The sequence below is a fragment of the Paenarthrobacter sp. NPDC091711 genome, from assembly GCF_044756605.1.
Lineage (GTDB): Bacteria > Actinomycetota > Actinomycetes > Actinomycetales > Micrococcaceae > Arthrobacter.
In genome coordinates this window covers 1-113,337 of sequence record NZ_JBIVTF010000009.1, presented here as the reverse complement: position 1 = coordinate 113,337, position 113,337 = coordinate 1, and the positions used below count along the sequence as shown (strand labels likewise).

Annotated in this window: 107 protein-coding genes, 3 tRNA genes and 1 pseudogene (1 of these 111 only partly in view); 54 read left to right on the top strand and 57 right to left on the bottom strand. The window is 61.5% G+C overall.

All coding sequences use genetic code 11. From position 1 onward, the window contains the following. The 5 genes from ACIQH5_RS14745 to ACIQH5_RS14725 all read right to left on the bottom strand — a co-directional run. Nucleotides 1-521, bottom strand: the 5' portion of a protein-coding gene (locus tag ACIQH5_RS14745; protein WP_400404569.1) for an ABC transporter ATP-binding protein. Its footprint begins 217 nt before the window's first position; only the first 521 of its 738 coding nucleotides appear in the window; its start codon is at nt 519-521; its stop codon lies beyond the left edge, outside the window. Between the two features lie 75 nt (nt 522-596). Further along, a complete protein-coding gene (locus ACIQH5_RS14740; RefSeq protein WP_400404567.1) occupies nt 597-1,460 on the bottom strand; it encodes an ABC transporter permease in 864 nt (287 codons plus the stop codon). Further along, nucleotides 1,457-2,407: an ABC transporter permease gene (locus tag ACIQH5_RS14735; protein WP_400404565.1), complete on the bottom strand. Its 951-nt coding sequence runs from the start codon at nt 2,405-2,407 to the stop codon at nt 1,457-1,459. Before ACIQH5_RS14735 ends, ACIQH5_RS14740 begins: the two co-directional genes overlap by 4 nt. A 4-nt stretch (nt 2,408-2,411) precedes the next feature. Beyond that, complete coding sequence (locus ACIQH5_RS14730; RefSeq protein ID WP_400404563.1) at nt 2,412-4,064, bottom strand: ABC transporter substrate-binding protein; 1,653 nt, start codon at nt 4,062-4,064, stop codon at nt 2,412-2,414. After that, nucleotides 4,061-5,248: a C45 family autoproteolytic acyltransferase/hydolase gene (locus tag ACIQH5_RS14725; protein WP_400404561.1), complete on the bottom strand. Its 1,188-nt coding sequence runs from the start codon at nt 5,246-5,248 to the stop codon at nt 4,061-4,063. The genes ACIQH5_RS14730 and ACIQH5_RS14725 overlap by 4 nt, the downstream gene beginning before the upstream one ends. Before the next feature lie 149 nt (nt 5,249-5,397). On the opposite strand from ACIQH5_RS14725, the gene ACIQH5_RS14720 reads away from it, so the two are divergent. Further along, nucleotides 5,398-6,246, top strand: coding sequence for a MurR/RpiR family transcriptional regulator (locus ACIQH5_RS14720; RefSeq protein ID WP_400404559.1), 849 nt, complete (start codon nt 5,398-5,400; stop codon nt 6,244-6,246). A 6-nt stretch (nt 6,247-6,252) separates the two neighbouring features. On the opposite strand, the gene ACIQH5_RS14715 is transcribed toward ACIQH5_RS14720, so the two are convergent. From ACIQH5_RS14715 to ACIQH5_RS14695, 5 genes are all read right to left on the bottom strand, one after another. Next, nucleotides 6,253-6,633, bottom strand: a complete 381-nt coding sequence (locus ACIQH5_RS14715; protein WP_400404557.1) for a hypothetical protein — start codon at nt 6,631-6,633, stop codon at nt 6,253-6,255. Next, nucleotides 6,633-7,244 carry a nucleotidyltransferase domain-containing protein gene (locus ACIQH5_RS14710; protein WP_400404555.1) on the bottom strand — a complete coding sequence of 204 codons (612 nt, stop codon included), beginning with the start codon at nt 7,242-7,244 and terminating at the stop codon, nt 6,633-6,635. Before ACIQH5_RS14710 ends, ACIQH5_RS14715 begins: the two co-directional genes overlap by 1 nt. A gap of 44 nt (nt 7,245-7,288) precedes the next feature. Continuing rightward, a complete protein-coding gene (locus ACIQH5_RS14705; protein ID WP_400404553.1) occupies nt 7,289-8,089 on the bottom strand; it encodes an alpha/beta fold hydrolase in 801 nt (266 codons plus the stop codon). A gap of 62 nt (nt 8,090-8,151) precedes the next feature. Then, entirely contained in the window at nt 8,152-8,439 is a 288-nt protein-coding gene (locus tag ACIQH5_RS14700; protein ID WP_400404551.1) for a helix-turn-helix domain-containing protein, read from the bottom strand. Further along, nucleotides 8,439-8,930 carry a DUF2975 domain-containing protein gene (locus ACIQH5_RS14695; protein ID WP_400404549.1) on the bottom strand — a complete coding sequence of 164 codons (492 nt, stop codon included), beginning with the start codon at nt 8,928-8,930 and terminating at the stop codon, nt 8,439-8,441. Before ACIQH5_RS14695 ends, ACIQH5_RS14700 begins: the two co-directional genes overlap by 1 nt. A 192-nt stretch (nt 8,931-9,122) precedes the next feature. Here ACIQH5_RS14695 and ACIQH5_RS14690 point away from each other — a divergent pair, with 192 nt between their 5' ends. Beyond that, the gene (locus ACIQH5_RS14690; protein WP_400404547.1) at nt 9,123-9,689 is read left to right on the top strand and encodes a type 1 glutamine amidotransferase domain-containing protein; all 567 of its coding nucleotides are present in this window, start codon (nt 9,123-9,125) and stop codon (nt 9,687-9,689) included. Between the two features lie 100 nt (nt 9,690-9,789). Here ACIQH5_RS14690 and ACIQH5_RS14685 read toward each other — a convergent pair whose 3' ends face one another. Both ACIQH5_RS14685 and ACIQH5_RS14680 read right to left on the bottom strand, forming a co-directional pair. Then, entirely contained in the window at nt 9,790-10,038 is a 249-nt protein-coding gene (locus ACIQH5_RS14685; RefSeq protein ID WP_400404545.1) for a hypothetical protein, read from the bottom strand. Between the two features lie 337 nt (nt 10,039-10,375). Next, nucleotides 10,376-10,987 carry a hypothetical protein gene (locus ACIQH5_RS14680; RefSeq protein WP_400404543.1) on the bottom strand — a complete coding sequence of 204 codons (612 nt, stop codon included), beginning with the start codon at nt 10,985-10,987 and terminating at the stop codon, nt 10,376-10,378. A gap of 266 nt (nt 10,988-11,253) precedes the next feature. Between ACIQH5_RS14680 and ACIQH5_RS14675 the strand changes: the two genes are divergently transcribed. Beyond that, entirely contained in the window at nt 11,254-11,580 is a 327-nt protein-coding gene (locus ACIQH5_RS14675) for a hypothetical protein (protein ID WP_400404541.1), read from the top strand. 41 nt (nt 11,581-11,621) lie between these two features. After that, nucleotides 11,622-12,173 (top strand): dihydrofolate reductase family protein, encoded by a 552-nt coding sequence (locus tag ACIQH5_RS14670; RefSeq protein WP_400404539.1) that lies wholly within the window; start codon nt 11,622-11,624, stop codon nt 12,171-12,173. Between the two features lie 219 nt (nt 12,174-12,392). On the opposite strand, the gene ACIQH5_RS14665 is transcribed toward ACIQH5_RS14670, so the two are convergent. From ACIQH5_RS14665 to ACIQH5_RS14655, 3 genes are all read right to left on the bottom strand, one after another. After that, on the bottom strand, nt 12,393-13,034 hold the full coding sequence (locus ACIQH5_RS14665; protein WP_400404537.1) for a hypothetical protein: 642 nt from the start codon (nt 13,032-13,034) through the stop codon (nt 12,393-12,395). Then, nucleotides 13,027-13,842, bottom strand: coding sequence for a PIN domain-containing protein (locus ACIQH5_RS14660; RefSeq protein WP_400404535.1), 816 nt, complete (start codon nt 13,840-13,842; stop codon nt 13,027-13,029). The genes ACIQH5_RS14665 and ACIQH5_RS14660 overlap by 8 nt, the downstream gene beginning before the upstream one ends. Before the next feature lie 320 nt (nt 13,843-14,162). Further along, nucleotides 14,163-14,984: a hypothetical protein gene (locus ACIQH5_RS14655; RefSeq protein WP_400404533.1), complete on the bottom strand. Its 822-nt coding sequence runs from the start codon at nt 14,982-14,984 to the stop codon at nt 14,163-14,165. A 168-nt stretch (nt 14,985-15,152) separates the two neighbouring features. Between ACIQH5_RS14655 and ACIQH5_RS14650 the strand changes: the two genes are divergently transcribed. Beyond that, nucleotides 15,153-16,019: a VanZ family protein gene (locus ACIQH5_RS14650; protein WP_400404702.1), complete on the top strand. Its 867-nt coding sequence runs from the start codon at nt 15,153-15,155 to the stop codon at nt 16,017-16,019. Nucleotides 16,020-16,028: 9 nt separating this feature from the next. Here ACIQH5_RS14650 and ACIQH5_RS14645 read toward each other — a convergent pair whose 3' ends face one another. Further along, nucleotides 16,029-16,394 carry a MerR family transcriptional regulator gene (locus ACIQH5_RS14645; protein WP_400404531.1) on the bottom strand — a complete coding sequence of 122 codons (366 nt, stop codon included), beginning with the start codon at nt 16,392-16,394 and terminating at the stop codon, nt 16,029-16,031. Nucleotides 16,395-16,419: 25 nt separating this feature from the next. Here ACIQH5_RS14645 and ACIQH5_RS14640 point away from each other — a divergent pair, with 25 nt between their 5' ends. After that, nucleotides 16,420-17,223: an aminotransferase class IV gene (locus ACIQH5_RS14640; protein WP_400404529.1), complete on the top strand. Its 804-nt coding sequence runs from the start codon at nt 16,420-16,422 to the stop codon at nt 17,221-17,223. A 297-nt stretch (nt 17,224-17,520) separates the two neighbouring features. On the opposite strand, the gene ACIQH5_RS14635 is transcribed toward ACIQH5_RS14640, so the two are convergent. Then, nucleotides 17,521-17,964 carry a YdeI/OmpD-associated family protein gene (locus tag ACIQH5_RS14635; RefSeq protein ID WP_400404527.1) on the bottom strand — a complete coding sequence of 148 codons (444 nt, stop codon included), beginning with the start codon at nt 17,962-17,964 and terminating at the stop codon, nt 17,521-17,523. A gap of 90 nt (nt 17,965-18,054) precedes the next feature. On the opposite strand from ACIQH5_RS14635, the gene ACIQH5_RS14630 reads away from it, so the two are divergent. Further along, entirely contained in the window at nt 18,055-18,297 is a 243-nt protein-coding gene (locus tag ACIQH5_RS14630; protein WP_400404525.1) for a DUF2630 family protein, read from the top strand. Here ACIQH5_RS14630 and ACIQH5_RS14625 read toward each other — a convergent pair whose 3' ends face one another. Next, nucleotides 18,298-19,440, bottom strand: a complete 1,143-nt coding sequence (locus tag ACIQH5_RS14625; protein WP_400404700.1) for a glycerate kinase — start codon at nt 19,438-19,440, stop codon at nt 18,298-18,300. Nucleotides 19,441-19,679: 239 nt separating this feature from the next. After that, a complete protein-coding gene (locus tag ACIQH5_RS14620) occupies nt 19,680-20,651 on the bottom strand; it encodes a D-2-hydroxyacid dehydrogenase family protein (RefSeq protein WP_400404523.1) in 972 nt (323 codons plus the stop codon). A 268-nt stretch (nt 20,652-20,919) separates the two neighbouring features. On the opposite strand from ACIQH5_RS14620, the gene ACIQH5_RS14615 reads away from it, so the two are divergent. Then, a complete protein-coding gene (locus ACIQH5_RS14615; protein WP_400404698.1) occupies nt 20,920-22,680 on the top strand; it encodes a glycoside hydrolase family 2 protein in 1,761 nt (586 codons plus the stop codon). Nucleotides 22,681-22,741: 61 nt separating this feature from the next. Here the strand turns inward: ACIQH5_RS14615 and ACIQH5_RS14610 are convergent, their stop codons facing one another. After that, nucleotides 22,742-23,542: a glycerophosphodiester phosphodiesterase gene (locus ACIQH5_RS14610; protein ID WP_400404695.1), complete on the bottom strand. Its 801-nt coding sequence runs from the start codon at nt 23,540-23,542 to the stop codon at nt 22,742-22,744. Nucleotides 23,543-23,555: 13 nt separating this feature from the next. Then, nucleotides 23,556-23,828 carry a hypothetical protein gene (locus ACIQH5_RS14605; RefSeq protein ID WP_400404693.1) on the bottom strand — a complete coding sequence of 91 codons (273 nt, stop codon included), beginning with the start codon at nt 23,826-23,828 and terminating at the stop codon, nt 23,556-23,558. Between the two features lie 136 nt (nt 23,829-23,964). Between ACIQH5_RS14605 and ACIQH5_RS14600 the strand changes: the two genes are divergently transcribed. Continuing rightward, nucleotides 23,965-24,831, top strand: coding sequence for an NAD-dependent epimerase/dehydratase family protein (locus ACIQH5_RS14600; RefSeq protein WP_400404521.1), 867 nt, complete (start codon nt 23,965-23,967; stop codon nt 24,829-24,831). Next, nucleotides 24,828-25,793: a methyltransferase family protein gene (locus tag ACIQH5_RS14595; protein ID WP_400404519.1), complete on the top strand. Its 966-nt coding sequence runs from the start codon at nt 24,828-24,830 to the stop codon at nt 25,791-25,793. The genes ACIQH5_RS14600 and ACIQH5_RS14595 overlap by 4 nt, the downstream gene beginning before the upstream one ends. Here ACIQH5_RS14595 and ACIQH5_RS14590 read toward each other — a convergent pair. Together ACIQH5_RS14590 and ACIQH5_RS14585 are read right to left on the bottom strand one after the other, a co-directional pair. Beyond that, complete coding sequence (locus ACIQH5_RS14590; protein ID WP_400404517.1) at nt 25,790-26,614, bottom strand: isocitrate lyase/phosphoenolpyruvate mutase family protein; 825 nt, start codon at nt 26,612-26,614, stop codon at nt 25,790-25,792. The two genes, ACIQH5_RS14595 and ACIQH5_RS14590, sit on opposite strands and share 4 nt — an antisense overlap. A gap of 67 nt (nt 26,615-26,681) precedes the next feature. After that, nucleotides 26,682-27,491, bottom strand: coding sequence for an HAD family hydrolase (locus ACIQH5_RS14585; RefSeq protein WP_400404691.1), 810 nt, complete (start codon nt 27,489-27,491; stop codon nt 26,682-26,684). Nucleotides 27,492-27,562: 71 nt separating this feature from the next. Here ACIQH5_RS14585 and ACIQH5_RS14580 point away from each other — a divergent pair, with 71 nt between their 5' ends. Then, on the top strand, nt 27,563-28,624 hold the full coding sequence (locus ACIQH5_RS14580) for a glutathione S-transferase family protein (RefSeq protein WP_400404515.1): 1,062 nt from the start codon (nt 27,563-27,565) through the stop codon (nt 28,622-28,624). Between the two features lie 3 nt (nt 28,625-28,627). On the opposite strand, the gene ACIQH5_RS14575 is transcribed toward ACIQH5_RS14580, so the two are convergent. Then, nucleotides 28,628-29,563, bottom strand: a complete 936-nt coding sequence (locus ACIQH5_RS14575; RefSeq protein ID WP_400404513.1) for a carbohydrate kinase — start codon at nt 29,561-29,563, stop codon at nt 28,628-28,630. Between the two features lie 41 nt (nt 29,564-29,604). Further along, nucleotides 29,605-30,426 (bottom strand): alpha/beta hydrolase, encoded by an 822-nt coding sequence (locus ACIQH5_RS14570; RefSeq protein ID WP_062072320.1) that lies wholly within the window; start codon nt 30,424-30,426, stop codon nt 29,605-29,607. A 110-nt stretch (nt 30,427-30,536) separates the two neighbouring features. Between ACIQH5_RS14570 and ACIQH5_RS14565 the strand changes: the two genes are divergently transcribed. The 3 genes from ACIQH5_RS14565 to ACIQH5_RS14555 all read left to right on the top strand — a co-directional run bounded on the left by ACIQH5_RS14565 (nt 30,537) and on the right by ACIQH5_RS14555 (nt 34,322). Continuing rightward, a complete protein-coding gene (locus ACIQH5_RS14565) occupies nt 30,537-31,643 on the top strand; it encodes a GTP pyrophosphokinase family protein (protein WP_400404510.1) in 1,107 nt (368 codons plus the stop codon). Between the two features lie 21 nt (nt 31,644-31,664). After that, entirely contained in the window at nt 31,665-33,161 is a 1,497-nt protein-coding gene (locus ACIQH5_RS14560; RefSeq protein WP_400404508.1) for a SulP family inorganic anion transporter, read from the top strand. A 165-nt stretch (nt 33,162-33,326) separates the two neighbouring features. Beyond that, nucleotides 33,327-34,322, top strand: a complete 996-nt coding sequence (locus ACIQH5_RS14555; protein ID WP_400404506.1) for a bile acid:sodium symporter family protein — start codon at nt 33,327-33,329, stop codon at nt 34,320-34,322. 17 nt (nt 34,323-34,339) lie between these two features. On the opposite strand, the gene ACIQH5_RS14550 is transcribed toward ACIQH5_RS14555, so the two are convergent. Then, on the bottom strand, nt 34,340-35,344 hold the full coding sequence (locus ACIQH5_RS14550) for a LacI family DNA-binding transcriptional regulator (RefSeq protein ID WP_400404504.1): 1,005 nt from the start codon (nt 35,342-35,344) through the stop codon (nt 34,340-34,342). Nucleotides 35,345-35,472: 128 nt separating this feature from the next. Between ACIQH5_RS14550 and ACIQH5_RS14545 the strand changes: the two genes are divergently transcribed. Next, nucleotides 35,473-36,720, top strand: a complete 1,248-nt coding sequence (locus tag ACIQH5_RS14545) for a D-arabinono-1,4-lactone oxidase (protein WP_400404502.1) — start codon at nt 35,473-35,475, stop codon at nt 36,718-36,720. A 78-nt stretch (nt 36,721-36,798) separates the two neighbouring features. Here ACIQH5_RS14545 and ACIQH5_RS14540 read toward each other — a convergent pair whose 3' ends face one another. Genes ACIQH5_RS14540 through ACIQH5_RS14525 form a run of 4 tightly spaced genes read right to left on the bottom strand, consistent with a single transcriptional unit; the run spans nt 36,799 to nt 42,387 of the window. Further along, nucleotides 36,799-38,559 (bottom strand): acetyl/propionyl/methylcrotonyl-CoA carboxylase subunit alpha, encoded by a 1,761-nt coding sequence (locus ACIQH5_RS14540; RefSeq protein WP_400404500.1) that lies wholly within the window; start codon nt 38,557-38,559, stop codon nt 36,799-36,801. Between the two features lie 7 nt (nt 38,560-38,566). Beyond that, nucleotides 38,567-40,225 carry a 5-oxoprolinase/urea amidolyase family protein gene (locus ACIQH5_RS14535; RefSeq protein WP_400404498.1) on the bottom strand — a complete coding sequence of 553 codons (1,659 nt, stop codon included), beginning with the start codon at nt 40,223-40,225 and terminating at the stop codon, nt 38,567-38,569. A gap of 6 nt (nt 40,226-40,231) precedes the next feature. Next, nucleotides 40,232-41,581 carry an MFS transporter gene (locus tag ACIQH5_RS14530; RefSeq protein WP_400404496.1) on the bottom strand — a complete coding sequence of 450 codons (1,350 nt, stop codon included), beginning with the start codon at nt 41,579-41,581 and terminating at the stop codon, nt 40,232-40,234. 47 nt (nt 41,582-41,628) lie between these two features. Continuing rightward, complete coding sequence (locus tag ACIQH5_RS14525) at nt 41,629-42,387, bottom strand: LamB/YcsF family protein (protein WP_400404494.1); 759 nt, start codon at nt 42,385-42,387, stop codon at nt 41,629-41,631. Nucleotides 42,388-42,496: 109 nt separating this feature from the next. Here ACIQH5_RS14525 and ACIQH5_RS14520 point away from each other — a divergent pair, with 109 nt between their 5' ends. Next, complete coding sequence (locus ACIQH5_RS14520) at nt 42,497-43,195, top strand: GntR family transcriptional regulator (RefSeq protein ID WP_400404492.1); 699 nt, start codon at nt 42,497-42,499, stop codon at nt 43,193-43,195. On the opposite strand, the gene ACIQH5_RS14515 is transcribed toward ACIQH5_RS14520, so the two are convergent. Beyond that, complete coding sequence (locus ACIQH5_RS14515; RefSeq protein WP_400404490.1) at nt 43,196-43,921, bottom strand: LysR family transcriptional regulator substrate-binding protein; 726 nt, start codon at nt 43,919-43,921, stop codon at nt 43,196-43,198. It abuts the gene before it with no gap. Between the two features lie 33 nt (nt 43,922-43,954). Between ACIQH5_RS14515 and ACIQH5_RS14510 the strand changes: the two genes are divergently transcribed. Then, nucleotides 43,955-44,404, top strand: coding sequence for a DUF5997 family protein (locus tag ACIQH5_RS14510; protein ID WP_400404488.1), 450 nt, complete (start codon nt 43,955-43,957; stop codon nt 44,402-44,404). A gap of 69 nt (nt 44,405-44,473) precedes the next feature. Here ACIQH5_RS14510 and ACIQH5_RS14505 read toward each other — a convergent pair whose 3' ends face one another. Further along, nucleotides 44,474-44,857, bottom strand: a complete 384-nt coding sequence (locus ACIQH5_RS14505) for a VOC family protein (protein WP_062072296.1) — start codon at nt 44,855-44,857, stop codon at nt 44,474-44,476. 115 nt (nt 44,858-44,972) lie between these two features. Between ACIQH5_RS14505 and ACIQH5_RS14500 the strand changes: the two genes are divergently transcribed. Continuing rightward, a complete protein-coding gene (locus tag ACIQH5_RS14500; RefSeq protein ID WP_400404486.1) occupies nt 44,973-45,527 on the top strand; it encodes a hypothetical protein in 555 nt (184 codons plus the stop codon). A gap of 2 nt (nt 45,528-45,529) precedes the next feature. Here the strand turns inward: ACIQH5_RS14500 and ACIQH5_RS14495 are convergent, their stop codons facing one another. From ACIQH5_RS14495 to ACIQH5_RS14485, 3 genes are all read right to left on the bottom strand, one after another. Continuing rightward, nucleotides 45,530-47,032: an APC family permease gene (locus ACIQH5_RS14495; protein ID WP_400404484.1), complete on the bottom strand. Its 1,503-nt coding sequence runs from the start codon at nt 47,030-47,032 to the stop codon at nt 45,530-45,532. Between the two features lie 23 nt (nt 47,033-47,055). Next, complete coding sequence (locus ACIQH5_RS14490) at nt 47,056-47,943, bottom strand: universal stress protein (RefSeq protein ID WP_400404482.1); 888 nt, start codon at nt 47,941-47,943, stop codon at nt 47,056-47,058. 118 nt (nt 47,944-48,061) lie between these two features. After that, nucleotides 48,062-49,435: a flavin monoamine oxidase family protein gene (locus ACIQH5_RS14485; protein WP_400404480.1), complete on the bottom strand. Its 1,374-nt coding sequence runs from the start codon at nt 49,433-49,435 to the stop codon at nt 48,062-48,064. A 106-nt stretch (nt 49,436-49,541) separates the two neighbouring features. Here ACIQH5_RS14485 and ACIQH5_RS14480 point away from each other — a divergent pair, with 106 nt between their 5' ends. Continuing rightward, the gene (locus ACIQH5_RS14480) at nt 49,542-50,249 is read left to right on the top strand and encodes a TetR/AcrR family transcriptional regulator (RefSeq protein WP_400404478.1); all 708 of its coding nucleotides are present in this window, start codon (nt 49,542-49,544) and stop codon (nt 50,247-50,249) included. Nucleotides 50,250-50,276: 27 nt separating this feature from the next. Here the strand turns inward: ACIQH5_RS14480 and ACIQH5_RS14475 are convergent, their stop codons facing one another. Both ACIQH5_RS14475 and ACIQH5_RS14470 read right to left on the bottom strand, forming a co-directional pair. Then, entirely contained in the window at nt 50,277-51,086 is an 810-nt protein-coding gene (locus ACIQH5_RS14475; protein ID WP_400404476.1) for a hypothetical protein, read from the bottom strand. Then, on the bottom strand, nt 51,083-51,655 hold the full coding sequence (locus tag ACIQH5_RS14470) for an RNA polymerase sigma factor (protein WP_400404474.1): 573 nt from the start codon (nt 51,653-51,655) through the stop codon (nt 51,083-51,085). Before ACIQH5_RS14470 ends, ACIQH5_RS14475 begins: the two co-directional genes overlap by 4 nt. Nucleotides 51,656-51,820: 165 nt before the next feature. Here ACIQH5_RS14470 and ACIQH5_RS14465 point away from each other — a divergent pair, with 165 nt between their 5' ends. The 10 genes from ACIQH5_RS14465 to ACIQH5_RS14420 all read left to right on the top strand — a co-directional run bounded on the left by ACIQH5_RS14465 (nt 51,821) and on the right by ACIQH5_RS14420 (nt 63,540). Then, nucleotides 51,821-52,165, top strand: a complete 345-nt coding sequence (locus ACIQH5_RS14465) for a helix-turn-helix transcriptional regulator (protein WP_062072281.1) — start codon at nt 51,821-51,823, stop codon at nt 52,163-52,165. Beyond that, nucleotides 52,149-53,393 (top strand): type II toxin-antitoxin system HipA family toxin, encoded by a 1,245-nt coding sequence (locus ACIQH5_RS14460; RefSeq protein WP_400404472.1) that lies wholly within the window; start codon nt 52,149-52,151, stop codon nt 53,391-53,393. The genes ACIQH5_RS14465 and ACIQH5_RS14460 overlap by 17 nt, the downstream gene beginning before the upstream one ends. 137 nt (nt 53,394-53,530) lie before the next feature. After that, a complete protein-coding gene (locus ACIQH5_RS14455; RefSeq protein ID WP_400404470.1) occupies nt 53,531-54,658 on the top strand; it encodes a mandelate racemase/muconate lactonizing enzyme family protein in 1,128 nt (375 codons plus the stop codon). A 10-nt stretch (nt 54,659-54,668) separates the two neighbouring features. Then, nucleotides 54,669-55,367: a FadR/GntR family transcriptional regulator gene (locus ACIQH5_RS14450; protein WP_400404468.1), complete on the top strand. Its 699-nt coding sequence runs from the start codon at nt 54,669-54,671 to the stop codon at nt 55,365-55,367. 348 nt (nt 55,368-55,715) lie between these two features. Then, a complete protein-coding gene (locus tag ACIQH5_RS14445; protein ID WP_400404466.1) occupies nt 55,716-57,128 on the top strand; it encodes an FAD-binding oxidoreductase in 1,413 nt (470 codons plus the stop codon). A gap of 57 nt (nt 57,129-57,185) precedes the next feature. Beyond that, complete coding sequence (locus tag ACIQH5_RS14440; protein WP_400404464.1) at nt 57,186-58,838, top strand: ABC transporter substrate-binding protein; 1,653 nt, start codon at nt 57,186-57,188, stop codon at nt 58,836-58,838. Then, on the top strand, nt 58,835-59,788 hold the full coding sequence (locus ACIQH5_RS14435) for an ABC transporter permease (RefSeq protein ID WP_400404462.1): 954 nt from the start codon (nt 58,835-58,837) through the stop codon (nt 59,786-59,788). Before ACIQH5_RS14440 ends, ACIQH5_RS14435 begins: the two co-directional genes overlap by 4 nt. Next, nucleotides 59,785-60,639 (top strand): ABC transporter permease, encoded by an 855-nt coding sequence (locus ACIQH5_RS14430; RefSeq protein ID WP_400404460.1) that lies wholly within the window; start codon nt 59,785-59,787, stop codon nt 60,637-60,639. Before ACIQH5_RS14435 ends, ACIQH5_RS14430 begins: the two co-directional genes overlap by 4 nt. A 1-nt stretch (nt 60,640) precedes the next feature. Next, nucleotides 60,641-62,344, top strand: coding sequence for an ABC transporter ATP-binding protein (locus ACIQH5_RS14425; RefSeq protein ID WP_400404458.1), 1,704 nt, complete (start codon nt 60,641-60,643; stop codon nt 62,342-62,344). After that, nucleotides 62,341-63,540 carry a PLP-dependent aminotransferase family protein gene (locus ACIQH5_RS14420; protein ID WP_400404456.1) on the top strand — a complete coding sequence of 400 codons (1,200 nt, stop codon included), beginning with the start codon at nt 62,341-62,343 and terminating at the stop codon, nt 63,538-63,540. The genes ACIQH5_RS14425 and ACIQH5_RS14420 overlap by 4 nt, the downstream gene beginning before the upstream one ends. A gap of 123 nt (nt 63,541-63,663) precedes the next feature. Here the strand turns inward: ACIQH5_RS14420 and ACIQH5_RS14415 are convergent. Beyond that, a tRNA-Leu gene (locus ACIQH5_RS14415) sits at nt 63,664-63,746 on the bottom strand. Between the two features lie 375 nt (nt 63,747-64,121). Between ACIQH5_RS14415 and ACIQH5_RS14410 the strand changes: the two genes are divergently transcribed. From ACIQH5_RS14410 to pknB, 7 genes are read left to right on the top strand one after another with little or no spacing between them, the layout of a single operon-like run. Further along, nucleotides 64,122-64,871 (top strand): FhaA domain-containing protein, encoded by a 750-nt coding sequence (locus ACIQH5_RS14410; RefSeq protein ID WP_400404454.1) that lies wholly within the window; start codon nt 64,122-64,124, stop codon nt 64,869-64,871. Nucleotides 64,872-64,876: 5 nt separating this feature from the next. Beyond that, nucleotides 64,877-65,356: an FHA domain-containing protein gene (locus ACIQH5_RS14405; protein ID WP_024818875.1), complete on the top strand. Its 480-nt coding sequence runs from the start codon at nt 64,877-64,879 to the stop codon at nt 65,354-65,356. Nucleotides 65,357-65,359: 3 nt separating this feature from the next. Next, nucleotides 65,360-67,072 (top strand): PP2C family protein-serine/threonine phosphatase, encoded by a 1,713-nt coding sequence (locus ACIQH5_RS14400; RefSeq protein WP_400404452.1) that lies wholly within the window; start codon nt 65,360-65,362, stop codon nt 67,070-67,072. Beyond that, complete coding sequence (locus ACIQH5_RS14395; RefSeq protein WP_400404450.1) at nt 67,069-68,499, top strand: FtsW/RodA/SpoVE family cell cycle protein; 1,431 nt, start codon at nt 67,069-67,071, stop codon at nt 68,497-68,499. The genes ACIQH5_RS14400 and ACIQH5_RS14395 overlap by 4 nt, the downstream gene beginning before the upstream one ends. Next, nucleotides 68,496-69,953 carry a penicillin-binding transpeptidase domain-containing protein gene (locus ACIQH5_RS14390; RefSeq protein WP_400404447.1) on the top strand — a complete coding sequence of 486 codons (1,458 nt, stop codon included), beginning with the start codon at nt 68,496-68,498 and terminating at the stop codon, nt 69,951-69,953. The genes ACIQH5_RS14395 and ACIQH5_RS14390 overlap by 4 nt, the downstream gene beginning before the upstream one ends. Further along, nucleotides 69,950-71,791: a protein kinase gene (locus ACIQH5_RS14385; RefSeq protein ID WP_400404445.1), complete on the top strand. Its 1,842-nt coding sequence runs from the start codon at nt 69,950-69,952 to the stop codon at nt 71,789-71,791. The genes ACIQH5_RS14390 and ACIQH5_RS14385 overlap by 4 nt, the downstream gene beginning before the upstream one ends. A 10-nt stretch (nt 71,792-71,801) precedes the next feature. Then, nucleotides 71,802-73,709 carry a Stk1 family PASTA domain-containing Ser/Thr kinase gene (gene pknB / locus ACIQH5_RS14380; protein WP_400404443.1) on the top strand — a complete coding sequence of 636 codons (1,908 nt, stop codon included), beginning with the start codon at nt 71,802-71,804 and terminating at the stop codon, nt 73,707-73,709. Between the two features lie 19 nt (nt 73,710-73,728). Here pknB and ACIQH5_RS14375 read toward each other — a convergent pair whose 3' ends face one another. The 3 genes from ACIQH5_RS14375 to ACIQH5_RS14365 are packed head-to-tail and all read right to left on the bottom strand — an operon-like array spanning nt 73,729 to nt 75,368. Then, a complete protein-coding gene (locus ACIQH5_RS14375) occupies nt 73,729-74,370 on the bottom strand; it encodes an aminodeoxychorismate/anthranilate synthase component II (protein WP_400404440.1) in 642 nt (213 codons plus the stop codon). Then, the gene (locus ACIQH5_RS14370; RefSeq protein WP_197412919.1) at nt 74,367-74,537 is read right to left on the bottom strand and encodes a hypothetical protein; all 171 of its coding nucleotides are present in this window, start codon (nt 74,535-74,537) and stop codon (nt 74,367-74,369) included. Before ACIQH5_RS14370 ends, ACIQH5_RS14375 begins: the two co-directional genes overlap by 4 nt. Before the next feature lie 3 nt (nt 74,538-74,540). Then, nucleotides 74,541-75,368, bottom strand: coding sequence for a class E sortase (locus ACIQH5_RS14365; protein ID WP_400404437.1), 828 nt, complete (start codon nt 75,366-75,368; stop codon nt 74,541-74,543). Between the two features lie 157 nt (nt 75,369-75,525). Here ACIQH5_RS14365 and ACIQH5_RS14360 point away from each other — a divergent pair, with 157 nt between their 5' ends. The 7 genes from ACIQH5_RS14360 to ACIQH5_RS14330 all read left to right on the top strand — a co-directional run bounded on the left by ACIQH5_RS14360 (nt 75,526) and on the right by ACIQH5_RS14330 (nt 80,333). Then, nucleotides 75,526-75,780 carry a cell division protein CrgA gene (locus tag ACIQH5_RS14360; protein WP_062072252.1) on the top strand — a complete coding sequence of 85 codons (255 nt, stop codon included), beginning with the start codon at nt 75,526-75,528 and terminating at the stop codon, nt 75,778-75,780. Between the two features lie 45 nt (nt 75,781-75,825). Beyond that, complete coding sequence (locus tag ACIQH5_RS14355; RefSeq protein ID WP_400404434.1) at nt 75,826-76,335, top strand: methylated-DNA--[protein]-cysteine S-methyltransferase; 510 nt, start codon at nt 75,826-75,828, stop codon at nt 76,333-76,335. After that, the gene (locus tag ACIQH5_RS14350; protein WP_400404431.1) at nt 76,335-76,865 is read left to right on the top strand and encodes an RNA polymerase sigma factor; all 531 of its coding nucleotides are present in this window, start codon (nt 76,335-76,337) and stop codon (nt 76,863-76,865) included. Before ACIQH5_RS14355 ends, ACIQH5_RS14350 begins: the two co-directional genes overlap by 1 nt. After that, nucleotides 76,862-77,491: a methylated-DNA--[protein]-cysteine S-methyltransferase gene (locus ACIQH5_RS14345; protein ID WP_400404429.1), complete on the top strand. Its 630-nt coding sequence runs from the start codon at nt 76,862-76,864 to the stop codon at nt 77,489-77,491. The genes ACIQH5_RS14350 and ACIQH5_RS14345 overlap by 4 nt, the downstream gene beginning before the upstream one ends. Beyond that, nucleotides 77,488-78,204 (top strand): alpha-ketoglutarate-dependent dioxygenase AlkB family protein, encoded by a 717-nt coding sequence (locus ACIQH5_RS14340; protein ID WP_400404427.1) that lies wholly within the window; start codon nt 77,488-77,490, stop codon nt 78,202-78,204. Before ACIQH5_RS14345 ends, ACIQH5_RS14340 begins: the two co-directional genes overlap by 4 nt. Before the next feature lie 120 nt (nt 78,205-78,324). Then, the gene (locus tag ACIQH5_RS14335; RefSeq protein WP_400404425.1) at nt 78,325-78,924 is read left to right on the top strand and encodes a DNA-3-methyladenine glycosylase I; all 600 of its coding nucleotides are present in this window, start codon (nt 78,325-78,327) and stop codon (nt 78,922-78,924) included. A 788-nt stretch (nt 78,925-79,712) separates the two neighbouring features. Then, nucleotides 79,713-80,333, top strand: coding sequence for a GyrI-like domain-containing protein (locus ACIQH5_RS14330; protein WP_400404422.1), 621 nt, complete (start codon nt 79,713-79,715; stop codon nt 80,331-80,333). A 76-nt stretch (nt 80,334-80,409) separates the two neighbouring features. On the opposite strand, the gene ACIQH5_RS14325 is transcribed toward ACIQH5_RS14330, so the two are convergent. Continuing rightward, nucleotides 80,410-81,267: a rhomboid family intramembrane serine protease gene (locus ACIQH5_RS14325; protein ID WP_400404419.1), complete on the bottom strand. Its 858-nt coding sequence runs from the start codon at nt 81,265-81,267 to the stop codon at nt 80,410-80,412. A 21-nt stretch (nt 81,268-81,288) separates the two neighbouring features. After that, nucleotides 81,289-81,831, bottom strand: a complete 543-nt coding sequence (locus tag ACIQH5_RS14320; protein ID WP_011772794.1) for a peptidylprolyl isomerase — start codon at nt 81,829-81,831, stop codon at nt 81,289-81,291. A gap of 154 nt (nt 81,832-81,985) precedes the next feature. Between ACIQH5_RS14320 and ACIQH5_RS14315 the strand changes: the two genes are divergently transcribed. Both ACIQH5_RS14315 and ACIQH5_RS14310 read left to right on the top strand, forming a co-directional pair. Further along, nucleotides 81,986-82,957 (top strand): hypothetical protein, encoded by a 972-nt coding sequence (locus ACIQH5_RS14315; protein WP_400404415.1) that lies wholly within the window; start codon nt 81,986-81,988, stop codon nt 82,955-82,957. A 144-nt stretch (nt 82,958-83,101) separates the two neighbouring features. After that, entirely contained in the window at nt 83,102-83,977 is an 876-nt protein-coding gene (locus ACIQH5_RS14310; RefSeq protein WP_400404410.1) for a glycosyltransferase, read from the top strand. Between the two features lie 18 nt (nt 83,978-83,995). Here ACIQH5_RS14310 and ACIQH5_RS14305 read toward each other — a convergent pair whose 3' ends face one another. After that, complete coding sequence (locus tag ACIQH5_RS14305) at nt 83,996-84,904, bottom strand: DMT family transporter (RefSeq protein WP_400404407.1); 909 nt, start codon at nt 84,902-84,904, stop codon at nt 83,996-83,998. Between the two features lie 118 nt (nt 84,905-85,022). On the opposite strand from ACIQH5_RS14305, the gene ACIQH5_RS14300 reads away from it, so the two are divergent. After that, nucleotides 85,023-87,017, top strand: coding sequence for a beta-N-acetylglucosaminidase domain-containing protein (locus ACIQH5_RS14300; protein WP_400404404.1), 1,995 nt, complete (start codon nt 85,023-85,025; stop codon nt 87,015-87,017). 101 nt (nt 87,018-87,118) lie between these two features. Here the strand turns inward: ACIQH5_RS14300 and ACIQH5_RS14295 are convergent. The 11 genes and pseudogenes from ACIQH5_RS14295 to dnaA all read right to left on the bottom strand — a co-directional run bounded on the left by ACIQH5_RS14295 (nt 87,119) and on the right by dnaA (nt 99,286). Further along, nucleotides 87,119-87,194, bottom strand: a tRNA-Ala gene (locus tag ACIQH5_RS14295). A 70-nt stretch (nt 87,195-87,264) separates the two neighbouring features. Continuing rightward, complete coding sequence (locus tag ACIQH5_RS14290; protein ID WP_217639245.1) at nt 87,265-87,384, bottom strand: DLW-39 family protein; 120 nt, start codon at nt 87,382-87,384, stop codon at nt 87,265-87,267. 48 nt (nt 87,385-87,432) lie between these two features. Then, nucleotides 87,433-87,506 (bottom strand) — tRNA-Ile (locus tag ACIQH5_RS14285). Nucleotides 87,507-87,619: 113 nt separating this feature from the next. Then, nucleotides 87,620-88,339 (bottom strand): DUF3566 domain-containing protein, encoded by a 720-nt coding sequence (locus ACIQH5_RS14280; RefSeq protein ID WP_400404402.1) that lies wholly within the window; start codon nt 88,337-88,339, stop codon nt 87,620-87,622. After that, nucleotides 88,336-91,005, bottom strand: a complete 2,670-nt coding sequence (gene gyrA, locus ACIQH5_RS14275) for a DNA gyrase subunit A (protein WP_400404399.1) — start codon at nt 91,003-91,005, stop codon at nt 88,336-88,338. The genes ACIQH5_RS14280 and gyrA overlap by 4 nt, the downstream gene beginning before the upstream one ends. A 62-nt stretch (nt 91,006-91,067) precedes the next feature. Beyond that, nucleotides 91,068-93,146, bottom strand: coding sequence for a DNA topoisomerase (ATP-hydrolyzing) subunit B (gene gyrB / locus ACIQH5_RS14270; protein WP_400404397.1), 2,079 nt, complete (start codon nt 93,144-93,146; stop codon nt 91,068-91,070). 337 nt (nt 93,147-93,483) lie between these two features. Continuing rightward, a complete protein-coding gene (locus tag ACIQH5_RS14265; RefSeq protein ID WP_062072222.1) occupies nt 93,484-94,038 on the bottom strand; it encodes a DUF721 domain-containing protein in 555 nt (184 codons plus the stop codon). Further along, entirely contained in the window at nt 94,025-95,218 is a 1,194-nt protein-coding gene (gene recF / locus ACIQH5_RS14260) for a DNA replication/repair protein RecF (protein ID WP_400404394.1), read from the bottom strand. The genes ACIQH5_RS14265 and recF overlap by 14 nt, the downstream gene beginning before the upstream one ends. A gap of 23 nt (nt 95,219-95,241) precedes the next feature. Then, nucleotides 95,242-96,159, bottom strand: a pseudogene (gene gnd / locus ACIQH5_RS14255) (phosphogluconate dehydrogenase (NAD(+)-dependent, decarboxylating)); the annotation flags it as partial. 8 nt (nt 96,160-96,167) lie between these two features. Continuing rightward, nucleotides 96,168-97,292: a DNA polymerase III subunit beta gene (gene dnaN, locus ACIQH5_RS14250; RefSeq protein WP_062072216.1), complete on the bottom strand. Its 1,125-nt coding sequence runs from the start codon at nt 97,290-97,292 to the stop codon at nt 96,168-96,170. Nucleotides 97,293-97,867: 575 nt separating this feature from the next. Beyond that, nucleotides 97,868-99,286 (bottom strand): chromosomal replication initiator protein DnaA, encoded by a 1,419-nt coding sequence (gene dnaA / locus ACIQH5_RS14245; protein ID WP_024818846.1) that lies wholly within the window; start codon nt 99,284-99,286, stop codon nt 97,868-97,870. 465 nt (nt 99,287-99,751) lie between these two features. Between dnaA and rpmH the strand changes: the two genes are divergently transcribed. The 8 genes from rpmH (at nt 99,752) to ACIQH5_RS14205 (ending at nt 105,429) form a co-directional block, all read left to right on the top strand. Continuing rightward, nucleotides 99,752-99,889 (top strand): 50S ribosomal protein L34, encoded by a 138-nt coding sequence (gene rpmH, locus ACIQH5_RS14240; protein WP_011776797.1) that lies wholly within the window; start codon nt 99,752-99,754, stop codon nt 99,887-99,889. 41 nt (nt 99,890-99,930) lie between these two features. Then, nucleotides 99,931-100,341 (top strand): ribonuclease P protein component, encoded by a 411-nt coding sequence (gene rnpA, locus ACIQH5_RS14235; protein WP_081765955.1) that lies wholly within the window; start codon nt 99,931-99,933, stop codon nt 100,339-100,341. Next, nucleotides 100,271-100,756: a membrane protein insertion efficiency factor YidD gene (yidD, locus tag ACIQH5_RS14230; RefSeq protein ID WP_105691208.1), complete on the top strand. Its 486-nt coding sequence runs from the start codon at nt 100,271-100,273 to the stop codon at nt 100,754-100,756. Before rnpA ends, yidD begins: the two co-directional genes overlap by 71 nt. A 16-nt stretch (nt 100,757-100,772) precedes the next feature. After that, the gene (yidC, locus tag ACIQH5_RS14225) at nt 100,773-101,762 is read left to right on the top strand and encodes a membrane protein insertase YidC (protein ID WP_024818844.1); all 990 of its coding nucleotides are present in this window, start codon (nt 100,773-100,775) and stop codon (nt 101,760-101,762) included. After that, nucleotides 101,762-102,313: a protein jag gene (locus ACIQH5_RS14220; protein ID WP_400404390.1), complete on the top strand. Its 552-nt coding sequence runs from the start codon at nt 101,762-101,764 to the stop codon at nt 102,311-102,313. Before yidC ends, ACIQH5_RS14220 begins: the two co-directional genes overlap by 1 nt. 6 nt (nt 102,314-102,319) lie before the next feature. After that, a complete protein-coding gene (gene rsmG, locus ACIQH5_RS14215) occupies nt 102,320-102,970 on the top strand; it encodes a 16S rRNA (guanine(527)-N(7))-methyltransferase RsmG (RefSeq protein WP_024818842.1) in 651 nt (216 codons plus the stop codon). Between the two features lie 88 nt (nt 102,971-103,058). Then, on the top strand, nt 103,059-104,114 hold the full coding sequence (locus ACIQH5_RS14210) for a ParA family protein (protein WP_400404387.1): 1,056 nt from the start codon (nt 103,059-103,061) through the stop codon (nt 104,112-104,114). Between the two features lie 67 nt (nt 104,115-104,181). Further along, nucleotides 104,182-105,429, top strand: a complete 1,248-nt coding sequence (locus ACIQH5_RS14205) for a ParB/RepB/Spo0J family partition protein (protein ID WP_400404383.1) — start codon at nt 104,182-104,184, stop codon at nt 105,427-105,429. 6,301 nt (nt 105,430-111,730) lie between these two features. Here ACIQH5_RS14205 and trxA read toward each other — a convergent pair. Together trxA and trxB are read right to left on the bottom strand one after the other, a co-directional pair. Further along, a complete protein-coding gene (trxA, locus tag ACIQH5_RS14200; protein ID WP_024818839.1) occupies nt 111,731-112,057 on the bottom strand; it encodes a thioredoxin in 327 nt (108 codons plus the stop codon). A 35-nt stretch (nt 112,058-112,092) separates the two neighbouring features. Then, nucleotides 112,093-113,049, bottom strand: coding sequence for a thioredoxin-disulfide reductase (gene trxB / locus ACIQH5_RS14195; RefSeq protein ID WP_400404381.1), 957 nt, complete (start codon nt 113,047-113,049; stop codon nt 112,093-112,095). Nucleotides 113,050-113,337: the final 288 nt, after the last annotated feature.

The window sequence follows — 113,337 nt, the reverse complement described above, 5'->3', positions numbered from 1 at the left end:
TGAAGGTCGCGCAGAATGGCCAGGACTTCAGCCTGCGTGGTCACGTCAAGGGCGCTCGTGGCTTCGTCCGCCAGCAGCAGCTTCGGTTGTCCGGTGAGCGCGGCAGCGATAACAACGCGCTGGAGCATGCCACCGGAAAGCTCGTGCGGATACTGACGCATCCGCTCTTCCGGTTGACGGATTCCCACGGCCTCAAGGAGCTCCAGTCCAGTGGCCGCGGCCTCGGAGCGACTCACGCCCAACACGTGAACCAGCCGCTCCGTCAGAGAGTCACCAATTTTTCGGACCGGATTGAGCGCAGCGCGGGGATCCTGATGGATCATGGCCACTTCAGACGATCGAACCCTGTGAAGATCAGCGCGGGACGCAGCAAGAACCTCTGTCTCGCCCACCGTTATGGAACCTTCGACGGCGGCCGTTTCGGGATACAGCCTCAGCACAGCTCGCGCTGTGGTGGACTTTCCCGAACCGGACTCGCCTACCAGTCCCACCACTTCGCCGGCGTCAACGGTGAGACTCACGTCATCAAGGATTGGGTTAACCAGACCGTTCGCGGTGATCGTCAGGCTGAGATTTTCTATGTCGAGCAGCATTTCCTACCTCTCAAACCGTGAGTTCAGGCGGTCGGACAACCGCACGCCCACAACGTTGACGGCCACCACCACGGCGGCGATGGCTGCGCCGGGAACCAGCGTGGGCCAGATGTGGCCTTGAATGATGCCGGACTGGCCTTCCTGGACCATGAGCCCCCATTCGGAGCTGGGCGGTTGGGCGCCGAAGCCCAGGAAGCTGAGCGTTGCCAGGCTCATGAGCCCTTCACCGAAGAGCACTACGAGGTATCCCAGGAGCGGCGGAGTCAGGTTGGGGATGATGTATCGGACACAGAGGAAGAAGCCGCCCACACCCTGCACCCGATATGCATCCACATACGGTCGGGCCATCTCTGCGAGCGCCAGGGATCGGGTGAACTTGGCAATAACGGGAGCGTAAGCCAGCGCGAGGGCGACGATCGCCGTCGCCGGTCCTTTGCCGAAAACGGCAATCACCAGCACCACGAACAGTAGGCCCGGGAAGGCAAACATCACGTCCGTGATGCGTGCCAGCACCACGTCTATCCAGCCGCCGTTCCATGCGGCAACGGTTCCGATGGTCACCCCAAAAACCGTAGCCAACGCCAGCAGGGCAAGCGGGCCGAGCAACGATTCCCGGGCGCCGTGGATAAGCCGGGAGAACAGGTCCTGGCCCACCTGATCGGTGCCGAGCAAATGACCAGCGCCCGGCGCCTGCCAGATCGCGGTGAAGTCCACCGCGTTGGCGGCATAGGGGGCAACCCAAGGCGCCAGCAGTGCGGCGACGACCACAACTATGAGGAAGCCGAGGCTCACAAGGTACGCAACGTCGCGCTTCTTCCTGGCGATAACCGGGGTGGACGCCAACGTGGACGTCGAGAGGGAGCTCATGATTTCTTGTCCTTTGCCTTGATGCGCGGATCAAGCAGCGGGTGTACCAGGTCCACCAGCGTGGTCACCACCATGTACGTGATCACCATGTAGAGGAGCACGGCCTGCACCACGGGGAAGTCGTGGGTGTTGATGGCGTCCACCAGCAGCTTGCCTACGCCGCTGATGCCAAAGACGCTTTCGACGACGACGGTTCCGGCCAGCATGCTGGCCACCACAAGCGCCACCATGGTGAGGATGGGGCCCCAGGCGTTGCGCAGGACGTGCCGTCGGATCAGTTTGGCCGGAGCCAACCCGAAACTCCGGGCCGCTTCCACGTGGTCCATGGATAGCTGCTCCACCATGGATTGCCGGGTCACCCGGCTGACGATGGCGACGGCGCCGACGGCCAGTGCCACAGCGGGCAGCGCAAGGTGGTGCAGCCGGTCCACGAAGCCTTCGCCGGCACCGGAAACGGGGAACCATCCCAGTTGCACGGAGAAGATGGACACCAGCAGAAGCCCGATCACGAACGAAGGAACGGAGGCCGCGAGCGTGGTGGCTGCCGTGATGGTGGAGTCGGTCCGTTTGCCTTGGCGCAGCGCGGACAGGATACCCAGGCCGACGCCGGCCACGATGAACAGCACGGAGGCGATTGCTACCAAGCCCAGGGTTGCCGGAAGTCGTGTGGCCATCAGCTCGGCTACCGGTTGGTGATACTGGAAGGACGTGCCGAGGTTGCCGATAAAGGCTTGGGATGCCCACAGCCAGTACTGGACCACCAGCGGCTGATCCAGGTTGTACTGTGCCTTCACTTCAGCGACCCGTTCGGGGGTGATGTTCTCCGGATTGCCGATCAGGAAGGTGACCGGATCCCCCGGCGCCGCATACATCGCGGCGAAGATGACGAACGAGCTCACCACCAAGGTCAGGATCATTCCCGCGATGCGGGTTGCTGCACGAATCATGGCACTACTTCTTGCTGCTGCCGACGTCCGCGGCCCACGGGTAGTAAAGGAACGACGCCGACGATGGCGCCCCGCTGATGTCCTTCGACATAGCGATGGTTGCGGGTGTGTGGGCCACAGGAATCCAGACGACGGCGTCCGTCCACTGCTTCTCCAGGTCGATGGCGAGTTTTGCCCGGGCCGCGTCATCCGTGGTGGCTTGGGCTTCCTTGACCTTGTTGTCGTAGCCCTCCCCGGCGAATTTCACGAAGTTCACCTTCGCTGTGGAGGCACCGTTCTTATAGAAGCCAACGGGGTCATTTTTGGAGATGTAGTACTCGTCCGAGAAGAGATCCGCCTGTGCCCGCAAGGAGGCATCCGAATAGAAGTCACCGTACTGTTGGCGCGGTATCGTGACGATTTCAGCTTTGAGGCCGATCTTCTGTGCCGCTTCAACCAGTGCGCTGGAGATGACGTTGCGGATGGAGTCGCCGCTGTTGGCCACCACGATCGGTTCCGCAGGCACGCCCGCTTCCTGCACCAGCTTCTTGGCTTTCTCCAGGTCCTCATTGGACGGCTGGGCAGGTGCACCAGCCAAGGCATCGTAAGCCGCGCTGAAGGTTGGCTCTTCGTAACCCCAAGCACCCGGACCAACAGGTGCCTTCCAGGGTTTGGCCAGTCCGCCGAACGCGGCCTGGGCCACGCCTTGCCGGTTCAAAGCCAGTGACAGTGCCTGACGGATCCGTTCATCCTTCAACGCGCCCCGCTCAGTAGCAATGAGGGACCAGACGTTGGTGGACGGGCCCTGGGCGATCTGGACTTTGTCGCTCTTCTGCAGCGGCCCCGCCGTCGCCGGACTGTCCAGGTACGCACCTTGGGCTTCGCCACTGGTCAGGGCGTTCACGATCGCGTTGTCATCAGCCCAGCGGAACGTGATGGTGTCCGCCATTGAGGCGTTGTCGGCGTCCCAGTAGTCAGCGGCCTTGGTGAGCGTGATGCTGGAACCGGCTGACCACTTGTCCAGTTTGAGGGGACCCGAGCAAGCGTCAGGGGCCGACGGCGACCCATAGTTCGCGCCTTGAGCCTCCACAACCTTTCGGTTCAGCACGATTCCGCCGTTGCCGGCCATGGCTTGGAGGAAGATGGCGTCCCGCTGCTTCATGGTGACTGTGATTTGGTGGTCACCTGTCTTTGCCATGTCGGTGACGTTGGCGTATTCATCGGACTCGTCGGCGCCCTTGGCAGCGTGCCGTTGCATGCTCCAGAGCACGTCGTCAGCCGTCATGGGACTGCCGTCGTGGAACTTCACGTCCTTCCGGAGGGTAAAGACCACCGTGGTGTCCGAGGTCCATTCGGCTTTCTCGGCCAAATGGGGCTTAGTAGTGAGATCCGGCTGGAGCTGCATCAGCCGTTCGCAGACGTTGGACATGATGGTGTTTTCAGCCGTTGCGCTGTCAACATCCAAGTCAAAGGTTGCAGGCTCCTGAGTGATCATCCACGTGAAGGAGCCGATCTTGCCGGCGGCTTCCGTGGTGGTTGGACCGAAGGAAACGTCAGTGGGGGTGCTCTGGGCTTGCGGACCTGCTGCGTTGCAGGCGCTGAGCACCAGAGTGAAGACGGCTGCACCGGCAATCACGCCGGTTCGGGCAAAGGGCTTGAATCTATCGTTGCGTTTCACAGTGATACCTCTGCAATGGTGCGGTTGAAGGAGTCGTGGGCGGAACCAGGCCCGTCGTAGAGGTTCCAGGGAATTTGTTCGTAGTTGTGGTCGCACGGTGTTCCGTTGGTGACCAGGTAGTCGCCGGTGGTGAGGTCCACGCAACTGGAGAGCAGCGTGGACCACTGGCGTACTCGGGGGCGTCGTTCATCCGGGTGCGTGCACACAGATTCGGGGTAACCCAGGTGATCTGACATGGCTGACTTGATGAGCTCTCTGGCTTGCCCGGTGCTTGTGGCGGTACTGACCCGCTCCAGCCCCCGCCTCGCTTGGGGAACCCTGAAGAGGGAATCCACAGAGACCGGCCGATAGGTGGCTGCCAGTTGTACGGGCATGAACGCCTCGTAGTGATTTCCGTGGACCATTACTCCGGATTTGTCCGGGTACATCCAGCCGTTGCTTCCCGGCGTGGTTTCCACGTCAATGGAGAATCCGGAACGGTGGGACAACACTGCGTTGCTGGCGATGTGCGGCTTCTGGCGGAAGAGCGTATTCAGCGCATCCGGCAGTTCGGCCTGATCCAGGACCATGCGCCGGATGAAGGTCTGTGGCATGCCGAGTTCGTCGTTGAACCTGCCTCCCAGTCCGTTGGCATTGAGGGCAATGCCTGCGGAGTTTGCCCCGTGGCGACCGATCTGGCCAGCCTCAACCTGCATGATCAGCGTGGGCTTGGGGTCCTGGACCACGCGCAGGATCATCACAGTTTCCTGGGCGCCGAAACGCCAGTCCCAATTCTGGCCGACGTACATATGGCCGTCGCCGGAGGCTCCATCCGTCAAAACGAACGAGGTGCATCCGTCCACGTCATCACGTTCTTCAGGTTCGGGGGCTTTCGCGAAACCGGCGTCGTAAATGATCTCGCCGCGAAGATTCAGCACCATGATGTCCAGGACGTCCCGACCGCTACCTTCAGCGATGCCGCGCATTTCCGTGACTAGATCAGGGGCCGTTTCGGTGCACAGTCCCATCCAGCGTTCGGCCCGGCCGCGCAGCTGATCCCACTCAAGTACCGTCTGCTGCTGGAATGCCTCGGTGTAGAAGTCAATGGCTTTGGTGATCAGGTCTGCGGCAGCAGTACCGTACTGTCGTCCGCGTTCCAGCGGAGGGCCGGAGATCTCCACAATCCTTAAGGATGTGTTGCTCATATCCGTGGGGCCTTTCATTCGGTTGGGTCTCACTGTGATCCGCTGTTGGAAGGGGTATCTTTGGAACAACCGTTACAAGTGAGGGCTTCTTTAGAATGAATAGTACATCCAATGTGACTTCTGTAACAGACGTTACGAAAAATCGGGGCATGATTAATCTGCGCGGTCGTGTCCGCGAACATTGGGACAAGCTCTCCAAAGCCGAGAGGACAGTGAGCACGTTCCTCACCAACAGCTCTCCCGAGCGACTTCTCTACGCGAGCGCGCAGGAGCTCGGTGCCGAGAGCGGGACCAGCAGCGCAACCGTAGTCCGGACGGTTCAGTCGCTGGAGTATTCGGGGTTGCAGGAGCTCAAAAGGGACATTGCTACCCCTTTCACATCAACGGTGGCACCGGAAGTTCGCATGCAGCAGCGCATCGACCATATGGGTGCCAGCATCGAAGACATCTGGCAGAACGTGTGGTCCGAGGCCAAGGACAGACTGGAACTCGCTTCCAGCGCCGACCCCGCAGAGGCGATCGCTCCCGCCGTCGAACTTCTCATGAGAGGTTCCACGATTGTCAGTTACGGCGTGGGCGCGTCCGGAATCGCCGCCCTTAACCTGGCACTGCGCTGTAACCGAATCGGCAGGCGCGCTCGGTGCATTTCCAGTGACGGGTTCCGGCTCGCGGATGATCTGCTCCAACTTGGGAGCCAGGATGTTGTGGTCGTCTTCGCCCCGGGACGAGTAACGGTGGACGTCGAAGTGCTGCTTAAGCGCGCCCGCTCGGTTGGCGCGTCCATCGTCTTGCTAACGGATGAACCCGAGTCGGCGTTGCACGACCTGGCTGACGCTGTGATTCTCGCCCCGCACACGCCCACAGGTATGACTACGGAAGCGCTGCCCTCGATCGTGCTGAGCGACGTCCTGGTCCAGGCGCTGGTCTCCGTGGATCACGAGCAGGCCGTGGAATCGTCGCACCAGCTCACGGCATTGCGGGAGCAGCTGGGATACTGACGTCATTCACGATAGGGAAAATTTCGATTCAGCGGCAATAACCAATTTAGAAGCCCACTCAATGCACTTGCTGGACTTGGCCCGGGTGAGGCTCGAAACGTTATAGCCGGCCTTTGTCTTCTCACCCAAGAGGCGAGCAAGAATGGCATTTTCGCCCCCCGCTTCCTTCAGCACCTTCATTGCATCAGCATGGTTGTCTGACTTAGAGTGACGGCCGACCGCCAGCAAGCAAAATGCGTCGGCTGCTGCTATGCCTGCATGGATTGCCAAAGTAGCAATGACGTCCGCGTAGGTTTCTCCGGAATTTAGCGTGTTGATGGTATCGGCCGCCTCGAGGAAGGCTTGCGAATCCTCAAGTCGTGCACTCGCATCTGACCTCGCCGACACTAGGCAGCCGCCGCATCAGGCAGGCGGCGCGACAACCAACGACGGTCACCGTGAACGTGGACGCCTTCCCTCAAAATCGAGTCGAATATCGGTGCCGCCCGTACTTCTGCCGCTTCGTAAATCATCGGACGAACGTCATTACCGGTGAGGCGGTAGACGTCCACGGCCAGATTTCCAATTTGCTCATATAGTTCATCGCCAGCTCCGTCATCAATGATGAACAGCAAGTCGATATCAGAGTCATTGCGCATGTCTCCGCGTGCCGCTGAACCAAAAAGGATTACCTGCAACGGCTCCTCGGGCCATTTGGCTATTGCGCGGGAAATAAAGCGCGTGAATCGTTCCCTGCCCTGGGACGCCTCAGCAATGACGCCTGCGAGCATGTGGGACAAATTCAAGGCGTACTCGTTCCGATTTCCTACCCTGATACCCATAACAATGCCGCTCTCTTCGAGGCGTTCCAAGCATCGCCTGGTACCAGACACCGAGGCCTTGATGCCACGCTCCCGAACCAGATGCCCGGGCGTGCTCGGGCGACCGTTCGCCAACGCCATGAGGACATCGGCTTCAAGCGTCGGACAAATCGCTCTCAGCGGGTTCTGCAATTGCATCAGGGCCTCCTAATCGCTTCTAATTGTACGCGACTAGTGGAACGTCAGCTTGGTGTCTTCTTCCATTCCTCGACCCGGTCCAACCACTCACCAAGGAGGGCCGCCGTTAGCTGCGGTTGATCCAAGTGCGCGTTATGGCCGGCGTGGTCCAGGACTGCAACCGTGGCCCGCGGATAACTGCCAGCCAGATCCATCTGATCCTGATAACCCACCACATGGTCCTGACGCCCGGCCACGATGAGGGCGGGCCCCTGATTAGTCTCAAAGCGAGCTTCCGGCTCAGTAGTGAGCGCGTAGTTATTGGAGATCCGTGAAATGGCGGCTTGATCAAACGCCCTCAAGCCCGGCAAGGCGGCTTCGCGGAACCGCAGCCAATTCTGGCTGGATTGGACCACGGCCATCTCCTCGTAGTCGGATCTGTCCTCCGGGCTCAGGGTCGCCATCAGCTCAGGATCTGAACGCAGGACAGTCTTGGCGGGCAAAGTTCGCGCCTCGTGATCCGCAACGACCACCGGGCAAAGGAGCGCCAGGCCCAGTACCTGTTCCCCGAATTCGGCCACCAGGTGGCGGGCGATCATGCCTCCGAAGGAGTTACCGAGGACCGCGAACCTTTCGTCGCCGAAGCTCCTCCGGGCAAAGGAAACGACCGCGTCGGCGACGGCGTCAGCACCGTCGATTTCCGGTCCTGCCGATGACTTCCCCATCCCCGGCAAATCAACGTAGATCCGCCGCCACTCCCCGCGTCCGGCAAACACTGGGTCGAGCCCCAGCAGCAGGTGATGGTCGACGCAAAAGCCATGAATGATCAGGATCGGGGTCCCCGCCCCGCGCTCAACAGAATGCACTTTCGAACGCTAGCACCCGGGGAACACGTACGGTCACCAATCCGCACTGACCGAGAGCCCGTTCATGACTCCTGAAGAGTCGGTTGTGATGATGGAGCTGTTGGACGAGGCTCGTCGTCAGATGGGTCTCCTCTATGCGAGTGATCCTCAGATTCCCATCGCAGCAGATCCCCTGGCTGGCACTCCAGCACCTCGCAGAGCGCTTCCAAAGTAGTGAATCGGACCGCCTTGGCCCGCCCGTTCTTCAAAACAGCCAAGTTGGCGGGTGTGATGCCAACCTTCTCGGCGAGCACCCCTACGGGCATTTTGCGCTTGGCCAGCATGACGTCGATGTCCACGATGATCGGCATCAGATCACCTCGTCCAGTTCGGCCCTCAGACCAGCGGCTTCCACGTCCCGCGCCAACGCCTGGGCGAGCAGAGTTCGCATGACCAGCACAACCAGCGCCACTCCCCCGATCATCAACGCTGCCCCACAGATCAGCAACACCACGCCCGGGGCCGTCTCGCCGGGCGCCAGGATCACTGCGATACCGAACATCAGAACGGCAGCGAAAGCGATGGCTCCGAAGATGATGTCCACAAATCGGAAGGCCCGGTGGGAGAACACCGTCCCGCGGCGCACCATGGTCAGCAAACGCCACACGCAGACCGCGACCACCTGGACACACAGAATTCCCAAGACCACGATGGCCAGCAGCGCTACTCGAGGAGCGTCCGGGGCTCCTGCCTCTACGAGGTCGGCTGAGAGCAGCGGGACCATTCGTACCTGAACGAACAACGAACCCGCCAGCACCAACGCGATGACTACCCGCAAGGCAAGGATGGACAGCTTTCCCATGGAAACTCCTTTATCGAACAACAACCATATTCTATCGTTATTCGATACTTAGGCAAGCTCTAGACCATCCTCATGCGATTAGTCAGCTTGCTTACTAAAGCCGCGTTCCCTAGGCTGGAACAGGTCAGACAAACAACTCTCACAGCGGCGGCCACGCCCATAAGGCACCCCGCTGCGCAACGAGGAGGAACAATGTCAGAACACAACATCGCCGGCAAGAAGGTCGCATTTCTGTTGACGGACGGCGTGGAGCAGGTGGAGCTCACCAGCCCATGGCAGGCCGTCAAGGACGCGGGCGGCGAGCCAACGCTCGTGGCCCCATCCAAGGGAAAGCTTCAAGGTTTCAATGGCGTGGAGAAGGGTGACACCTTTGACGTTGATCTTGCCGTGGCCGACGCCAACGCCTCCGATTTCGACGCGCTGGTCCTCCCGGGCGGCGTCGTCAATGCGGATAACCTTCGCGTGGACAAGGATGCCCAGAACTTCACGCGCGCGTTCTTTGAACAGCACAAGCCGGTGGCTTCGATCTGCCACGGTCCGTGGATTTTCATCGACGCCGGCGTCATCAAGGGCCGCAACGTCACCTCGTTCCACACGCTCCAGGCGGACCTGAAGAATGCGGGCGCCAACTGGACCGACGAGGAAGTGGTGTGCGACCAAAGCTTGGTCACCAGCCGCAACCCGGACGATCTCCCGGCCTTCAACAGCAAGCTCGTGGAGGAAATCTCCGAGGGTCAGCACGCAGGCCAGACCGCCTAACTGTCACCCACCCGGATACGGCAAGTGCCGCCGTCGTACTTTCACAAGAAGTACGACGGCGGCACTTGGCGTTTCGTGACTTAAAGGCTTGGCAGCGGGACTATCCACGCACAGTGACGGAGAACTTCCACACGACTTTCCCGGTGTCGGTCATGATGAAGCACTGGCTTGCGCGAGTCCAGGAGGAGTTCATGGTGAGGCGCTTCGTGTTGCACGAGGACTGTGAGCTGAAGTCTGTCGGGTACAGGTAGGTGTAGCCCGCGGCCTGTGCGGGCGTCGCGATCGCGAGGCCTCCGGCGGCAAGTGCGATCGCTGCTGCAAACGTGGCAATGGTCCTTTGACGCTTCATAGTCTCTCCCCAAATAGGCCTGAACGAATATGGCCAAGTTATCAGCGCAGCCAAAGGGCCGAAATGGGCAGGAGTGCCCATGGTGGCGATGGCTCAATGAACTCCATAGGGTCGTCAAGTGTTCCACGTCCCTGGAAATCGGTTCACCTCCGCATCGGGTCCATTTGCTCAGCCGCGTGAGTAAAGGACTTCTCCCAATGACCATGGCAACATATCCAAGACCCAACTCTTGACCGGCAAAGAACGCGAGCGCCAACTGGCCGGGCGAGGAAGTGCTGGCCTTTTTCGCAAGCCAGCATGGTGACTCACGCAGATCAAAAAATCAAAGGCGGGCGTGTCAATGCTCTTCCGCAACCCCGCGAGGAGCCGTTTCTGGTGCAGACTCCGCGTTGGCTGCCCCTGTTGGAGTTGAGTGCCTCAGGGTCGATGCACGCTTGGTAAATTTACTTGCCGCACGGCTGCCGGCCCGTCGGCTCCTTGCCACAATCTCCTTATGCCGGGAGACTTGGAAGGCTAGGTACCAAGCGATCCCAACCACAGCAAAGGCCAGGAGCCAGTAAATCAAGGCAATCCATGGCTGATCTGAAGACGGACCAATCTGAGTTTGGAAGACGATCCATATCCACAACGACCCGAGAATCACGAGGGTGAACGGCTGCCAGTAACTCGTGCAGAACGGTTTTGTAGACTCTAGATAGACCTGAGTGGAGTACAGTGCCCGGTCACGCAATTCCTCGCGCAAGGAGTTGTGCGTCCGCACCTCGTTTGAATCCGTCCCATCAGGTTCAGCTGCTTCCCAAGACTCCATCAGGGATAACGACTCCGACGCCCGTCGCTGCGCCACCAACTCACGGTTGGTGGCCTTCCAGACCGTCACCACAACACCGAGCAACACTCCGAACGCGGTGATCACCGCCGGCAAAACTCTCGCCCACTGTTCCTCTTCCATAATCGCCCCAATCCATGTCAAAGCAGCCCCACCAGGGTTGCCATCATGCGTACCGAGGTAGAGTCGCACTCTCCCTCCGTCTTATCAAAGGACAGCAGATTCTCTGAAAATAGAGCCCCAAGGCTGCCTTGCCTCTGCACGACGACCGCTCAGAACGAGCGTTTGGGATGTAGCGACAACGGCGCCGGCAGCAGCTCCGCCGTCGTAATGTTGTGCAGGTCACACTCGACGCATACGCTGGGGGACGCTGCAGCGTGGCAGCAAGGATGAAAGGCAGTACATTGGCCAGCGACAAGCTCTCCGTAGTTGTTCGCGTCGACGTTGACGGCGAACAGATCCAGATCGCAGCGACCGGTCGCGTGACCATCTCGAGCCTCCAAGGGCTCTACCCGGTGGTCCAACGCACCAAGAGCCTGGGCGGCGGACTCGGTGTCGAAATGGACCTTTCCCAAGCGACCATTGACCCCGACGCACTGGAACAACTGCAGGGCTACACCGCACTCCACGCGGTTCCGGTACGCCTCGCCCCAGACTTCGGCAACGTGACCGCCCTTCCGTCCCGCCGCCTCCAAACCACCACCCGCGCCGCCTAGCACCGCCCGCCCAAACACCCGCCGTCCAACAGGAGATCCACATGCGCAAAGTCACCGCCGGCCTGTTCCACTCAGTGGACGGCGTAGTTCAGGACCCCTTCAAGTTCCAGTTCGACAGCTTCGACGACGAACTGGGCACGGGACTCACCAAGATGATCAACACCGTGGACACCGTGGTGTTGGGGCGCGTCAGCTACGAGGAGTGGGCTAGCTATTGGCCGAACGCGCAGCAAGACGACGACTTCGCCGCCTTCATCAACCCGGTGGAGAAGTTCGTTGCATCCCGCACTCTCACCGAGCCCCTTGAATGGGAGAACTCGCACCTGATCGAGGGTGATGTTGAGCAGTTTGTCACCGACCTGAAGTTGCGGGACGGCGGCGAAATCGCGGTCTGCGGCAGCATCTCCCTGGTACGTCAGCTGCTGTTCGCGGGCATCCTTGACGAACTCACCCTGATGACGCACCCGGTGGTGGCCGGCAGCGGGCGACGACTTTTCGAAGACGGCGATCCCCTGCACCGGCTCGTCCTCGAGAACCAGTACGCCACCAGCAAGGGCAACATGGTCAGCACGTACAGCCTTCGGAAAGACTGAAGGCACGACGGCGGCACCCGCCTGCCGTCGTCGGTCGGTTTCACGATATCCGCCGCTCCGCGCCTTCTGACTACAAGCGGCACTAGGCTCCCCGGTGAGTAACCGATCAGTTCCAACAACGCCGCCGACGACCTCCCTTGCAAACGATCATGCGACGAGACACAACCCGAAATCCGCCCCCACCCGTCTCCCTCCGGGCAATCGCCGAAGAGCTGCCAGCTACAGGAGGAGGATGCGTCGCAGTTCTGCTTCCAATGCTTTCGGAATCTCCGGGTCCACCGTCAATATGAGCGGGAGGGACAACTCAATGGGCTCTTCATCAGCCTTCGCGACCCGATCCATGGCGGTCTCCAGTTGAGCGATAAAGTCTTTTACGCGGCCACGAGTATCTTCAATGGGTTGCTTCACAAACGATGCAGCTATCTCAAGGAGATCCCTCGTCTGCTCTGCTACACGGAGTGACCTAACTTCTGCAGCCCAATCGAGGAGCCCTTCGTACATGTCCACGACGCGATTGGCAATGTGTTCGATAAAGTCCGGATCACCCGGTTCCCCGGGTGCACCAAACGCAGCTTCTTGTGCAACTGGCGCGAATAACTTTTCGAGATTCGAGACTATGGCACCAGCCCGCGACATTAGATCTGAGATTTTATTTGGAAGTTCTTCCAGATCTATCTGGGGTCCGACGTACGGAGCGATGCCGAGACTGTAGTCCCTCCATTTTGGCTCTGTTCGCTGCAGCCCCTCGTAGAGGAAGGCTGCGAATAGGAGATACTCCCATACGGGCGGTCTTGTGGCCAGCAACTCTAACCTAGAGCTTTCATCCCTTGGGACAAGCACTATGTAGGACGGGTCATTCATTGTCGTCCTTACGTCGCTCATAGCCATCTGGAAGGTACCTCGCATCCAGACCGGCTGCCTGAGCTCGCACCCGCATTCCGCGATCCCTTGTCACTAGGGTCAATTTCTCGTCGCAAAGGGCGGCGAAGTAGGTCATCTGGTGGACTATCTCATCGTCGTTGCTTCGGAGACGCTCATGTCCTGGCGGTTCATCGACGACCTGAAGGCTGACGTTACGTCGCACTTCAATCCGGTCAAGGGCCGAGAGCCGAGGTAAGAGCCGGTCTAAGTCCTTTAGAACCCCACCGGCCGGACGAACACCACGATCCTTCAACGCATCCAACTCGTCGATCACAATGAGCGGAAGGACTATACAGACACGTTTTTCCTCAAAGTGATCGTTCCAAGGCAATTCGTGGAAGGGCTTTCCGTGAACAAGGACGTTTGTGTCGCAGACGAGAAATCGTTCATCGGTGGTGTAGTTCAGAAGACGCTGAAAGCGCTCCAATTGATTGGCCAGGATTGTCAGGGCGTACTCTTGGTCCTCGATCTCCCCCCGGATTAACGGCTCCGGACGCTTGGTATCCGAAGTTATACCCCGAATTTGCCAATACCGATCCGTATGCAAACTGCGTGCAACTGCCGGGCTAGAGTATAGAGAGCGGAGGTTTCGCTCCGTCTCCTCTGTCCACGTCATGTAGCGGGTCGCTGCCAGTACGGGTTCCGAGTTCAGGGATCCAGCCAATGAGTGAAGGCTCTGCAACCGAGCTTGCAGGACCATCTGAGCGGTCAGCGCTGATTTGCCACTCCTAAGGAATTCCCAAGCCATCCCCCAATTATGGATTATGCGGCTGGCGTCATGGCAACAATGGGATAAAAAGTAGTGGACTACCCACCCGCTTAACTTATCCACGACCGAAAAGATGCGCCGAAGGACTGATTCCTAGGCGGGTGAAGAACGAATCCCCGCACCTGGGGATCGGCCCGTGGACCAGATATCCAGTCGCACCGGCCAGCAAGGACAGAGAGGACAGCATCGAGAACTCGTATCACGTCGTCGTGGAACGCCGTAGATTGATGCGGCATACGTGTGGGCGGGTCCGACAACCGTAGATCAGCGGCTATTCGCGGACCATACTTTTAGGCTTCTTATGGGCATGCAGAGCTCGGGCCACGGCTATCGCTGTAATAATGTTCTCTTCGTCGCCCCAGTTCTTCCCGCTGATGTGCGACTCCCAGTCCATCTCCCATAACCGTGACGCCACTATCAGATAAATGCTCATTGTTCTTGGGGAACATACCGCGATCAGTTATGTACCAGCCGTCAACGTACTCGATAATTTCCCGAACATTTGCACTTCCCATCCGCAACTTTTGTGCACGGTACCGCGAGGCATACTCCATTGCCTCCGAAAGGCGCCCCAAGCTTTCAGTCGGATCAAAGAGTCCCACACCAAGGTACTCGCCGGTTTCTTGGACCGACCGCCAGAGCTCACGATAGAAGGCGAGGGGTTCTTTGTCCGCGGACCACACGTGCGAAGCCGCCACGGTTCCATCGTCCCATTCAAAATTCACCGTGAGCGTCTCGTCATCATCACTACTCAGGTTGAAGCGAAAGTGCAAGGCTGTTTCCCAAACCGGAACCCGGACACCGCTATGGCTGATGAGACTAGATTCTCGCCCGGTTTTGAGGGCTTGGACAAGGCTCGCTCGATCCCCCTGGTGAGCAAGTTTGGCGTAGACGCTGTGCTCCTTTTGGGCTTCAGCCACCTGGTCCGCGATCAATTGCTCCCGCAAAGTCTTGATGTCGGTGGCGACAGATTCGGACAATATGTTCACATCGGCCTGCGCTGTCGCCGCATCCCGTTTTGCAGTGTCGGCCTGCTCAGTCGCTTCCAGAGTGCGTTTATTGACCTGGCCGATCCAGAACGAGAAACGGTGCCCAACGAACGCGCCTGGGACAATCAGCAATACCGTTACACCTAGGTTTGCCAAAATGCCACTCGTCCAAGGCTCAGCGGCAAAAGTTGCTAGCGACCCCACGATGATGGAGGCTCCCGCCAATAAGCCCACCACGGCCCAGCGAATCCAAACCGGTATCGAGGAGAGCTTTCGTGCCAAGCCGTCCCGCTCTAGTTCCTGGACGACATCCAGCGGGAAACAGCCGGGCTCGGGATCACCGGAACGCTGGCCAGCCGCGCAACGCTGCAAGTCGTGTTCAACGTGGTCCTGTTCATACCGTGGGGCGTGATTGCGCGGCAGTATTTTTCGTGGAGCATGCCGGTTTCAGTCCTCACCGGGGCCCTTGCGTCCGGGCTTATCGAAGCCACACAATTCACCGGCCTGTGGGGAATTTACGGTTGCTCGTATCGCGTAGCCGATGTGGACGATCTCATCACCAACACACTCGGTGCCCTGATTGGCGCACTCATCGCACCTCTTGTCCTCTGGTTCATGCCTCAACGAGGGGAGCTTCGCGCATCCCGCGGCCAGAGCCGCCCTGTCACTGTTTGGCGTCGCTGGCTCGGCATGATCATCGACTACGCGGCCCTGGCGTTCTTCGGTTTCGCGTTCGTGCTGAGCTACAGGATTGCGCTGCTCACTCTCGGCGCGGAACTTCCCGCCAATGGCGACGGCACCTCTCTCATTCTCATGCATCTAGTACCCGGTTTCCTTGTGTTCTACCTGCCGGCGATCGTGGGTTCGGGCGCCTCCCTCGGCCAGCGCGCAGTGTGGCTCCAGCCGCAGTGGCCAGCCACCCGACGTCGAGTATTGCTCCGGGCGAGCGTCACCGGCGGGCTGTACACCGCTCTGACTTTCGTGGATGGGCTGTATCCGACGGCTGGCTTCGGTTTCCTGAGCGGCCTGTTGCTGCTCGTGGCGCTCGTGGTCGTTCCGCTCACCAAATCGCGGGGACTTTCAGGGGTTTTGACCGGCACGCTGATGGTGGATGCGCGCGAAAATGCACGACGACGGGTGGCTGGTTCCGACGTGCAGGCGGAATGATGCTGCTGGCTACTCCTTGGAAGAGTCGATCAGACCCTGAAGGGCAGCGCGCGTGCTGACGAGATCCGCGATGCGGTTGTCGTAGTCCTCAACATGGGCCATCAACGTGGGAACCGCGCAAGGCTCCAACCTCCCCGGCTGGTAAATGCAGTCAAGCAGTTCGCGGATAACGCTCGTGGGAAGCCCGGCTGCGAGCAGTGAGCGAATATGCTGAACCCGTTCCACCGCGGAAGGCCCAAACAGTCGCTGTCCGGTAGGGGATCGATCGGCGAACAGAAGACCACGGCCCTCGTAGTAGCGCAGCAGGCGTGGTGCCACGCCGGTCAGGACTGACAGGTCACCCACCCGGAGCGTTGACGCGCTTGCCTTTGACACTGGTGTCACCTCTTAAGTTCGATCCATGACAATTTCGACGACGTATCTCAACGGTAGTGCCCCGACAGCTGAGGAACTCGCCCCCTTGGCGTTCGCAGGCTATGCCCATTTCACAGCAATGCAAGTACGGGGCGGGCGTGTTCGTGGCTTGGATTTACACCTTAACCGACTCAGGGAGGGAAGTGATCTGCTCTTCGGGCATCACCTCCCCGAGGCATCGATCCTCGGAAACATGAGTGGTGCTCTCACTGCCGCCGATTCCGCGGATTCTTCACTGATGGTCTACATCAGCACCAGGCCGGGCGAATTCAGGTTTGCCGCGAATCCTGACCTTAATGTACTAGTGAAAGTTGCGGATCCTGTGACACCGCCGTCAACTCCCCTGGCACTGGATCTTGTGCAGCACGAACGCCATGTGGCACTAGTGAAGCATGTGGGAGAAGTGTCTAAAACGCTCCTTCTTCGCCACGCAAAGGAACGCGGTTTCGACGACGCAGCGTTCATGGATCGCAGCGGACGGCTCAGCGAAGCAACTATTTGGAATCTCGCGTTCTGGGACGGCACAGGAGTGACGTGGCCCAAGGCGGACATCCTCCACGGTGTCACCATGCAGATTCTCCAGAGACAGCTTCGTGCCCTGGGTGTTGTGCAGGAGACTCGGCAAATTACCGCTGCCTCAATTGCTGAAGCAACGTCTGCCGCTGTGCTTAATTCTTGGAGCCCCGGAATAGGAGTGCGGAGCATCGGTGGCCAACGGCTGGCGGCGAGCCTCGAGCTTGTAAATCTCCTGCACGACGCCTATCAGCGTGAACCTCTGGAACGCATCTGACGTGCCACCCCCGAGGGCGCACCAAACCGGGGGGTGTGTGGCCGGCCCGGGGGGTCTAAGTCAGAACCGGCCACACTGTCCGCTAGAGCGAGCGGACATACGCACGGCCGGCCGGCCAAAGATGGGGCCCTGCTCGTGCGCCGTGACCGGCCGACGAAAGGGTCTCGTCTTCTCGTCAGCCGTGGCTGAGGTCCCGCATCCGAAATGCGCCCTGCAGCCTGTCACTACTAAGTAGTGACGCCGCGAGGCCAAACGTGACATGGATCAGAGCATTTATCTTCTGCTCAGCCAAAAGGGCTACTTCTTACCGGCTTTCAGATCAGCAACCACCTTAGCGATGCGCCGCGCGCGGGTTTCGGGCGTTTTCGCGTCACCGATCGGGTCAACATACCGCCGCTGAGCGCTGTAATTGAGCGTTCCGTAGAATGCCTTTGCCTCCGGCTCGGCGTCCAGTGCAGCAGCAAGGTCATCCGGCACGTCCACGACGCGCGGCTGGGTGTCCACCTCAAGGCCCACTTCCACAGTTTGGCCCGCTGCGGCGCCGGTGAGCTCGCGATTGGCCGAGCTGACGCCCACCATGTATTTCCCGCCCATCACCGCGATGCTGCTGCGGTAGCTCTGGCCGTTGATGGTCACCACCACCGGCGGCCGTTTGCCTGCGCCGAGTCCCTCAACAACCTCGTCCGGAACTTCGATGCCCGCCTTGTTGCCTTCGCCCACAATGGTGGTTGTAAATTTCATGTCCCCAGTATGCCGCCGGTCAGTGGTGGACGCACCCCATCAGCAGGACTAGGTTCAACGTACGCCCCGCTTTAAGCAAGGAGAGAGAACATGGACGAGCAGGACCTTTTGGAACGAATTCAGTCCCTCGTTGAGGAAGAGCACCGCCTCCGCGACGCTGCCGGGTCAGACGACGGTGACGGCGACAGCACGGCCCGCCTGGCTCATCTCGAAGCCCAGCTTGATCAGTGCTGGGATCTCCTCCGCCAGCGCAGGGCCAAGCGGGACGCCGGGGAGAACCCGGACAGCGCTGAACCGCGCCCCATCAGCGAGGTTGAGGGCTACCGACAGTAATTAGGCTCCTTCAAGCACCTGGCTGGTAGCCCACGCGAGGTATTTGGCAGCGTTGGCCACGGCGTCGGCGACGTCCGGGACGCCATCCTTGCGCTGTGCCACGTCCAGCAGTTGGGCTGCAGCAACAATGCCATGCTTGGCCAGGTCTTCCGGCGTTACCGTGATGCGTCCTGCCACTGCGATCACCGGGATGCCGTGCAGGCTCGCGGCATCAGCCAGCGCGATCGGCGCCTTGCCCGTGAGCGACTGCTCGTCCATGGAGCCTTCACCGGTGATCACCAGATCGGCCTCACCCAGGTGCTTCGCAAGGCCCGTAAGCCCGGCCACCAGGGCGAAACCGCCTTCCAACGCGGAGTCAGTGAAAGCCAGGAACGACGCCGGGAACCCTCCTGCTGCTCCAGCCCCCGGAACGTTGACATCGCGGCCCGTGGCCTCCCGAAGGAGCGACGCCCAATTGCGAAGACCGGCGTCGAGCTTCTCAACGGCGTCCTCATCCGCACCCTTCTGGGGGCCGAAAACATGCGCGGCACCTTCCGGTCCGTACAGCGGGTTTTGGACGTCGACGGCGATTCTGAACTTCACGGCGGACAGCCGGGGATCCAGCTCGGAGACATCCAAGGCAACGACGTCGGCAAGGGAGCCGCCGCCGAGGGGCACCACATTGCCGGCCGCATCAAGGGGTTTGAGCCCCAAAGCACGCAAGGCGCCGCTGCCGGCGTCGGACATCGCGGAGCCGCCCAAGCCGAGCACGATCTCGGTGGCACCGGCGTCGAGGGCCGCCGCCACCAGCTGGCCGCAGCCGTAGCTGTGGGCTCGCAGCGAATTCTCAGGTGTGGGCTCCATGTGAGCAAGGCCGGAGGCCATCGCGGTCTCAATGACTGCACTGGCCCCGCCGAAAGCGTCCTGGCGGATGGCCCACGAAGCTCCGACGGGCTTGAGGATAGGGCCCACAACCGCGTTGTTCCGTTCCTCGTAACCCGCCGCTATGGCTGCATCCAAGGTCCCTTCCCCACCATCGGCAACGGGGAACTGGGTGGTCACGGCATCCGGGTAAACGCGCAGCGCGCCTTCGGCCATGGCCGACGCGGCTTCGGCGGCGGTGAGGGATCCCTTGAACTTGTCCGGGGCGATGAGGATACGCATGGCTCCTATCTTGCCAGCTTCGCCGGGAAAGCGCTTGCCGAGCGCGTAACGTAGCGGCTTGTTCATTCGGCCGAGCCTTTCCCGACGCGCAGTTCAGGGTGGCTGTTCGGTATCGCACCCACTCCCGCCAAGCGCATCCCTAACCTCTGGTGCGCCCGGCGCAAACGGGTGCGCCACCCACGCCGAACGGGTGCAGAGGGCGCTAAACGGACGCGGTCCTCCGGCAGCAAAACACCGAACTAGCCGTTGAGCACCCGAACAGGAGCTCCGTTGAGCCACCCCTTGACGTCCTCGAAAGCCCCACCGTAGAACTGCCGGTAGCTCTCGTGGGTCACGTAGCCGACATGCGGCGAGAGCACTGTCCGCGAAGAATGAAGCAGTGCGTGCCCTGAGGGAAGGGGCTCCTCGTCGAACACATCCAGCGCAGCGCCGCGGATCCACCCTTCCTCAAGGGCCTGGATGAGGGCTGCTTCGTCCACTAGAGGACCGCGTGCGGTGTTGACCAGGACGCCCTCGGGGCCGAGCAGACGCAACTCTTTCGCGCCGACAATCCCCTGCGTCCGTTCAGACAACCGCAAGTGCAGCGTCACGACGTCGGACTCGCGGAACAGCTCCTCTTTGCTCACCTTGCGGGCGCCCGCGGCCTCAGCGGTTTCAGTGGTCAAATTCTGGCTCCACGCCAGGACATCCATGCCGAAGGCCTTCGCGTACCCTGCCATGCGCTTGCCGATCTTGCCCAGGCCAACGATTCCCAGCGTCTTACCTTCGAGTTCAAACCCGACGCCGGTCTGCCAGTCGCCTGCGCGCAGCGAGTTCTCCTCCACAGTGAGATTCCGGGCAAAGGCCATCAAGAGCGCCCACGTCAGTTCAGGTGCCGCGGCAGGTGAGCCACTGGTCCCGCACACCACGATCCCCCGCTCCGCAGCTGCCTCCAGGTCAATCGCGGCGTTGGCCATTCCAGTGGTCACCAGCAGCTTCAGGTTCGGCAGGGCCTCAAGGACGTCCTGTGGAAAACGGGTCCTTTCACGCATTGCCACAATGATGTCGAAAGGCGCCAAGGCGGCCACGGCTTGCTCTTCGGAGACGAAAGGTGCGCTGAAGACGCTGACCTTCACGCCGTCGTCGAGCAGCGAATCCCACGGGGCGTAATCGCCGGAGACCTGCTGGTAATCATCAAGGATGGCTAAACGGAATCGGGTCACGCTACTCATCCTTGCGCGGCGAAGCGTGGGACTCAAGGCCGACGGTGATTTTGCGGCTCGCCAATAATTCGTCGACAACCCGCTGCGGCGTCGTTGCCCAACGACGCAATAGCGGGACGAGAGCCATCTCAAAGGCCTATGGCATCCCGGAGCAAATGATTCTAACGTTGTAAAGGACGTAAGCATCCCTTTCGAAGGAGATCCCTTGACTGAGCCGCGCAACCGAGCGTTTCCCAAGCCCGAGCATCCCCGCCCACAACTGGTCCGCGAGAAGTGGATGAACCTTAACGGAACCTGGGGTTTTGAGATCGACGCCGGTGACTCCGGTGTGGAGCGCGGGCTCGCCACGCGTGAACTCACCAGCGAGATTCTGGTTCCTTTTGCGCCGGAATCGGCGCTGTCCGGGATCGAACACGTGGATTTCATGGAGGCCGTTTGGTACCGGCGCACGGTGACCATCCCGCAGGAGTGGGAAGGCCAGAACGTGCTGCTTCATTTCGGCGCTGTGGACCACGACGCCACCGTGTGGGTCAACGGCATTGAGGTTGCCCGGCATCGAGGCGGCTTCACACCCTTCACAGCGGATCTGGGAGGAGTTGCTGAGCCCGGAACGGAGGCAGTGATCGTGGTGCGGGCCAGGGATTCCCGCCACGAGATGCAAGCCCGCGGCAAGCAAGCCACCTGGTACAACAACACCCACTGCCAATACACCCGGACCACCGGAATCTGGCAAACGGTGTGGATGGAGGCTGTCCCCGACGTCCACATCAAGCGCCTGCGGATGACCCCTAACTTGGCAGGCTCGAGTATCACCGTGGAGGTGCCCATCAGCCAGAACAGGAGCGGGCACACGGTTACTGCGGTCCTGACTGACGGTTCAGGTGGCCGGATTGAGGCGTCTGCCCGGGCTGACCTGGACCTCACCCCCACCCTCCGCCTCAGCATCCCCGCCGAATCACTGCGCCCTTGGTCCATCGAGGATCCGTTCCTCTACGACCTCGAGCTCAGCATCCGGGACTCGTCCGGCACTGTTGTTGACCAGGTCAGCAGCTACGCCGCCATCCGCTCCATAGCGCTGGACGGCAAAGTGGTCCGCCTCAACGGCAAGCCCGTCTTCCAACGCTTGGTTCTGGATCAGGGTTATTGGCCGGAGTCGCTCATGACCTCCCCCGACGAGGCGGCCCTGGTCAAGGACATCGAGTTGTCCATGGCCGCGGGCTTCAACGGTGCCCGCCTCCACCAGAAGGTCTTCGAGGAACGCTTCCTCTACCACGCGGACCGGCTCGGTTATTTGGTGTGGGGAGAGTTCGGCGACTGGGGTGTCTCCGGCGGAGGAACGGTGGGACACAACCAGCAACCCACGGCGAGCTTCGTGGCCCAGTGGCTCGAGGTTCTCAAGCGGGATTTCAACCACCCGTCCATCATCGGCTGGTGCCCTCTTAATGAGACCCATCAAGTCCTGCACGACCGCCTGACAGTTCTCGACGACGTCACCGAAGCCATGTTCCTGGCCACCAAACTCGCTGACCCCACCCGGCCGGTCATCGACGCTTCCGGCTACGCACACCGGATCCGGGACACTGACATCTACGATTCCCACTCCTACGAGCAGGACCCGGACCGCTTCCGCATGGAACAGCAAGGCCTTGCTGACGGGAAGCCCTATATCAACCGCAAGGCGGACGGCGAAGAGTACTCCGTGCCGTACGCCGGCCAGCCCTACTTCGTCTCCGAGTTCGGCGGGATCTGGTGGAACGAAATTGAGGCCAGGCAGGCCGTGGAAGGAAGCGACGTCGCCACGTCATGGGGCTACGGTCAGCGGGTCAGCAGCGAGGAAGAGTTCTACGCACGCTTCGACGGTCTCTGCTCAGTACTGCTGGATAACCCGGACATGTTTGGCTATTGCTACACCCAGCTCACGGACGTGTTCCAGGAGAAAAACGGCATCTTCACCTTCGACCGCAGTAACAAGTTCGATCTGGAAAGGATCCGCGCCAGCCAAGTTCGGCCTGCCGCGATCGAAACCCGAGGGAAGTGAGAGAGCGTCACCACGAAACCCGAGGGAAGTGAGAGAGCGTCACCACCAAAACCCCGACGCTCTATTTGACCCACTCGCCCCGGCGCACCAGAACTTCCTTGAGCAGATCGAGCCGGTCGGACACGATCCCGTCCACACCGAGGTCCAGCAGCCGTTCCATCTCCACAGGATCGTTGACGGTCCACACATGAACGTGCCTGCCCAGTCGGCGTGCGCGCCGGATAAACCCCGGTGTGACCACGGGCAAGCGTCCGTAGCGGACAGGAACCTGGAAAACGTCGACGCCGGAGAGCATCTTGCGTGCCAACGGAACCGGCAGTACGGGCCCGAGAAGAACGAAGAGCGCGGTGAGTGAACTGCCGGCCGAGGACGCCACACGGCGCGACAGCTTTGCCAGGACTGCTCTGCGGCGTCTATCGGAGAAGCTGGTGACCAAAACCTTGTCATGGACGCCATGCTTCTCGATCGCCGCTGCCATGGGGCCTACGGAGTTCCAGTCTTTGACGTCCAGGTTCAGCCGGGCTTGAGGCAACGAAATGACCAGATCGTCGAAAGTTGGCACCGGCTCTACGCCGCCAATGCGGGCCTCGGAAACCTCGGACGCAGAAAGCTCCGCAATGCGGCCTGCAGAATCCGTGACGCGGTCCAAGGAGGAGTCGTGGAACACCAGCAGTACGCCGTCGGACGTCGTGTGGACATCCGTTTCAAGATGCACGGTCCCCAGCTCCACGGCAGCTCGGAATGCGGCCATGGAATTCTCCAGGCCATCCAAGGAGAAACCCCGGTGAGCGAAGGCCAAAGGGCCCACTGAACCGTCCTTGCGGAGGAAGTAGGGCAACGTCACTCCCGTAGCGTAGCCCATCACCAAGGTGCGCTTAGCTCTCCTGCGGGAGGGCCGCCGTCGTTGATTGTGGAACGACCGCCACGCCGTCGCTGACATGCACCAGCGTCCGGCCGCGACCGTCGTCGAGCTCCACCCACACCGCGGTGGCATCGCCGGTCACGGCGTCCACAACGCCGGAGGACTCGAAACCCGGAGTCAGGGTGACTTTGACGCGGTCACCCTGGCGAAGCGAACGCCAGTGATGGTCCGGCTCGATGCGCCGCAAAGGTGCGGTGTTTACGTTGTTGATCCTGCGCTTGGCCATGATTCCCCCTGCAAAATCCGACTGATAAGACACGATGCGAACGGGTCCTTGGCTGGAAGCCTACGGAGCCAACATGAACGCCGGTTGTATGGAGGCTGGGAACTGGATGACACTGCTGTACTGACAAACTAGGGGCATGACTGTGTTGATTGCCGGCTGCGGCGACCTTGGAACCGAAGTTGGACTGCGCTTCGCAGCTGCGGGCCATGAAGTGGTGGGCTTGCGTCGGTCCCCCGAAAAGCTGCCAGCCGAAATCAGGGGTGTGTTCGCGGACCTCTCCACTGAGCTGCCTGAACTGCCAACAGATGTGGACATTGTTGTGGTGGCCGTCGCCGCCGATGCATCCACCGAAGAGGCTTACCGCGCGGCGTACTTGGACGGCGTGAAGAACGTGCTGGACGCCCTGGAACGGCAATCCATTGAGCCAAAGCGGATCCTCTTCGTCTCCTCCACGGCTGTGTATAAGGATTCCGGCGGAGCGGTTGTGGACGAATCCACCCCCACGGAGCCCACCCGATTCAGCGGCAAGGTCCTGGTTGAGGCCGAAGAGCTCTTGTTCACCCGGACGCGCGGCACCAACACGCAGCCCATCTCCCTGCGGCTGGGCGGAATCTACGGGCCCGGACGCACTCGGCTGATCGACCAAGTCCGCAGCGGCAAGGCTGTTATCCCCGCCCTGCCCCGGCACACCAATCGCGTCCACCGCGACGACGCCGCAGCCATGATCGTCCACCTCACCACCATGGAAGCTTCCCCGGATTCGGTCTACGTAGGGGTGGATGACCACGCGGCGGAAATGGGGGACGTCATGCGGTTCCTCGCCTCAGAGATGGGATGCCCGGAACCCACGACGGCGGCACCTGACAGCGCGTCCGACGCCGGTCCCGGGGATAAGCGCTGTTCCAACGCACGTTTAAGGACCACCGGATTTGAACTCACCTTCCCCACGTACAAAGAGGGCTACCGCGCTTTGCTCGCCGGTGAGGGCGTGCGGCACCCGTGAAACGGGAGGGTCCTGCCGCTGCGCGGGCGCAAGGGTGGGGCCGGGCCTACTTCGCTGTACAAGCCTTGGCCGGGCTGGCGTGGTGGGTAGGTGTTTTCCTGTCACCGGCCATCCGCACTGCCACTCTGGGCAGCTTGGACCCGGTCATTGTGGCGGCCTTCGACATTCCCTTGTTCGTCATCGGCTCAGCTGTCGCGGCGCTCGGCGTCAGGGCAGCAGCCGCTGTGGCCACCGGCTGGACGGGTCTGGTTGCGGTCTCTTTGGCCGCCTACGCAACCATCACCACCGAGGCGGGCTGGGGCGTCCTGATCATGTTGGCCGCCGCCGCATGTTCAGTGGTTGCGCTGTTCTTTATGGTGCAGGGCCGCGTCCCCACGGAGTTGATGGTGCGGGGGCCCTTCGCGTTCCGGCCGGCGTCCAACCGGGGCGGAACAGCAGGCAACGTGGGAGCAACCATCGGGCAACTGATCCTCTTCTGGGGATTCTTCCTGGTGGTCCTTCCGTCAGTCATTAAGTGGTTCGAGCATCGGTGGCACGTTACTGTGCCGTTCCCCTCCGCGGCAGCGCCCGCCGGCCTCGTGGTGCTGGTATTGGCCAGCACCCTCGGTATTGCTTCCGCAGTGACCATGTCCTCAACCGGACGCGGCACCCCTTTGCCCTCTGCCATGCCCAACCGCCTGGTCATCGCCGGACCGTATAGGTGGGTGAGGAATCCCATGGCTGTGGCAGGAATTTCCCAAGGGGCAGCTGTGGGCCTGATGCTGGGTTCGTGGCTGGTAGTCGCCTATGCGGTTGTGGGCTCGCTGCTGTGGAATTACGCTGTCCGGCCGCCCGAGGAAGCTGATCTGGAACGCCGATTTGGAGCCGAGTTCCAGCGATACCGCGATTCAGTGCGCTGCTGGATACCCCGCTGGAGAAAGGACCTCCCTCATCGCAAGGGGAGGCCGCCCTTCCGCCCCTAGTTTTTGTTCACCGGGTCCAACAGCCCATTGAGGAATCCGTAGTCCAAGGCGTCCGCGACTGCCGTGTACGTGCCCGCCGTGTTTATCTCTTCGGCTGCTCGCTGAGCGACGGCGTAGGCGGCTTGGGCGATGCTGGACCCAAGGCTGACACGGGAGACGCCAAGCCCTCCGAGCTCGCCGACGCTCAGCGATCCCGCCCCCACCATGACGTTGACAGGAACAGCTATCCCGGCGGTCAGCGCTGAAATAGTGCCTGCATCTGAGGCCCCCGGAACGAAGATGCCGTCGGCCCCTGCTTCCACGTACTTTTCAGCTCTGGTCAGGACCTCGGTAATCTGCTGGTCCGCTGTGCCGGCTCCTGCCAGGAAGACGTCGGTTCTTGCATTGATAAACAAGTCCCGGCCGGCGCTCAGTGCGGCATCCCGCGCAGCCGAGATCCGGTGTGCAAAGACTTGGGGGTCCCGGGAGCCGTCTTCAATGTTGATGCCCACTGCACCGGCCTCAAGAAGCTCGGTGACTGTGGCTGCAATTCCCTCCAGCGTCTCGGAGTAGCCGCCCTCAATGTCCGCCGTAACAGGCACGTTGACGGCCTTAACGATGCTGGCAACCACGGCCATGGCACGCGCCCTGTCCAGTCGGTCGCCGTCGGGGAAACCCAAGGACCAGGCCACTCCCGCGCTGGTAGTGGCAATTGCAGTTGCGCCTGCTGCCTCTGTGATCACGGCGCTGGCCACGTCCCAGGCATTGCTCAGGGCGAGTGGCTTTGGGCTGGTGTGGAGAGATCGGAAATGAGCAGCAGTCTGGTGGTGTTCGAGGTTCATGACTTCATTCCACCAGCCGGTGCGAACTCTGGCTGGCAGGAATCGGACATCACCAGGGCGGTACCGACTAAACCCGCTGCTCGGTGAGCTTTGCCTCGAGAATCTGGGCCACGCCGTCGTCGTCGAAGTGCGGCGCCTGCTGCCCGGCGGCGAGGATGGCTTCCGGGTGTCCGCTGGCCATCGCATAACCGTGACCGGCCCAGCGGAGCATCTCAATGTCATTGGGCATGTCCCCGAACGCCACGACGTCGGCCGCTTCGATTCCCAGCGACTCGGCGTACTGAGCCAAAGTGACGGCCTTGTTGATGCCGGGAACGGACATCTCCAGCATCGCGGTCCGTGGCGCTGAGTGGGTGGTGCTCACCAGGTGCGCCACGGCCGGCTGCACTTCGGCGAGGAACTCGTCCGGCGTTCCCTTGCGGGTGATTGCCAGGAATTTTACGACGGCGTCATCCGCCGTGAGCGTCTCGGCCAGCGGTTTGGGGGTGAACTCGGCGAGGAGCTCGCTGGTTTCGTTCTCAATGAAGCCCGGTTCCAGCTGGAAACCCGTGAGGGTCTCTACAGCGAACAGGGCGTCAGGCCGGAGGGATTTGATGATGCGGCGTGCCTCAAAGACGGACTCGGCATCGAGAGCACAGGATGAAAGTGCCTTCTCGGTTTCGAGGTCCCACACCACGGCACCGTTGGAACAGATCACGATCCCACTGTGACCCAGTTGGTCCTGGAGCGGGGACAACCAGCGCGGCGGACGACCCGTGACGAAGACGAGTTCCACCCCTGCGTCGCGGCACGCTTGGAATGCCTTGATGGTCCGGTCACTGATCTTGCCGTCGTGACCGAGGATGGTGCCGTCAATATCGCTTGCTACGAGCCGCATCATGCCAGTCTACGTGGGCGTACCGGCCCACAAGGTCGCGCGGTTCGGGGAGCCCGGCATAGTGTGAAGTCATGAGTGAGAAGACCAGCGAAGTCGAAGAACACAGCACCCGGGGGGCCTACGTCACTGGAGGCGAGTTCACCCGGGACACCAATTACATCGAGGACAGGATCACCCGCGACGGCTCCGCCGGACCCAACGGCGAGCCTGGCTGGCCCGTAGAACCGGGACGTTACCGCTTGGTGGCAGCGCGCGCTTGCCCGTGGGCCAACCGTGCCGTGATCGTCCGCCGGCTTCTCGGCTTGGAGGATGTCATCAGCCTCGGCCAACCTGGCCCTACCCACGACGCCAGATCCTGGACCTTCGACCTCGACCCGGATGGCAAGGACCCGGTACTTGGCATCGAGCGCCTGCAGGAAGCATTTTTCCGCCGCTTCCCGGACTACCCTCGCGGCATCACGGTCCCAGCAATGGTGGACGTCCCCAGCGGCGCAGTAGTCACCAACAACTTCCCCCAAATCACACTGGACTTCTCCACTGAATGGACCGAATTCCACCGTCCCGGAGCGCCGCAGCTGTACCCGGAGCACCTGCGCGAGGAAATCGACCAGGTCAACAAGCGCGTCTTCACGGAGGTCAACAACGGCGTCTACCGGTGCGGCTTCGCCGGATCCCAGGAAGCGTATGAGGCCGCGTACAACCGGCTGTGGACTGCCTTGGACTGGCTGGAGGAACGGCTCACCGGCCAGCGCTACCTTGTAGGTGACTCCATCACCGAGGCTGACGTGCGGCTCTTCACCACGTTGGCCCGTTTCGATGCCGTCTACCACGGACACTTCAAATGCAACCGCAACAAGCTCAGCGAGATGCCGGCACTGTGGGCGTATGCAAGGGATCTGTTCCAGACACCGGGCTTCGGGGACACCATTGATTTCGTGCAGATCAAGCAGCACTACTACATGGTTCACGAGGATATTAACCCCACCAGAATCGTTCCCGTGGGCCCGGACCTATCTGGCTGGCTCACCGATCACGGACGGGAATCCTTGGGTGGAAGCCCGTTCGGTCAGGGCACACCGCCGGGACCCGTCAAAGCCGGCGAGGTAGTGGCCGACGGGCACGGGGCCAGCTAGGACCTACCCCACGCCATGGTTGAGCTCAGCCCGCGTGGGCGGATTCGCTCCCGCACGTGACACCGTGACAGCGGCCGCGCGAGTGGCGTGATCCATGATGGCGCTCAGAGTTTCCACTGGCATCGCCCGGAGATCGGACCGGTTCTGCGCGCCGTCCAAGCCATGGTCCACAATGGCGGACAACAAACCCGCCATGAAGGAATCGCCTGCGCCCACGGTGTCCACCACATTCACGGAGGGCGCGGAAATCTGGGTTTCCCCTGCCCGGGAAACGCCCCATGGCCCACGTGAACCACGGGTGACCACCACTAGAGCCGGCCCTTCTTCGCCGCCCAAGGACAGCCAGCGGCGAGCGGATTCCACCGGATCTACACCGGGGTACAGCCATTCGAGGTCCTCGTCCGAGGCCTTCACCACGTCAGACAGCACCACGAAGCGCTCGGCTTGTGTGCGTGCATACTCAACATCCGTGATGATGCTGGGCCGGCAGTTGGGATCGAAACTGATGGTGCTGCCCGGGTGGGCGTGCTCGACGGCGGCAATCACCTCGGCGGCGCCCGGCTCCAGGAAGGTGGCAATGGAACCGGTGTGCAGCAGGGTGGAGCCCTGCAGCATGAGCGGCAACCGTCCGGCGAGTCCGGGAAGCTCCCAGGCGAGATCGAACGCGTAGGTGGCGGCGCCGTCGTCGTCGATCTGCGCGGTGGCCACACTGGTTGGTTTCTCGTCAGGCGGAAGCGGAACCATCACCGAGCTGGAACGGAGGTGCGCAGCAATGGAATCGCCGTACGCGTCCCGGCCGTAGCGCCCAATGAACTGCACCGGGTGATCCAGCCGTGCCAGACCGACGGCAACGTTCAGCGGACTCCCGCCCACGTGCGCCTCAATTCCCGAGGAGCGTTGAACGACGTCCACCAGGGCTTCACCAATGACTGTCAGCATGGGGACCACTCTGCCAGAGGCGGGCCCTCACCACCCACAGATTACGAGAGCAGCCGTTGCACCAATTCGCGGCATTTCTTGTAGGCCACGGCCTTGGGATCGATGAGGTCGAAGTGGTCGCCGGGGACGCGCAGCAGCTGGGCCGCACTTCCGGCCGCCGTTGCGGCAGCCACATACGCTTCGGATTGGCTCGCGGGAACGTCCTCGTCATCCGTGGCATGCACGGCATAAACGGGAACGTTGATGGGCAGGGAACTCATGGGGTCCGCGTATTTATGCCGTTTAGGGAATCTATGGGAATCGCCGCCCATGAGGTTGCAGACGGCTCCGTTGCTGAGGTTCAGCTTCTCCGCCGCCGCCAGGTTCAAGAGGCCCGACTGACTCACCACGCCGGTCAGGTGCACAGCGTTGTCCTCCGATCCCCGCTGGAGTTGACGGTCGGCGTCAGGCGTTCCGATGGAGGATAGCTTCTGCCGTCCGGCAGCCCAGACGGCCAGGTGGCCGCCGGCTGAGTGGCCGAGTGCCACCACTTTGCCGAGTTGGAGATCGTGCTCACCGGCGATTTCGGACAGGTGGTCGATGCCCGCCAGGATGTCCTCGAAGGTATGGGGCCAGCCACCGCCATTCCCGGCCCGCCGGTACTCGAGGTTCCACGCGGTGATTCCATGCGCTGCAAGGTCCCGGGCAAGGGGCTCCCCGAGCTCAGCGCCATACTGTGAGCGCCAGTAGCCGCCATGGATCACAACGGCGATTCCACCGGCCACGCTGGACGCGCCGCGATGGTTTCCGTTGGACGGTTCAGGTATGAAGAGTTCGCCCCATTGGCTGGGGTGTTCGCCGTAGCTGTACTTGTGCCGCAACATTGCGCCCTCCTTTGTACTGAGCCTATCGTGACGATTCGGTAGTTTGGCTAGAGGCACCCCGACGGCGGGTGGCTCGGTTCAGTGTCGGACCCGCCCCGTAAGCTGGGGGCATGGCAAGCAATTGGGACAGCCTGGACCAGGCTCAGCGTGACTCTGTGGATGCGAACGTGGCGCTCTATGAGCGTGTTCGCCCTGCATTGAAGCGGGTCACGCGGGATGTTCTGCTCACTTTGCGGGACATGTTGAACGACGCTGAGGTCACTCCCTTGTTCGTCACGGGACGGACCAAAACCGTGGAGTCATTCCGCGAAAAGATTTCCCGCACGGATGATCCCCTGGAGCCGGGCGGTCCGCGGGTTTTGAAATTCCCGGACCCTTTCCGCACGTTGAATGACATGGTGGGCATCCGTGTCATCACCAAACTGCCTGCTGAAAACGCGGCGGTAGCCAACATCATCAAGCGGCAGCGCCAACTTTTTGATTGCCGCGGCGATCGCGAGAAGGACATCGGCTCCATCGAGTCCGGAACCTATGGATACTCCAGCCGCCACCTCATTCTGCGGACCATCCAGAACGAGGCCGTGAAGGAGTACCAGCACGTCTTCAACCCGGACATGCCCGCCAACGGCAGCTACTTCTTCGAATGCCAGATCCGTACCGTGTTTGCGCATGCCTGGAGCGAGATCGAGCACGACATCCGCTTCAAGGCCGAAGACCCGCGCGCCTGGACGCCGCATTTCGATCGCCAGTTCACGGCCACAGCGGCCATGTTGGAAACCGTGGAGAGCGCCTTCGCGGATCTTCATGAACGCTACGAGGAAGTCCGTAGCTACTGGGACCTCGAAGGTGAGGGTGGCTCGCCGCTGACGCCAAACCGGGTTCGTGACGTCTGGCGTACCCTCTTGCCGCACGTTGACCGTAAAGTTGATGACGACTGGGGATGGGCCGCTGAACTGCTCGCCGCCCACGGACTCACCAAAACCGTGGAACTTGCCGGGCTGCTCAGTGCCAACCGGATCACCGAGGTCCGCAAGGCCCTGGACCACCGCTACTCCCCCGGCCCCGACCGCCTCCTGGACGACCTCCTGCTGTGGCAGTACGGAACCGAACACATTGATCTCACCGCTGAGGCGCCCGACGTCGTCCCGCACCCGCGGCGCGACAGCCTCCTGCGGCGTCTTAAGCAGATTGAGCGTTACCGCCAGACTGCCATATAAAAGACCGCACTGTAAGGACCCATGACACCCGAGCAACTCATGTCACTGCGGGCGACCTTCCGCTCGCCCCGCCGCCTGCTGACGGAGTCCCTTGCGGGGCTCGTGGTGGCTTTGGCGCTGATCCCCGAGGCCATCGCATTCTCAGTGATTGCCGGCGTGGATCCTCGGATCGGTTTGTTTGCATCGTTCACCATGGGCGTGGTCACTGCCATCGTGGGCGGGCGTCCCGCCATGATTTCCGCGGCCACCGGAGCTGTTGCTTTGGTAATTGCACCGGTGATGAAGGAACACGGGCTGGACTACCTCATTGCCACGATCATCCTGGCGGGCGTCTTCCAGATCATCCTGGCCATTCTGGGCGTCACCAAGCTGATGCGTTTCATCCCGCGGTCCGTGATGATCGGCTTCGTGAATGCCTTGGCAATCCTGGTGTTCATGTCCCAGATGCCGGAGCTCTTCAACGTGCCGTGGATGGTCTATCCCATAATCGTTGTGGGTTTGGTGATCGTGTTCGGGCTGCCCCGCATCACCACAGCCATACCCGCGCCGTTGGTAGCGATTGTTGTCATCACGCTGGTGACTGCTCTGGGGAACATCGACGTTCCCACCGTCAGCGACAAGGGTGAACTCCCGGACAGCCTGCCCGGGTTCTTCCTGCCCAACGTTCCGTTGAACCTGGAGACGTTCCAGATCATTGCACCCTTCGCCTTGTCCATGGCGATGGTGGGCCTGCTGGAATCCCTGATGACCGCCAAACTGGTGGATGACATTACTGACACCCGTTCCAATAAGACCCGCGTCTCTTGGGGCCAGGGTGCCGCCAACATCATCACTGGTTTCCTTGGTGGCCTGGGTGGTTGCGCGGTGATCGGTCAGACCATGATCAACGTCAAGGGCTCGGGGGCTCGAAGCCGGCTTTCCACGTTCCTGGCCGGCGTTTTCCTGCTGGTACTGGTTGTGGTCCTGGGCGATGTTGTGGGCATGATCCCCATGGCGGCGTTGGTGGCGGTGATGATCTTCGTTTCATTGATCACCTTCGACTGGCACTCCATCCGGATCTCCACCCTCAAACGGCTACCAAAATCTGAAACAGCCATCATGCTCGTCACTGTTGCCGCTGTAGTGGCGACGCACAACCTCGCGGTGGGTGTCGGCGTCGGCGTCTTGACCGCCATGGTGCTCTTTGCGCGGCGGGTGGCCCATTTCGCGACCGTTGAGCGGACGGAACTGAAACTCAACGGCGAAAACGTTGCGACGTACACGGTTGACGGCGAATTGTTCTTCGCTTCCTCTAATGATCTGTACACCCAGTTCGACTATGCGAAAGATTCCTCAGAGGGCATAGATCGGGTGATCATCGATTTGCATGGCTCGCACATCTGGGATGCCTCCACGGTTGCTGTGCTGGACTCGGTCACCGAGAAGTACCGGAATCATGGGCGTGAGGTGGAGTTCATCGGGCTCAACGAGGCGAGTGTTCGCATGCGTGAGCGGCTGGCCGGGAAGCTCAACTCCTAACCTCGCCCTCCTCCCCCAACTGTGTAGCAGTTCGGGTCGTTCTGGGCCCTCAAAACGACGTGAACTGTTACTCAGTTGGGCGGGAAACAGCGGTCATCTGACATATACGCTTCCGCGAATGTAACGAATTCGCTCCCCTTGGGCACCGAATGTGAGCATGGATGAATGCTTGAGGCAACCAATTCCCCTTCCAAAACCGAAGAACCCGCTGCGCCCGTCAATGCCGCGTTGGCCGCTGAAGCCAAGATTGCGCGCGTTGCCGTCACGGTCTTCCCGCTTCTAGTGGTGGTTGCCGGCGTTCTCGGCTTCCTGGTTCCGGATCTGTTCAAACCGATGGGTGTTGCCGTCCCTTACCTGCTGGGCGTCATCATGTTCTGCATGGGCCTCACTCTGACCCCGCCGGACTTCGCCTCGGTGGCCCGCCGTCCGTGGGCTGTGGCATTGGGAATTGTGGCGCACTACGTGATCATGCCTGGAGCAGGCTGGCTCATTGCGGTCCTTCTGCAGCTGCCGCCGGAACTGGCCGTCGGTTTGATCCTCGTTGGCTGCGCTCCCTCCGGCACTGCATCCAACGTCATGGCGTTCCTTGCCAAGGGTGATGTTGCCCTGTCCGTGGCTGTCGCCTCGGTCTCCACGCTCATCGCACCCCTCGTGACACCCGCGCTGACGCTCTTCCTGGCCGGATCCTTCCTGCATATCGATGCCGGTGCCATGGTGATGGACATCGTGAAGACCGTGCTGCTGCCGGTCATCGCAGGCCTCCTCGCCCGCCTCTTCCTTTCCAAGGTTGTGGCGAAGGTTCTCCCGGCGCTTCCGTGGGCTTCCGCCGTCGTGATTTCCCTGATTGTCGCGATCGTCGTAGCGGGCAGTGCCAGCAAGATCGTTGCCGCCGGAGGAATCGTGTTCCTGGCCGTAGTCCTCCACAACGGTTTCGGCCTGGGGCTTGGATACCTGGCCGGCAAGCTCGGCCGCCTGGATGACAAGGCACGCCGTGCCCTGGCATTCGAGGTCGGTATGCAGAACTCCGGCCTGGCCGCAACGCTGGCCACCGCACACTTCGGTGCGCTGGCCGCACTGCCGTCCGCCGTGTTCTCCCTGTGGCACAACATCTCGGGCGCGATCGTGGCTGCTTGGCTGGCTCGCCGCCCGCTGAAGGACTAGGCCCGCTGAAGGACTAGTCAGCCGTTGGTAGTGCCGCGCCGGTGCAACTTCCACGGTGACGCAATCCGGACTCCCTCAACGGGGGTGGACCCCGCCAAGCGATCCAGCAACATGCGGACAACCTGCTCGAAGATCGGGTCCGGGCCAACGGTAGTCAAAGCGGGATCGTAGTCTTGCCCCTCCGTGGAATTCCCAACCCCCACAATCTGGACATCCTCAGGCACCCGGAGGCCAAGACGGTAGGCGGCACGGATCGTTTGCAGTGCCTCCATATCGTCGGTGCAGAGGATGGCCGTGGGCCTGTCCTTCAGTTGTAGCAGCTCAAGAGCAGACTGATACGCAGAGGCCGGCCGGTGATGTGAGGTCCTGACCAAGGCCTCGTCCAAGGGAATCCCTGCTTTCTCCAGCCCGGCTGCGTAGGCAGCAAAGCGGCTCTTCGGCCGGCCGGTAGGGTCAGCCCTCCGGATGCAGCCGATTCTGCGGTGTGACGCCGTGAGGAACTCCATGCACTCTGCGAGTCCGGCGTCGGCTTCAGGAGCAAGGACGTCGAATCCAGCAGGCTCCATGGTCCCTGAGATCACCACTTGGGCAACGCCGCGCCGAGCCAGCTCCGTGACGGTTTCGTCCTCGGACTTCGCCTCAGGGAAGTATCCAATGATGACGCCATCGGCGCCGCCGGACATCATGAACTTCCGCCAGTCGTCGCCCAGCAGGATCACCGGTTGGTAGCCGTGCTGCGGGAGGATTGTTGCTGCAGCCGTGGCAAGGGCCCTGTCCCACGGCCACTCGAGGTTTCCGATGGCCACAGCCACTACGTCCGTCCTGCCCCGACGCATTCCCCGCGCGGCCTGATTCGGCACATACCCGAGTTCCTTGACCGCTGCCAAAACACGGTCCTGGGTGGGCTGACTGATACGGGTGGTGCCACCATGGCGACCTGAGAGCACATAGGACACGGTGGTCAGCGAGACGTCTGCCGCCCTGGCCACATCCCGAATAGTGGGCTTGGATCCCTTGCTCACGTTGCGACTCCTGGTAGACAGCGGATTTCTTGAACTCTATCCGCTGCGGAGTTGGACTCCTCTTGACGCAATTAGTTGTGAACGTTAACAATTGCGGGAGTCTACAAATACAAGCGGGAGATCATTCGATGAAGAACTGGGCAGGAAATCTTGAGTACTCGTCAGCGGACGTTCAACGGCCCACCACCGTGGATCAGCTGCGCGAGCTCGTAACTCATGCAACCCGGATCAAAGCCCTTGGTTCCCGGCACTCCTTCAACACCGTTGCAGACACTGACGGAACTCACATCCTGCTCGATGCCGTCCCCCAGGAAGTGGTGTTGGACACCGCCAAAAGCACGGTCAAGGTCAGTGGTGGCATCAGCTACGGGGCTCTGGGCCGGGCACTTGAGGAACAGGGCTACGCGATCCACAACCTCGCTTCCCTCCCGCACATCTCCGTTGCGGGCGCTATCCAAACCGGCACGCACGGCAGTGGTGTCAACAACCCCTCCCTTGCTGCCGCCGTCGTCAGCGTTGACCTGGTGCGCGCCTCCGGCGAGCTGGTGACCCTTACAGCGGACGACGACGAATTCCTCGCCAGTGTGGTGGGAATGGGTGCACTTGGCATCGTCACAGGGCTGGAACTCGCGGTCCGGCCGAGCTACGAAGTCCGGCAGCGCGTGCTGACCAACCTGTCGTGGGAGCATGCTCTGGCAAACTTCCAGGCCATCGCATCCAGCGCCTACAGCGTCAGCTTCTTCACCAACTACACCGGCGACACCATCCCGCAGGTCTGGCTCAAAGCACTGGACACCGAGGCCCCGCTACCGGACCTGTTCGGAGCAACCCCGGCGACGGCAGCCATGCATCCCCTGCCGGACATGTCTGCCGAGAATTGCACCGAGCAGCTGGACGTCGCAGGGAAGTGGCTGGACCGCTTGCCGCACTTCCGTCACGAGTTCACTCCGAGCAACGGCGAGGAACTCCAAAGCGAGTTCCTCCTGCCCCTGGATCAGGCGCCGGCCGCGCTGCAGGCTGTCCGGGAACTCGCCCCCAAACTCGCGCCGCTCCTGTTCGTCTCCGAAATCCGCACTGTGGCAGCAGATGAGTTCTGGCTCAGCCCGTTCTACCAGCAGCAAAGCGTGGCACTCCACTTCACGTGGAAACCGCTTCAGACCGAGGTGGAAGCAGTGCTGCCCGAGCTCGAGGAAGCCCTGCGTCCGTTCGGTGCACGCCCGCACTGGGGCAAGCTCTTCACGCCCGGCCAGTACGACTTTGCTTCTTTGTATCCGCGGTTCGAGGACTTCCGTGCCCTGGTTCAGGCCAATGACCCTTCCGGCAAGTTCCGGAACGGCTTGCTGGACAGCGTGCTGGGCGTAGCCGTTACGTCCTAAGCCCTAACCACGTTGCCAACCCGCTTTTCCGTCGCTGGGCAGCGATGGAAAAGCGGGTTGGCAACGGAAGAGTGCGATCTACGAGATGTGAGCCAGGACTGCTCCAGCCGTGACCACACCGCCGGGTGCGGAAAGGACTTCGGAGAGCGTACCTGAGCGGTGCGCGGGGACCTGGGTTTCCATTTTCATGGCCTCCAGGACCACCAAAGGGTCACCAGCAGCTACGTCAGCGCCAGGTTCAACGAGCCATTTCACAACAGTGCCGGCCATGCTGGAGACGAGGGCCGATTCGGCGGGTGAGTCTGCACTTGTGACAGAGCCGGGCAGCCCCGTCACGTCCGAGGCAGCTGGTAGTCCCTGACCGGATCGAGCCCAGCCCTCCAAAAGGTCCGCCGGAAGTCCAACGGCCAGGCGTTTGCCGTCCACATCAATGGTGATGGTCCGCCGCTCCCCTTCCGGGGCAAGCACGCTGTATTCGGGATCCACGGGAATCTGGTCTGCGAAGTCGGTCTCTATCCAGCGGGTGTGGATGTTCAAGCCGGCAACCGATGTGAAGTCATCGGATTCCAGAACAGCCCGGTGGAACGGCAGAACAGTGGCCAGCCCCGTGATGTTAATTTCGGCCAGGGCACGGCGCGCACGGCGCAGGGCCTGCTGCCTGTCAGCTCCGGTGACGATCAGTTTGGCCAACAGGGAGTCGAACTGCGGCGCCACGAATGAGCCGGACCGCACCCCTGTGTCCAAGCGGATGCCCGGGCCTGTCGGCGCCTCAAAGGAGGCCACTGTGCCCGGGGACGGCAAGAACCCGCGGCCCACATCCTCGGCGTTGATTCGGAACTCGAACGAGTGGCCTCGCGCAACAGGATCCTCCGTGATGCTCAACGGCAGGCCTGCAGCAATGCGGAATTGCTCCTGCACGAGGTCAATCCCGGCCGTTTCCTCTGTGATGGGATGCTCAACCTGGAGCCGTGTGTTCACCTCGAGGAAGGCCACGGCGCCATCGGCGGACACCAGGAACTCCACCGTTCCGGCCCCGTAATAGCCGGCTTCGCGGACAATGGCTTTTGAGCCCTCATAGATTCGCTGCCGCTGTTCATCACTCAAGAACGGAGCCGGAGCCTCTTCCACCAGCTTCTGGTGACGGCGCTGGAGGGAGCAATCTCGGGTGCCAACTACAACTACGTTGCCGAGTTTGTCCGCAATGATCTGTGCTTCCACGTGCCGCGGCCGGTCAAGGTACTGCTCCACGAAGCACTCGCCACGACCAAAGGCAGCCACAGCTTCGCGGACTGCGGAATCGAACGCTTCCTCAACCTCGGCGAGCTCCCGAACCACTTTCAGTCCCCGGCCGCCACCACCGAACGCCGCTTTGATGGCGAGAGGGAGCCCGTGTTCCTCGGCGAAGGAACGGGCTTCAGCGGCCGACGAAACCGGTCCGTCGCTGCCTGCAACCAAGGGAGCTCCAGCGCGGACGGCGATTTCGCGGGCCGTGATCTTGTTGCCCAACTGACGAATCGACTCCGGTGACGGACCGATCCACTCAAGACCGGCGTCGAGCACTGCTTGGGCAAAGTCCGCATTCTCGGACAGGAAACCGTACCCGGGGTGGACAGCGTCCGCGCCGGACTTCTCCGCAACGGCAATCAGCTTTCCCATGTTCAAGTACGTGTCAGCCGGCGAGTTTCCGTCCAGGCTGTAGGCTTCGTCGGCAGCGCCAACATGCATGGCATCGGCGTCGATGTCTGCGTAAACGGCCACCGACAGGATGCCGGCGTCGTCACAGGCTCGGGCGACGCGGACTGCGATTTCGCCACGGTTCGCGATCAGGACCTTGCGCATCAAATACTCACTTCTCTGGGGTCTTCGTAAAAGTCGTGGAGGCGTCCGGCGAATCCGGTACGAACCGGAACCGGATCTTTCCGCCAATGGGGACCTGCGCGGCGAGATCAAGGTGTTCATCGCGCACCACACCGATCACCGGGTACCCACCGGTGATGGGATGGTCGGCCAGGAACAGGACGGGCAGCCCGGCAGGCGGAATCTGGAGGGCTCCGGCCATGGTGCCCTCGCTGGGAAGTTCGCCCTCCCTCGTGCGCTTCAGCGGTGTGCCATCCAGGCGCATGCCCACCCGGTTGGACTGCGGGGTGACCAGCCATTCCTGGCTGCAGAGGGAATCCAGGGCTTCTTGGTCGAACCAGTCAGCACGCGGCCCGGGGACAACCTCCAGTACCGTGACGCCTGTGCCAGGGAAGTCGGGCTGCAGTTCGGGGGCACCAACCGCTGTGGACGCCGTGTTCTCACCTACAGGGACAACCTGCCTGATGACCAACGGGGCCGGGCCGATCCCGGACATCGTGTCCGCCGAGCGGCTGCCCAAAACCTCGGGAACGTCCACTCCGCCGCGGATCGCCACGTAGTTCCGGAACCCCGACTCGGGAGCACCCAAGGTGAGCACTTCGCCGTCGAGCAACGCGAACGGTGCGGCCATGGGGACGGTCCGCGTCGCGCCCGGCTGGACGTCGCCGTCGTCGGACCCAACCCACGACGGCGACTCGATAGTCAGCGTCGTCAGCGCGCCTGTGACAGCAACTACTTGGTCGCCTACGGCTTCCACGGTGAGGCCACCATTGACGGATTCGATGGCCGCAGCTGAAGCAGCGTTCCCCACAAGCCGGTTGGACCGGCGCAGTGAGGCCCTGTCCAGGGCCCCGGCGGCAGAGACGCCCAGTGGACCGAATCCCCTGCGACCGAGGTCCTGGATCAGGCTCTGTGCACCCGGATTGAGAATCCTTAGTCCGGACTCAGTGTGGTGCTCCTTGTCAGGTTCGCCCACTGGAGAATCACTAGCCGTCACGACCTCGCGGACGGCCCGGTACTGCACACGATCGCCGGGTCGTACCAAAGCTGGCTGGGCCCGGTCCAGATCCCACATCCGTGCGCCGGTCCGGCCGATCAGCTGCCAACCGCCCGGAGACCGACGGGGGTAGACCGCGGAATACTGTCCACCGAGAGCCACCGATCCAGCGGGAACGGCTGTACGAGGGGAAGAGCGCCGTGGAACTGTGAGGGCCTCGTTTTCGCCCACCATGTATCCAAACCCGGGCGCGAAGCCAGCGAAGGCTACGGTCCAGACCTGGCCCGTGTGCGCCGCGACGACGCCCTCCAGGCTCAGTCCGGTGAGCTCCGCGACATCGGCGAGGTCGTCGCCGTCGTACACGGTATCGATGACCACCAGCCCGGAGTCAGTGACCTCCGGAGCAAACAGTTCCAACTCCATGAGCCGTGCGCCGATGGCGCGGGTGGCGGCCGCGGACTCCCCCACCACCATCACCGTCTCCGCGGCGGCGAGAACGTCCACTTGGCCGGGAAGCGGGGACTTGTTGAGCATGTCCTGCAGCGCGAGGACATCCTGCAGGCCATCCAGTTCGGCCAACACGGCGCGGGTGCCGACGGGCCTGACGGAGCGAACCCTCTTGGCTGTGGCTGTGTGCATCACGGTTTCCATTGTTCGTTACGCCGCCGGCTGAGCGTGCGTCCCCTGCATCAGCCGGACATCTTCTTCCGGCTTGGGGTCGCGGCCGAGGAGCATGCCGACAATCGTGACAACAGCGGCCACCAGGATGTAAACGGCGATCAGGTACCAGCCGCCGCCCGCAGCGCCGTACAGTGCGGTGAAGATGATGGGAGCAACGGCTCCACCAATGACGCCAGCCAGGGTGTAAGCCAGCGAGCTGCCAGCGTAGCGGAGCCTGGCCGGGAACTGCTCGGTGATGAAGGCCGCCTGGGGGCCGTACATGAAGGCGTGCAATGCCAGGCCGATCACGGTGCCGACTGTCAGCATGGCTACGGACTTGCCCTGGATCATCAGGAAGAACAAGGGAATGTAAGCAGCTGTGGCAGCTGCGGCGATTCCGTAAACCCAGCGACGGTTGAAACGGTCCGTCAGCGCTCCGGCGGCGGGGATCAGGAAGAGCTGGAATGCGGAGCCGATCAAGATGGCAGACAGAACGTTGCCAGTGGTCATGCCCAGTTCCTTGGTGGCATAAACCGCCACAAACACGGTGAACAGCGCGTAAAGGATGTCAGGGCACACACGGGAAAGCGCTGCTGCCACCAAAGCCTTGGGCTGGGTGGTGAACACTTCCTTGATAGGAGCCTTGGGGCGATCCCCGTGGGCCTGGATGGCCTTGAAGACAGGGGTTTCTTCAAGCTTGAGCCGGATGATCAGGCCGAAGACCACCAGGAGTGCGGAAGCCAGGAAGGCTACGCGCCAGCCCCAGGAGAGGAAGGCCTCTTCACTCAGTGAAGCGGCGAGAATGGCCAGAACACCGTTGGCCATGAGGTTGCCGGCGGGCGGGCCGATCTGGGCCGCGGAAGACCAGAAGCCGCGCTTGTTGGGGTCGCCGAATTCGCTGGACAGCAGCACTGCACCGCCCCACTCGCCGCCAACGCCAATGCCCTGCGCCAAACGCAGCAACACAAGAATGGTGGGGGCCGCGACGCCGATCACCGAGTAGTCCGGCAGCGCACCGATGAGGACCGTGGCCACGCCGATCAGGACGAGCGTGAACACCAGGACGTACTTACGGCCAATCTTGTCTCCCAGGCGTCCGAAGATCACGCCACCAATCGGGCGGGCCAGGTAGCCAACTGCAAAGGCTGAGAAGGAGAGGAGCAACGCCACGAATTCGTCGTTGCCAGGGAAGAAGATCTTGGGGAACACGAGGGCCGAGGCCACGGAGTAGATAGCGAAGTCGTAGTACTCAAGCGAGGTTCCGGTGAGACTTGCGACGTACGCCTTGATGGCACCGGGCGGTGGCTTCCTTGTCACTGCCTTGGATGCGTTGTTGGTGCTGGTCATGATGTCCTCCGGGGGGATGAGGGATGGTGCGGGGCGCCCGGGATGGGCTAGAGGAACGAGCCGACAGTTACGCCGGCATCGCCCAGAGCGGACTTCACTGCGGTAGCCATTGCCACGGCTCCGGGTGAGTCACCATGCACGCAGATGCTCTCTGCGCGGATATTCAGGATGGAACCGTCAATGGTCCTGACGGACTGTTCGGTAGCCATGCGCAGGACGTGCTGAGCCACTTCCGAGGGGTCATGGAGAACGGCGCCCGGTTGTGAGCGGGAAACCAGCGTGCCGTCCGGGTTGTAGGCGCGGTCCGCGAACGCCTCGGAAACGCCCCGAAGGCCGGCTTCCTCAGCGAGACGCAGGACCTCGGAACCGGGGAGGCCAAGGATCGGAAGGTTGGGGTCAACCGACTTCACAGCATCGACGACGGCGCGGGCTTGGGCGGTGTGCTTCACGATCGCGTTGTAGAGGCCACCGTGGGGCTTGACGTACTGGACGCGGGCTCCCGTAGTGGCTGCCAGGGCCTGGAGAGCACCAATCTGGTACACAACCTCGTCAGCCAGTTCCGTGGGATCGATGTCCAGGAAGCGGCGGCCGAATCCTGCGAGGTCGCGGTAGCCAACATGGGCGCCAATAACGACGCCGGCCTCAACCGCCTTTTCGCAGGTGCTGCGGATGACGCTGGGGTCGCCAGCGTGGAATCCACACGCAACGTTGGCACTGGATACGGACTCAAAGATGGCCGCGTCATCACCGAGCGTCCAGCGCCCGAAGGACTCTCCGACGTCGCTGTTCAGATCGATGATTGCCATGATGTGATCCCTGCCTCGTGATGTGCGTTACATCTAGAATGCACCAATCTGCTGGATTGTTCAACAATCCAGCGATCCTAGTTTTCGGCAATCGTGTAATTTTGGTGTCATGGCCGGTGCAGATCAAGGAAAAAGCGAACACGTTGGCCTTGATGGCGCGCGGGCTCGAGTCCGAATGAAAGTTCCGTCCGTTGCCGAGAGGGTGGCCGAGGAACTGCGCTACCAACTGGCCGAAGGCTTCCTGGTCCCGGGCGCCAAACTCACCGAAGCCACCATCGCCGAGGATCTGGGCGTTTCCCGTAACACCGTCCGCGAAGCCTTCGCCGAGCTGGCCGGTGAGCGGCTGCTCCTCCGCCAGCCGAATAAGGGCGTCTTTGTGGCCACCCTTGAAGCCGGCGACATCCACGACGTCTACACGGTTCGCCGCGCCATAGAGGTCAGCTCTATCCGCGCCGGTGGTTCTCCGGATCGCGTAGCTGCCGTCAGGGCCGCCGTCGAGGAGGGCAAGCGGGCGGCAGCTGCCAACGACAACGAAGGCCTGGGCAGCGCAAACCAGCACTTCCATGGCGCAATCGTCGCCCTGGCCGAGAGCAACCGGCTGAACACGATCATGGCGCAGATCCTGGCCGAGATGCGGCTTTACTTCCATAAAGCCACCATGAACGCGCATTTCTACAGCGACTGGCTCACAGAAAACGAACAGATCTGCTCAGCACTGGAAGCGGGGCAGCTGGAAGAGGCCGGGGACCTTCTCCTTGCCTACCTCAACCGTTCAGAGCAGCAGCAAAGCGCTATCCACGGCGGATAGTCAGCGCTTGCCCTTCTTGCGTGAACCCTTGCCGCGGCCCTTGTCCGGATTAGGGGCGTAGCGCTGCGCGACAGCGGGCTTCTTGGGGCCACCGCCGCGACGATCGGGCTTGGGCGCCTTCTTGGGTTTTTCCTGCTGAGCTGAGGGCTGACGTGAACTCTGAGCTGTCCGCCCACGCACGATCCCAATGAACTCCTCGATCACGGGGCTGTCGGTTCCAAGCAGCCAGGCAAGGCCGATCTGCGTGGTGGGAGCCCCGGTCAGGCGACGCATGACAGTGTCTTTAGCATTCAGGTGACGCGCCACGGACATCGGAAGGATCGCCAGCCCGGCACCGGATGCAACCACCTGGAGGGCCATGTCCGGCCCGCCCATTTCGTCGATGTCCAGGAAGTTCTCCTCAGCGAGGTCGTCCAGCGCGACTTCCTCAAACACCGAAATCTCGTGCCCTTTGGGAGCAACCACAACAGGCTGCTCTTCATACAGGGGGATGACGTTCAGGCCGTCGCGGTCCACGGGCAACCGAACAAAGCTCAGGTCCGCCAAACCGTCACGCAACACCGAAACCTGAGCGGCGTCGTCGGACATGAACGAGTGCAACGGGAAGTTGGGCATCCGCTCTTCCCAACGCCGGATCCATTTCCCAGGCGTCACACCCGCAACATAGGCGAAGCGGAGACCGGCTAGGGGTTCGGTTGTTTCGGCGGATTCTTCAGCGTCTGGCACACACTCACAGTACCGGCCAGATACCCTTGAAGCATGACGTCCTCGAACTCCCAGTCCATGAAGCCGGCAACAGTTGCCAAGAAACTCGGCATCTACCTGCCCGCGACACCCCAGGAGTTCCAGGATTCGTCCATCTCCCGCGAGGAATTCGCCGAACTCCAGGCCAACCCGCCGGAGTGGCTCGCCGAACTGCGCCGCAACGGCCCGCACCCGCGCCCGGTAGTCGCGCACAAGCTCAACATCTCCATCAGCGGCCTCGCCCGCGGCGGCGTTGAGGATGCACTCACGACGGCGGAAATCACCGAGCTGCTGCAGGCTCCGCCGCAGTGGCTGGTCACCGAGCGCGCCACGCACGCAGCTGTCCGTTCCGAAGCGCAGCGGATCAAGGATGAAGCCGCAAAAAAGGCCGCCACCAAGGAAGCCCGGGACAACGCGGCCGCAAAGCGCGACGCTCCGAAGACCTCCAAGCGCGATCACGCGTAAGTTTTAACGTGCTGTGGCCGGGATCAACGGATCCCGGCCACAGCTGTTTAAGGCTCAGTTGTTTGGAGCTCAGTCCTGGTGCAGTTGGATGAAGTTGCCGCAGCCGTCGTCGAACACTGCGCTGACCCCTGAGGGATCCTCGGACGGTTCGCCCTGGAACTTCACTCCGGCGGCGAGCAGACGCTCATACTCGGCCTGGACATCGGGCACCCCGAAGGTAATGGCAGCCAGGCCGGACTCATGCAGGGCATTCATGTAATTGGACGCGATGGGGTTGTCGCTGGGCTCCAGCAGAAGCCCTGGCGAGGTGCTGTTCTCCGCGCCGGGATCCTTGATGATGAACAAGTTGTACTCGGGCATGGCCATCAAGGTCTCGAAGCCCAGCGTCTCAGTGTAGAAAACATGGGCTGCTGCGGGGTCCTTGACGTGGATGCTGCACATTTTCAGTCTCATGGTGCCTAGGCTACGCCCCGGGTCAGACAATCTGATCCCCACATTGACCCTCGCGCCCACGCAGCCACTGGCGCATACTGAAGTCAAAGCAGCGAATTCGCCTGGAGGTGGTCCGATGCCCGCCATGATGCTCCTGTGGGGTGTAGCTCTGGTTCTCGCAACCGCAGCAACTACCTATGTCCTGCACAAGAAACTCACCCACGGCCGCGGCCCGGAGCCGGACGGCGTCTTCTGGGACGTTTTCGGGGGGCTCGTGGTCATCGCACCCGCCATCCTCGTCCCTGCCGTGCAATGGTCTCCGGCCGGGCTCATCATGGTTTTCGTCGGCATGGCCACGGCAGCGGGCACCTTGGTGAGCATCCGCAAAGTGGAACGGATCCACGCAGCTGAGCCGCGGCGTCGTACCGGTTTTCCGGATGACGCCGCCCGCCACACCAGCATTCTGGAGCAGTGGCGCCAGTACGAGCTCGATCCTGCGCGGACCATCGACTTTCCGGCCATGACGGACGTGCGGGCAGCCGAGACGGCGGCGCTAACGCGGGCCATGCGGGAGGCCGACTATTGCAAGGTGACAGCCGGGACCGACTACCGTGCCGCCGTCGAGCGTCTTGCCGAAGCCCTCACAGCAGCCGAACGTGCAGCAGGAGTCCCAGTCCCCTCCCCGAGGTGAAACTACAGAACCTTGCCCTTGAAGAACTCGGGACGCAGGCGGTACATCACCAGCATCACCACCACACCGAGCAAGATCACGCCCATGCCCAGCACGAACACCAGGCCCACGCCGCCCACGGATGAGCCCGAGCCGTACTCCGGGTCCATGGAGTCCATGGCCGTCTTGACGAACATGACCAGCAGGATCACGCCGCCCACGAGGGGTGCCAGGAACTTGAAGAAGAACGCCCGCGCGCCCCGGAAGGCCTCGGCCCGGAAGAACCAAACGCAAGCCAGGGCAGTAATTCCGTAGTAGAAGCAGATCATCATGCCCAACGCGGTGATGGTGTCCCACAGCGCGTTCTCGGACACCGTCCGGGTAATCACGTAAAAGCCAGCAGCAGCGATCGCAGCGGCGATGGTCGCGAAACTGGGCGACTTGTAGGTGGGGCTGATCTTGCCGAACTTGGGCGAGATGGCGCGGTAGTGGCCCATCGCAAGCATGGTGCGGGCCGGTGAAACGAACGTGGACTGCAGGGACGCCGCGGAGCTACTCAGGATGGCCAGTGACATGAGGATCGCGAACGGACCCATCACCGGGCCGGCAAGGACTGCGAAAATACTGGACTGGTTCTCGGGGTTACCGGCACCCAACCCGGTCTCACCAACGCCGGCGAAGGACAAGGTAGCCAGAGCAACGGTCATGTAGATGATCACGATGACCAGCACGGTGATAGTCGCGGCACGGCCCGGGGTCTTTTCCGGGTTCTTGGTTTCCTCGTTCATGGTCAGCGTGACGTCCCAGCCCCAGTAAATGAAGATTGAGAGGGACACACCCGCCGCGAATTGTGAGAACGAGTCCACGGCGAAGGGGTTGAACCAGTCGGGCGAAATGGCGGTGGCGTCGAAGGCCGTGCCATTGGCAACATGCGCGAATGCGGAGACCGCGAACCAGCCCAATACCAGCAACTGGAACGCCACCAGCACGTACTGCACGCCCTTGGTGGTCTCCATGCCGCGGTAGGAAATCCAGCACGCCAACGCGATGAACACCAGCGTGGTGGCGATGTTCAAGGGCAGGATCTTGCTGAGCTCCCCCAAGGCCGGGTTACTGAAAATCTGCGCCAGCATCAGGTAGAAGAAGTCCACGGCCACCGCGGCAAGGTTGGATAGCACGATGATGGTGGCCGCGATCAGCCCCCAGCCACCCATCCAACCGATCCACGGACCGAAGGCGCGTGTCGCCCACGTGAAGGAGGTTCCGGCGTCGGGCATTGCGTTGTTCAGTTCGCGGTAGCCGAGCGCCACCAGCAGCATGGGGATGAAACCCACCAGGAAGATGGCGGGGAGGTGCACGCCAACCTCGGACACGGTGGGGCCAAGGGCCGCAGTGAGTGTGTAGGCGGGAGCGATGCAGGAAACGCCGATCACGACGGCGCCGATCAGGCCCACCGATCCGGCTTTCAGTCCCTTTTCACTCAGGGACGTCTCTTTCGACTGGACCGTCTTTGGTGCAGTTGACATGGGTTTTGCCTTTCAGGCGATTGCTAGGCGCTGTGGCGCGTGTAATCGCGGGGGACCACGATCATGGGAACGGGAAGGGCGCGCAGGATCCGGTTTGCGGTGCTGCCCAGGAAGGTTGCTCGTTGTTGGGCAAGGCGGCTGGAGCCGATCAGCAGGATTTCGCCGTCTTCCCAGTCGAGTCGGTCAACGGCTTCCTCGATGGTGCGGCCTTGGGCGACCACGATCTCCGGTTCGGGCACATCGGAACCGGCCGCGTCACCGGAACTCCCGACGGCGGGACCTCCGACGGCGGCAAGGCGGTCGGCGGCATGCACCCAGGCGGCGTCGGCCAACCCGGGCGAGTTACCGCCGTCGAGCGCCAACAGGGAGACGAGCCGCAGCGGAAGGCCGCGATCCCGCGCGGACTCAACAGCGACGTCGAGGAGTTCATCAGCGCCCGGGCGCGTCCCAAATCCGCAGCTCAAGCGCGTGATCGGCTCCATCCGGTGGTAGCCGTGCGGAGCCAAAGCGACCGGAACGGGCGAGGAGTGGAGCAGCGAACTCGCCACGGAGCCGATGGTGAACCGCTTGAACAGGCCGCTGTTGGTGGCGCCGATGACCAGTGCCGCGGCATCGAATTCCACGGCAGCATCGATCAGGGTTTGCGCCTCTGAGTCGCCGCGGCGGATGTGCGCGCGGGCAGGGACGTCCTCCGGAACCAGATCGAGGCCTTCATCCAACCAACGCTGGGCTTGCTGGTTGAGGATGTCGTTGTAGCCCGCCTCCGGCGGATAGACGGCGTTGAAGGGGGAATCCTCCGGGATCACCAGGACCAGGTCCAGGCTGACATCGTGGTTCCGGGCCAGCGCGACGGCGAGGTGAACGGCGTCGTGCCCCCTCGCGTTGGCGGTGTACCCCACTACGTAGCGCATGGTGGTCCTTTCCTGTGGTGAACCGGGTGGTACCTAAAGCGGGTGCTGCTTAAACAGTGGAGCCGGCAGGCCGGGGAATGACACTCCCCCGGGCCTGCCGGTTTGGTTTTGACAGCGGTTAGACGGCTACCGCGGCCAACTTGTTGGCTTCTACAATGCGGGCGGCGGTTGCCTGGCCCATGCGGACCGCGCCATCCACGTGCTGGTAGCCCTCGGCTGCGAGGTCGGAAGAGGACCAGTAGATCGGCCCGACGTTCGCGTGCTGGTCCTTGCCGTAGCGGTGCAGGCCACCGAGGTCGTAGCTGGAGGCGTACGCGCCGCGGGTCCATTCCTCGGAGCCCCAGTCGGACTCGTAGTAGACCTCGGGCGTGAGTGCCTTGTCGCCCAGGAAGCTGGCGATGGACTCGAGGATGGCCTTCTTGCGGTCTTCGGCGCTGAGCTCGAACACGGCGTCGGCTTTTTCGTCGGACACGAAGCCCACCAAGGTGCCGCGGGTGTCGCCGTGGTTGGTGTTGTCGTAGACCTCCTGGACCAGTGCACCGGCGCTGAAGCCCGTGCCGGAGAGTCCTTCTTCGCGCCAGAACGGGGTGTCGTACACGGCGTGCACCTTAATGACCAGGCCCAGCGACTGGTGCTGGTGCATCTGGTGCTGGCGGCGCGGGAGCGGGGGCTCGAACGAGACGCGGGAGTACAGGTTGGGCGGCACGGCCATGATCACGAAGCGGGCGTTGACCGTTGCCTGCTCGGACACGACAGTTACGTTGTTGTCATCCCACTTGATGGTGCGGACCGGGCTGTTAAGTACGACGTCGTCACCCAGCTCTGCTGCCTGCAGCAGCGAAACCTGCTGCATGCCGCCGATGACCCGCTTGTCCAGGATGAAGTCCTCATCCGTGAGGTGGCTGAAGGAGCCTGCCGAGGCGGCCATGAGGACTGCCTGCAGTGCGGAGAACGCGTGGGCGGGCTTGGTCAGCATGCCACCGGCGATGAAGAGGCCGATGTTGTTGCAGGCTTCCTCGTCGCTGGAGTTCTGGCGGAGCCAGTGGTGGAAGGAGATGGTGTCCAGCTCGCGTGCTTTGGGGTGGGCCCAGGGCTCGGTGGGGCCGATCTCGGCAGCAAGTTCGTCCAGGATGGCTACGAGCTTGTCCATCTCGGCCTTGGTGGTTTCGTTCACCGGGAACGTGTCACCGGTGTACTGGGTACGGGTGCCGTCAGCGCCGATGTAGACGGACTCGCCGTCGCGGTAGCGCGAGTACATTTTCAGCCCGAGCTCGTCCAGCAGCTCCATGAGGACCGTCTGGTCCGGGGAAACCCACTGGCCACCGATCTCCAGCATGGCGCCGTCGATGGTGTCGGTCCAGGTGCGGCCACCCACGCGGTCGCGTGCTTCGAGCACTGCAACGCTGAGTCCGGCCTTCTTCAATTCGCGTGCCGCCGTCAACCCTGACGGCCCGGCACCGACGATCACAACGTCGCGATCAAGATTCTGCATGATGTCCTCTCCGTGGCCGTCCTCGGTGGCTGACCAGTAAATGAATGGCGTTCATTTATAACCATAGTAGCGTCGGAGTCAGCGGCTGTGAAGGCCCGATGGAATAATGCTGGGGACACAGGCAGCAGAAAGGCCTCCGATGCCCGCACCAACGCCCGCTCCTTCCGCGGTTCCCGCTCGCCGCCGCGCCGGCCGGCCGACTGCGGCGATCCTGGATCAGGACGGCATTACGACGGCGGCCCTTGAGTTGATCAGCAGCAAGGGTTACGACGGACTCACCATGGCCGCCCTGGCCCGCTCCCTGGGCGTTGCGCCTTCCGCCCTGTACAACCATGTGGCCTCCAAAGATGACGTCCTGCTGCTCGTGGAGGACCACTTGGCAGCGATGGTGGATGTGACTGCTTTTGGGGTGGAGCCGTGGGATGCCGCTGTGCGCCGCTGGGCTTGGTCCTACCGCGACGTTTTCTCGGAGCATACGCCGCTCATCCCCGTCATTGCAGTACTTCCGGTGGCAAATGCGCCGAAAACCCTCGCAATGTACGAAGCCGTGACCGCCGGCTTCCGCGATGCCGGGTTCCCGGAAGAGAAAATCATCTCGGCGATCGTGGCCCTGGAGGCCTTTGTGTTCGGTGCCGCTTACGACGTCACCGCGCCTGAGGACATCTTCGACGCCGGCAGCCTCGCCGAGCAGGTCCCCAACTTCACGGCTGCTGTGGACAGGTTGGCTCTTGAACGGCATGAGCGTCCCACCGATGTTGCCTTTAGTCTGGGGCTTGAGGCGCTGATCACGGGATTCGGAGCGCTGCGGGGGTAGCTTCGCAGCTAGTAGCGCCGCCGCCCATCAGAGGCTGAGATAGCGAATTTCTGTCGTGTCGTCGGTGTAAGTCACTTCAACAGGCGCTGACTGGTCCGAGGAGTTTGTCAGCTCCCCTCCCGGAAGCCAAAAGGCGAACTGTCCTTTCGAGACCGTGGCCGTAATCCTTTCGCCGGCCACACTGGTGTAGGTCATCGCGACGACTTCGGGGCCAACCTGACCCGATGCCATTGAGAGCGGATTGTCTGCGATGACGCCGGTACCCAGCTGGGTGGTCCTGATCTCCCGGGCTCCGGGCTCCCGCCCATTGCCGGGCTTGCCGACTGAACCGAAGGATCCTCTTTTGAACCACGGCGCTGTGGAATCCGTGGTGCAAGTGGCTTCAAATCCATCCGCTCCCGCAAGGACGACGGTGGTCCACGCACCGCGCTTCTCAGCGATGGCTACTTCCGCTGCGGCCACATCACTGGCAAACATGCCATCACCAACACCTTTGCTGGACCGGACGCAGCCTGACACAGCGTTGTCTCGCTCCGAACCTGTCAGCGCACCCGGCGCTGCGGTCCACGTGGCGAAGGCCGGGTCGCCTTCTGAGAGCACCGGCCCAACGAGGAGACCCACGGTGGCAGCCAAGGCGAGGGCACCCAAAGCGAGCGTTCGACGCCTTCGGCTCGGACGCGACGTCGGCGTCTTCTTTTCCACGGGCGCCTCAGCAATTGGGTGGGATCTGAGGATCTTTTCCAGGTCTGCCTGTACACGGTGCCGGTCGGGATCCGCACCCTGATCGGCAGCGTCCAGGGACCGCATAAGTGTGTCGATATTCTGGCTGTTTTTCATGGTGTCGAGGCCTTTTCGGAAGATGTCGCTGGCGCGGCAGACTCATTCGCGGGGACGTGGTGGAGCAGCATTCGGAGAGCCCGTCTCGCTCGTGTGAGGCGCAGCCGAAACGCGACGGGGGATATACCCACTACCTGTGCTGCCTGAGGCGCGGGAAGATTCTCAAAGATCGCGAGTCCCAGAGTTTCTTGGTGGACTTCTGAGAGGAGAGCCCAAGCCCGGCTTAGGTCGATGCGGCTGCTGACCAGATCGGCGTGAGAACCGTCGCCGCCGTATGTCACCATCGTCTCGGCCAGGCGTACGCCGAGCGCCTGCCGTCTGTGTTCACCGCGGCGGGCATTCAGCATGAGATTTCGTGTAATGCCAAAAACCCAGGCTCGGGCGTCAGTTTCGAGTGCCGGCGCTTCCGAAAACCGTCGCCAGGCTACAAGAAACGCCTCCGCGACGACGTCCTCGGCATTCGGCAAGTCAGTGCGGCGTTGAACGAACCTGAGAAGGTCGGGATAGGCGGATTCGTACAGTGCCCGAAAGGCCTCTTCCCGGTCAGGGGCTCTCGAAAGGTAGCTCATACCCTGTACCTGTCCGCCACATACCCAAGTGTGTTGCAGAGGCTCCGAATATCCTCGCCACTCGAAGGACACGTGGTCTCCCACTTCGTTGGAACCGGAACGCCTGCCACTGGCCCACGGGTAATAGTTTATACATAAATAGTTTTTAGGGGTAAACTATTACCCATGGGACGTCGAGAGCTAGGTCTAACCGGTGCCGCCGAGGATGCGCTTGTCGTGCTCGGGCAGCAAATTCGGATGGCGCGCGCCGCGCGAGGGATGACCGCCGATCACCTCGCCGGCACAGCCGGCATTACGCGGAAAACCTTGGCGGCCATCGAGCGCGGAAGCGCTGCGAGCAGTATCGGTAACGTGTTCAACGTTGCGTCGATCGTTGGCGTCCCCTTATTCGGGGTCGAGGACCCCAGTGAACTTATCGCGCTCCGCCGACGAGGCGAGGAACGACTAGCACTGCTTCCCAAACGTGTCGACAAGAAGCGAAAGGACAATGACGATGGCCTCGACTTCTGACATCTATGTATGGGTGTGGCTACCCGAAGCGACCGCACCGGTGCCCGCCGGCCGCCTTCGGGAGGGTGCGCCTGGCCAGTTCTCCTTCGACTACGGTCGGCGGTACCTGGAGCGCCCCAACGCCATCTCCCTGGCTCCAACCCTCCCGCTATCCGAGCAAACGTTCGGGCCCACTGGGTCAATGGGGCTACCTGGCGCTTTGCGCGACGCTTCGCCAGATGCATGGGGGCGGCGCGTCGTTCAGTACCAAGTCACCGGTGATCGAGGTAACGACGCCGACACGGGCGACCTTGATGAACGCACCTATCTCTTAAACTCCGGCTCCAACCGCTTCGGCGCTATCGATTTCCAGATGTCAGTCACCCACTACGTCCCGCGTGCTACGGCGCCCGCCCCGCTGGAAACTCTCCTGAACGCCGCAGACATCGTTGAAGCGGGGGGCGATCTGCCGTTCGAACTCGAGCGAGCTCTCCTGAGCGGTACGGCGATGGGTGGGGCGCGCCCGAAGTCCGTCATCCGCGACTCTGGTCGCGAATACATCGCGAAGTTCACCGCGTCCAATGACCACTTCCCTGTGGTCGGGGCAGAGGCAGCGAGCATGTTTCTCGCCGAGAAGGCGGGGCTCAACGTCGCTCGAACTCGAGTCGAGAGCGTCCTCGGTCGGAGTGTCTTGCTGGTTGAGCGATTCGACCGAACGAACGACGGCGGGCGTATTCTTGCGACGAGCGCTCTGACCCTGACCGGCCTAGACGAGCTGCAGGCGCGCAGCGGCAGCTATGTCGAGTTTCTGGACACCCTTCGCAGCAACGGCGCACCCGAGGGTACGGCCTCCGAACTCTTCGCACGCATCGCGTTCAGCATGTCAATCTCCAACTCCGACGACCACCTTCGGAACCATGCCGCACTCTGGGACGGATCTATAGCGATGCTCAGCCCCGCCTATGACCTTTCGCCCATGCGGCGTAGCGGAGAGACGGCTTCGCAGGCCATCGCATATGACAGGAACGGGACAAAGCGGAACAACTTATCCGACCTCATCGCCGCACGTAGTCTCTATGACCTGACCAAAAGCGAAGCCAACAACATCGTTGCCCGGATCGAAGACGCTATACGTGAGCACTGGGCGGAGGCCGCGGATTTTGGAATGCTTACTAACGCCGACAAGCGCCTCCTGTGGGGCCGGCAGTTTCTCAATCCCGGCACCCTCTACGGTTTCCGCGATCGGTGACGTTCGAACAGCCCCCGGAAACAGGTGGGTATGCGAGGCCTCGGCGGGCGTCATAACAACCCCCAAGCTCTTGTAGTACAAGTTCAAAACTTGTATCCTAAGTGGCAGGCAAGGATGCCGCACCCACTAGGAGAACCATGAGCACCGTAGATCTGATTCGCCACGTCAAGCTGTCCACGGCACGATTGCCCCTCACCGTACCCATCAGCGATGCCAAAGTCTTCACCGGCAGGCAGAAGCCCATGACCGAGGTGGTGTTCCTGTTCGCCGAGATCACCACAGAGCAAGGCCACAGCGGCATGGGGTTCAGCTACTCCAAGCGCGCCGGCGGCCCCGCGCAGTACGCCCACGCCAAGGAAGTCGCAGAGGGCATCATCGGCGAGGACCCCAACGACATCGGCAAGATCTACACCAAACTCCTCTGGGCGGGCGCCTCTGTGGGCCGTTCGGGTGTAGCCACGCAGGCTCTGGCAGCCATCGACATCGCGCTCTACGACCTCAAAGCCAAGCGCGCCGGACTCCCCCTGGCCAAGTTGCTGGGCTCCTACCGCGACTCGGTCCAGACCTACAACACCTCCGGCGGCTTCCTCAACGCCACCCTGGACGAGGTCAAAGAGCGCGCCACACGCTCTATTGATGAGGGTATCGGCGGCATCAAGATAAAGGTTGGCCTGCCCGACTCCAAGGAAGACCTGCGCCGTGTGGCCGGAGTCCGCGAGCACATCGGCTGGGACGTCCCGCTCATGGTGGACGCCAACCAGCAGTGGGACCGGGCCACCGCGCTTCGGATGGGCCGCCAGCTGGAGGAATTCAACCTCATCTGGATCGAAGAACCGCTGGATGCCTACGACTTCGAAGGCCACGCGCACCTGGCCCAGGTCCTCGATACCCCCATCGCCACCGGTGAAATGCTCGCATCCGTCGCAGAACACAAGGGCCTCATCAACGCCAATAGCTGCGACATCATCCAGCCCGATGCACCCCGCGTTGGCGGCATCACCCAATTCTTGAGGCTCGCGGCGTTGGCGGATGAACGCGGGCTCGGACTGGCACCCCACTTCGCCATGGAAATCCACCTCCACCTGGCCGCCGCGTACCCGCGCGAGCCGTGGGTGGAGCACTTCGACTGGCTGGACCCGCTGTTCGAGGAGCGCCTGGAGACAAAGAACGGCCGCATGATCGTTCCGGACCGCCCAGGACTGGGCGTCACCCTCAGTGAGCAGGCCCGCGCCTGGACCACCGAATCGGTAGAGTTCGGCGCGTAATCTTGAACCCATGAGCCGAAACCTGACCGCGGATCTTGCCGCCGACCTTCGCAACCGCATCGTCGACGGCGTCATCCAGCCAGGTGAGAAGCTCCCCAGCGAAAACACCCTCATCAGCGAGTTCGGGGTGAGTCGGACCGTGGTCCGCTCTGCCCTGACGCACTTGCAGGCCGAGGGACTTGTGGAAACCGAACGGGGGCGGGGCAGCTTCGCGCTGACTCCGCCCGCGGACGGCCCGTCGCCCGCGCCTGGATCGCGGGTTGTTTCCAGCATGGAAGACCGCCTGCAGATGCTCGACTTCCGCATCGGCGTCGAGACCGAAGCTGCAGCACTGGCTGCGCGGAACCATACAGAACGCCAGCTCAAAGCCGCGCAAGGCGCCTTGGAGCAATTCAAAGCAAGCTCAGGGCACCCGGCACATTCCATGAAGGCCGATTTCGAATTCCATCGGGCCGTTGCCGCCGCCACTGGCAACCCCTTTTATACGGACTGCATCTCCGCCCTGGGCCAAACCATGATCACCATGCCCCGCCCGCGCCTCGTCGCCGCTGATGAGCAGGACTCCCGCGAACGCTTCGAACAAGTGGTCCACGAGCACTCCTCCATCTACGACGCAATCGCCGACGGCGACCAAGTGGCTGCTGCGGCAGCAATGCGCCTGCACCTGAGCAACTCACGACGCCGGTTCACCGGTTCCGCACGTAGCTGACCTCGCGCACGCTCCACCCAAGTAGGTAGCAGTTCAGGTCGTTCTGAGCGCTCAGAACGACCTGATCTGCTACTCAGTTGGGCCGGCCGAGCGGGCAGCGACATGTGACGTCGCGGCGCTTTTTACTGGGACACAATTCGTCTCTCAGCGACCCCATTTAACGAAATGGGAATCCCCGCGACGCCCCATTGAGAACTATTGATCGACATTTCAAGAAACTGGCGAGTAAATTCCGAGTCCCGCTAACTTTTGAAGAACCCGTCATTTGTGACCGGGAAATCCATCAAAAGCCTTTGGGTGCTTCACGCAGGAATGCCTTGTCATGCACCCGGACAGAGAGACGCCGGCATGACAACACAGCAACTCACCGAAGACCACACCTCAATCCAGACATATGTCCAGGAACTCCGGCGCCAGGTTGATGGCATCGAGGTTCTTGAACCCGGCACCGGGACCACCCGCTACAGCCACGACGCAGCCACCGCCAAAACCGCAGCCGCAAGCGGAAACCCGGGCCCCGCCGTCGTGCTTCCCTCCTCAGCCGCGGAAGTTCAGACGGCCGTAAGACTCGCCGCGGAACTCGGCCTTACCGTGGTCCCACGCGGGGCCGGAACGGGTTTGTCTGGCGGCGCCACAGCACGCCACGACCAAGTGGTCATCTCCACTGAGAAGCTGACTGCCATCATCGAGGTGTCGCCCCTGGATGAGGTGGCGGTTGTAGAGCCAGGTGTCATCAATGCCGATTTGAATAAGCACCTTGAACCATTTGGACTTTTCTATGCGCCCGACCCTGCAAGCTACGACATTTCATCAATTGGTGGAAATATCGCGACCAATGCGGGCGGGCTCCGCTGCGCCAAGTATGGGGTGACCCGGGAGTCCATCCTGTCTCTGGACGTCGTTCTCCCGGACGGTAGCCTCATCAGTGTTGGTCACCGCTCCATCAAGGGCGTCACGGGACTGGATCTGACCTCGTTGTTTGTGGGTTCGGAAGGCATCCTGGGCATCGTCACCAAGGCAACGGTCCGTCTCCGCCCCATCCCCGTGGCCCGCAAGACGGTCAGCGCGTTCTTCAACAGCACCGCTGAAGGCACGGACGGGCTGGCAGCCATCACCTTGTCGCCCGTGCGCCCGGCCGCGATCGAGTTCTTCGACACCCCTAGTCTGGCTAATATCGACGCCCACTCAGGGACCAGCCTGCGGGAACGCGGTGCCGCGCTGATTCTCATCGAGATCGATGGTTACGGCATCGGCGACCAAGCGGCGGACCTCGCCACCGCGCTCAGTGCGGTTGGTGGCCGCGTCACCGTGGAGTCCGACGACGACGGCGTGCGGCTGTGGGAACTGCGCCGCAGCGGCCGCGGTCTCCCGCAGGACAAGTGGTACATCGGCGAGGACATCGCCGTTCCCAAGTCCCAACTGCCCAAGGTTTACGCCGCTTTCCCGGCCTTGGAAGCGCGCTTCGGCGTGGACATCTCGGCGGTATCGCACGCGGGCGACGGGAACCTTCACCCGCTGATCACCAAGGACAAAGCGCCCGACGACGGCGCGAACCCGCCTGCCTCCCTCCTGGAAGCTGCCACTGAACTGGTGAAGGTGGCGCTTTCGCTCGGCGGAACTGTGACCGGCGAGCACGGTGTGGGCACCATCAAGCGCGAATGGGCGGCCCTGGAACTCTCGGAGCGCAGCCGCGAGGTACAGCATGCCATCAAGGCGGCAATCGACCCTCAACAGACCCTCAATCCCGGCAAGGCCATCTAAGCGCCCTGCCCGCAACACCCCCAACGCAATCCCCCCAACGCATCAGGAGCACACCCAATGAGTACCTTTAGCACCCCCGAATTCCGCAGGCGGGCCTTCCTTGCAGGCCTCGGCGCACTGTCCACCTCGGCCCTGGTCACCGCGTGCGGCGGCACAACGGCCAGCACCGGTGCAGGTTCCACAACTCCCGTGGACGGCGGCAACATCACCTTCCTCATCCAGGGCTACGACACCGGCTGGGTCTCCAGCAAGACGTCCATCTCCAGCTATGAGGGCAACCTCTGGGGCCAGATCACGGACAAGCTGGTGTACGTCAATGAGAAGGGCGAGTTGAGCCCGTGGGTTGCTGAGAGCTGGGAAGAGCTCAACGGCGCCAAGGACTTCGTGATCCACCTGAAGAAGGGCGTGACCTTCTCCGACGGGACACCGCTGGATGCAGCGGCCGTGGTCGCCAACCTCAATGCCTGGGCCAAGGGTGATTCCACGCGTGGTATCAGCAAGGTGGGCCTCTTCCCTTCCAGTAACTTCGTGTCGGCAGAGGCCTCGGATGCGGAAACGGTGAAGGTGGCCTTCTCCTCTCCCGCACTGGGCTTCATCGCCACGCTGGCGTACCACGGCTGCATCCTGCTCTCCCCGAAAACCTTGGCTCTGCCGGTGGAAGCCCAGGCGGACCTCAGCCAGGAGATCGGCAGCGGCCCGTTTGTGGTCAAGTCCTGGAAGCAGGGTGACAGCTACGTCCTGGAGAAGCGCAAGGACTACAACTGGGGTCCGGCAGCGCTCGGCCACACCGGTCCGGCACGCCTGGACACCATCACGTACAAGGTCATCAAGGACACATCAGTCCGGACCTCCACGGTGGTTTCCGGCCAGGCCGAGGTTGCCTTCAACGTTGAGCCGCAGGAAATCGAGTCGCTCAAGGCACAGGGCTTCACGGTGGGTACGCCGCGCTACCTGGGGTTTGTGGACGGTTTCCAGGTGAACACGCAGGCCTTCCCCACCAACGATCCCGCCGTTCGCAAGGCTATCCAGCACGGCATTGACCGCGAAGAGATCCTCAAGACCGTCTACACCAGCGACTGGAACGCGGCCACCACGTTCATCCAAGGCAACGTCCCGGAAGCAGGCGAGTTCAGCGACTCCTTCACGTTCGACGCCGACAAAGCCAACAAGCTCCTGGACGACGCCGGCTGGGCTTCCGGATCGGATGGCTACCGCACCAAGGACGGCAAGACCCTCGAATTCACCCTCACTCCGAACCCCTATGTACCGTCCACCAAGGCCGAGGACGAGCTCATCGCCCAGCAGCTCAAGAAGGTGGGTATCAAGGTCAACCTCAAGGTTGTGGACGTTGCCGGCTACGCGGCTGTGCAGGCCAGCAAGCCGCCGCTGTTCCAGACCTCACGCAGCTTCGTCGACGTCGGTACGGTGGCCGGAGTCCTGACAAGCCAGAACAAGGGCGAAGACTGGTTCGGACTTGGAACCAGCGATCAGAAGCTCAACGACCTCTCCACTGCGATCGCCACGGCTTCGGACCGGGCATCCCGCGAGAAGGTCGCCGACGAGCTCCAGCAATACGTCCTGGAGCAGGGCTACTTTATCCCTCTTAACCAGCTCGTCCAGCGCCTCTACCTGATCAGCCCGAAGATCAAGGATGTCCAGTACAACGGCCTTGCGTACGCCAACTTCTACACCGCTTGGATCTCGCAGTGACCAGCGATTACAAGCGCTTTGCGTTGACCCGCGCGGGTCAGGCGGTCGTCGTCGTTCTTCTGGCCTATGTCCTCACGTTCCTGGTGATCAGCGTCCTCCCCGGTGACGCCATCACCAACACCCTCCGGGACCCGCAGCACGGACTGAGCGAGGAAGACATCCAGCGGATCGTGGCGTTCTACGGCTTGGACCAGCCCGTGATCGTGCAGCTGCTGCTCTCCCTGGGACGGTTCCTCACGGGAGAGCTGGGATTCTCGCTTCAGTCCAACCTTCCGGTCTCCCAGATCGTGGGAGACGCGTTGCCTTCCACGCTCACTCTTGCCACCAGCGCGCTGCTTATCGCCATTGTTTTCGCAGTGGTCATCGCGTATGGCGCCCAGTATCTGCCAGGCAAGTGGGCAGCTATCGTCCGCTCCATTCCTTCGTTCTTCCTGTCGGTTCCCAACTTCGTGATCGGCCTGGTGCTGATCGAGTTCTTTGCTTTCCGGCTGCATTCCTTCACCACCACAGATCCCAACAGCCCGGTGGCAACGCTGTTCGCAGCAGTCACTTTGGCCATTCCGGTCTCCGCACCGCTGGCCGAGGTCTTGATTGCGAGCTTGGACCACGAATCCCGGCAGGAGTACGCCCTGGTGGCCAGGTCCCGGGGTCTTACCGAGGCCAAGCTCTTCTCCAAACATCTGGTGAAGCCGTCGGCCCTGCCCTCCGTGGCCATGGTGGCGCTCATTGTCGGCGAGCTTCTGGGTGGCTCCGTTATTACCGAGACGATCTTCGGCCGTGACGGCATCGGCACCGTTGTCCAGAAAGCGGTGACGGGAGAAGACCAACCAGTGCTTCAAGCCGTGGTCTCCCTCTCGGCCGTGGTCTTCGTGGCCGTCAATCTCGTGGCCGACCTCGCGTCGCCATTGCTCGATCCGCGCGTAAAACTCCGGGAGAAGGTGGGCGCATGACTGCCACGCTTGGCTACACCCAACTGCGCAATGTTGGAACAGCATCCAAGAAGCTCACCGCGGGACTGCCTCCAGTCACCGTGATCCTGTCCTTCGCGGTGGTCCTGCTGGTCATCCTGTGGTCACTTGTCCCGGGTTTCTTCACATCGTTCAGCCCGGTCACGGGCGATACCGCGAGCAAGCTGGCGGCACCGAGTGCCGCACACTGGTTCGGCACGGACTACCTCGGGCGCGACCAGTACGCACGCGTCGTCTACGGCACGGCGTCCTCCGTCACCAGCGCTTTGGTTGCGGTGCTCATCGGATTGATAGTGGGCAGCATCATTGGGCTCGCCAGCGGATTCCGCGGCGGCTGGCTGGACTCCGTCCTGGGCCGGTTCGTTGATGTCCTCCTTGCCATCCCCGGATTCCTGCTGGCCGTGGTCATCGTCAGTTCGCTGGGTTTCCAAACCATCAACGCCGCCATCGCCACCGGAGTGTCTGCCGTCGCGGTCTTTGCACGGTTGATGCGCGCGGAAGTGATGCGCGTCCGCAACGCCACGTACGTGGAGGCGTCCTATCTGGAAGGCGGAAACCGGCTGCACGCCCTGCTCGGCCACATCCTTCCCAACGCCTACAGGTCCGTTCTGGTACTGGCGGTGCTCCAGTTCGGCACGTCCATCCTGATCATCGCCTCGCTGGCCTTCCTGGGCTACGGCGATCCGCCCCCGGCCTCCGACTGGGGTCTCCTGGTGGCCTCGGGCAAAACCTACGTAACCGCTCCATGGCTCGTGTACGCGCCGGCGCTGGTCATCGTGGTCACCGTACTGTCCGTCAACCGCATCAGCCGCTGGCTGCGAAAGGCGAAATGACATGACCCTGAACACCAAGGACCGCAACGTGTCCGCAGACCTATTAACAGTGCAAGGCTTGTCCATCGCCTACGGTCCCACCGCGGTGGTCCATGACGTCTCCTTTTCTGTAGCCAAAGGCGAGAGCCTGGCGCTCATCGGAGAGTCGGGATCGGGCAAGTCCACCATCGCCAAGGCCATCCTCCGGTTGCTTCCCCACGGAGAAGCGACGGCCACGGGGCGTGTAGCGCTCAACGGACAGGATGTCCTGGCGCTGCCCGAGAAGCATTTCCGTCCCCTCCGCGGCCGGGAACTGGGCTTCATCCCCCAGGACCCTGCATCGGCATTGAACCCCGTGCGAACCATCGGCGCACAGGCTCACGAGGCCGCCGCGCTGCTCGGCGAAACAGATCCAACGGTCCGCCGCACGAAAATCCTGGACGTACTGGAACAAGTGGGCCTCCCGGACCCTGCCCGGGTTTACGATTCCTACCCGCACCAGCTCTCCGGCGGCATGCTCCAGCGCGTGCTGATCGCGCTCACGGTGTTGCCTCGTCCGGCGCTGATCGTGGCTGACGAACCAACTTCCGCCTTGGACGTGACGGTCCAGAAGCTCATCCTGGACATGCTGACCGAGCTCCGCCGCGAGCTGGACATCAGCCTGCTCCTCATCACGCACGACCTCGCGATTGCCGCCGAGCGCGCCGATTCCCTGGTGGTGCTGAAGGACGGCTCGGTGCAGGAAAGTGGACCGTCCCTGGAAGTATTCGCTTCGCCTGCCACCGACTACGCGCGGAGCCTTCAGGCCGACGTCCCGGCACTCCACCCGGACCGGTACAGGAACCAGCGCATCACCTTGACACCAGCGCACGACGGCGGCTCCCGCACCCCGACGTCCAGCGCGCCGGACGCCGGGCTCCAGATCGATGTCCGTGGTGTGACCAAGCGCTTCTCGGCCGGCGGAAAGGACGTCCTCGCCTGCGAGGGGGTGTCCTTCTCCGTGGAACGCGGGCGGACGCACGCGCTCGTCGGCGAGTCCGGGTCCGGTAAAACCACCGCGGTCCGGCTGTTGCTGGGTCTTGAACAGCCGGACGGTGGGGATATTACGGTAGCGGGCCAATCGACGTCGGGCCGTTCCAGGGCCGATGTCCGCGAGATCCGCCGCCACCTCCAACTGGTCTACCAGAACCCCTTCACGTCCCTTGACCCCACGTGGCGAGTGGGCAGGATTGTCCGCGAACCACTGGATCAGTTTGGTGTAGGCACCAAGGCAGAGCGTGCCCAGCGGGTTCGCGAGGCTTTGGAAGCCGTGGGCCTACCGTCCGAGGTGGCTTCAAGGCGGCCCGCACACCTGTCCGGCGGCCAGCGGCAACGGGTGGCGATCGCCCGGGCGCTGGTGGTGCGGCCCGACGTCGTGGTTTTGGATGAACCCACCTCCGCGCTGGACGTCAGCGTTCAAGCGGGAATCCTTGAGCTGCTGTCCAAACTGCAACGTGAGCTGGGCCTGACGTACTTGTTCGTCTCGCACGATCTTGCGCTGGTGCGGCAGGTAGCTGACTCCGTATCGGTCCTGCGGCGCGGCCAAGTGGTGGAGGACGGTCCTGTGGAGGAGATCTTCCACCGACCGCAGCATCCCTATACCCGCGCCCTCCTTGAGGCGATTCCCCTGGCGTCCGTGGCCCCGGAGCCGGCAGCCGACCAACAACTAGCGAAGGCAACAGCATGACCGTGAACCTGATATCCACCCGTCGGCCCGCACTCATCGAGGCCTTTACCGCCCCCAAGGGCTTTGGGGACCAGACGCTGCGTGATCGTCGGGCAGATGCCATCGAGCTTCTTGGTGGCATTCCGGATCCCAGCGTCCTCCCAACGGAGGAATTGGCTGCCGCCACAGCACGTGTGCTGGCCAAGCCCGGCGTCCCTGCGCTCCAATACTCACGGACAGAGGGTATTTCGCCGCTGCGGGAGTGGATCGCAGAACGCGAAGGCGTCTCCGTTGACCGGATCCTCATCACCAACGGCGGCTTCCATGGACTTTCCTTGGCCATCCAGTCCGTGGTGGAACGCGGCGACCTGGTGGCCGTGGACAACCCGATTTTCCCGCTGTTCCTCCGCGGGCTCCAGCTCTCTGATGCAAGGACCCTGCCGGTATTCGTAGGTCCGCAGGGCCTGGACGTCGATCATCTCTCGGACCAGCTCAGGGGCGGTGCCCGACCATCCGCCCTATATACAGTGCCGGACTTCCACAACCCATCCCAAGGCACGCTGTCCGGAGAGGCCCGGAAAGAACTCGTGCGGCTGGCGGAACACTACGGATTCGTGGTCCTGGCGGACAACCCCTACCGTGAGCTTCGCTTTGCCGGCGAGCAGGAAAGTGTGGAGGAGTTCAATAACTCTGACCACGTCCTCCACATCAACACCTTCACCAAGACACTGGGGCCTGGATTGCGCCTTGGTTGGACCGTGGCACCAGAGCGCCTGGCACGTGATCTGGTGGCTTTGCGCAGCCGCCAGGATTCCCACAGCTCCACGCTGGTCCAGGCCATCATCGGGGAACTGGTCACATCCGACCCCGAAATCTTCGACGCAACCCTGGACCGGGCCCGCGCCCTGTACCGGAACCGCGCCGAAACGCTGGTCGCCGCGCTGCACCGGGAAGCTCCGGGAGCTTTTGAGACTGTTCTCCCGGACGGCGGACTGTTCCTCTGGCCCAAACTGGCAGACGACTCCGTGGACCCAGAGCAACTCGCCGCTGATGCCAGCGCAGAAGGGGTGGAGTACCAGCGGGGTTCGTTCTTCCCCTCGGGGCCCGGAACGGACGCTGACCGGCACCTGCGCCTGGCGTACGGCGACGTTGCGGAGTCAAAGCTGGAGGAAGCGGCTGCGCGACTGGGACGAGCGCTGAAGCGGCAAGTTCCGTAGCCCCACCCAACTAGGTCGCAGTTGAGGTCGTTCCCAGCGCTCAGAACGGCCTCAACTGCTACCTACTTGGGCGCGGAAAAACAAAAGAGCCCCGATCCTAAGACCGGGGCTCTTTCACTTGCGTGCGCGAGGGGGGATTTGAACCCCCACACCCTTTCGGATACTGGCACCTGAAGCCAGCGCGTCTGCCGTTCCGCCACTCGCGCGCAACTTCTTTTTCCGGACTTCCACTGGTCTCCCAGCTTCGTTTCCTTCAAAAGCAGCGAGATCAAGCATAACGGACATCCGGAGCAAAACACCAATCGACCACTGCGAGGAGCCTGTGAACAGACCCGGACTGCCCCAACAACAGCTGAACCTCACTAAAATTTCAGCCCCCGCCTCCCGCGCCACCATGGGCCGGAAACGAACTTTTCTGGGTCGCAAGGCGTTGTGGATTAAGGCCATTCCCAGTCAGTCCCAGTAGTATCGGGAAGTGGAAGGGCCGTCAGGCGCGTACTTCGCTGTGTGCGCGGACGGAGCAATGGGCGGACTATCGGACCAGGCACAACGGGTGCCGCGGCAAGGAAAGGAGAAGGACCATGGGTTTGCTGGACAAAGTCGAGCGCGGCATTGAAAAGGCCGTCCGCAACGTCTTCTCCACGGGGTCGCGGGCACGTGTTGAGCCAGTGGAGATTGCAAGCAAGCTGAGGCGCGAGTTGGACAACAAGTCCATCACCATCGCTGCCGGACGGACGCTGGCTCCGAATGTTTTTGATGTCCTGCTCAGTGACGAGGACTTTGCCCGGGCCCAGGAATGGGGAACCCCGCTGGCAGAGGAACTTTGTGACGTTGTTATCCAGCATGTCCGGAGCCAGGGCTACACGCTCCAAGGCGCCGTCCGCATTTCGTTCCGTCGCAACGACGAAGAACGTGCCGGACATTTTGAGATCACTTCCCGGACAGAGAAATCATCCGATGACGCCGCTCCTGCCCCACAGGCTCCCCGATCCAACGTTCCGGCTGCGCCGGCACGCCAGCCCACCCGCCTCCAGCCAGTCCTGGATATCGGTGGCCAGCGGTATTCCCTCAACGCCCGGTCCGTGGTGCTGGGCCGCTCCTCCGAAGCGGACATTCTTGTGGACGACACCGGGGTTTCACGGAAGCACCTTGAGGTCCGCACCGAGAATGGCAGCACGTGGGCCGTTGATCTCGGCTCCACCAACGGCAGCTACGTCAACGGACATAAAGTGAACGGCAGCGTGGAGCTCACAGACGGCTCAACCATCACGATGGGACGTACCAAGATCATTTTCCGCCTCCTCCCCCAAACCCCGGGTGGCCACGCGTGAACGACATCAGCGAACTGACAATCACAGCTCTCCGCTTCGGTTTCCTTCTTCTGTTGTGGGTCCTGATTTTCAGCATTGTCACCACCATGCGCCGCGACTTCCAGATTGGCCGAAAGGCCGTCACTGGTGTTCCCACGGCGCGCGAAGTCCGCAAGCATCCGGAACTTGCGGCCTCGCCGCCGCCGGCAATCCAGCATGCCCGCACTTTGGTGGTCACTGAGGGCCCCCTCAAGGGCACCACGGTTCCCCTCGCGGCCAGCCCCATCCTGCTGGGCCGCGCGCAGGAAGCCACGCTGGTCCTGGAGGACGACTACGCTTCCGGCCGGCACGCACGCCTGTTCCCGCAGGGCAGCCGCTGGTTCATCGAGGACCTGGGCTCCACCAACGGCACCTACCTGGCCGATCAACAGCTCACCCGCGCCTTGCCGGTTGAGCTTGGCGTCCCCGTGAGAATCGGCAAGACGGTCATTGAATTGAGGCCGTAGTCCATGGCCTCCCCCGAGACCCCCAAAGGCCAGGAAAAGCCTGCGGAGCGCCCGCTCATCATGCGCTACGCCGCTCGTTCCGACGTCGGACGGATCCGCTCCAAGAATGACGACTCCGCCTATGTGGGCCGTCATCTCGCAGTGGTGGCCGACGGTATGGGCGGTCACGCCGGCGGCGATGTCGCTTCCGCTTCAACAGTTCTGGACATGATCCACCTCGATCATGATGACTACCCGGAGGGTGCGGACACCGTCCTGGCGGACGAGATCCAGACCGCCAATTCCCTGCTTTCCGAGCTGGTGCACCAGAATCCCAAGCTTTCCGGCATGGGCACCACAGTGACAGCCCTGCTTCTAGAGGGCCGGAAGCTCCACTTCGCCCACATTGGCGACTCCCGTGCCTACAGACTTCGCAACAAGAAGTTTGAACAGGTCAGCATTGACCACACGTTCGTGCAGCGGCTCATCGATGAAGGCCGCCTCCGCCCGGAGGAAGCTGAAACGCATCCGCACAAGAATGTCCTGATGCGAGTCCTCGGCGACGTCGACGCCAGCCCTGAGCTGGATCTGGACGTCCTGGATGTTGAGCCCGGCGAACGCTGGCTGCTCTGCTCGGACGGACTCAACTACGTAGCCGGCCACGTCGTGGAGCGCATGGTCCGTGAGACCAAGGACTTGCGCGAATGTGCCGAGATCCTTGTTGACCTGACGCTGGAAGCGGGCGCCCCGGACAACGTCACCGTAGTGATGTTGGAGATTGCGGAGGAGACCGACGACGACGTCAACACGGCCGCCGTCGACGTCGTTCCGGCTGCGGCGCTTGCCGTGCTTGACGAGCCCGAGGCAGTCACGGCCACCAAGTCACCCGACGGTCCTTCCGCGACCAAGGCAGCTGAGGACAGCAAGTCCGAACCCAGTACGCGGGCCGCTCTGGAAGCAGATGCTGGGTCCTCGTTCAGCGCGGGCGATCCGGACGACAAACAAGAAGACGCTGAGGGCGCATCCAAGGGCGATTCCACAGAGCCTCCCGCCACCACTGACCCGCATCTGGGCGAGCATTTGTCGGCGGAAGTGCTGCGTGAGGAATTGGCCAGCCGTCCCCATGAGCTTGTTGGTGCTGCCGCGACAGCTGCGGAGACGGGTTCCATTCCTACCGTGGCCGGCCGCACTGTCGCCCGGAGGGCAGCTACTGTCCTGACGCATAAAGCTGAGCAGGACCGTGTTGAGACCGAAGAGCCGCCGCGTCGTCGCGTGCGTTGGTTGATGCCAGCCGTCGCCGCCGTTGTTGTCTTAGGCGTGGTGGTGGGCCTGTGGCTTGGCTATGCCTGGACCCAGACGCGCTACTACGTGGGCGAATACGATCAGCGGGTGGCGATTTTCAACGGGATCTCGCAGAGACTCGGCCCCATTCAGCTTTCCCGGCTCGAAGCCGTAACCGACATCAGGGTGGAATCATTGCCGGAATACGGCCAACAGAGCGTACGCCAGACAGTACCGGCGGGCGATCTCGACAGCGCGCAAGGCATTGTGGAGAACCTCCGGAACACCGGCAGCGCCTCAGCGAATTGCCCGGGCACGCCCACACCCACACCCACTGCAACAGGCTCGGCATCCCCTTCACCGGCGCCTACCGCCACTGTGCCCATTCCCAGCACGGCTGCTGTTGCCAGCCCTACTCCTTCGCCCGTCCCGACTCCCTGTGAGGCGGCCAAATGATGCAGACTGAGATAGCCCCCAAGCCCCGCCGGAACGTTGAGCTGGTGCTCATTGTCCTTGCCCTTGCCGTGGGCATCGGTGCCAGCGCATTGGTGAGCATCAACTCGGAAGTCGGGTTGGACAGCGACTTCTGGTTCCAGTCCAGCCTCTTGGCCGTTGCTGCTTTCGCCTTCCATGTTGTCCTCAGGCTCCGCGCAAAGTATGCAGACCCGGTAATACTTCCCATCGTCGTGGCACTCAATGGGCTCGGCTTGGCGTTGATTCACCGTATGGATGGTCCCGGGGACGATACCGGCAACAACCAGCTCCGGTGGACCCTCATTGCCATGGCAGTCTCCATTGCCGTGATCTGGTTCCTCAAGGATCACCGGATCCTTCGCCGCTTCACGTACATCTCCCTGGCAGTCAGTGCTTTCCTACTGCTTCTCCCGTTGATTCCCGGCATCTCGGCCGGTGAAATCCTTGGTGCCCGCGTGTGGATCCGTGTTGGCCCCATGACGTTCCAGCCCGGTGAAATCGCCAAGATCACTCTTGCCATATTCTTTGCCGGGTATCTGTCTTCCAACCGCGATCTCATTCTGTTGGCAGGCCGGAAGATCGGCCCCATGCAGTTCCCGCGCTTCAAGGACCTCGGCCCCATGATTACCGCCTGGCTGGTGAGCATTGGTGTGCTCGTCTTCCAGCGGGACCTGGGATCCTCCATCCTCTTCTTCGGCCTGTTCATTGTGATGATTTACGTGGCCACCAGCCGGATCTCGTGGGTGGTCATCGGCTTGCTGCTGATTCTGGGCGGCGGGTTCATCGCCTCCCAGATCTTCTCCCACGTCGCATTCCGCATCGATAGCTGGATTAATGCCTTCACGCCGGAGGTCTTCGGCAGGTCTCCCGGAGGCAGCGGGCAAATTGTTGAGGGCTTGTTCGGCATGGCTGACGGCGGCCTGGTGGGTACTGGCCTTGGTCAGGGCAGGCCGGACCTGGTGCCGTTCGCCAACAGCGACATGATTGTTGCCCTCATCGGTGAGGAACTCGGCCTCATTGGCCTCTTCGCTGTGGTGATGCTTTACCTGCTGCTCTTCACCCGCGGCTTCCGCGCTGCTTTGGGCACCCGCGATGCGTTCGGCAAGCTTCTTGCCTGTGGCCTGTCCTTCGCGATTGCCCTGCAGTGCTTCGTGGTGATCGGCGGAGTTACCCGGCTCATCCCGTTGACCGGCCTCACCACTCCGTTCCTCGCGGCAGGCGGCTCCTCGCTTCTGGCCAACTGGATCATCGTGGGCCTGCTGCTCATGATCTCCAATACGGCCCGCGGCCCGGTGGACACCACTCCCATGGTCAACAAACCACCGGCAAGCAGCAGCACGCCCGGCACACGCAAACCGGCCACAGGACAGACACCCAGCGCACCAACAGAGGCGGTGAAGCAACAATGAACCAGGCTATTCGCAGTAGTTGGATGGCTGCCGTCGCCATGTTCGCGTTGATCTTCGGCGCCATCAGCTACGTCCAGGTGATTGGTGCTGATGACCTCAATGCCAACCCTTGGAACCAGCGCGCCGTTTTGGCTTCCTTCTGCAACGAGCGCGGCTCCATCATTGTGGGTGGAAAGCCGGTGGCGGAGTCGGTTCCCGGCACGGAGTCCTGCGCCTTCCAGCGCCAGTACAACCAGCCCGAGCTTTATGCCGGCATCACTGGATACTTCTCCAAGTTCTTTGGTTCCACCGGCCTGGAACAGTCCATGGGGGAAACCCTGGCAGGCAATTCCGATCAGCTGTTCCTGGATCGCATGAGCCAGATGTTCTTGGGCAAAGAGCCCAAGGGAGCGTCCGTGGAGTTGACCTTGGATCCAGCCCTCCAGCAGTTGGCCATGGATCTGATTCCTGAAGGCCAGCGCGGTTCCATTGTGGTGACCAACCCCAAGACGGGCGCCATCCTGGCAATGGCTTCCAAGCCGACATACAACCCCAACTTGATCGCCACGCACGACCGAACCACTGCGGAAGCCAACTACGCACAGCTGAACCAGATTCCCGGTATCAACCTGAACCAGAACGTCAGCGGCCCCACCGGCAATCTGTTGTCCCCTGGTTCAGTCTTCAAACTCATTGATACTGCTGCTGCCCTGAACTCCGGCAAGTACAACAAGGACAGCGAGCTGCCGAACCCCAGCAGCCTTCCCTTGCCCGGAAGCAGTGCCAGCCTGCCAAACTACGCTGGCGGCAACTGCAACGTCCGCGAAACTGCGTCCTTCGCCTTTGCCCTTGAGCAGTCGTGTAACACCCCGTTTGCCAGCATCGCGCTTGACCTCGGCCAGGACGCCATTCGCGAACAGGCGCAGAAGTTCGGCTTCGGTCAGGACTTCGGTGACCAACTCAAGCTGCAGCAGGCCGTCAGCGTCTTCCCGGAGGACCTGGACCAGGCCCAGTTGGCCCAGTCATCGGTGGGTCAGCGCGACGTCAAGGCCACACCGCTGCAGATCAACATGATGACGGCAGCCATCGCCAACGGCGGGGTGCAGATGAAGCCGAACCTGATTGAGGCCGTTCGAGCGCCTGATCTGCGCGTCATCAACGAGCCCAAGCCTGAGACGCTCCGCACCAGCACCACGCAGCCCATCGCAAATCAGATCACTGAGTGGATGACCAGTGCTGTGGACAATGGCATTGCCAAGGGTGCAGCCGTTCCAGGCGTCAAGGTGGCCGGTAAGACCGGCACCGCCGAGCTCGGCGATTCAGGTTTGAACAATTCTTGGTTTACCGGGTTCGCCCCGGCAAACGACCCGCAAGTGGCCGTCACCATTGTCATGGAGAGTGTTGACGTGCTAACCGGGGCCCAGCTAACCAGTCCGAACGCAAAGAAGATTTTTGAGGCGGTGTTGAATAAGTGAGGCCTACTTCAGGAATCACACTCGGCGGCAGGTTCCAGCTGACCAGTCGCATTGCGATTGGCGGCATGGGCGAGGTCTGGAAGGCCAAGGACCAGATCCTCGGCCGGATCGTTGCCATCAAGGTGCTCAAGGAGGAATACACGGGTGACCCCGGTTTTCTCCAGCGCTTCCGTGCCGAGGCGCGTCACACCGCCCTCCTCAACCACGTGGGCATCGCCAACGTCTTCGATTACGGCGAGGAAGCCGGTTCGGCCTACCTGGTGATGGAGCTTGTGCCCGGACACCCGCTGAGCGGCATCCTTGAGCGCGAGCAGGTGTTGTCCCCGGACATGACGCTCTCCATCATTTCGCAGACAGCACGCGCCTTGGCAGTGGCTCACGCCCAAGGTTTGGTCCACCGCGACATCAAGCCGGGAAACCTGCTGATTACGCCGGACAACCGCGTCAAGGTCACGGACTTCGGCATCGCCCGGTTGGCAGATCAGGTTCCACTCACGCAGACCGGACAGGTGATGGGTACCGCCCAGTACTTGGCCCCGGAGCAGGCCACGGGCCAGACGGCTACGGGGTCCTCGGATATCTATTCCTTGGGCGTCATTGGTTATGAGTGCCTCACCGGGCACCGTCCGTTCACCGGCGAATCGCAGATCGCCATTGCCCTCGCCCAGGTTAATGACGCACCGCCGCCCCTTCCGGAGACGCTGCCAACTCCTGTGCGCGCCCTGCTGATGTCCATGCTGGCTAAGGATCCCAAGAACCGTCCGGCCAATGCCATCAAGCTGGCTGAAGCCGCTGAGGCCATCCGCAATGGTGACATCGCCACGGCACACGCCGCCGTACCCGGCATGCTGTTGTTCGAATCCACCACCGGACCCATCACGGCACCGGTGGACACCGCAACGGCACCCACCGGCGTCGTCTCCTCGCCTTATGGCAAGGAGCAGTCGACGACGGCGACGTCCGCACTTCCGGTGCTGGGCGCCGGCGCTGCCGGAGCTGCTCTGGGAGCCGCTGCCGCGTCTTCTGATAACCCCTTGACGCGTGCGAACGCCCTTGAGGCTGAGCGGCAGCTCAACGACGACGAAGTGGTCTACACCGACGACGAGAACTTCGATGACGCTGAGCCGGAACGCAAGAAGCGCAGCCCGTGGACGTGGCCCTTGGTTGCCCTGATCCTCCTGGTCCTGTTTGCCTTGGTTGGTTTCCTGATTTCCCAGTCGGGATTCTTCTCACCGAACCCCGCACCCAGTGAGTCCACCACCACCAGCACCAGCCGGAGTGCCAGCCCTACCTCTACCTCGGCTACTCCGACGCCCAGGCCTACAGAGACAAGCGAAGCGCCGCAGCCCACTCAGTCGGAGCCCCAGAAGATTAACGTCATCCCGGAGCAGTACCAGGGCCAGCCTTTCCAGACGGTCAGTGGGCAGCTTCGCGCTTTGGGTCTCGGCGTGGACGGTAAGGAAGTCTTCGATGCAACGGCTCCTGCGGGAATCGTCATCAGCCTGAACCCCACAGGGCCCGTGGACCCGGGGCAAACCATCACCGTGACCTACTCCAAGGGCCCGGAATTGGTGGCTGTTCCCGCCATCGCTCCAGGGGTGGACGAAGCCCAGGTCCGGCAAGCCATTGAAGGAGCCGGACTGCAGTGGGTGGCCGGAGAACCCGTCAACGGTGCAATTGGCCAGCAGCCCGGAACGTTCGTCCGGTCCTCACCTGCAGCCGGAACCCAGGTTGCCGCTGGTTCAACGGTCACGTACTACCTGTCCAAGGCTCTGGTGCCCACCGAGCCTGAGACGCCCAGGTCCACGCCCAGCGGCTCCGGCAGCCCGAGAAACTAACTAAGCCGCCATGTCTACGTCACGTCCAGGTCCTGCGCACCGAGAGGAGAGCACCCCCGTGTCCTCCCAGCGCATCCTCAATTCCCGCTATGAACTTGGCGAGTTGATCGGTCGTGGCGGTATGGCGGACGTTTACCGAGGAACAGACACCCTGCTGGGGCGGACCATCGCCGTGAAGGTGCTGCGCGCCGACCTCGCACGCGATCCCCAGTTCCAGGCCCGTTTCAAACGTGAGGCCCAGGCCGTGGCGGCGTTGAACCACCCGTCCATCGTGGCCATCTTCGATACCGGGGAATACTCGGTTCCGGGAGGCCCCGGCGAAGATGTGCGTGTCCCGTACATCGTCATGGAGTACGTGGCCGGCCGCACCCTGCGCGACATGATCAAAGCCAATGAGCTTGGCGTTGAGGACTCCGTCGGCTTCACCTTGGGTGTCCTGGGTGCTCTCGAATACAGCCACCGTGCAGGCATCGTCCACCGCGACATCAAGCCGGCAAACGTGATGGTCTGCGCCGACACCGGGGATGTGAAGGTCATGGACTTCGGCATCGCGCGAGCCATGGCCGATTCTGCCGCCACAATGACCCAAACGCAGGCAGTGGTGGGCACCGCCCAGTATCTTTCCCCGGAACAGGCCCGTGGCGAAACGGTGGATGCGCGTAGTGACCTCTACTCTGCCGGTTGCCTGCTCTTCGAACTGCTGACCAGCAGGCCTCCGTTCATCGGCGATAGCCCTGTATCGGTGGCCTATCAGCACGTCCGTGAGATCCCGGACCTTCCCAGCGCCCACAACCCGGAGGTCTCCGAGGCACTGGATTCCGTCCTGGTAAAGGCGCTGCAGAAGAGCCGCACTGATCGTTTCCAGGACGCGGCAGCCTTCCGCCGTGCCTTGCGGGCAGCAAGCAACGGTATCCCCGTGGCCGCAGTGGCAGCCAGCGAGGCTCCCACAGACCCCAACGACCTCGTGGATCCTGAGGACCCGGCAACAGAGCTCTTGAGCACCACGGCCGTGGGCTTCCTCGATGCCGAGCAGTTCAAAGACGAGCCTGTTGATCCGCCCCAGGAGGAACCTCTTCCCTTGGGCCTCCCACCGGAACGTGAGCTGCCCGCGAGCCAGAAGTCCCGCCGTCGTGCCTGGGTTGCCACGTTGGTGATCTTCACCATCCTGATACTGGCCGGTGGCGGTTTCTGGCTCTATAGCCTCATGAACATGCAACCGCCGCCCCCGGCGAAAGTAGCCGTGCCGGTAGTGACCAACATGTCTGAATCGCAGGCCATCCAGGAACTGTACTCAGCCAAACTGAAGCCCAAATCGGTCCGTGAGCCCAGCGACACCGTGGCCAAGGACATGACCATCGGGACATCGCCGATTGCCGGGGCTTTGTTGGAACAAGATGCTGAAGTCATCCTGAAGATCTCCGGTGGCCCCAGCTCGGTGACCATCCCGGCGGACATCGTGGGGCGCACTGAACCGGACGCACGGGAAGCTTTGCGGCGGCTGGGCATCACCGGCGAAATCGTGACTACCCTGACCCACAGTCCCACCGTCCCAGCGAACGTAGTGATCGCCACGGCACCGGCACCCGGCGGAGCGATCGCTGTGGAGTCCAAAGTGGAGTTGCAGGTTTCCACCGGCAAGGTCCTCATGCCCCAGCTGATCGCGCTGCCGGTGGCTGAAGCGGAAGCCGCGCTCAAGGCCAACGGCCTCACCATCTCGATTGTGGAGCAGGAAAACTCACAGGTGGCGGCGGGGACAGTCACGGCTCAGAGCGACGCCTTCAACACCGAGGTGGCCCAGGGCAAGGTGGTCACTGTCACGGTGGCCAAGGCCCCGGCCCCACCACCCACACCTACCCCGACACCGACTCCCACGGAAACCGAGAAGCCGACGCCGAAACCGACGGCAACCAAGAAGTAAGGCGCCAGCCGCGCCTCAGCTACTGCTTGATCAGCGGGCTCAGCTTTGAGGCGCGTTCGGCCGCCCCGGTCATGCCGAGGGACTCCAACCAGTTGCCCAGCATCTGATATCCGCCTTCTGTGAGCACCGATTCCGGGTGGAATTGGACGCCGCAAAGAGGTGCGGTCTTGTGCTGCAGGCCCATCACCACTCCGTTGGTGGTTTCTGCGGTGATTTCCAGAACGTCGGGGATGGACTCCCGAACCGCGGCCAGGGAGTGGTAGCGCGTGGCCGTGACGGGCGACGGGAGACCGGCAAAGACACTCTTGCCCTCGTGCTGGACGGGCGACGTCTTGCCGTGCATGAGCTCCGGTGCGTGGGTCACCACGCCGCCATAGGCTTCGGCCAGGGCCTGATGTCCCAGGCAGACTCCGAACATGGGCTTGGCGGCCTCGCCACACCATTTGATGAGCTCTATGCAGACGCCGGCCTCGGCCGGCGTGCCCGGGCCGGGGGAGACCAGCACGCCGTCGCGGCTTGCTGCCAGCTCTATGGCCTCGGCAAGCGTCACGTCGTCGTTGCGGACAACCGTCGTCTCGGCGCCAAGTTCCTGGAGGTATCCCACCAGCGTGTAGACGAAGCTGTCGTAGTTATCCACTACAAGGATTTTTGTTGTGCTCATGGCTGCTGCACTGAACCAATCGTTGAGTCGGTCAAAGTGGTGAATTGGGAAAACCACGGGAAAAGGAACTCGACCATCAGCACCAGGGCTACGCCCACCAGTACCAGGGTGGTCAGGATCCGCACCCACAGGGGTCCCGGAAGATGACGGAAAATCCACGCGTACATTCGTTACCCCTTTCCGTGTGCCCGGGCTACTTGGGCGGCGATTTCCGACGGCGGCCCGGCTGAGGCAGGTTGCCAACTATCCAGCATTGAGTACGCGATGATGCGTTCCTGTGCCCCGAAGCGCGGGTTGCAACTGGTCATAGTGAGGATACTTTCGGTGGGCTGGACTCCCGCTTCGGTGGGAACGGGCATCAGGACGTCCGTGCGGTCCGGGAGCACAATCTGGTTGTTTCGGAAGACGTAGGTGTAGTAGCCATCTGCCGTCTGGATATAAATCTTGTCCCCGGGCACCAGGGTGTGGATGTTGTCCAGTACTGCGCCGTGGGTTTGGCGGTGGCCGGCCACCGCGAAGTTGCCCGGGGCGCCAGGCATGCTGGTGCTTCCATAGTGGCCCAGTCCCAGCGTGTCCAGAACGTCCGAGCCGGTGCCTTCGATGATGGGCCGTGTGTAGTCCGGGCCGAAGCGGGGAATGTACATGATCCCGATCATTCCCGCGTAGGCGGGAGCCGGCGTCACCACGGGAGGACCATAGTCCACGGGGGCGGCAGGAGCCGCGGGGGTGACGGGGCCGGAGAATTCCTGCGCGAAGCTCTTGACCGCTTCAGTTTGCTTGGCATCTGCTTCCACGTTGGTCCACCACAGTTCCCAACCAACAAAGAGGAGCAGGACGATCCCTGCTGTAATGAGCAGTTCGCCCAGGACCTGGCTGATTTTGCGGATGACGTCAGAGGCCCGTAGTCGCTTGCGCGGGCGCAGTTCCTGCCCCTGGCCGGCGGACGGCATGGCTGAAGCCGCCGTCTGCTGCTGATGCGCCACAGGGTCTCCTTGCATAGGGCGCGGGCGGCACAGGCGGACCCCCGGTTGCGGCTAGACTTGACAGCTAGAACCAACCCGGAACGCCGTGTGGCCGTTAACCGCTGGAAATTTCCTTCCTGCAGGATATCAAGGCTGGCGCGAACGGGTCTTAACCGAACAGCCAGGAGGATCCGTGCCCGAGTCCAAGCCCCGCAAGCGGCCTGCCCGTCAGGCCCAGCAGACTTCCGCAGCACAGCAGTACAAGCCCAACCCGGTGTGGTACAAAGCTGTCATGTTCGGCTTGATGATCCTCGGCCTGATCTGGATCATCACCTTCTACATCACTGAAGGCCAGTTCCCGGTCCGCGAGTGGGCCTCGTGGAACATCGTGGCAGGCTTTGGTATCGCGATTGTCGGCTTCCTCATGACCACCCGCTGGCGCTCCTAGGGAAAACCCACCTCACATTTCCGTGCCCGTGAACGTCTACAAGATATGAGCATCCGGCACACCACCATGGATTCCCCGTTGGGGCAGTTGACGCTGACTGCCCGCGGGGAATTTTTGACGGGAATCTTCTACGAAGGTCACTGGCATATGCCTCCAGCGGACTACTTCGGAGTCCCCGTGGGACTCCAGGACCCGGTTTTTGCTGTGACCCGGGTTGAACTCGATGAGTATTTGGGTGGCCACCGCACTGATTTCGATGTCCCGTTCGAGGCACTCGGGAACCCCTTCCAAGAGAAGGTCTGGTCGCGACTCCAAACCATTCCTTTTGGGGAAACCGTCAGCTACGGCGAGCTGGCCGCAGAGCTGGGCGATCCCCACCTTGCCCAAGCCGTAGGCTCAGCCGTTGGAAGAAACCCCATCAGCATCATCATCCCGTGCCACCGTGTGGTGGGTCGCAAGGGCCAGCTGACCGGGTACGCGGGTGGTCTCCACAACAAACGCTTCCTGCTGGAGCTGGAAGAACCGGCCACTGTGCGGGAAGGCAAGCTTTTCTGATGGAGCCAGAGCAGGCGGCAACCAAGAAGCCTTTCGAGGCTGTAGTCCAGGAGCAGGGCGCCACGGTGCTCCGGGTTTGCCGTGCTGTCCTCGGCGTACACGATGCCGAGGACGCTTGGTCCGATACCTTCCTGGCGGCCCTCCAGGCGTATCCGGACCTCCCTCCGGAGGCGAACGTGCAGGCGTGGCTGGTCACCATTGCACACCACAAGTGCATCGACCATCTACGGGCCGGGAGCCGTCGTGCCCTCCCGGTGGACTCTCCGCCGGAACAGCCTTCACGCCTTGGCATTCCCGGTGATGGACACGCGGAACTGCTGGGCGCCGTCATGGGCCTTCCACCCAAGCAGCGCCAGGCCATCGCCTACCACTACCTCGCAGGTCTTCCTTATAAAGATGTCGCGGCGCTCCTGGGAGGCACACCCGAGGCCGCCCGACGCGCGGGTGCCGACGGCGTTAAATCACTCCGCAACGCCCTTGCTGATCTTCCTGCGCTGGCGCATTCACTTTCGAAAGGAGAACTCCGATGACACTTGAAGCAAGCCCTGAGCACTCAGAGGTCGCATCGCTCCTTGAGCCCCTCGATGTTGGTCTCGAGCCCACGCTTGCCAGCCTCCATGCCCGGCTGGCCCTTGACGCACAACTTATCCACACCTTGGACATCGCGTACCGGATAGTGGACTCCCCGGTGGGAAAGCTCCTCCTCGCCGCCACGGACCGTGGAATCATCCGCGTTGCCTTCGAACTGGAGGACCACGGGGATGTCCTGCAGCTTCTGGCCAACACTGTCAGTCCACGGATCCTTCAGGCCCCGGCACGCCTGGATGATGCTGCACGGCAGCTCGAGGAGTACTTCGCCGGCACCAGGAGGGAGTTTGATCTCACCCTTGATTTCCGCCTGTCCCGCGGGTTCCGTTTGAACGTGCTGCAGCACCTGCCCCGCATCGCTTACGGCCGCACGGAAAGCTACGCGGAAGTTGCCTTGGCCGCCGGCAGTCCCAATGCGGTACGTGCCGTGGGGACCGCCTGTGCCACCAACCCATTGCCCGTGATTGTGCCCTGCCACCGAGTAGTGAAGTCCGACGGCAGCTTTGGCGGCTACCTTGGCGGAAGTGATGCAAAACGGGCATTGCTCACCCTTGAGGCAGCGGCATGAGCGAGGACGCCCTCTTTCCGCTGGAGCTGGTTCAGCCGGAGAACCACGACGCCGGCCCTCGCTTGATTGCCCCCGGCGCCGTTCATGTTCCTGGCTGGCTGACCTTGGAGCAGCAGCAGTGGATAGTGAACCGCTTCGGCGAGTGGACGCACGGACCTGTTCCCTTGCGGGCCGCCACGCTTCCCGGTGGGCACCAAATGTCCGTTCGTACCGTGTGCCTCGGTTGGCACTGGCAGCCGTATCACTACTCAAGGGAAGCCACCGACGTCAACGGCCGGCCCGTTTTGGATTTCCCTGACTGGATGGTCCGCTTGGGAAGGAAGGCCGTTGCGGCTGCCTATTCGTCCGGTGTTGAGGTTGATGAGTCATTGAGCGCCTCGGCCGCTGACTACACGCCCGACGCCGCACTGGTGAACTTCTACGGCGATGGCGCTGCAATGGGCATGCATCAGGACAAGGACGAGCGCTCAAGTGCCCCTGTGGTGTCCCTCAGCATCGGCGAGACGTGCATCTTCCGTTTCGGGAACACCAAGACCCGTACCAAGCCGTACACGGACGTAGAACTCCGCTCCGGAGACCTCTTCGTCTTTGGTGGGCCGTCCCGGTTCGCCTATCACGGCATCCCCAAGGTTCTCCCTGGAACGGCACCGAGGGATTGCGGCCTGTCACATGGACGGATCAACATCACCATGCGGGTCACTGGACTAACGTGACGCGGACTCCCCGCCTCTCAACGTAGAAGGGGGCCAGAATGTCACAGGCACCGGGCAGAATATCCCCAGAAGCCAAAAATTTGCCGAGGCTCTTCGAGCTTCGGCCGCAGAGGAGCGTTCATGAGTCCGGATAACGGCATCATCATCGGAGAAGATGGGCTTGCCCGGCCCCTGTGGGCAGCTTCGGACGCACTCATGCAGGCTTACTACGATCACGAGTGGGGCATGCCCGTCCGGGATGAGCAGGACATGTACGAACGCATCAGTCTCGAAGCATTCCAAGCCGGCCTGTCCTGGGCCACCATCCTGCGGAAGCGGGACTCGTTCCGGAAGGCCTTCCTGGATTTCCATCCGGAGAGCGTTGCCGCCTTCACGGAGGCCGACGTCGAACGGCTCATGCTGGACGCCGGGATCGTACGCAACCGTCTCAAGATCCGAGCGGCCATCACCAATGCCAAGGCCACCATCGCACTCCGTGATGAGGGCGGCCTGGTGGACTTCGTCTGGTCCTTCCAGCCTGCAAGCACCCCGGAGCCCCGCACGTTTGCCGACATCCCCACTACCTCGCCGGAGTCGGTCGCCCTGTCCAAGGCGCTCCGCAAGAAGGGTTTCGCTTTCGTCGGGCCCACCACCATGTACGCCTTGATGGAAGCAATCGGAATCATTGACACACATCTGGTGGACAGCCACCGCCGTGGAACATCGGGCGTGTGGATCTGAGGAGGGCTTTGGCCCTGGAGTAGGTGGTCAGCGAAAAGACCGTCAACTCTTCCGCAGATACCACCGATCCTTGTCCACAGAAGTGGGGAACTTTATCCACAGGCGTGGATAAAGTCTGTGGACATCAACGTATTAACGCCCCGAATCGCCGTGTTGCTGCCGTTTTTGGAACGGATACACCCAGTGGTGACTTATACCCACTGTGTACAGCGCTGTGGATAGTGCCCCAAGCTTCACCATATGTTCAACATCCTGGGATTGCCGGATTTGCCAAAGTTCCCTCCGGCGGACTTCCAAGCGCACTCCGCCACGGCCCACACACTTGCTAGCGTCGCCTGGAGATCACGGCTAGTTACCCACTTAACAACAGCCCCCTACCCACAAGTTATCCACAACTGGGGACAACTTGTGGGTTTCAATTCTGAAATCGCCGCGATGCAGGGCTGTATGGACCAAAAGAGTCCGTGAACTACACGGCTGTAAGTTATTAACATTGTTGATAAGCCTGTTGATAGACAGCCCTCCATGGCGTAATTAACAGGCTTATCCACAGAAGTCCCTTAATGACCCGGATTGTCCACATATTCGACCCCCTCGGGGACAAAGTTATCCACAGTTGTGGAGAAATTCATGCCTTTCGGGGGATATCTACCGCTTTGACGGGTCCAACGGCGGGATGTGGGTCTAACTACACGGATGTAAGTTACACACAGTGTGGATAACGCTTGTGGATAACCAGTCCAGTGCCTCCTGCGGACCACTATTCCCAGAGGGCGTACCGTGGTGCCATGAAGAGCGACTTCAAGAAGCAGATCCAGACGTACAGTGCCAAGCGCGGCGTTTTTTCTGTGGTGACGGTACCCCGGCTCAAGTTCCTGATGATCGACGGTCACGGGGACCCCAACATCTCGCAGGCCTATAAGGACGCGTTGACCACGCTCTACCCCGTCGCCTACAAGCTGAAATTCTTCAGCAAAACGGAACTGGGACAGGATTACGGCGTCATGCCATTGGAAGGGCTGTGGTGGTCGGATGACATGGAGTCCTTCACCAAGTCCAGGGACAAGTCACGCTGGGACTGGACGCTCATGAACATGGTTCCTGACTGGATCACCCATGAGCACTTTGACGCTGCGCGTCACACCGTCGCCAAAAAGGGCGAGGCACCGGCATTGGAGGCACTCCGTCTGGAGTCGTTGGAGGAGGGGCTGAGCGTGCAGACACTCCATGTGGGTCCGTATGACGACGAAGGACCCGTGCTTGATGAGATGCACAACGCTTTCATTCCGTCACAGGCATTGACCATGACCGGCAGGCACCACGAGATCTATCTTGGGGATCCTCGGCGCACGGCACCGGAAAAGCTCAGGACCATCCTGCGGCAGCCGGTCACGCCGGAGGCAGGCTAGAAAGGCGACGAGCCCAACGCCACGGTCACAGGGGCGCAGGGGAGAGCAGCAGCGTTGTGGCCAGGGATTTCACTCATCATCCAGCGGTGACGCGGAACCACGTGACCACTGCAAGCAGGCCGGCTACCAGAACGAGTCCTCCGGTTTGGAGAAGAGCCTGATTCTTGCCCTTGGGAGCGTAGGCAATCGCGGCAGCAGCGAGTCCACCAGTGATCAGGCCGCCCAGGTGTGCTTGCCAGGCAATGCTGGGGACAAAGAAGCCGATCGCGCCGTTGATGGCGATGAGAACCCAGAGTTGTTTGGTTTCTCCGCCCCTGTGCCTCTGCACCACCAGCATGGCGCCAAAGAGGCCGAAGATGGCGCCGGAAGCACCCACCACGCCCACTGCGGGAACTGTGGTGGGAGTGAGGGCAAGGAAGCCCACAGATCCGCCGATTGCGGACATCAGATACACCGCCAGGAAGCGGATGCGCCCAAGCAAAGGCTCAAGGGCCTGTCCAAATATCCATAGCGTGTACATGTTCAGCACAATGTGGAGCAGGAAACCCTGTGAGTGCAAGAACGCCGCCGTGACCATGCGCCATGGCTCACTGACGGCAAAGATATTGGCGAAAGCAAAATTCTCGAAGACCGCGTCACCTGGCACGATCCACTGAAGGACATAAACCAGAGCACACAGGCCAATGATCACGTACGTCACCAAAGGCCGGCCCACGGCCAGGGCTCCGCCATACGGGGAGCGGTACGTCGGCGTCGTACGTTTTTGTTCGTTGACACAGTCAACGCACTGGAATCCGACGGCGGCCGTCCGCTGGCATTCGGGGCACGCAGGGCGCCCACAGCGCTGGCACCGCACATAGGAGGGCCTGTCCGGGTGCCTTGGGCACACCGGAATATCAGCGGACGGCTCGGCCGACGGAATTCCGTAACTCATGAGCTCTGGTTCAGCCTGTGGCTAGAGCTGTTCGATGTCGATGCTGTTGATGACAACGTCTTCAACCGGGCGGTCGCCCATGCCGGTGCGGACAGACTCAATAGCGTCAACAACCTTGCGGGATTCCTCGTCCGTGACCTCGCCGAAGATGCTGTGCTTGCCGAACAGCCAGTCGGTGTTCACGGTGGTGATGAAGAACTGTGACCCGTTGGTGCCCTTGCCCATCTGGATGCCGGCGTTGGCCATAGCAAGCTTGTACGGAGCGTTGAAGGTCAGTTCCGGGTGGATTTCGTCGTCGAACTGGTAGCCCGGGCCACCCACGCCGCGTCCCAGGGGATCGCCTGCCTGGATCATGAAGTCTTTGATGATCCGGTGGAAGATGGTGCCGTTGTAAAGGGGGGTGCCGGTCTTGTCTTCGCCGGTTTCCGGGTGGTTCCAGGACTTTTCGCCCGTAGCCAGGCCAACAAAGTTGGCGACCGTCTTGGGGGCGTGGTTGCCGAAGAGGTCAACCTTGATGTCGCCGAGGCTTGTGTGGATCGTTGCTTTTGCGGTTGCGATGGTCATGGCCCCATTCTTCCATGCAGGGTCAACGCCGGGACGGCTGTAAAGCCGGTTCCGCGCTCGGTGAAATCCGGGACCAACTCGGACGGATGAATAGCCGGTGTTCAACAAGCGACGTAGGCTAGCAACAAACCAGCATGTGTATCGGGAGGTAGTTGTGAAGAAATCAGACCGTATTGCCCGCGACATCGAACAATCCGTTGCGGATGGTGTGGAAAACGCCCGCGACTGGGCAGCACCCCGCGTGGAGGCTGCCGTGAACTGGGCTGTTCCGCGTATCCAGCACGGCATTGACAGCGCTTCCCCCAAGATCCAAGAGGGACTCAAGTCCGCTGCGCACAACCTCGCCGACGGCGTTGCAGTGGTCACTCCGCGGATTCAGGATGGGTTGGCGCACCTTGCGCCGAAGATTCATGACGTAGTGGAAGACGCGACACCCAAGATCCAGGAGACCCTCAACCGGGCCACTCCGGCGCTCGGCCACGCACGGGACAAAGTGGTGGACGAGTACCTCCCTAAGCTGTCCGAGCAGTTGGGACAGGCCTCGGTTGCCGTCCATCACGCCCTTGAGAACGCTCCTGCACAGGTGGACGCCGTAGCGCAGAAGCTGGTTGATTCGGGCGTTGTCCACAGCGTTCAGGAGCAGGCCCAGGCCACCGGGAAGCAGATCAAGGCAGTTGCCGATCAAGCCGGCAAGGCTGTTTCCACCAAGCTGGTCAAGGAGCCGAAGCCCAAGAAGCGTGGATGGTTGATCGTCACGGTCATTGCTGCCGCTGCCGCTGCCGGCGTCGCTGCTTGGAAGGCCTCCAGGCCGGTGGAAGATCCGTGGAAGACGCCTTCTCCAGTGACGCCGACTCCCGCTCCAGTTCCGGCAACGGCTTCAACTCCGGCTCCGACGGCGGCCTCCGCGCCCGCTCCGGCAGCAGTTTCTGATACCAAGGCAACGGATATCACTCCGGAGGAGGCCGCTGCTGAGGCCGAGCAGGCAACCAAAGATGCCTTCAAGAACGTTGAGGCTTCCACGGAGAAGGTGGCAACCGACGCCAAGACTGCCGTCAAGAACATCGCAGCCAGCCTGCACAAGGACACCGATGGCAAGGACTCCGACGCCAAAGGTGCACAGAACTAACTTCTGACCTGCGGCCCCGAACAGGGGCAGGCAAAGTCAATCATTTGAAGGGATCCCGGCGAAGGCCGGGGTCCCTTCAGTGTTTGCCGGCTTGTAACCAAAGCCTCCATCGCATGCCCCGGCCCGGGTGTTAGATTTGAGGTGATGTCAGCCGATAGACCCTTCGCGGGTTCCCTCCAGGATGCTCCGGAACCCCCCGGCGTATCCATCGTCATCCCGGCGTATAACGAGGAAAGCGTCATTCGCCAGTGCCTCATCGCGGCCATCTACCAGTCGGTTCCCGCTGAAGAGATCATTGTGGTGGATAACCTGTCCACGGACCGCACGGCCAGGATCGTGCGTCAGATGCAGCAGGAATACCCTGAAAGCCCCATCATCCTCCTGCGTCAGGACGGCGCACAGGGTCTTATTCCTACGCGCAACCACGGGCTGAATAACGCCACAGGAGATGTGGTGGGCCGCATCGACGCTGACTCAGTCCTTGAACCGGATTGGGTGGAACAGGTCCAAAAGGCCTTCATGGACCCGTCCGTAGCGGCTGCCACCGGTCCAGTGGTCTACTACGACATGCCTATGCGCCGGTTCGGGCTCAAGGCTGACGACAAGATGCGTCAGCTCATGCTCCGTTTGGCCAAGCATCAGTATCATTTCCTCTTCGGCTCCAACATGGCCCTCCGCCGCTCGGCATGGGAAACCATCCGTGATGAAGCGTGCCTGGACCCCAAGGACGAGATGCACGAGGACATTGATCTTTCACTGCACCTGTTTGAGCACGATCTCAAAGTGCAGTATCTTCCCCAGATGGTGTCCGGCATGTCTGCACGGCGGCTTGAGGACTCACCCAGGGACTACCGTTACTACGTCCAACGTTTCGATCGGACGTACAAGGCCCACAATGTTAAGAAGATGGCTTTGAAGGCGCCTATGGTGGTGTTCTTCTCGGTGTATTTCCCCGCGAAGTTGCTGCGTGCCATCCACACGGCCAACTCCACCCAGGGCGCGCGCCGCGGCGGTGTGTAAACGCCCGACGGCGGCACCTTAGTCTGTGCCCAGTTCGGCTTCGCGTCGGTCTGCTTCCGGGCGACCACGACGCTGACCGCCTACGACCACGGCCAGCCCCACAAGGATCAGCGCCAACCCGGCGTAAGTACCGGCGGGCAGAGTTTCGTTCAGGAAGAGGGCCGCCAGCAGAGCGGCTCCCGGAATCTCCAGCAGGATGATCATGGAGACCAGCAACGGGCTCATTGTGGCCAGTAGATGATTAAAGGCCGTATGGCCTACCAACTGCGCACACACGGTGATGGCAATAATGCCAAGCCAACCGCCGGCGTCGAACCCTGAGAGCGGCTGGGCGGTGAACAACGCCATCCCGGCCACAATCAGCGCACACATGCCGTAGCAGAGCGTGGTGTACGTTCCCGTCCCCATGGATTGCCTCGCTTTGCCACCGGCCAGTGTGTAGAGGCCGGCCAGGGCGCCGCCGGCAAGTGCCAAGAGGTCGCCCAGGAGCGCTTCCGGGGATGAACCCATGTCGAACCCGGTGATGGCCACAACGCCACCAAAAGCCGTGCCCAGCCCCACGAGGACCGGCCACTTGTGCCGGGTACCCCGGAACATCTGGAACACCGCGATCCACCCCGACTGCAGGCACACCAACGCAGTGGCCGCAGCCACTGACGTCAGCTGAAGTGCAGTGATGAAGCAAGCGAAGTGGAAGGCCAGTGCCACTGCGGCCACAGCGGACCAGCCAAATTCCCGCCGCGAGATCCTCCCGAACGCCTTCGGTTCCCGAATGATGACAGGGCCAGCCATCACCACAGCACCAATCGCGTTGCGCCAGAACGCTATAGCCAGCGCGGTCACCGAGGTGGCACCCAGCGTTCCGGCAATGAGCGGGCCGGAGGAGGCAACACCCAAAACCCCGAGGGCAGCAATGAGAAGGTTCACGGATCAACCCTAGTGGGGCAGGGCGGGTGCTTCTGCCCCTATCTGATGCGCGGACAGTGTGATTGTCTTGACACAACATCCAGAGAGCCGGTGACGGCATAGCCAAGGGGTTACCTGATTGAACACAGCACCCATCGCTTCCGGTGCCAAGAAGCGGCGGTCTGCCCTGTTGCTGGTGGCAGCAGGAGCACTCACAGCCGTCTTGGTGGTCACAGGGTGGTTTGCTGTTTCACGCGGCCAGCCTGACGGGCGTGATGGCGGGGTGGCTGGAGTACCAAGCATCTTCCCTGTGCCGCAGCATACCCGAGCCGCTACCGGAGGGCCGGTGCCTCTCAACGGCCATGTTTACGTGGTCGCTCCCGTGGGGACAGACCAGGCTTCGATCGCCGGCCTTCAGGACTTGGTGGCAGCCGCTGGAGGAACCTCCGAGATCGTGACGGCCATGTCCAACCCGCGCGAGGGAGCCTCGGCCGTCTACGTGGGGACTGGCGCCACGGCAGCGCCAGCCCTCAAGGCACTGCAGTTGGACAGCGACGCAGAGATGCGCGACGCACTGGGACGTGCCGAAGGTTACGCATTGGCTACCGGTCGTGCTGACGGGATTCCGACGGCGGTACTCGCCGGCCGCGACAACGACGGCGTTTTCCATGCAGTCCAGACACTTCGCCAAATCCTCAAGAACGGTTCCGCCGCCGCGGTACAGATCAGCGACTGGCCCCTGATCGAAACCCGCGGCGTCATCGAGGGCTTCTACGGCACGCCGTGGTCCCATCAGGCCCGCTTGGACGTCATCGAGTTCGCCGGCCGGCAAAAAATGAATACCTACATCTACTCGCCAAAGGACGATCCCCTGCTGAGGGAAAAATGGCGGGCCCTCTACACGAATCAGGAACTTGGAGATCTGCGGGAGCTTATCGACGCCGCATCCGCCAACCACGTCCGTTTCACCTACGCGCTCTCCCCTGGAATCGACGTTTGCTATTCGCGCGAGGCTGATCTTGAGGACGCCGTAGCCAAACTTGAATCGCTGTACTCGCTTGGCGTTAGGTCATTCGTGATTCCGTTGGACGACATAGCAACCAAAGTCCAGTGCGCCGAAGACCTCCGGGAGTTCGGTTCGGGGCAAGCCAACCTGGCCAAGGCGCAGGCGGCTTTCCTCAATGAGGTGAACGAAAGGTTCATCGTGGCCAAGGATGGAATCTCGCCCCTTCAAACCGTCCCTACCTTCTACAACGGCTCCGACAGCACACCCTACAAGCGGGAACTTGGCCAAACGCTGAACCCTGGCATCGTCGTTCAGTGGACCGGGGAAGATGTTGTGTCGCACCGGATAACTTTGGAGTCAGCGCAAACTGCAGCGGTTACTTACGGAAGCCCTGGGTCCCCGCGCAACATCGTTATCTGGGACAACTATCCGGTCAACGACTTCTCCCAGGACCACCTCTTCATGGCTCCGGTGATCGGAAGGGATGCTGATCTTTACGAGTCGATCCGCGGCGTGGTCACCAACCCCATGATCGAGCCGTATCTCTCCCTGCCGGCCATCTTCAACTACGCCGACCTCGCGTGGAACGGTCCAGCCTATGATCCCTCCAAATCCATGGATGCCGCCTTGTCCTTGATTGCTGGTTCCGACACCGAAGTACAGGCTGCGGTGAGGGCGTTCGCAGACCTCAACCAGGACTGGCAAGATGATGACCTCACGCCGTCCGCTCCGGAGCTGCGGCGCGATATAGATCAGTTCTGGTCGGATTACGACGCCGGCAGGTCGCCATCCGGAGCCCTGAAAGCGCGCGCTGAGCTGCTGCAAAGGCTGCCCGAACTCCTACCCCGAATGGCAGTGCCGGGTTTCGCAGAAGACGCAACCCACTGGGTGGCAGCGGCTGCCCACTACGGACGCGGCATGGAGGAGGCCTTAGTGATGCTGGAGGCTAGGAAGCGTGGTGACACTCAGGCTGTCACGGAGGCCCGCATCATCATCCAGGACGCTCTGAAGGCAGCAGCGGCGAAGACACAACCCACCTTGGAGCTTGGAGTCGTGACGCCGGTGTTGGGGGACGGCGAGCTGACATCGTTCCTGGAACGGGCGCTTCAGGAGGCATCACCCAACTAGGTCACAGATCAGGGCTAGTGAGCACTCAGCTTGCCCTGATCTGTGACTTGCTTTGACTTAAATGCGAAAGTCCCGGCCGTCTCTGACCGGGACTTTTCTTATGGTGGAGGCACGGGGACTCGAACCCCGAACCCCCTGCTTGCAAAGCAGGTGCGCTACCAATTGCGCCATGCCCCCATAAGAAGCAACCCGTCAATCATACCCCATGTCAGGACTGGTATTTACCAATCCGCACCGGGCTCTTCGGCTAGTCCACCGTATCGGTTGACTTGCTCCAGACATCCTTCCGGGCTTCGGATTCCTGCGCCTTTTTATAGACCAGGACGCCTGCGATTGCAGCTGCCACAACTACCAGCAACTTCTTCACAAGCACCTCATTCCGGTTCAGTTTTACCTGAACCTCTTTGTGGTTCCGTGGGCGTACCAGGACTTGAACCTGGGACCTCTTCGTTATCAGCGAAGCGCTCTAACCGCCTGAGCTATACGCCCCGATGCCTCATCGGGCCGAGATATGACTGTACAGCACATCCCGGCCCGATCTCAAATCGAGGCATTTCCCCGGAGCAATTCCGCCATTTTCGGCGTATTTCCGGGAGTTTTTACTAATCGTCGGTCAGGGTGACGCCTACGCCACCAACCAACGTTGCGGAAATGTTATACAGCACGGCCGAGAGCATGGACAGTGCCGTCAACAGAACCACGTTCACCACCGCAATGATGGTGGCGAAGGATGCCACCTGGCCGAGCGAAGCAATCTTCTTGAGTTCAAAGCCACTGCCCTCGGAGCCTGCCAAGGTGCCAAGAAGGCTGTCCACCTGATCAAAGATGCCTGTGAGATCCAACACGGTCCACAGAACGATTGCTGCAACCACGGTGACAATGCCCAGGGCAACAGACAACAGGAATGCCATCTTCAGGACAGACCACGGGTCCACCTTGCTGACAAGGAGGCGCGCGCGGCGAACCTTTGCCTTGGGAGCCGGCTTCACCAGGCCGGGTCCGCCCTGCGCGGGACGCTGGGCAGGGGTGCCGGCTGGACGTTGGCCTGGCTGTGCCGGCCGCTGTCCGGGAGCTCCAGCGGGACGCTGACCGGCCTGCGCCGGGCGTTGTCCGGGAGCGCCGGCGGGACGCGGTGCGGAATTAGTGCCGCTCGCTGGCCGTGCCCCGGCGGAGCCGGATCCTGTGGACCCGGTTCCAGGGCGCTGCTGGGGACGTGCAGGCGTTCCTGACTGCGCGTTGCCTGAGGGCGTGGTGCCTGAGGGCTGCCGGAGTCCGCCGGGGACACCTGTGCTCGGCTTGGGATATGAGTCGGAATTACTCACTCGTTACCTCCGGTGTTGTCTTCGTTCAGCTCCGCGCCCGTTTCAATTTCCGGGACTGCGTCGTTTTCCGTTTCGGCCGTCACGGTCGCCTCAGAGGCGCCGTCGTTTGCAGCCAACGTTACGTCATCGTCGGGCGCGTCCTCGGACTCTTCGCCTTCCAAGCCGCGTTCGCTGTTGCGTGCAACCTCAATAATGCGGTCGTTCTTGTCCGGCTTCGCGAAGATGACACCCATGGTGTCGCGGCCCTTGGCGGGAACACCGGTCACGGCCGAGCGGACAACCTTGCCGCCCTCCATGACCACCAGGACTTCATCCTCTTCCTGCACGATCAAGGCGCCAACAAGGTCACCACGGTCTTCAGCAAGCTTGGCTACCTTGATGCCCAGGCCACCACGGCCTTGGAGCCGGTATTCGTCTACTGCGGTCCGCTTGGCGTAACCACCCTCGGTCACGATGAACACGAAGGAGCCGTCCTGGACCACGTCAGCGGCAAGAAGCTCGTCGTCTTCACGGAACTTCATACCCGTCACACCGGATGTGGCCCGGCCCATGGGACGCAAGGCGTCGTCGGTGGCCGTGAAGCGGATGGACTGTCCCTTGCGGGACACCAGAAGCAGGTCATCGGTTTCGCTGACCAACTGGGCCGAGACCAACTCGTCCTCGTCGCGCAGGTTGATGGCAATGACACCAGCTGTGCGGTTGGTGTCGTAGTCCTCCAGACGGGTCTTCTTGACCAGACCGTTCTTGGTGGCAAGCACCAAGTAAGGGGCCTGCTGGTAGTCCCGCAGGTCAAGGACCTGGGCGATGTGCTCGTCCGGCTGGAACGCCAGCAGGTTGGCGACGTGCTGGCCCTTGGCATCGCGACCGGCTTCGGCAAGCTCGTAGGCCTTTGCCCGGTACACGCGTCCAAGGTTGGTGAAGAACAGCAACCAGTGGTGGGTGGTGGTCACGAAGAAGTGCTCCACCACATCGTCACCGCGCAACTGTGCGCCCTTGATTCCCTTGCCGCCCCGCTGTTGCGAACGGTAGTTGTCACTCCGGGTTCGCTTCACGTAGCCGCCACGGGTGATGGTGACAACCATTTCTTCTTCAGGGATCAGGTCTTCCATGGACATATCGCCATCGAAGCCCATCAGGATGTGCGTCCGGCGGTCGTCGCCGTGCTTGGCCACGATCTCCGCGAGTTCTTCGCTGATGATCTGGCGCTGCCGCTCCTCCGAAGCCAGGATCGAGTTGTACTCCTGGATCATCGCTTCGAGTTCCGAGTGGCGGTCCTGGATCTTCTGGCGTTCCAAGGCGGCCAAACGGCGGAGCTGCATATCCAAAATGGCGCGGGCCTGGAGTTCGTCGATCTCCAGGAGCTCCATGAGCCCTTCGCGGGCCGCTTCCGTGGTGTTGGATGCGCGAATGAGGGCAATGACCTCGTCCAACATGTCCAATGCCTTCAGGAGTGCACGCAGAATGTGCGCTTCTTCCTCGGCCTTACGCAAGCGGTACCGGGTCCTGCGTGCAATGACGTCCATCTGGTGCGCAACCCAGTGCCGGATGAAGGCATCAAGGCTCAAGGTGCGCGGAACGCCGTCGACGATTGCCAGCATGTTCGCCGAGAAGTTGTCCTGCAACTGCGTGTGCTTGTAAAGGTTATTCAGGACCACCTTGGCCACGGCGTCGCGCTTGAGCACGATCACCAGGCGCTGGCCGGTACGGCCGGAGGTTTCATCGCGGAGATCCGCAATGCCGGAGATCTTGCCGTCCTTGACCAACTCAGCAATCTTGATGGCCAGGTTGTCCGGGTTTGCCTGGTAGGGCAGCTCGGTCACCACAAGGCAGGTACGGCCCTGAAGTTCCTCCACATTGACCACAGCGCGCATGGTGATGGAGCCGCGACCGGTACGGTAGGCGTCTTCGATGCCCTTGTGGCCCAGGATGGTGGCACCTGTGGGGAAATCAGGTCCCTTGATACGCAGCAACAGCGCCTCAAGAAGCTCTTCGCGCGTGGCGGTTGGGTTTTCAAGCGCCCACTGCACGCCTTGGGCAACTTCGCGAAGGTTGTGCGGCGGAATGTTGGTGGCCATACCGACGGCGATGCCCGAGGAGCCATTGACCAGCAGGTTGGGGAAACGCGCCGGCAGGATGGTGGGTTCCTGGTTCTTGCCGTCGTAGTTGTCCTGGAAGTCGACGGTTTCCTCGTCGATGTCGCGGACCATTTCCATGGCGAGCTGTGCCATCTTGGTTTCGGTATAACGCGGCGCAGCGGCACCGTCGTTACCAGGGGAACCGAAGTTACCCTGGCCCAGCGCCAACGGGTAGCGCATGGTCCAGTCCTGGATCAGGCGGACCAGGGCATCGTAGATCGCCATATCACCGTGCGGGTGGTAGGTACCCATGACGTCGCCAACCACGCGGGCGCACTTGTTGAAGGAGCGGTCGGGGCGGTATCCGCCGTCAAACATTGCGTACAGCACGCGGCGGTGCACCGGCTTGAGTCCGTCGCGGACGTCCGGGAGGGCGCGGCCGACGATGACGGCCATGGCGTAGTCCAGGTAGGACCGCTGCATCTCAGTTTGCAGGTCCACCTGCTCCACGCGGTCGGTCAGCACATCGCCTTCGAGAACAACATCATCGGCGTCGTTCGGCTCCGGGACTTCGGGAGTTTCGTCACTCATAATCTAAGGTTTCCGTTTCAGGTATATGTCAGTTCTGGAATATTCCGGTGCCTTTGCGGGCCCTAGATATCGAGGAACCTGACGTCCTTGGCGTTCTGCTGGATGAAGTTACGACGCGATTCGACGTCCTCGCCCATCAGGACGGAGAAGGTCTGATCAGCGGCCAATGCGTCATCCATGGTGACCTGCAACAGCGTGCGACGATCCGGATCCATGGTGGTGTCCCACAGCTCCGTGTAGTCCATCTCGCCAAGACCCTTGTAACGCTGGATACCGTTGTCCTTGGGCAGGCGCTTGTTCATGGATGCACCCTTGCGGATGGTTTCATCGCGTTCGCGGTCGCTGTAAACGTAATCATGCGCGGCGTTGGACCATTTGATCCTGTACAGCGGCGGCTGGGCCAGGTAAACGTAGCCGTTCTCGATCAGCGGGCGCATGTAGCGGAACAACAACGTCATTAGCAGGGTGGTGATGTGCTGGCCATCGACGTCAGCATCGGCCATCAGGACGATCTTGTGATAGCGAAGCTTACTGATGTCAAAGTCCTCGCCGATGCCTGTACCGAAGGCCGTGATCATGGACTGGACTTCGGCGTTACCCAGGGCCTTGTCCAGGCGTGCGCGCTCCACGTTCAGGATCTTGCCACGGAGCGGCAGGATGGCCTGGGTCTCCGGGTTACGGCCACGTTTGGCCGAGCCGCCGGCCGAGTCACCCTCCACAAGGTAAACCTCGCAGCGCGAAGGATCCTTGGACGAGCAGTCAGACAACTTGCCGGGCATGCCGAAGGACTCCAGCGGGCTCTTCCGCCGGGCATTGTCGCGGGCTTTACGAGCCGCCATGCGTGCCTGGGCAGCCGAAATGGCTTTGCGGATCACGTCGCGTGCGGGTCCGGGATTCCGTTCCAGCCAGTCACCCAACTGATCCGTGACAACGCGCTGGACGAAGCCCTTGACCTCGGAGTTGCCCAGTTTGGTCTTCGTCTGGCCTTCGAACTGCGGCTCGGAAAGCTTCACCGAGATGACGGCGGTCAAACCTTCACGGATGTCATCACCGGTAAGGTTGTCTTCCTTTTCCTTGATGATGCTTTTCTCGCGCGCATACCGGTTGATCAGCGAGGTCATGGCGGCACGGAAGCCTTCTTCGTGCGTTCCGCCCTCATGGGTGTTAATCGTGTTCGCATACGTGTGGACGCTTTCCGAGTAAGCGGTGGTCCACTGCATGGCGACCTCGACGGCGATGTGCCGCTCGGTGTCTTCGGTTTCGAAAGCGATGACGTCCTCGTGGACGATTTCGACCTTCTTGTTCGAGTTCAGGTGCTTGACGTAGTCCAGCAGGCCGTCAGGGTACTGGTACACGACGGTGCGGTGCTCAGCGGCTACCTCACCTTCGGTTGCCACGGCATCCAGATCGAGGTCGTCATCCCCATCACGGTTGGCCGGACGCTCATCAGTCAGCGTGATCCGCAGTCCCTTGTTGAGGAAGGCCATCTGCTGGAAACGCGCACGAAGCGTCTCGAAATCAAATTCGGTGGATTCGAAGATGGTGCCGTCCGGGTAGAACGTCTGGGACGTCCCCGTAACGTCAGTAGCCTCTCCCTTGACGAGTTCACCCTGGGGCTTGCCGCCGTCGGCAAAGGTCATGCGCCAAACGTGGCCTTGGCGGCGAACTTCCGTGTCAACCCTGCGCGACAGAGCGTTAACTACGGAAATACCCACACCGTGAAGGCCACCGGAAACGGCGTAACCGCCGCCGCCGAACTTGCCGCCGGCATGCAGGATGGTCATGACCACTTCAACAGTGGGCTTGCCCTCGGTCGGGTGAATATCTACCGGGATGCCGCGGCCGTCGTCCACCACGCGCACTCCGCCATCAGCGCGAAGCGTGATTTCGATGTGGCTGCAGTAACCAGCCAAAGCCTCGTCAACAGAGTTGTCCACCACTTCATAAACCAGGTGATGCAGGCCGCGGGGACCGGTTGAGCCGATGTACATGCCGGGGCGTTTACGCACGGCTTCGAGGCCCTCCAGCACGGTAATGTCGCTGGCACCGTACTCCCTGGGCGCCTCCGCGGGCGTGTCAGGCTTGGGTACAGTCTCCTCTTCGGGCTCTACTGCCAAGGTCTCTGCATTGTCGTTAGCCACAGGCGCTTTCGACTCCTCTGTACTCGATGTCGGCCGTTCCCGGAGCTGCCCGCGGCTAACCGCGGCCGCCAACGGGCACGTGACTGATTGCGCCGGTTACTCCGACGGCCGGGGTCCGCAATGCCACAGGAGTGGATTCAGGACCCGACGACGTTTCACCGGCGCTCAGTGATCTACGCCAATTCTATCGTGGAAACCCGTAAATCCTTGCAAATACGGGGGCAGCCGACAGCTGAATATGGCCATGGGAGACCACTGGCCCTATCTTCAATGGCCCTACGGTGGTCCCGACGGGGGCCTATACGACTCAGGGGCGTTGAAACGCCCTGCACGCCGTTTAGCCGTACGTGTCCCTCGGTCCGCGACCGTTAACGCTGCGTCCGCCTTTTCGCCAACTTGGAGCCGAAGGTCCCAACACCTGAATGCTGGTGACCACCCCTTCGCCCAGTTCATTGCGGAACATCTCCAGAAGGCTGGTGCTCAGCAACCGCAGCTGCGTGGCCCAGGCCGTGGAGTCGCAACGAACATGAAGTGTTGTGTCGGTGAAGCTCTCCGGCGTGCAGTGAGCGGAAATATCCGGCCCCACCAGCGTCTCCCACTCCGCCATGACGGAACCAACGGCCACGGGCGACGTCCAACCGCGTTCGGCCACCAAGCGGCCTACGACTTTTCCCAAGCCCAAAGGATCCCGGCCACTGCCGTGGAACTGGGCGAATCCCCTGGTATCCCGGAGCCCCTTACGTTTGGGAGCAGATCCGGGCCTCGGCGCGCGCTGCCGTACTTCTCCTCGGGCAGCCGCGGCCTCCCGCATGCGGTTCAGCGCCGCTTGGGCAGCATCAATTTCATCCGGTTCACGGCCGGGTTGGAGTCCCTCGCGGCTATCCTTCGCCATCGATGCCTCCCGGAACAACGGTTACGCGCCGTCCGGCCAGCTCCTCGGGGATATCGGCGTCGACGGCGGCGGTCACCAGTACCTGCTCCGCACCGGTGACTATTGCAGCCAGTTTACGCCGCCTCTGGACGTCCAATTCAGCGAAAACATCGTCCAGGATGAGGATCGGAGCGGTGCCACCGGTGCGGGCGTCGTCCAACATCACATAGTAGGAAGCCAGGCGCAGTGAGAGGCACATGGACCACGTTTCACCGTGGGAGGCATAACCCTTTGCCGGTGCCTGTCCCAAAACGAGTTCCAGTTCATCCCGGTGCGGACCCACCAAGGAGATGCCCCGTTCGAGTTCCTTTTTCCTGGACGCCGCGAAGGCCTGGATGTAGCGCTCCGTGAGTTCATCAACGGACAGCAGCCGGAGGTCATCAACCGACGCCGAAGGTTCCGTTCCGTGGTCGGCCGGACCGCCGTCGTCGTCAAGTACGCCTTGAATGGTTGAGCGGTACACGGCCCCGGCGTCCTTGGACCCGTCGGTGAGCTGCGCATATGCGTTGTTCAGGTGGGGACGTAATCGTTCCACAAGTTCAAGGCGGGCATGGAGTAGTTCTGCACCGGCACGGGCCATGTGCTGATCCCAGACATCCAAAGTTGCCTCATGCCCGGCCGTGAACTTGCCGGCCCGTGCGGATTTGAGCAAGGCATTTCGTTGCTTCAGAACCCGGTCGTAGTCGCTTCGGGTGGCAGCATGGCGCGGAACAAGACTCACCAGAAGCTCGTCCAAAAAACGACGACGGTTCGAAGGATCTCCCTTGACCAAGGCCAAGTCCTCGGGTGCGAACAACACCGTTTGGCAGATTCCGAGAATATCCCTGGCGCGGACCGGGTTGCTCCGGTTGATGCGACCACGGTTGGCCCGGCCGGCATTGATCTCAAGCTCGATAACCGTCGACTGCTCTCCACGAACGAGCCTGGCCCGGATCATCGCGCGCTCGGTACCGAAACGGAGCAGGGGCGCATCTGTGCTCACCCGGTGGGAGCTCAGCGTGGCCAAATACCCGATGGCTTCCATCAGATTGGTCTTGCCGATTCCGTTGGAACCCACCAGGACCGTCACACCGGGGCCAAGCTTCAGGTCAACCTGTGCGTAGCTGCGGAAATCCGTCAGCGAAAGATGTTCGAGGTACACGCCGTTTGCAGGACTCCTGCGGCCTAGTTGGCCGGACGGGTGGCGTGTCCACCGAACTGATGGCGCAGGGCCGAAACCATCTTCATGGCCGGTGAGTTGTCTTCACGCGATGCAAACCTGGCGAAAAGCGCAGCCGTGATCGCAGGCGCGGGCACTGCGTTGGCAATGGCTTCTTCCACGGTCCAACGGCCTTCGCCGGAATCTTCAACGTAATCGTCAATCGAGGCCAGACCCGGATCTTCGTCCAGTGCCTTGACCATGAGGTCCAGGAGCCAGGAACGAACAACCGTGCCCTTCTGCCAGGCACGGAATGTGCCGGGAAGGTCTTTCACGATGTCCTTGGCTGCGAGCAATTCGTAGCCTTCGGCATAGGCCTGCATCAGTCCGTACTCAATGCCGTTGTGGACCATCTTGGCGTAGTGGCCAGCGCCAACACCGCCAACATGGACAAAACTGTCAGCCCTTTCGCCTTCAGGACGGAGGGCATCGAAGATCGGCATTGCCAGCTCGATGTCTTCATCAGCGCCACCAGCCATCAGGCCGTAACCGTTCTGCAGTCCCCACACGCCGCCCGATACACCGCAGTCGGCAAAGCGGATGCTCTTTTCTGTGAGGGCTGCGGCGTGCTTCTGGTCTTCGGTGAAACGGGAGTTGCCGCCATCGATCACCATGTCACCGGGGCTGAGCTTCTCGCCAAGTTCGGTCACTACCGCATCTGTGATGGCCCCTGACGGAACCATGACCCACACAATTCGCGGAGTCGGCAAGGCGGCGATCAGCTCATCTACTGAAGCGACATCCGTGACGTCCGGGTTCCGGTCGAAACCTGTGACCTCAATGCCACCGTTCCGCATGCGTTCCCGCATGTTGAAACCCATTTTTCCAAGGCCGATCAGTCCGATGTGCACGGTGTGAACTCTTTTCTGCGAAGGTGGCGGGAGGCTGCCGGTTAGTTGGGGAGGCGGACCGGCATCACGAGGTAGCGGTAGTCGTCCTGGTCTTCGCCATCTGCTTCAGCCTGGGCAGTGATCATGGCCGGTTTCGGGGCGGTGGTGAAAGAGAAGCGGACGTACTTGGTTTCGATCACGCTCAAGCCCTCCACCAGGTAGTGCGGGTTGAAGGCCACGGTGATGTCCTCACCGGAAAGCTGTGCTTCCAACTCCTCGGACGCCTGCGCATCTTCACCGGTACCGGCGTCGAGGTTCAGCAGGCCTTGGGTGAAGGCGAGCCGCACCGGAGTATTGCGTTCGGCAACAAGCGATACACGGCGAACAGCCTCAACCAGTTCCTGGGTCTGGACTGTTGCGTGGATCGGAGTCGAGTCCGGGAAAAGTGAGCGGATTTTGGGGTAGTCGCCGTCCACCAGGAGTGATGTGGTGGTTCGTCCACCACTTTCGAAACCAATGAGCCGGCTGTCGTCGTCGGCGAGGGCGAGGTTGATGTCGCCGCTGCCACCGAGTGTCTTGGCTACTTCGTTCAGGGTCTTGGATTTGACCAGTGCACTGGTGGAAATTCCCGGTGTCACGGGCTTCCAGGGGACTTCGCGCATGGCCAAACGGTAGCGGTCCGTGGCAAGAAGCGTGATGAGGTCATCCTCAATCTCCATGCGGACGCCGGTGAGGATGGGCAAGGTGTCGTCCTTGCTCGCAGCGATGATCACCTGGGACACGGCCTGGGCAAAGGCGTCGCCAGGCAGGGTTCCACTGATAGCCGGCAGAGCAGGAAGGGCCGGGTACTCGGCCTCGGGCATGGTGGCCAGGTGGAAGCTGCTTCGGCGGCACGTGAGTGTCACTTTGCTTCCGTCGGTTTCAACTTCCACCGGAGCGGAGGGAAGGCTGCGGCAAATGTCTGCCAGCAAACGCCCGGACACCAGGATGGTGCCTTCAACAGCGATATCTGCCGGGATTTCCAAGCGCGCCGATGTCTCGTAATCGAAGCTGGAGAGGCTGACGGTTCCTGCCTCGGCTTTGAGGAGGAGGCCGGAAAGCACTGGTACGGGCGGCCGCGGAGACAACGACCGCGCGGTCCACGTAACGGCTTCTGCCAGGACGTCGCGGTCGACTCTGAACTTCACGGAAGGGTGCCGCCTTTCATTGCTGCTGCCATGTAGTAGCTGCGGATTCCTGCTTGGAAGCCGCTAAATCTTCGCAGTCCGGCACCGGAACCTGCATGGTCCGCACTGAGCGAACTACAAACAGACCCAAGGATGGGAGCGCTGCTGACAGCTTAGCCGGAAGATCCGCGATTAACCCATCCCCGTCGGACCGGCCCCCTCGTATGTGGATAGCCGCGGACCGGCCTTGGCCGGGCTCGTGGCCTGCCATCTGCAGGTGGGGACGGGTGGCAGAAAGAGATTGTTATTTGAGGGATTTCAATTTTTTGGGATTCGTAGTGTTAATAACTGCTGTGGAAACTGTGGATAACTCGATCTCGCCCCGCAGTTCCGCGGTTAAGCCCTGTTCACGGATTGTGTGTTAACTGGGTTTTAAACAGGGTGTGGATGGGGACAACTCCCAGGCCGGTTTTTAACGATCCACAGATGCCTTAAGGGTTTTAAGCCCATTAAGCGCGCTTGTCCCCTTAAGTATCCACAGGCTTATCCACATGCACCTGTTAATAAGGTATGTAGTGGCGGACGCGATGTGGATTTCAGGAGTCGCGCTGCTGTTGTTTGATCCGGTTTGTCAGCTCGGTCACCTGGTTGTAAATCACACGGCGCTCCGCCATCAGCTCGCGGATCTTGCGGTCCGCGTGGATGACCGTGGTGTGATCGCGGCCCCCGAGCTCCTGGCCGATCTTCGGCAGGGACATATCTGTCAGCTCGCGGCACAGGTACATGGCGATCTGCCGGGCCGTTACCAAAGTGCGTGTGCGGGACTTGCTGCAGAGCTCTTCCATGCTGAGCTTGAAGTAGTCCGCCGTCTGGTCCAGGATCTGCTTCGCCGTGATTTCCTGGGCTCCGTCGTCGGTGATCAGGTCTTTCAGAACCATCTCGGCCAAAGCCACGTCCACCGGCTGCCGGTTGAGGCTCGCAAATGCCGTGACGCGGATCAGCGCGCCCTCGAGTTCCCGGATGTTGCTGGAAATCTTGGAAGCGATGTACTCCAGCGCATCATCCGGCGCGGAAAGACCTTCGCTGAGGCCCTTCTTGCGGAGGATGGCGATGCGCGTCTCAAGTTCGGGCGGCTGGATGTCCGTCAGCAGGCCCCACTCGAAGCGCGACGTCATACGGTCCTCGAAGCCGGCCAGCATCTTGGGCGGCTGATCGGAGGTGATGACCACCTGCTTGTTGGCGTTGTGCAGGGCGTTGAACGTGTGGAAGAACTCTTCCTGGGTTCGGTCCTTGCCTGCCAGGAACTGGATGTCATCGATCAGGAGCACGTCCACGTTGCGGTACGTGGTCTTGAAGCTGGTGCCTTCATCGTCACGGATGGAGTTGATGAAGTCGTTGGTGAACTCTTCGGAGTTCACGTAGCGGACCCGGATGCCGCTGTAGAGCCGGCGGGCATAGTGACCGATCGCGTGGAGCAAGTGGGTCTTACCGAGACCCGAATCACCGTAGATGAACAGCGGGTTGTAGGCCTTCGCCGGCGCTTCCGCCACAGCCACTGCCGCAGCGTGTGCAAAGCGGTTGGAAGAACCGATCACGAAGGTATCGAAAATGTACTTCGGGTTCAGGCGCCCGAATTCATGCGAGGTACTCGGGGGTGTGGGCTGCGGCTTCGGCTCGGCGAAGTCGGAAACAGCAGAAAGCTCGACGACGGGTTCCGGCTCTGCGTGGACGGGAACCAGATCGGTGTCCACGTCGATCGCGCAGCGGATGTCGTCCGAGAAGACGTTGCGAAGGGCATCGTCCAACGCATCTTTGACCTGGGTCTGGAGGACTTCGCGGGTGAGTTCATTCGGGACGGCCACCAGCAAGGTTGAACCGATAAGGCCCTGTGCTTGGGCGAGGATGACGAAACCGCGCTGACGGGGTGAGACCCGGTCGTCCTGTTCCATGAGGCTCAGCACCCTGCGCCAGGAACTTCCGACAGTGTTGGCGTGGTTGGCTTCGTCTACTGTCATCAATCAGTTCCTAAATACTTGCTTGCCGGCGTTGCTGGCAGCCGAAGTCTCTCCGGCGGCGCTGTTCTGGGCGATAATCCACAGAGTTATACACAGCGGGTGGACATTGGGCTACTGAGCCACTCTAGGGGATGAAATCGCTAGAAGATAGCTGGGAAGTTGCCTGTGGATAATTACACCGTTGTGGTTCGTGAAAGCGGCCTGTGAGCCACTTCATCCACAGGCTGCCAACAGCAGTTGGGCACAGCTGTGGATAGCTTCGCGGCAGGCTCCCGGTTTGACTGTGGGTGCCTTTTTGCCCTAACGTTGTGAAGTCCTTTGTGTCCGCTTTTGAGATCAGTTGTAACTCCGTACGTTCACCGTGCGGGAGGCAACGGCGGCAGGCACATACAAAACTTAGCGTCGGCCAGTTCTTCCCCTTTTTTGATCGGGTGGGCGCACCTTTGATCCACTGGAGTAACTAACGTGAGCAAGCGGACTTTTCAGCCGAATAACCGCCGTCGGGCCAAGAAGCACGGCTTCCGCCTTCGTATGCGCACCCGTGCCGGCCGAGCCATCCTGGCTGCCCGTCGCGGCAAGGGCCGCGTCGAACTGTCGGCGTAAATAACTGACTTGTCGGTCAGGGTCTTTTTGCGGGTTCGACGGTGCTAGCCACCCCTAACCGTCTGCGGACGTCTACCGACTTTTCAACAACTGTACGTTCCGGCGTCCGCAATGGACGCCGGAACTTAGTGTTATATACGGCCCCTATAGGGGCTGGGGAGCCGAGTCGAATCGGCTTCATTGTCTCCAAAGCCGTCGGGAACGCCGTGACCAGGAACCTCGTTAAGAGGAGACTGAGAGAAGCAGGCGCCCTGTCCTTGCATACGCATGGAACGGGTCTGGCGGTAGTAGTCCGGGCGCTGCCCGCAGCTGCAACAGCCAGCTGGGAGCAGTTGCTCTCGGACTACAACGCCGCACTGGCAGTGACGACGAAGCGATTGAGTGGCTCAGGTCCACGCAACGCTTCGACTGAACACATCGGCACCACTACGGAAGGGACACCGCGTGCATGACATAAGCACCGCCGTCGTTCCTTCCTCAAGCGACCCCTCCGGGAAGGTTCCGCATCGGAGCCTTCCGGCGGCGGTAGGCATGTTCCTCTGGGAGCTGCCCCGCAACATCCTTATTCTTTTGCTGAAGACGTACCGCAAGGTCATCTCGCCCCTGTACGGCCAGGTTTGCCGTTTCTTTCCCTCCTGCTCCGCATATGCGCTGGAAGCGGTAACGGTGCATGGCGCCGTGAAGGGGAGCTGGCTCGCAGCCAAAAGGCTCGCCAAATGCCACCCTTGGAATGCCGGTGGAGTGGACCATGTCCCCGCCGGCCATCGTCACTGGCCTGAAGGCCGGACGCCCACAATTGTTGTACTGAACAATCCGGACCAGTTCCTGGCTGTTCAGGCTGATGAAGAAGGCCGCTCTGCGGCCTAACGAATAGGGATATCGTATGGACTTCTTTGAAACAATCATGTTTCCGTTCAAGTGGCTGGTGTCAATCATCATGGTTGGCTTCCACGAGGGACTGAGCTTCATTGGCCTGCCCGCCGCTAACGGCTGGACGTGGACTCTTTCCATCATCGGCCTCGTGTTGGTGATCCGCGCTGCCCTGATTCCTGTCTTCGTCAAGCAGATCAAAGCCCAGCGCGGTATGCAGCTGCTGCAGCCTGACCTGAAGAAACTTCAGACCAAGTACAAGGGCAAAACAGACCAGCTGTCCCGCCAGGCCATGGCGCAGGAACAGATGGCGCTCTACAAGAAGCACGGCACCAACCCCTTCTCGGCATGTTTGCCGATGCTGATCCAGATGCCGTTCTTCTTCGCACTGTTCCAGGTACTGTCTGGCATCTCCACCAATGCCAAGCAGGGCCAGGGCGTCGGTGCCATGAGTCACGAACAGGTAGTCCAGTTCGATTCATCCAGCATTTTTGGCGCTCCGCTCTCCGCTTCGCTACTTCACGGTGACCCCAGCGGCGGCAACAGTGCCGTGGCTGTCTGGGTTCTGAGCATCATCATGATCGTCGCCATGACGGCTTCGCAGTTCATCACGCAGAAGCAGATCATGGCCAAGAACATGTCCGAAGAGGCCATGGCCAGCCCGTTCATGCGCCAGCAGAAGATGATGCTTTACATCCTGCCGCTCGTGTTCGGTATCGGTGGCATCAACTTCCCCATCGGTGTCCTCATCTACTGGACCACCACCAACCTCTGGACCATGGGCCAGCAGTTCTTCGTCATCCGTCGCATGCCTACCCCGGGATCCCCGGCAGCCAAGGCGCTTGAAGAGCGTCGTGCCGCCAAGGGCCTGCCGCCGCTGCTGGGTGGAAAGAAGAACGCCGCCGCGGACGCTGCCGCTGAAGCCGAAGCTGCTGCTGCGGCAGCCGCCGAAATCAGGGCCCAGCGCGTCCAGCCACAACGTAAGAACAGGAAGAAGAAGTAATGTCTGCCGAGAGCACTGAAGAAGTTATCGCCCCTGTGACTGAAGACCAGGAAGATACCCAGGAAGAGACGCAGTCCAAGACGGCCAGCCGCTTGGAAGAAGAAGGCGACATTGCCGCCGACTACCTCGAGGAACTCCTTGATATTGCCGATATTGACGGTGACATCGACATTGAGGTCCGTAACGGACGCACGTATATCTCCATCGGTGCTGATGAAGAGTCTGCAGCGTTGGACAGCCTCGTAGGGCGCGATGGTGAAGTCCTCGAAGCATTGCAGGAACTGGCACGCCTCTCGGTTTTGTCCGCCACGGAGAGCCGTTCACGCCTCGTCCTGGACATCAACGGATACCGCAAGGAGCGCGCCGGCGTTCTTCAGAAGATCGCTGAGGATGCCGCGGCCAAGGTTAAGGCCGACGGCGGAACAGTAGCTTTGGAACCGATGAGTGCTTACGAGCGCAAGATCGTCCATGACGCTGTGGCTGACCTCGGATACGTCTCAGAGTCCGAAGGCGAGGGCGCAGGCCGCCACATCGTCGTTTCGGCCGACTAGCAGCTCATGGTTGAAATCACCGCAGCTGAACTGGAAGCGGCAGAGAAGATTTTTGGGGAGCGCTTGGATCTTGCCAAGCGCTATGTTGAACATCTGGCTACCTCGGGTACGGAGCGCGGGCTCATAGGGCCGCGCGAGATTCCGCGTCTGTGGAGCCGCCACGTCCTGAACTGTGCAGTCATTGAGTCCGCCATCGCCATGGACAGCCATGTTGCCGACGTCGGATCCGGTGCTGGCCTGCCTGGCCTCTGCCTGGCTATTGCCCGACCCGACCTCGAGCTGACCTTGATCGAACCCTTGGAACGCCGTGTCATCTGGCTCCAGGAGGTTGTGGATGACCTTGGCTTGGATAACGTCACCATCATGAGGACGCGGGCTGAGCTCGCAGTTGGAATGGTGGACGCGGATGTTGTCACCGCGCGTGCCGTTTCTGCACTCTCGAATCTGGCTGGTCTCACCATCCCACTACTGAACGGCCATGGCGAAGTAGTAGCCATCAAGGGACGCAGTGCCGCCGAAGAGATCGAGAAGGCCAAGAAGGTCATCCGCAAACTTGGTGGCGTTGACACCTCAGTTGTGGTTTGCGGACAGGAGCTTTTGGAGGAACCCACCACCGTGGTGAGGATCATCGTCAACAAGCCCGGAAAGACGGCGTAGGTCCCGCTCGGTTTCCCGCGTGTCGGCGGCTGAGCGGTTAGGCTAGTGAACGGCAGCAAAGCGCCGAATGAGAGTGAGAGTGTGACCAGTGGGCAGTAGTGAAACCTCCACGCAGCGAATCCCCCCGTTTATGTCGTTGGGGTCCGCGCGGGCCATGGCCACACCCTCCGCATCTCTCCAGTCTGCGATCGTGCGTACTGATTCGGTTGATAATGCTGCCGTTTCACGTGAAACCGTTTCAGATGGAGTGCGCAACGTCATGGATTCCATCGATGATTCAAGCCCCATCGCCCGTCAGCTGGCTAATGAGACCCGCAGGCGCGAACGGTTGATCGGCAGGGAACTGCCCAAGCCCGAAAAAACCCGCATCTTCACTGTCTCCAATCAAAAGGGCGGCGTTGGTAAGACCACCACTACGGTGAACATTGCTGCGGCATTGGCGTCAGCCGGCCTCAACGTCCTGGTGATCGACATTGACCCTCAAGGCAACGCGTCCACTGCCCTGGGTATCGAACACCACGCAGACGTAGACAGTATCTACGACGTACTGATTAACGATCTTCCCCTCAAGGACGTCGTGGCCCCGTGCCCGGATATCCCCAATCTCATCTGCGCACCGGCGACCATCCACTTGGCCGGCGCTGAGATTGAGCTCGTTTCGCTCGTCGCCCGCGAACAGCGACTTCGCCGCGCCATAGACGTTTACGCCAAGGAACGGGCAAACGACGGCGAAGGTCGCCTGGACTACATCTTCATCGACTGCCCGCCCAGCCTTGGGTTGCTGACGGTCAACGCATTCTGCGCCGCCAGTGAAGTCTTGATTCCCATCCAGTGCGAGTACTACGCATTGGAAGGGCTGAGCCAGCTCCTCAAGAACATTGAGATGATCCAAAAGCATCTCAATGCTGACTTGGTGGTCTCCACCATCCTTCTGACCATGTACGACGGCCGCACAAACTTGGCGGCGCAGGTAGCCTCAGAGGTTCGCCAGCATTTCCCGGATCAGGTCCTGGGTGCTGTGGTTCCCCGCTCGGTGCGTATCTCCGAGGCTCCCAGCTACCAGCAGACAGTCATGACGTACGATCCCTCTTCGAGCGGCGCGCTTTCCTACATGGAAGCCGCAGCCGAAATCGCGGAACGCTAGAATTCTTGAAACACTGCAACAGCTTGGGCCGATCCGTGCTCGGCTATTCCATCGGAGGGATGAATCAATGAGCGAAAAGCGAAGGGGCCTCGGCAGGGGTCTTGGGGCTCTCATTCCTAGCTCGGCTGCGGCCCAAGGGAATGGGGCTGCACCGTCTCGTCCCGTGGATCTGTTCTTTCCAGAGGCGAGGAAAACAGCGGAGACCACCGTTGAGACCCTGCTGGACGAGTCGAGTGCTGCCAATACCAAGCCGGCTACTGAAGAACCTTCAGCTGAATCCGCAGCAGGTGGCGCCCGTGCCGCCAAGTCACCCTCGAAATCCGCGGCGGCTAAGTCCTCCCCTGCTAAAACTGCTGCACCGCCGAAGACTGCGAGCAAAGCGGCCGGTTCTAAATCGGCTGCCACGAAGACAGCCGCCAACGCGGCAGGTTCGACGACGTCTGCAGCTCCATCCGTCCCAGCGGCTCAGTCCGCTCCCGAGGTGGAGCTGGTAGAAGTTCCCGGGGCTCGGTTTGCCGAAATCCCGGTAGGCGACATCCATCCCAACCGTAAACAGCCTCGTTCGGTCTTCGATGAAGACGACATGGCGGAGCTCGTGCACTCTGTGCGCGAAATCGGCGTCCTCCAGCCAATTGTCGTACGTACTTCAACCGAAAAGGGTGGAGAACCGTATGAGCTGGTGATGGGCGAACGTCGCTGGCGTGCAGTCCAGGCTGCTGGACTCGAGACAATCCCTGCGATTGTCCGCGACACTACGGACGACGACCTTCTCCGCGATGCCCTGCTGGAAAACCTCCACCGCAGCCAGCTGAATCCCCTGGAAGAGGCAGCGGCATACCAGCAACTTCTGGAAGACTTCGGAACCACACACGAGCAGTTGGCCGACCGAATTGGTCGCTCCCGTCCGCAGGTCTCCAACACGCTGCGTTTGCTCAAGCTTCCGCCGTTGGTTCAGCGCCGTGTAGCCGCCGGTGTCCTGTCCGCAGGGCATGCACGTGCTCTACTCGCACTCCCGGACGCTGCCGCCATGGAGCGTATGGCGCAGAAGATCGTGGCTGAGGGAATGTCAGTCAGGGCCACAGAAGAGTCGGTTGCTCTCTACCAGGATCCCACCACGCCGGCTAAGAGCAGCATCCCCAAACCGAACGCAAGGCACGAACGCCTGGACTACCTGGCATCATCGCTGTCGGACCGCTTGGACACCAACGTAAAGATCACTTTGGGTGCACGCAAGGGCCGCGTAAGTATCGAGTTTGCCAGCGTTGAGGATCTCAACCGAATAATGGATGTTCTCGGACCAGGCTCCGAGGACTAGATCCGCTTTTCAATTGAATGGGGTTCACACACAGCGTGGGCCCCATTTTTGTAGTCTCGCCTCTTCGATCGCAACTCACCCCAATTCTCCGGATCGTTGCAGTGGGCACGATGTTTCACGTGAAACTGAGTTTGCCGCCATGTTATGGGGCAGCGACAGACCGAACTTGGTCAGGACATTGGGGCTAGGCGGCGTACTTCCACTATGGGACGCTTCCATTCATTCGCAGCTTTCCAACATGCTGCCCCGAGGAAGCCCTGGCTGGGATGCCAGTGAGTCCCACGCTTGTGAGGCAACGGTGTGCGGGCGTTCCATCACGTCCTTGCTCCGGCGGACCTGTGCGAGTGAGTACGCGTACCAGGACCGAGCCTATGAGCTGCGGGGAGGCTCGAGTCCCCCTTATGTGCGCCATATGCCCGCGGAGACGTGTGAAGCCCGCAGAACGTCTAGATAGTGATCTCCTGAAGGCCGCCCTATTACGGATGCACTGTTCGGTATGTATGTCTGGGTTGAGCAGGCCCCGCCGGGAAGTCCGCAGCCGATAATCTGTGGCCTCACTTCTGGTGAAACGCTATGGCGAGAACGGCTAAGGACGGAGAGCAGCCGGACTTCGCTTTTCCGGCAGCTGGTTTCACGTGAAACATGCGGCCCGCAGCTTCTTAGGGCTCAGTATGTGGCCCCGTGCTGTCGCGCTGAGTCTCAAGATGTCGATCTAACGCTGATGGGGGCCCTTTTCGACACCTGAGCATACAAGTACACTGCTTTTGGGGCGTGCGTAAGCGACGTTCGCGCACTACCTTGGGGAATTCCTGCAGAATGCGAGCCAAACTTCGCCCCGTTTGGTTGTAACAGGCGGTGGCCATCCAGGCGTGCCGCTCATGGAAGCGAGTTCCGACGCATATCCCCACGTTCCTATGGGAATGCTTCTGTGAGGTTGCATCAGCTACAAGAGACTAGAGGGCGCTAGTTGACCACTAAAGGGCCTGTAGATCGACACATTGCCGCGGCTGCCTTCGCCTTCTCGTGTCATGACTTGGCCGATGGCTTGGATAATGTTTCACGTGAAACAGGCCCTACGAATCACTTCAGAAGAGGGGCGGGACCAAGCTCTAGCTGATGTGATGATTCGCGTTGAATCGAGCTCCGGTGACTTCCGTCGCCGACAGGCGTCGCAGTTGCCTTCGAAGGGAGCGCCGCCTGCGAGATGTGCTCACAGTTTCACGTGAAACATTCGCGCTCTCGTACGTCGCAAATCCTGGCCCGCGGCAGCATTCTCGCCCATTGCAGCCGCATATAGGCGTGGTTCGATGTGGTCTCCGTATGATTCTGACACGTCAGCGGCAACGGACTCGACCACACTGCTCAATTTGCCTTGCACCTCACTGCTGGGAGCTGCGGCGAGTATGCACTTCGCAGGAATCTTGGCTTCTTGGATTCCACCTGCCCGGGCCGACGGCTCCCAGCAACCCATAGCTCCATGCAGCCGATAGCTCCCCCAGTGCACCTACACCGTGAGAATGCGTCGCCTGAAAGGCGTGGGTTCCTTAACCGTACTGAACGAAAGATACGGATCGGACGATGCTTTTACTGCCCTGTAAGTTCCGGACATTCCTGATGAGAGACCCGCTGATGACAGGGTTTATGTTCGTGCGGCGGCGTCGTCGAGTGCATGGATGCTGGTCGAGAGGGAACTCGCTCGCTGTCGCTGCCCGCCAGTGCACCTTCGAGATCGACGCGCTTACCTGCGGCCTCCAGGCTATGTGGATGTACTTATGAGCACATGGCGCATGACTGAGCGCCTGGCAGACCTCACCGGTCCCCCGGTGAACGTTTGAGGTGCTCTCCTTCAGCTCGTTTATGGGACGGCACACATTGCCGCACTCCGGCGGCTACAGTGAGCACGACGCTGTGCCTGTGCCTGGAAAAGGTCCGAGAGTACTTGCCTGTACAGTCGATGCCACAGACGTAGCCTTCTGCCTCCTGCCGTAGTACCGGCACTGATGGCAGGAACGGTGTGCAGCCGGCCCTGTCGATAGTTGCCAGCCGCCGCTGCAGGGTACTGAGGTATCTGGAGCTGTGGGAAAGTGCTGGCCACAAGAGCAGGCGAATGGATGCACACTCTTGTCGGAGGCGGAGTGGAAGGTCTCATCAAAAGAACCTGCGATGTAGTGAGCGGGCAAGCACGAGGAGACACTTTGGACAATCACCTCGTACTTCGGGCCTTGTGTTTATCAGGGCAAGGAGTCTCCCTGGGAATGCATGATGACTCTGGTCAAGCCTCTCCTTCTCGTGCGCTGGTAGACGGATGACTAGGGCAAGACCATCACGGGTCGGCATGGATCATGTTCGAAGGCCCGCTGATGGGGAGGATGCGCCCCTGGGACATGAGGAGGAACTTCGTGGGCAAACAGTGACGTCGCCCACGAATGGTCTGATGTTGGGGTTCATGCTCTGAAGCTGAACTCTCTGGATGGCCGGGCCCCACCTAAGACGGATTCGGGACAGGACGCTGAACCAACACTGTGTGTACGTAGGCCGCCAATGGACCCTGCCTCAGGAAGCATAAATGGAGATTATGTTTCACGTGAAACAAGGCGTTCTCGGCCGCACCGGCGTGTTTGTAAGTGCTGAATAGCCCTGCTATACCCGGTGGATAAGACGGTGGATATCGCTGTGGATAACTATGGGGATAACTATGTGGATACACACCACGTTCCCATCGTTCCTCTCCCTGGTCCGTGGCAACTTTATCGTCGAGACGAGTGCCGTCGACGACTGCAGAGTCGAACACCGTCACTCAGGTGGAGCCCAGGCGATCTCCATGCGTGCGGATGCCCCGGATAGCCCAATTTGCATTGCTTTTACACAACTTAGCCCCAATCACCAGCTCACCCTTAGGATCTGAGTCGTTGCTCTTTCGAGGGCGTAGTTGGAGGCCCCAATCCAAGATTTCTGATCGCGCTGAAGCGTAGATGTGGGCAACGTCATGCGTAGTGGATAAGCCTGTGGATAACGCTGTGTATAAGTCAGTGGATAAGAGTGTGGATTATCCGCGGCTTCTGTGTGGTTCCCCAATGATTTTCGGGACGGCCCGTTTGGATGGGAGACGTGTCGAGGCGTACGCACCGGACTCTGTGCCACTTGGTCTTCAGTCATGATGTGGAGAGTGGACCCTCCCCTGAAGAGGCAAAGCCCCAGCTGACCAACTCTCTCAATGATGCGGACGCATCCACGGTCATCGAACGATGAGCCTTCCGACGAGGCAATGTATTCATCCGATGTATCGACAGATCTCAGGCGATGATTTCGCAGGATTGGGCGTGCTTAGGCCACTTCCAACTTCCCGCTACAGCGGTCACAGGAACAGTCAGAGACTAGTCGATCGATCTCACTCCCCCGATGAACCTTGATGTGCGTCCTAGCCGCCGGTCATGGGGTCGTGGCGCATGGACCATACTGACGGCCGATGAGGATGACTTTGGTGACCACACCAGCGCCCTGGGCTGGAAAGGGTACTGCGGCCCTCAGAGACCAGATCACCCATTGGACCCACCCGAAGGGCGGTAGAGATTCAATAGTCGTCGCCTGAGTCAATGGTTGCGGATGCGGCGAGCATGTTTCACGTGAAACGGCCCCAACTGTCCTGACCGTTGCACATGAAAAATGGCCGAACTGTTTCACGTGAAACGGTCAATGTACTAGTGGTGCCAGAGCGCCAGAGTGCCAGAACGCCAAGGTGCCAGAGTGAGGCGCTGCCAGGACACAGCGGGCGCGGGTAGGTAGAAGATCAGGCACTACAAAGGAGCAGCAGCCTCTACGGACGGTGACGTCCCATTCCAACTGCGGCCTGGAAGCATGAGCTGCTTCGGCGATGATCGCGACCCACTCGTCATTGTGGAAATGGCTGTCTTCACTTTCGATGTTCGGTAAGAGCAGGTTCGCAATGCGCAGGCCGCTAAAGGGGCCTTCTCTGCGTATGCCCCGGAAGCGATTTGGTAGTATCTAGGTCAGGCGGGCTGCACTGGTGTCGATGCTGGAGCGGCACTGTTAGTCCCCCCAGAGGGGCCCGGTTGTAGAGGGGCTGGGCGAATCACCTCAGCTGCGTAGGTCTGGCGTACCTGCGCCATCGGTGGAGCACCGTTCGCCCCGGCTGGATCAGGATCGGCTCGATCCCCGTTCGCGCTTAGCCCGTGGGTGGGCGGAAGAGACACTGTTCCCTGCCGAGGATGCCGCAGAAGGATCCATGACGATGAGGCCACAGTGGGCGACCCACTGAGGGCGGGGAATTTCGGAAGCTCCATCCTGTTGGCCAGGAGGGGCCTCAAGGGCTGTTGAGAATTCCGGGTTGAGGTTGATCTGAGGATGTGGCGGTGTGGACTTAGGCAATACCCAAAGCGTTTTGTGAGCCAGCCTAGCTTCAATTATGCTGCGGGATGACTGGCCGGTAGCCCTTGGCAGGTGCATGTTTCACGTGAAACACTCTCCCGGATTCCAAGCTATGGACCCAAAGGTAAGGGTAGGTCCACTGGGGTGACGCTGATGTTCGCCGTTGTTCAAAGGAATAGGGTCCTGACTGGAGCGCTTCCCATCGGGCAGTGGCTCGTCGTTCATTGGGACGGTAAGAGCTTGGGATGTGTGCCTTTGTGCCGCGCGCGGGGTTGCAGTCCGTCCTAGTCCTACCGATGCCGGCGCTCCGTTCGGGAGTGAAGGCCGCCTGGGTGCGGCATTCTCCGGCTGTTGCGGACGTGCTCGTTTGCGGTGGGGAGAGGGCGTGGGTGAGGCGGAGTGCGACGCGGTGCGATTCTGGCCGGCCAATCCCGGATGAGAGACGTCTGTACCTGGCTAGGCAGGGGCAGACATTGCCGCACGCTGATTTATGCTGCGCACAGTTCTTCCCGCGAGCTTGTAACCGCTGTCTATGTGCGGTTTGGTGGTGCTGTGCGATTAGTTGGATAGCCAGTGCTGGACAGTTGTGGATGTAGGCTTCGAAAGTTGATCAGTCCCCCGGGCGGGATGCTCTAACCCCTGATTTTCGGGCATGAGTGCAACTAAGGATGCTGGGCACCCAGAGTCCGGGGAGGTGCGTCCAAACCTCTGGAAGCGCCCCAGACGCCCTTAGGGGCAGAGCCGCGGCCGTCCACTGAGGGTGGACCAGAATGGACTGCTACACGAGCTACAGGAGCTCTCGGGGCCGTGCGACGGCGGACCTCCTGCAGATGGGGGTTCCAAACTCGGAGTGATGAAGTGAGCTGCGGGCAGTGGCGCGTGTTCTGTCGGTTGAAATAGCCGGGGTTGGGGAGCTGCTTGGTACTGGTACTGGATATCGGGTTGGCAGAGCACCCTTCATTTACATCTTCGTTGCCCTGCTTCCCTCGAACTTGGACAGCTATCAGCATTGGCAGGCGCTTGGTTGTGTTCAAGGCCCCACATGGAACTCACATGCGCTCGTCTGCGGACCAGCGATATGCAGCGATTCCGGAGCCGACCACTCCTGGTAGGTCGTTTCTCCGCCCTTTCGTTCGCTTTTATCCTCATCCGCACCACTCCAAGTGCCGCTGGTAGAGGCAACAACGGGTGTGGTTTCACGTGAAACACGCAGTCGGATCTGTTGAGTCGGAGAATGTTCTGCAGCATCCGTTGTGTTTCACGTGAAACAAGACTGCACGACAGACAGCGCAGAGCCAGAATTAGCCATAGCCGACGATATTGAGCTGCTGGTACCTAGACGTGAGGCGAGTGGAAGATCATTGCGAGGTGGTGGGTACATACCCAATGCAGGAGCGCCCACTGCAAGTTCCCTCCGGGAACGTTAAGCGGCGATGACTGCAGGAGGATCCAGTTGAGTGCATACGAACCCACTCCCGTGGGGCACGTTCCATCGAGCAGGCTTCATGGAACACAACAAGGTGCGCACTAGTGTGTCCGCTGGGCTGACATGTCACCAACCCCCGGGGCACGGCTCGGCTGATGTGTCACTAACCCTGCCAAAGAGGAGGCATGGCCGGACTGGGTTCCGATCGTCTCGGATGTGGAAGAAATAGGTGTTCAGATCGACGGACTCCGGTGCAAGCCGAAGGAACGATTGTGCAAGGGACGGCAGAAGAGGCTGAGTTCCCCCTACCCCAGTTAGGGAGAAGTCCACCGGCACTCTTTGGCGGGAATGAAGCCTCCTGAGACCAAGATCATGCCATATGTGACTTTTTTCGGTTCAATGCAGCTTTAGGGACAAAAAACCGGCGGCTCCCACTCCATCTGGAGCAGGAACCGCCGGCTTTGGGCAAACTCAACTAAGCACGGAGGCTTAGGAAAGGACGTCTGCGAATTCTTTTTCGAAGAACTGCTTGGGCTTGGCGCCGATGACAGTGCTCTTCACTTCTCCCCCGCTGAAGAGGTACACGGCCGGGATGGAGGTGATGCCGTACTCGGCTGCGATGGCGGGGTTGTCGTCGACGTTGAGTTTCACGACGTCTACCTTGTCGCTGTACTCGACGGAGATCTCGTCGAGGATGGGACCGAGCTTGCGGCAGGGGCCGCACCACTCTGCCCAGAAGTCCACGATGACCGGCTTCTCGGAAGCCAGGACATCCGTGCTGAAGCTTGCGTCAGTGACGTCTTTAGCGTTGCTCATAACTTTTCCCTTCGTATGGTTGCTTGGATGCAGCTTTAGGAGTGCAGGTCTGCGAGGTAGTGCTCAACATCGAGGGCGGCCACGCAACCGGAACCCGAAGCCGTGATGGCCTGGCGGTAGGTGGGATCGATGACATCGCCCGCGGCGAAGACACCCTTGATGTTGGTCCGGGAGCTACGGCCCTCCACCGCAATGGTTCCCTCCGGTGTCAGATCCACCGTGCCCTTGATCAGGTCCGTGCGGGGGTCGTTGCCGATGGCCACGAACACACCGGTGACAGCGAGTTCAGACTCGGTACCGTCCACCAGGTTCTTCAGCTTCAGGCCAGTGACCTTGTCCCCCCCGAGAACATCTTCGACGGCGGTGTTCCAGACGAAGTTGATCTTCTCGTGAGCCTGGGCGCGGTCGCCCATGATCTTGGAAGCCTTGAGGGAATCGCGGCGGTGGACCACGGTGACGGACTTGGCGAACTTGGTCAGGAACAGAGCTTCTTCCATGGCGGAGTCGCCACCACCAATAACGGCGATGTCCTGGTCCTTGAAGAAGAAACCATCGCAGGTTGCACACCAGCTGACACCGTGGCCTGAGAGGCGCTTTTCGTTGGCCAGACCGAGCTCGCGGTATGCCGAACCGGTGGACAGGATGATGGCCTTGGCCTGGAAGGTCTCCCCCGTGCCGATGGTCACGGTCTTGATGTCGCCGTCGAGATCCAACTCGGTGACATCCTCGAAGAGGATCTCGGTACCGAAACGGGCGGCCTGCTTTTCGAAGTTCTCCATCAGGTCCGGGCCCATGATGCCCTCGGGGAAGCCCGGGTAGTTTTCCACGTCCGTGGTGTTCATCAGTTCGCCACCAGCGGTGACGGAACCGGCAATGAGCAGAGGTTTCATGTTGGCACGGGCGGTGTAAACAGCGGCTGTATAGCCAGCAGGGCCTGAACCTACGATGATGACGTCACGCACCTGCGATGCGCTGTTTTCTGCAATGCTCACGTGGCGTGAACCTCTTCCTTAGTCGATGCTGCGGCTCTCGGGGCAGCCATCTGACTCAACCCCTGTTGCGTTCCAAATATTCCGTTGGAGTTGGGGACCCTAAAAGCCACCATCATTCAGGGTACCGTCTGCAGGTGTGGCGAATCTAAAGCGGTGACGCCAAAGTGAGTAGCAGAAGAGGCCGTTCTGACGACGCTGAATCATGCGGTGATCGCAACACCTGAATATTGAAGGGTGTCGATTGCCATGGTGAAGTTCACGAATCGTTTGGTCGCTGAGGTTGTTCAG

Bases quoted from the DNA above. Each gene is read 5' to 3' on its own strand.
- ACIQH5_RS14740 (WP_400404567.1), bottom strand. From the start codon at position 1,460: ATGAGCTCCCTCTCGACGTCCACGTTGGCGTCCACCCCGGTTATCGCC.
- ACIQH5_RS14735 (WP_400404565.1), bottom strand. From the start codon at position 2,407: ATGATTCGTGCAGCAACCCGCATCGCGGGAATGATCCTGACCTTGGTG.
- ACIQH5_RS14725 (WP_400404561.1), bottom strand. From the start codon at position 5,248: ATGAGCAACACATCCTTAAGGATTGTGGAGATCTCCGGCCCTCCGCTG.
- ACIQH5_RS14720 (WP_400404559.1), top strand. From the start codon at position 5,398: ATGATTAATCTGCGCGGTCGTGTCCGCGAACATTGGGACAAGCTCTCC.
- ACIQH5_RS14710 (WP_400404555.1), bottom strand. From the start codon at position 7,244: ATGCAATTGCAGAACCCGCTGAGAGCGATTTGTCCGACGCTTGAAGCC.
- ACIQH5_RS14700 (WP_400404551.1), bottom strand. From the start codon at position 8,439: ATGCCGATCATCGTGGACATCGACGTCATGCTGGCCAAGCGCAAAATG.
- ACIQH5_RS14695 (WP_400404549.1), bottom strand. From the start codon at position 8,930: ATGGGAAAGCTGTCCATCCTTGCCTTGCGGGTAGTCATCGCGTTGGTG.
- ACIQH5_RS14690 (WP_400404547.1), top strand. From the start codon at position 9,123: ATGTCAGAACACAACATCGCCGGCAAGAAGGTCGCATTTCTGTTGACG.
- ACIQH5_RS14685 (WP_400404545.1), bottom strand. From the start codon at position 10,038: ATGAAGCGTCAAAGGACCATTGCCACGTTTGCAGCAGCGATCGCACTT.
- ACIQH5_RS14680 (WP_400404543.1), bottom strand. From the start codon at position 10,987: ATGGAAGAGGAACAGTGGGCGAGAGTTTTGCCGGCGGTGATCACCGCG.
- ACIQH5_RS14675 (WP_400404541.1), top strand. From the start codon at position 11,254: ATGAAAGGCAGTACATTGGCCAGCGACAAGCTCTCCGTAGTTGTTCGC.
- ACIQH5_RS14670 (WP_400404539.1), top strand. From the start codon at position 11,622: ATGCGCAAAGTCACCGCCGGCCTGTTCCACTCAGTGGACGGCGTAGTT.
- ACIQH5_RS14665 (WP_400404537.1), bottom strand. From the start codon at position 13,034: ATGAATGACCCGTCCTACATAGTGCTTGTCCCAAGGGATGAAAGCTCT.
- ACIQH5_RS14660 (WP_400404535.1), bottom strand. From the start codon at position 13,842: ATGGCTTGGGAATTCCTTAGGAGTGGCAAATCAGCGCTGACCGCTCAG.
- ACIQH5_RS14640 (WP_400404529.1), top strand. From the start codon at position 16,420: ATGACAATTTCGACGACGTATCTCAACGGTAGTGCCCCGACAGCTGAG.
- ACIQH5_RS14635 (WP_400404527.1), bottom strand. From the start codon at position 17,964: ATGAAATTTACAACCACCATTGTGGGCGAAGGCAACAAGGCGGGCATC.
- ACIQH5_RS14630 (WP_400404525.1), top strand. From the start codon at position 18,055: ATGGACGAGCAGGACCTTTTGGAACGAATTCAGTCCCTCGTTGAGGAA.
- ACIQH5_RS14625 (WP_400404700.1), bottom strand. From the start codon at position 19,440: ATGCGTATCCTCATCGCCCCGGACAAGTTCAAGGGATCCCTCACCGCC.
- ACIQH5_RS14620 (WP_400404523.1), bottom strand. From the start codon at position 20,651: ATGAGTAGCGTGACCCGATTCCGTTTAGCCATCCTTGATGATTACCAG.
- ACIQH5_RS14615 (WP_400404698.1), top strand. From the start codon at position 20,920: ATGAACCTTAACGGAACCTGGGGTTTTGAGATCGACGCCGGTGACTCC.
- ACIQH5_RS14610 (WP_400404695.1), bottom strand. From the start codon at position 23,542: ATGGGCTACGCTACGGGAGTGACGTTGCCCTACTTCCTCCGCAAGGAC.
- ACIQH5_RS14605 (WP_400404693.1), bottom strand. From the start codon at position 23,828: ATGGCCAAGCGCAGGATCAACAACGTAAACACCGCACCTTTGCGGCGC.
- ACIQH5_RS14600 (WP_400404521.1), top strand. From the start codon at position 23,965: ATGACTGTGTTGATTGCCGGCTGCGGCGACCTTGGAACCGAAGTTGGA.
- ACIQH5_RS14590 (WP_400404517.1), bottom strand. From the start codon at position 26,614: ATGAACCTCGAACACCACCAGACTGCTGCTCATTTCCGATCTCTCCAC.
- ACIQH5_RS14585 (WP_400404691.1), bottom strand. From the start codon at position 27,491: ATGCGGCTCGTAGCAAGCGATATTGACGGCACCATCCTCGGTCACGAC.
- ACIQH5_RS14580 (WP_400404515.1), top strand. From the start codon at position 27,563: ATGAGTGAGAAGACCAGCGAAGTCGAAGAACACAGCACCCGGGGGGCC.
- ACIQH5_RS14575 (WP_400404513.1), bottom strand. From the start codon at position 29,563: ATGCTGACAGTCATTGGTGAAGCCCTGGTGGACGTCGTTCAACGCTCC.
- ACIQH5_RS14570 (WP_062072320.1), bottom strand. From the start codon at position 30,426: ATGTTGCGGCACAAGTACAGCTACGGCGAACACCCCAGCCAATGGGGC.
- ACIQH5_RS14565 (WP_400404510.1), top strand. From the start codon at position 30,537: ATGGCAAGCAATTGGGACAGCCTGGACCAGGCTCAGCGTGACTCTGTG.
- ACIQH5_RS14560 (WP_400404508.1), top strand. From the start codon at position 31,665: ATGACACCCGAGCAACTCATGTCACTGCGGGCGACCTTCCGCTCGCCC.
- ACIQH5_RS14555 (WP_400404506.1), top strand. From the start codon at position 33,327: ATGCTTGAGGCAACCAATTCCCCTTCCAAAACCGAAGAACCCGCTGCG.
- ACIQH5_RS14545 (WP_400404502.1), top strand. From the start codon at position 35,473: ATGAAGAACTGGGCAGGAAATCTTGAGTACTCGTCAGCGGACGTTCAA.
- ACIQH5_RS14540 (WP_400404500.1), bottom strand. From the start codon at position 38,559: ATGCGCAAGGTCCTGATCGCGAACCGTGGCGAAATCGCAGTCCGCGTC.
- ACIQH5_RS14535 (WP_400404498.1), bottom strand. From the start codon at position 40,225: ATGGAAACCGTGATGCACACAGCCACAGCCAAGAGGGTTCGCTCCGTC.
- ACIQH5_RS14530 (WP_400404496.1), bottom strand. From the start codon at position 41,581: ATGACCAGCACCAACAACGCATCCAAGGCAGTGACAAGGAAGCCACCG.
- ACIQH5_RS14525 (WP_400404494.1), bottom strand. From the start codon at position 42,387: ATGGCAATCATCGATCTGAACAGCGACGTCGGAGAGTCCTTCGGGCGC.
- ACIQH5_RS14520 (WP_400404492.1), top strand. From the start codon at position 42,497: ATGGCCGGTGCAGATCAAGGAAAAAGCGAACACGTTGGCCTTGATGGC.
- ACIQH5_RS14510 (WP_400404488.1), top strand. From the start codon at position 43,955: ATGACGTCCTCGAACTCCCAGTCCATGAAGCCGGCAACAGTTGCCAAG.
- ACIQH5_RS14505 (WP_062072296.1), bottom strand. From the start codon at position 44,857: ATGAGACTGAAAATGTGCAGCATCCACGTCAAGGACCCCGCAGCAGCC.
- ACIQH5_RS14500 (WP_400404486.1), top strand. From the start codon at position 44,973: ATGCCCGCCATGATGCTCCTGTGGGGTGTAGCTCTGGTTCTCGCAACC.
- ACIQH5_RS14495 (WP_400404484.1), bottom strand. From the start codon at position 47,032: ATGTCAACTGCACCAAAGACGGTCCAGTCGAAAGAGACGTCCCTGAGT.
- ACIQH5_RS14490 (WP_400404482.1), bottom strand. From the start codon at position 47,943: ATGCGCTACGTAGTGGGGTACACCGCCAACGCGAGGGGGCACGACGCC.
- ACIQH5_RS14485 (WP_400404480.1), bottom strand. From the start codon at position 49,435: ATGCAGAATCTTGATCGCGACGTTGTGATCGTCGGTGCCGGGCCGTCA.
- ACIQH5_RS14480 (WP_400404478.1), top strand. From the start codon at position 49,542: ATGCTGGGGACACAGGCAGCAGAAAGGCCTCCGATGCCCGCACCAACG.
- ACIQH5_RS14475 (WP_400404476.1), bottom strand. From the start codon at position 51,086: ATGAAAAACAGCCAGAATATCGACACACTTATGCGGTCCCTGGACGCT.
- ACIQH5_RS14470 (WP_400404474.1), bottom strand. From the start codon at position 51,655: ATGAGCTACCTTTCGAGAGCCCCTGACCGGGAAGAGGCCTTTCGGGCA.
- ACIQH5_RS14465 (WP_062072281.1), top strand. From the start codon at position 51,821: ATGGGACGTCGAGAGCTAGGTCTAACCGGTGCCGCCGAGGATGCGCTT.
- ACIQH5_RS14460 (WP_400404472.1), top strand. From the start codon at position 52,149: ATGGCCTCGACTTCTGACATCTATGTATGGGTGTGGCTACCCGAAGCG.
- ACIQH5_RS14455 (WP_400404470.1), top strand. From the start codon at position 53,531: ATGAGCACCGTAGATCTGATTCGCCACGTCAAGCTGTCCACGGCACGA.
- ACIQH5_RS14450 (WP_400404468.1), top strand. From the start codon at position 54,669: ATGAGCCGAAACCTGACCGCGGATCTTGCCGCCGACCTTCGCAACCGC.
- ACIQH5_RS14445 (WP_400404466.1), top strand. From the start codon at position 55,716: ATGACAACACAGCAACTCACCGAAGACCACACCTCAATCCAGACATAT.
- ACIQH5_RS14440 (WP_400404464.1), top strand. From the start codon at position 57,186: ATGAGTACCTTTAGCACCCCCGAATTCCGCAGGCGGGCCTTCCTTGCA.
- ACIQH5_RS14430 (WP_400404460.1), top strand. From the start codon at position 59,785: ATGACTGCCACGCTTGGCTACACCCAACTGCGCAATGTTGGAACAGCA.
- ACIQH5_RS14425 (WP_400404458.1), top strand. From the start codon at position 60,641: ATGACCCTGAACACCAAGGACCGCAACGTGTCCGCAGACCTATTAACA.
- ACIQH5_RS14420 (WP_400404456.1), top strand. From the start codon at position 62,341: ATGACCGTGAACCTGATATCCACCCGTCGGCCCGCACTCATCGAGGCC.
- ACIQH5_RS14410 (WP_400404454.1), top strand. From the start codon at position 64,122: ATGGGTTTGCTGGACAAAGTCGAGCGCGGCATTGAAAAGGCCGTCCGC.
- ACIQH5_RS14400 (WP_400404452.1), top strand. From the start codon at position 65,360: ATGGCCTCCCCCGAGACCCCCAAAGGCCAGGAAAAGCCTGCGGAGCGC.
- ACIQH5_RS14395 (WP_400404450.1), top strand. From the start codon at position 67,069: ATGATGCAGACTGAGATAGCCCCCAAGCCCCGCCGGAACGTTGAGCTG.
- ACIQH5_RS14390 (WP_400404447.1), top strand. From the start codon at position 68,496: ATGAACCAGGCTATTCGCAGTAGTTGGATGGCTGCCGTCGCCATGTTC.
- pknB (WP_400404443.1), top strand. From the start codon at position 71,802: ATGTCTACGTCACGTCCAGGTCCTGCGCACCGAGAGGAGAGCACCCCC.
- ACIQH5_RS14375 (WP_400404440.1), bottom strand. From the start codon at position 74,370: ATGAGCACAACAAAAATCCTTGTAGTGGATAACTACGACAGCTTCGTC.
- ACIQH5_RS14370 (WP_197412919.1), bottom strand. From the start codon at position 74,537: ATGTACGCGTGGATTTTCCGTCATCTTCCGGGACCCCTGTGGGTGCGG.
- ACIQH5_RS14365 (WP_400404437.1), bottom strand. From the start codon at position 75,368: ATGCAAGGAGACCCTGTGGCGCATCAGCAGCAGACGGCGGCTTCAGCC.
- ACIQH5_RS14355 (WP_400404434.1), top strand. From the start codon at position 75,826: ATGAGCATCCGGCACACCACCATGGATTCCCCGTTGGGGCAGTTGACG.
- ACIQH5_RS14350 (WP_400404431.1), top strand. From the start codon at position 76,335: ATGGAGCCAGAGCAGGCGGCAACCAAGAAGCCTTTCGAGGCTGTAGTC.
- ACIQH5_RS14345 (WP_400404429.1), top strand. From the start codon at position 76,862: ATGACACTTGAAGCAAGCCCTGAGCACTCAGAGGTCGCATCGCTCCTT.
- ACIQH5_RS14340 (WP_400404427.1), top strand. From the start codon at position 77,488: ATGAGCGAGGACGCCCTCTTTCCGCTGGAGCTGGTTCAGCCGGAGAAC.
- ACIQH5_RS14335 (WP_400404425.1), top strand. From the start codon at position 78,325: ATGAGTCCGGATAACGGCATCATCATCGGAGAAGATGGGCTTGCCCGG.
- ACIQH5_RS14330 (WP_400404422.1), top strand. From the start codon at position 79,713: ATGAAGAGCGACTTCAAGAAGCAGATCCAGACGTACAGTGCCAAGCGC.
- ACIQH5_RS14325 (WP_400404419.1), bottom strand. From the start codon at position 81,267: ATGAGTTACGGAATTCCGTCGGCCGAGCCGTCCGCTGATATTCCGGTG.
- ACIQH5_RS14320 (WP_011772794.1), bottom strand. From the start codon at position 81,831: ATGACCATCGCAACCGCAAAAGCAACGATCCACACAAGCCTCGGCGAC.
- ACIQH5_RS14310 (WP_400404410.1), top strand. From the start codon at position 83,102: ATGTCAGCCGATAGACCCTTCGCGGGTTCCCTCCAGGATGCTCCGGAA.
- gyrA (WP_400404399.1), bottom strand. From the start codon at position 91,005: ATGAGTGACGAAACTCCCGAAGTCCCGGAGCCGAACGACGCCGATGAT.
- ACIQH5_RS14265 (WP_062072222.1), bottom strand. From the start codon at position 94,038: ATGGCGAAGGATAGCCGCGAGGGACTCCAACCCGGCCGTGAACCGGAT.
- dnaA (WP_024818846.1), bottom strand. From the start codon at position 99,286: ATGACAGTAGACGAAGCCAACCACGCCAACACTGTCGGAAGTTCCTGG.
- yidC (WP_024818844.1), top strand. From the start codon at position 100,773: ATGGACTTCTTTGAAACAATCATGTTTCCGTTCAAGTGGCTGGTGTCA.
- ACIQH5_RS14220 (WP_400404390.1), top strand. From the start codon at position 101,762: ATGTCTGCCGAGAGCACTGAAGAAGTTATCGCCCCTGTGACTGAAGAC.
- rsmG (WP_024818842.1), top strand. From the start codon at position 102,320: ATGGTTGAAATCACCGCAGCTGAACTGGAAGCGGCAGAGAAGATTTTT.
- ACIQH5_RS14205 (WP_400404383.1), top strand. From the start codon at position 104,182: ATGAGCGAAAAGCGAAGGGGCCTCGGCAGGGGTCTTGGGGCTCTCATT.
- trxA (WP_024818839.1), bottom strand. From the start codon at position 112,057: ATGAGCAACGCTAAAGACGTCACTGACGCAAGCTTCAGCACGGATGTC.